Annotated in this window: 106 protein-coding genes, 1 tRNA gene and 2 pseudogenes (2 of these 109 cut by a window edge); 55 read left to right on the forward strand and 54 right to left on the reverse strand. The window is 65.1% G+C overall.

Features of this window, described 5'->3' with window-relative positions; genetic code table 11:
• Together GV035_RS13755 and GV035_RS13760 are read left to right on the forward strand one after the other, a co-directional pair.
• Positions 1-407: the final stretch of an ABC transporter permease gene (locus tag GV035_RS13755; protein WP_159835625.1), read on the forward strand. 1,345 nt of this gene lie to the left of the window's left edge; 407 of the gene's 1,752 nt are visible here — the last part of the coding sequence; the start codon falls outside the window, past its left edge; it ends in the stop codon at positions 405-407.
• Between the two features lie 12 nt (positions 408-419).
• A complete protein-coding gene (locus GV035_RS13760; RefSeq protein ID WP_236572599.1) occupies positions 420-1,808 on the forward strand; it encodes an ABC transporter ATP-binding protein in 1,389 nt (462 codons plus the stop codon).
• Between the two features lie 82 nt (positions 1,809-1,890).
• Here the strand turns inward: GV035_RS13760 and GV035_RS13765 are convergent, their stop codons facing one another.
• The 3 genes from GV035_RS13765 to GV035_RS13775 form a co-directional block, all read right to left on the reverse strand.
• Positions 1,891-2,415 (reverse strand): hypothetical protein, encoded by a 525-nt coding sequence (locus tag GV035_RS13765; protein WP_159835626.1) that lies wholly within the window; start codon positions 2,413-2,415, stop codon positions 1,891-1,893.
• A complete protein-coding gene (locus GV035_RS13770; RefSeq protein ID WP_159835627.1) occupies positions 2,412-2,966 on the reverse strand; it encodes a hypothetical protein in 555 nt (184 codons plus the stop codon). The genes GV035_RS13765 and GV035_RS13770 overlap by 4 nt, the downstream gene beginning before the upstream one ends.
• A 257-nt stretch (positions 2,967-3,223) precedes the next feature.
• Complete coding sequence (locus GV035_RS13775; protein ID WP_159835628.1) at positions 3,224-4,288, reverse strand: sigma-54 interaction domain-containing protein; 1,065 nt, start codon at positions 4,286-4,288, stop codon at positions 3,224-3,226.
• A gap of 575 nt (positions 4,289-4,863) precedes the next feature.
• On the opposite strand from GV035_RS13775, the gene GV035_RS13780 reads away from it, so the two are divergent.
• The 9 genes from GV035_RS13780 to GV035_RS13820 all read left to right on the forward strand — a co-directional run bounded on the left by GV035_RS13780 (position 4,864) and on the right by GV035_RS13820 (position 11,652).
• Positions 4,864-5,223, forward strand: coding sequence for a hypothetical protein (locus tag GV035_RS13780; protein ID WP_159835629.1), 360 nt, complete (start codon positions 4,864-4,866; stop codon positions 5,221-5,223).
• 67 nt (positions 5,224-5,290) lie between these two features.
• A complete protein-coding gene (locus GV035_RS13785) occupies positions 5,291-5,608 on the forward strand; it encodes a DUF883 family protein (RefSeq protein WP_159835630.1) in 318 nt (105 codons plus the stop codon).
• Positions 5,609-5,647: 39 nt separating this feature from the next.
• Complete coding sequence (locus tag GV035_RS13790) at positions 5,648-5,848, forward strand: hypothetical protein (RefSeq protein ID WP_159835631.1); 201 nt, start codon at positions 5,648-5,650, stop codon at positions 5,846-5,848.
• Positions 5,849-6,200: 352 nt separating this feature from the next.
• Positions 6,201-7,604, forward strand: a complete 1,404-nt coding sequence (locus GV035_RS13795; RefSeq protein WP_159835632.1) for a sigma-54-dependent transcriptional regulator — start codon at positions 6,201-6,203, stop codon at positions 7,602-7,604.
• A gap of 222 nt (positions 7,605-7,826) precedes the next feature.
• Positions 7,827-8,033, forward strand: a complete 207-nt coding sequence (locus GV035_RS13800) for a hypothetical protein (RefSeq protein WP_159835633.1) — start codon at positions 7,827-7,829, stop codon at positions 8,031-8,033.
• 219 nt (positions 8,034-8,252) lie between these two features.
• The gene (locus GV035_RS13805; RefSeq protein ID WP_159835634.1) at positions 8,253-8,489 is read left to right on the forward strand and encodes a hypothetical protein; all 237 of its coding nucleotides are present in this window, start codon (positions 8,253-8,255) and stop codon (positions 8,487-8,489) included.
• A 188-nt stretch (positions 8,490-8,677) separates the two neighbouring features.
• Positions 8,678-10,126, forward strand: coding sequence for an alpha,alpha-trehalose-phosphate synthase (UDP-forming) (otsA, locus tag GV035_RS13810; protein WP_159835635.1), 1,449 nt, complete (start codon positions 8,678-8,680; stop codon positions 10,124-10,126).
• Between the two features lie 118 nt (positions 10,127-10,244).
• On the forward strand, positions 10,245-10,607 hold the full coding sequence (locus GV035_RS13815) for a chemotaxis protein (protein WP_159835636.1): 363 nt from the start codon (positions 10,245-10,247) through the stop codon (positions 10,605-10,607).
• Between the two features lie 136 nt (positions 10,608-10,743).
• Positions 10,744-11,652, forward strand: a complete 909-nt coding sequence (locus GV035_RS13820) for a YihY/virulence factor BrkB family protein (protein WP_159835637.1) — start codon at positions 10,744-10,746, stop codon at positions 11,650-11,652.
• 363 nt (positions 11,653-12,015) lie between these two features.
• Here GV035_RS13820 and GV035_RS13825 read toward each other — a convergent pair whose 3' ends face one another.
• The gene (locus GV035_RS13825; RefSeq protein ID WP_159835638.1) at positions 12,016-13,503 is read right to left on the reverse strand and encodes an RNA polymerase factor sigma-54; all 1,488 of its coding nucleotides are present in this window, start codon (positions 13,501-13,503) and stop codon (positions 12,016-12,018) included.
• Between the two features lie 509 nt (positions 13,504-14,012).
• On the opposite strand from GV035_RS13825, the gene GV035_RS13830 reads away from it, so the two are divergent.
• Together GV035_RS13830 and GV035_RS13835 are read left to right on the forward strand one after the other, a co-directional pair.
• Positions 14,013-14,375, forward strand: coding sequence for a BON domain-containing protein (locus GV035_RS13830; RefSeq protein WP_159835639.1), 363 nt, complete (start codon positions 14,013-14,015; stop codon positions 14,373-14,375).
• 290 nt (positions 14,376-14,665) lie between these two features.
• Positions 14,666-14,896, forward strand: coding sequence for a hypothetical protein (locus GV035_RS13835; protein ID WP_159835640.1), 231 nt, complete (start codon positions 14,666-14,668; stop codon positions 14,894-14,896).
• A gap of 145 nt (positions 14,897-15,041) precedes the next feature.
• On the opposite strand, the gene GV035_RS13840 is transcribed toward GV035_RS13835, so the two are convergent.
• Entirely contained in the window at positions 15,042-15,494 is a 453-nt protein-coding gene (locus GV035_RS13840; protein ID WP_159835641.1) for a PA2169 family four-helix-bundle protein, read from the reverse strand.
• A 68-nt stretch (positions 15,495-15,562) separates the two neighbouring features.
• On the opposite strand from GV035_RS13840, the gene GV035_RS13845 reads away from it, so the two are divergent.
• Entirely contained in the window at positions 15,563-15,895 is a 333-nt protein-coding gene (locus GV035_RS13845) for a hypothetical protein (protein WP_159835642.1), read from the forward strand.
• An 88-nt stretch (positions 15,896-15,983) separates the two neighbouring features.
• Here the strand turns inward: GV035_RS13845 and GV035_RS13850 are convergent, their stop codons facing one another.
• The 8 genes from GV035_RS13850 to GV035_RS13885 form a co-directional block, all read right to left on the reverse strand.
• On the reverse strand, positions 15,984-16,559 hold the full coding sequence (locus GV035_RS13850) for a hypothetical protein (RefSeq protein ID WP_159835643.1): 576 nt from the start codon (positions 16,557-16,559) through the stop codon (positions 15,984-15,986).
• 76 nt (positions 16,560-16,635) lie between these two features.
• Positions 16,636-17,010, reverse strand: a complete 375-nt coding sequence (locus tag GV035_RS13855) for a DUF1488 domain-containing protein (protein ID WP_236572600.1) — start codon at positions 17,008-17,010, stop codon at positions 16,636-16,638.
• A complete protein-coding gene (locus tag GV035_RS13860; protein WP_159835644.1) occupies positions 17,007-17,576 on the reverse strand; it encodes a DUF4142 domain-containing protein in 570 nt (189 codons plus the stop codon). Before GV035_RS13860 ends, GV035_RS13855 begins: the two co-directional genes overlap by 4 nt.
• 36 nt (positions 17,577-17,612) lie before the next feature.
• Positions 17,613-18,164, reverse strand: coding sequence for a type 1 glutamine amidotransferase domain-containing protein (locus GV035_RS13865; RefSeq protein WP_159835645.1), 552 nt, complete (start codon positions 18,162-18,164; stop codon positions 17,613-17,615).
• A 569-nt stretch (positions 18,165-18,733) separates the two neighbouring features.
• Positions 18,734-18,928, reverse strand: coding sequence for a hypothetical protein (locus GV035_RS13870; protein WP_159835646.1), 195 nt, complete (start codon positions 18,926-18,928; stop codon positions 18,734-18,736).
• A complete protein-coding gene (locus GV035_RS13875) occupies positions 18,925-20,292 on the reverse strand; it encodes an MFS transporter (protein ID WP_159835647.1) in 1,368 nt (455 codons plus the stop codon). The genes GV035_RS13870 and GV035_RS13875 overlap by 4 nt, the downstream gene beginning before the upstream one ends.
• 111 nt (positions 20,293-20,403) lie before the next feature.
• Positions 20,404-20,907: a YbhB/YbcL family Raf kinase inhibitor-like protein gene (locus GV035_RS13880; RefSeq protein WP_159835648.1), complete on the reverse strand. Its 504-nt coding sequence runs from the start codon at positions 20,905-20,907 to the stop codon at positions 20,404-20,406.
• Positions 20,908-21,667: 760 nt separating this feature from the next.
• The gene (locus tag GV035_RS13885) at positions 21,668-22,066 is read right to left on the reverse strand and encodes a hypothetical protein (protein WP_236572601.1); all 399 of its coding nucleotides are present in this window, start codon (positions 22,064-22,066) and stop codon (positions 21,668-21,670) included.
• A 151-nt stretch (positions 22,067-22,217) separates the two neighbouring features.
• Between GV035_RS13885 and GV035_RS13890 the strand changes: the two genes are divergently transcribed.
• On the forward strand, positions 22,218-22,919 hold the full coding sequence (locus GV035_RS13890) for a TetR/AcrR family transcriptional regulator (RefSeq protein ID WP_159835649.1): 702 nt from the start codon (positions 22,218-22,220) through the stop codon (positions 22,917-22,919).
• Positions 22,920-22,969: 50 nt separating this feature from the next.
• Here the strand turns inward: GV035_RS13890 and GV035_RS13895 are convergent, their stop codons facing one another.
• A complete protein-coding gene (locus tag GV035_RS13895) occupies positions 22,970-23,833 on the reverse strand; it encodes a shikimate dehydrogenase (RefSeq protein ID WP_159835650.1) in 864 nt (287 codons plus the stop codon).
• A 291-nt stretch (positions 23,834-24,124) separates the two neighbouring features.
• On the opposite strand from GV035_RS13895, the gene GV035_RS13900 reads away from it, so the two are divergent.
• Entirely contained in the window at positions 24,125-26,017 is a 1,893-nt protein-coding gene (locus tag GV035_RS13900; RefSeq protein WP_159837896.1) for a bifunctional sugar phosphate isomerase/epimerase/4-hydroxyphenylpyruvate dioxygenase family protein, read from the forward strand.
• A gap of 87 nt (positions 26,018-26,104) precedes the next feature.
• Entirely contained in the window at positions 26,105-26,287 is a 183-nt protein-coding gene (locus GV035_RS13905) for a hypothetical protein (RefSeq protein ID WP_159835651.1), read from the forward strand.
• Positions 26,288-26,307: 20 nt separating this feature from the next.
• Here the strand turns inward: GV035_RS13905 and GV035_RS13910 are convergent, their stop codons facing one another.
• Entirely contained in the window at positions 26,308-26,613 is a 306-nt protein-coding gene (locus tag GV035_RS13910; RefSeq protein ID WP_236572602.1) for a hypothetical protein, read from the reverse strand.
• A gap of 216 nt (positions 26,614-26,829) precedes the next feature.
• On the opposite strand from GV035_RS13910, the gene GV035_RS13915 reads away from it, so the two are divergent.
• The 3 genes from GV035_RS13915 (at position 26,830) to GV035_RS13925 (ending at position 28,583) form a co-directional block, all read left to right on the forward strand.
• Positions 26,830-26,904, forward strand: a tRNA-Arg gene (locus GV035_RS13915).
• Between the two features lie 132 nt (positions 26,905-27,036).
• A complete protein-coding gene (locus GV035_RS13920; RefSeq protein WP_159837898.1) occupies positions 27,037-27,840 on the forward strand; it encodes a bestrophin-like domain in 804 nt (267 codons plus the stop codon).
• Positions 27,840-28,583 (forward strand): class I SAM-dependent methyltransferase, encoded by a 744-nt coding sequence (locus tag GV035_RS13925; protein WP_159835652.1) that lies wholly within the window; start codon positions 27,840-27,842, stop codon positions 28,581-28,583. Before GV035_RS13920 ends, GV035_RS13925 begins: the two co-directional genes overlap by 1 nt.
• A gap of 31 nt (positions 28,584-28,614) precedes the next feature.
• Here GV035_RS13925 and GV035_RS13930 read toward each other — a convergent pair whose 3' ends face one another.
• Positions 28,615-28,797 (reverse strand): rubredoxin, encoded by a 183-nt coding sequence (locus GV035_RS13930; protein ID WP_159835653.1) that lies wholly within the window; start codon positions 28,795-28,797, stop codon positions 28,615-28,617.
• A 192-nt stretch (positions 28,798-28,989) separates the two neighbouring features.
• On the opposite strand from GV035_RS13930, the gene GV035_RS13935 reads away from it, so the two are divergent.
• The 5 genes from GV035_RS13935 to GV035_RS13955 all read left to right on the forward strand — a co-directional run bounded on the left by GV035_RS13935 (position 28,990) and on the right by GV035_RS13955 (position 36,706).
• Positions 28,990-29,391 (forward strand): DUF4399 domain-containing protein, encoded by a 402-nt coding sequence (locus GV035_RS13935; RefSeq protein ID WP_159835654.1) that lies wholly within the window; start codon positions 28,990-28,992, stop codon positions 29,389-29,391.
• A 130-nt stretch (positions 29,392-29,521) separates the two neighbouring features.
• Positions 29,522-31,456 (forward strand): ATP-binding cassette domain-containing protein, encoded by a 1,935-nt coding sequence (locus tag GV035_RS13940; RefSeq protein WP_159835655.1) that lies wholly within the window; start codon positions 29,522-29,524, stop codon positions 31,454-31,456.
• A gap of 312 nt (positions 31,457-31,768) precedes the next feature.
• Positions 31,769-33,748, forward strand: coding sequence for a DNA topoisomerase IV subunit B (locus tag GV035_RS13945; protein WP_159837900.1), 1,980 nt, complete (start codon positions 31,769-31,771; stop codon positions 33,746-33,748).
• Positions 33,749-33,781: 33 nt separating this feature from the next.
• Positions 33,782-36,103 carry a DNA topoisomerase IV subunit A gene (gene parC / locus GV035_RS13950; protein ID WP_159835656.1) on the forward strand — a complete coding sequence of 774 codons (2,322 nt, stop codon included), beginning with the start codon at positions 33,782-33,784 and terminating at the stop codon, positions 36,101-36,103.
• A gap of 144 nt (positions 36,104-36,247) precedes the next feature.
• The gene (locus tag GV035_RS13955; RefSeq protein ID WP_159835657.1) at positions 36,248-36,706 is read left to right on the forward strand and encodes a CopD family protein; all 459 of its coding nucleotides are present in this window, start codon (positions 36,248-36,250) and stop codon (positions 36,704-36,706) included.
• Between the two features lie 38 nt (positions 36,707-36,744).
• On the opposite strand, the gene GV035_RS13960 is transcribed toward GV035_RS13955, so the two are convergent.
• The 6 genes and pseudogenes from GV035_RS13960 to GV035_RS13985 form a co-directional block, all read right to left on the reverse strand.
• Positions 36,745-39,174, reverse strand: coding sequence for a putative bifunctional diguanylate cyclase/phosphodiesterase (locus GV035_RS13960; protein ID WP_159837902.1), 2,430 nt, complete (start codon positions 39,172-39,174; stop codon positions 36,745-36,747).
• A gap of 334 nt (positions 39,175-39,508) precedes the next feature.
• A complete protein-coding gene (locus GV035_RS13965) occupies positions 39,509-40,399 on the reverse strand; it encodes a PhzF family phenazine biosynthesis protein (protein ID WP_159835658.1) in 891 nt (296 codons plus the stop codon).
• 79 nt (positions 40,400-40,478) lie between these two features.
• The gene (locus GV035_RS13970; protein WP_159835659.1) at positions 40,479-40,940 is read right to left on the reverse strand and encodes a RidA family protein; all 462 of its coding nucleotides are present in this window, start codon (positions 40,938-40,940) and stop codon (positions 40,479-40,481) included.
• A gap of 48 nt (positions 40,941-40,988) precedes the next feature.
• A complete protein-coding gene (locus GV035_RS13975) occupies positions 40,989-42,185 on the reverse strand; it encodes an aminotransferase-like domain-containing protein (RefSeq protein ID WP_159835660.1) in 1,197 nt (398 codons plus the stop codon).
• A gap of 85 nt (positions 42,186-42,270) precedes the next feature.
• Positions 42,271-43,224, reverse strand: coding sequence for a DMT family transporter (locus tag GV035_RS13980; protein ID WP_159835661.1), 954 nt, complete (start codon positions 43,222-43,224; stop codon positions 42,271-42,273).
• Between the two features lie 207 nt (positions 43,225-43,431).
• A pseudogene (locus tag GV035_RS13985) lies at positions 43,432-44,094 on the reverse strand (VOC family protein); the annotation flags it as partial.
• A gap of 173 nt (positions 44,095-44,267) precedes the next feature.
• Between GV035_RS13985 and GV035_RS13990 the strand changes: the two are divergent.
• Positions 44,268-45,716, forward strand: coding sequence for an aminotransferase-like domain-containing protein (locus tag GV035_RS13990; protein WP_159835663.1), 1,449 nt, complete (start codon positions 44,268-44,270; stop codon positions 45,714-45,716).
• Here the strand turns inward: GV035_RS13990 and GV035_RS13995 are convergent.
• Positions 45,713-46,270: a Rhs element Vgr protein gene (locus GV035_RS13995; protein ID WP_159835664.1), complete on the reverse strand. Its 558-nt coding sequence runs from the start codon at positions 46,268-46,270 to the stop codon at positions 45,713-45,715. The two genes, GV035_RS13990 and GV035_RS13995, sit on opposite strands and share 4 nt — an antisense overlap.
• A 176-nt stretch (positions 46,271-46,446) precedes the next feature.
• Between GV035_RS13995 and htpG the strand changes: the two genes are divergently transcribed.
• Positions 46,447-48,351 (forward strand): molecular chaperone HtpG, encoded by a 1,905-nt coding sequence (htpG, locus tag GV035_RS14000; RefSeq protein WP_159835665.1) that lies wholly within the window; start codon positions 46,447-46,449, stop codon positions 48,349-48,351.
• Positions 48,352-48,407: 56 nt separating this feature from the next.
• Here htpG and GV035_RS14005 read toward each other — a convergent pair whose 3' ends face one another.
• Positions 48,408-48,665 (reverse strand): hypothetical protein, encoded by a 258-nt coding sequence (locus GV035_RS14005; protein WP_159835666.1) that lies wholly within the window; start codon positions 48,663-48,665, stop codon positions 48,408-48,410.
• A 128-nt stretch (positions 48,666-48,793) separates the two neighbouring features.
• Between GV035_RS14005 and GV035_RS14010 the strand changes: the two genes are divergently transcribed.
• The 6 genes from GV035_RS14010 to GV035_RS14035 all read left to right on the forward strand — a co-directional run bounded on the left by GV035_RS14010 (position 48,794) and on the right by GV035_RS14035 (position 54,051).
• On the forward strand, positions 48,794-49,438 hold the full coding sequence (locus GV035_RS14010) for a chorismate--pyruvate lyase family protein (protein WP_159835667.1): 645 nt from the start codon (positions 48,794-48,796) through the stop codon (positions 49,436-49,438).
• Positions 49,435-49,917: a DNA-deoxyinosine glycosylase gene (locus GV035_RS14015; protein WP_159835668.1), complete on the forward strand. Its 483-nt coding sequence runs from the start codon at positions 49,435-49,437 to the stop codon at positions 49,915-49,917. Before GV035_RS14010 ends, GV035_RS14015 begins: the two co-directional genes overlap by 4 nt.
• On the forward strand, positions 49,914-50,798 hold the full coding sequence (locus tag GV035_RS14020; RefSeq protein WP_159835669.1) for a spermidine synthase: 885 nt from the start codon (positions 49,914-49,916) through the stop codon (positions 50,796-50,798). Before GV035_RS14015 ends, GV035_RS14020 begins: the two co-directional genes overlap by 4 nt.
• A 217-nt stretch (positions 50,799-51,015) precedes the next feature.
• A complete protein-coding gene (locus GV035_RS14025) occupies positions 51,016-51,270 on the forward strand; it encodes a DUF3311 domain-containing protein (RefSeq protein WP_159835670.1) in 255 nt (84 codons plus the stop codon).
• A complete protein-coding gene (gene mctP, locus GV035_RS14030) occupies positions 51,270-52,820 on the forward strand; it encodes a monocarboxylate uptake permease MctP (protein ID WP_159837904.1) in 1,551 nt (516 codons plus the stop codon). The genes GV035_RS14025 and mctP overlap by 1 nt, the downstream gene beginning before the upstream one ends.
• Before the next feature lie 139 nt (positions 52,821-52,959).
• Positions 52,960-54,051 (forward strand): FUSC family protein, encoded by a 1,092-nt coding sequence (locus GV035_RS14035; protein ID WP_159835671.1) that lies wholly within the window; start codon positions 52,960-52,962, stop codon positions 54,049-54,051.
• 12 nt (positions 54,052-54,063) lie between these two features.
• Here GV035_RS14035 and GV035_RS14040 read toward each other — a convergent pair whose 3' ends face one another.
• The 7 genes from GV035_RS14040 to GV035_RS14070 all read right to left on the reverse strand — a co-directional run bounded on the left by GV035_RS14040 (position 54,064) and on the right by GV035_RS14070 (position 60,107).
• Complete coding sequence (locus GV035_RS14040; RefSeq protein ID WP_159835672.1) at positions 54,064-54,525, reverse strand: VOC family protein; 462 nt, start codon at positions 54,523-54,525, stop codon at positions 54,064-54,066.
• Between the two features lie 178 nt (positions 54,526-54,703).
• Positions 54,704-55,657 carry a transaldolase gene (tal, locus tag GV035_RS14045; protein ID WP_159835673.1) on the reverse strand — a complete coding sequence of 318 codons (954 nt, stop codon included), beginning with the start codon at positions 55,655-55,657 and terminating at the stop codon, positions 54,704-54,706.
• 222 nt (positions 55,658-55,879) lie between these two features.
• Positions 55,880-56,125, reverse strand: a complete 246-nt coding sequence (locus GV035_RS14050) for an energy transducer TonB (RefSeq protein ID WP_159835674.1) — start codon at positions 56,123-56,125, stop codon at positions 55,880-55,882.
• Between the two features lie 86 nt (positions 56,126-56,211).
• Positions 56,212-57,411 carry a benzoate/H(+) symporter BenE family transporter gene (locus GV035_RS14055; protein ID WP_159835675.1) on the reverse strand — a complete coding sequence of 400 codons (1,200 nt, stop codon included), beginning with the start codon at positions 57,409-57,411 and terminating at the stop codon, positions 56,212-56,214.
• Positions 57,412-57,436: 25 nt separating this feature from the next.
• The gene (locus tag GV035_RS14060) at positions 57,437-58,612 is read right to left on the reverse strand and encodes a vWA domain-containing protein (protein ID WP_159835676.1); all 1,176 of its coding nucleotides are present in this window, start codon (positions 58,610-58,612) and stop codon (positions 57,437-57,439) included.
• A gap of 25 nt (positions 58,613-58,637) precedes the next feature.
• Entirely contained in the window at positions 58,638-59,228 is a 591-nt protein-coding gene (locus GV035_RS14065; RefSeq protein ID WP_159835677.1) for a GNAT family N-acetyltransferase, read from the reverse strand.
• Between the two features lie 36 nt (positions 59,229-59,264).
• Positions 59,265-60,107, reverse strand: a complete 843-nt coding sequence (locus tag GV035_RS14070; protein WP_159837906.1) for an AAA family ATPase — start codon at positions 60,105-60,107, stop codon at positions 59,265-59,267.
• Between the two features lie 481 nt (positions 60,108-60,588).
• On the opposite strand from GV035_RS14070, the gene GV035_RS14075 reads away from it, so the two are divergent.
• Positions 60,589-60,954, forward strand: coding sequence for a c-type cytochrome (locus tag GV035_RS14075; RefSeq protein WP_159835678.1), 366 nt, complete (start codon positions 60,589-60,591; stop codon positions 60,952-60,954).
• 146 nt (positions 60,955-61,100) lie between these two features.
• On the forward strand, positions 61,101-61,481 hold the full coding sequence (locus tag GV035_RS14080; RefSeq protein WP_159835679.1) for a c-type cytochrome: 381 nt from the start codon (positions 61,101-61,103) through the stop codon (positions 61,479-61,481).
• 86 nt (positions 61,482-61,567) lie between these two features.
• Here the strand turns inward: GV035_RS14080 and GV035_RS14085 are convergent, their stop codons facing one another.
• The 3 genes from GV035_RS14085 to rsxB form a co-directional block, all read right to left on the reverse strand.
• A complete protein-coding gene (locus GV035_RS14085; RefSeq protein WP_159835680.1) occupies positions 61,568-61,999 on the reverse strand; it encodes a DUF1841 family protein in 432 nt (143 codons plus the stop codon).
• A gap of 81 nt (positions 62,000-62,080) precedes the next feature.
• Positions 62,081-62,725: an endonuclease III gene (nth, locus tag GV035_RS14090; RefSeq protein WP_159835681.1), complete on the reverse strand. Its 645-nt coding sequence runs from the start codon at positions 62,723-62,725 to the stop codon at positions 62,081-62,083.
• Positions 62,722-63,567: an electron transport complex subunit RsxB gene (gene rsxB / locus GV035_RS14095; RefSeq protein WP_236572603.1), complete on the reverse strand. Its 846-nt coding sequence runs from the start codon at positions 63,565-63,567 to the stop codon at positions 62,722-62,724. The genes nth and rsxB overlap by 4 nt, the downstream gene beginning before the upstream one ends.
• Before the next feature lie 342 nt (positions 63,568-63,909).
• Here rsxB and GV035_RS14100 point away from each other — a divergent pair, with 342 nt between their 5' ends.
• Positions 63,910-64,542: a TetR/AcrR family transcriptional regulator gene (locus GV035_RS14100; protein ID WP_159835683.1), complete on the forward strand. Its 633-nt coding sequence runs from the start codon at positions 63,910-63,912 to the stop codon at positions 64,540-64,542.
• Between the two features lie 121 nt (positions 64,543-64,663).
• On the opposite strand, the gene GV035_RS14105 is transcribed toward GV035_RS14100, so the two are convergent.
• Together GV035_RS14105 and GV035_RS14110 are read right to left on the reverse strand one after the other, a co-directional pair.
• Positions 64,664-65,935, reverse strand: a complete 1,272-nt coding sequence (locus tag GV035_RS14105; protein WP_159835684.1) for a polyhydroxyalkanoate depolymerase — start codon at positions 65,933-65,935, stop codon at positions 64,664-64,666.
• Positions 65,936-66,290: 355 nt separating this feature from the next.
• On the reverse strand, positions 66,291-68,153 hold the full coding sequence (locus tag GV035_RS14110; protein WP_159835685.1) for a glycoside hydrolase family 15 protein: 1,863 nt from the start codon (positions 68,151-68,153) through the stop codon (positions 66,291-66,293).
• Positions 68,154-68,537: 384 nt separating this feature from the next.
• Here GV035_RS14110 and GV035_RS14115 point away from each other — a divergent pair, with 384 nt between their 5' ends.
• The gene (locus GV035_RS14115; RefSeq protein ID WP_159835686.1) at positions 68,538-68,786 is read left to right on the forward strand and encodes a hypothetical protein; all 249 of its coding nucleotides are present in this window, start codon (positions 68,538-68,540) and stop codon (positions 68,784-68,786) included.
• Positions 68,787-68,918: 132 nt separating this feature from the next.
• On the opposite strand, the gene GV035_RS14120 is transcribed toward GV035_RS14115, so the two are convergent.
• On the reverse strand, positions 68,919-69,071 hold the full coding sequence (locus GV035_RS14120; protein WP_159835687.1) for a DUF3096 domain-containing protein: 153 nt from the start codon (positions 69,069-69,071) through the stop codon (positions 68,919-68,921).
• 277 nt (positions 69,072-69,348) lie between these two features.
• Here GV035_RS14120 and GV035_RS14125 point away from each other — a divergent pair, with 277 nt between their 5' ends.
• The 3 genes from GV035_RS14125 to GV035_RS14135 all read left to right on the forward strand — a co-directional run bounded on the left by GV035_RS14125 (position 69,349) and on the right by GV035_RS14135 (position 72,432).
• The gene (locus tag GV035_RS14125; RefSeq protein WP_159837908.1) at positions 69,349-70,614 is read left to right on the forward strand and encodes a lactonase family protein; all 1,266 of its coding nucleotides are present in this window, start codon (positions 69,349-69,351) and stop codon (positions 70,612-70,614) included.
• A 95-nt stretch (positions 70,615-70,709) separates the two neighbouring features.
• The gene (locus GV035_RS14130; protein ID WP_159835688.1) at positions 70,710-71,276 is read left to right on the forward strand and encodes an antimicrobial peptide resistance and lipid A acylation PagP; all 567 of its coding nucleotides are present in this window, start codon (positions 70,710-70,712) and stop codon (positions 71,274-71,276) included.
• A gap of 136 nt (positions 71,277-71,412) precedes the next feature.
• Positions 71,413-72,432: a transporter gene (locus GV035_RS14135; protein WP_159837910.1), complete on the forward strand. Its 1,020-nt coding sequence runs from the start codon at positions 71,413-71,415 to the stop codon at positions 72,430-72,432.
• Positions 72,433-72,441: 9 nt separating this feature from the next.
• Here GV035_RS14135 and GV035_RS29475 read toward each other — a convergent pair whose 3' ends face one another.
• Together GV035_RS29475 and GV035_RS14145 are read right to left on the reverse strand one after the other, a co-directional pair.
• A complete protein-coding gene (locus GV035_RS29475) occupies positions 72,442-77,811 on the reverse strand; it encodes a DNA translocase FtsK (RefSeq protein ID WP_236572604.1) in 5,370 nt (1,789 codons plus the stop codon).
• A gap of 205 nt (positions 77,812-78,016) precedes the next feature.
• Positions 78,017-78,538: an META domain-containing protein gene (locus tag GV035_RS14145; RefSeq protein ID WP_236572734.1), complete on the reverse strand. Its 522-nt coding sequence runs from the start codon at positions 78,536-78,538 to the stop codon at positions 78,017-78,019.
• On the opposite strand from GV035_RS14145, the gene GV035_RS29480 reads away from it, so the two are divergent.
• The 5 genes from GV035_RS29480 (at position 78,459) to GV035_RS14160 (ending at position 82,685) form a co-directional block, all read left to right on the forward strand.
• Complete coding sequence (locus GV035_RS29480; protein WP_236572784.1) at positions 78,459-78,641, forward strand: hypothetical protein; 183 nt, start codon at positions 78,459-78,461, stop codon at positions 78,639-78,641. The genes GV035_RS14145 and GV035_RS29480 overlap by 80 nt on opposite strands.
• Before the next feature lie 215 nt (positions 78,642-78,856).
• Positions 78,857-80,104 (forward strand): formate-dependent phosphoribosylglycinamide formyltransferase, encoded by a 1,248-nt coding sequence (gene purT, locus GV035_RS14150; RefSeq protein WP_159835690.1) that lies wholly within the window; start codon positions 78,857-78,859, stop codon positions 80,102-80,104.
• Positions 80,105-80,153: 49 nt separating this feature from the next.
• Positions 80,154-80,324, forward strand: coding sequence for a DUF6726 family protein (locus GV035_RS29120; RefSeq protein WP_201303974.1), 171 nt, complete (start codon positions 80,154-80,156; stop codon positions 80,322-80,324).
• Between the two features lie 41 nt (positions 80,325-80,365).
• Positions 80,366-80,740, forward strand: a complete 375-nt coding sequence (locus GV035_RS14155; RefSeq protein ID WP_159835691.1) for an MliC family protein — start codon at positions 80,366-80,368, stop codon at positions 80,738-80,740.
• Positions 80,741-81,203: 463 nt separating this feature from the next.
• Positions 81,204-82,685, forward strand: coding sequence for a DEAD/DEAH box helicase (locus tag GV035_RS14160; RefSeq protein ID WP_159835692.1), 1,482 nt, complete (start codon positions 81,204-81,206; stop codon positions 82,683-82,685).
• A gap of 55 nt (positions 82,686-82,740) precedes the next feature.
• Here the strand turns inward: GV035_RS14160 and gluQRS are convergent, their stop codons facing one another.
• Both gluQRS and GV035_RS14170 read right to left on the reverse strand, forming a co-directional pair.
• Complete coding sequence (gene gluQRS, locus GV035_RS14165) at positions 82,741-83,613, reverse strand: tRNA glutamyl-Q(34) synthetase GluQRS (RefSeq protein WP_159835693.1); 873 nt, start codon at positions 83,611-83,613, stop codon at positions 82,741-82,743.
• A gap of 10 nt (positions 83,614-83,623) precedes the next feature.
• A complete protein-coding gene (locus GV035_RS14170) occupies positions 83,624-84,487 on the reverse strand; it encodes a sulfurtransferase (protein WP_159835694.1) in 864 nt (287 codons plus the stop codon).
• Positions 84,488-84,696: 209 nt separating this feature from the next.
• On the opposite strand from GV035_RS14170, the gene dnaE reads away from it, so the two are divergent.
• Both dnaE and GV035_RS14180 read left to right on the forward strand, forming a co-directional pair.
• Positions 84,697-88,227 carry a DNA polymerase III subunit alpha gene (gene dnaE / locus GV035_RS14175; protein ID WP_159837914.1) on the forward strand — a complete coding sequence of 1,177 codons (3,531 nt, stop codon included), beginning with the start codon at positions 84,697-84,699 and terminating at the stop codon, positions 88,225-88,227.
• Positions 88,227-89,303, forward strand: a complete 1,077-nt coding sequence (locus tag GV035_RS14180) for a glycosyltransferase family 4 protein (protein ID WP_159835695.1) — start codon at positions 88,227-88,229, stop codon at positions 89,301-89,303. Before dnaE ends, GV035_RS14180 begins: the two co-directional genes overlap by 1 nt.
• Here GV035_RS14180 and GV035_RS14185 read toward each other — a convergent pair.
• Complete coding sequence (locus tag GV035_RS14185) at positions 89,272-90,033, reverse strand: glycosyltransferase family 2 protein (RefSeq protein WP_159835696.1); 762 nt, start codon at positions 90,031-90,033, stop codon at positions 89,272-89,274. The two genes, GV035_RS14180 and GV035_RS14185, sit on opposite strands and share 32 nt — an antisense overlap.
• Before the next feature lie 381 nt (positions 90,034-90,414).
• Here GV035_RS14185 and GV035_RS14190 point away from each other — a divergent pair, with 381 nt between their 5' ends.
• The 4 genes from GV035_RS14190 (at position 90,415) to waaC (ending at position 95,865) form a co-directional block, all read left to right on the forward strand.
• A complete protein-coding gene (locus GV035_RS14190; protein WP_159835697.1) occupies positions 90,415-91,551 on the forward strand; it encodes a glycosyltransferase family 9 protein in 1,137 nt (378 codons plus the stop codon).
• Entirely contained in the window at positions 91,548-92,849 is a 1,302-nt protein-coding gene (locus GV035_RS14195; RefSeq protein ID WP_159835698.1) for an O-antigen ligase family protein, read from the forward strand. Before GV035_RS14190 ends, GV035_RS14195 begins: the two co-directional genes overlap by 4 nt.
• 165 nt (positions 92,850-93,014) lie before the next feature.
• Positions 93,015-94,739, forward strand: coding sequence for a lipid A export permease/ATP-binding protein MsbA (msbA, locus tag GV035_RS14200; protein WP_201304037.1), 1,725 nt, complete (start codon positions 93,015-93,017; stop codon positions 94,737-94,739).
• Between the two features lie 64 nt (positions 94,740-94,803).
• Positions 94,804-95,865, forward strand: a complete 1,062-nt coding sequence (waaC, locus tag GV035_RS14205) for a lipopolysaccharide heptosyltransferase I (RefSeq protein WP_159835700.1) — start codon at positions 94,804-94,806, stop codon at positions 95,863-95,865.
• On the opposite strand, the gene rng is transcribed toward waaC, so the two are convergent.
• The 9 genes from rng to upp form a co-directional block, all read right to left on the reverse strand.
• Entirely contained in the window at positions 95,792-97,261 is a 1,470-nt protein-coding gene (rng, locus tag GV035_RS14210) for a ribonuclease G (protein WP_159835701.1), read from the reverse strand. The genes waaC and rng overlap by 74 nt on opposite strands.
• 7 nt (positions 97,262-97,268) lie before the next feature.
• Positions 97,269-97,883, reverse strand: coding sequence for a Maf family protein (locus GV035_RS14215; RefSeq protein ID WP_159835702.1), 615 nt, complete (start codon positions 97,881-97,883; stop codon positions 97,269-97,271).
• A gap of 94 nt (positions 97,884-97,977) precedes the next feature.
• Entirely contained in the window at positions 97,978-98,448 is a 471-nt protein-coding gene (gene rlmH, locus GV035_RS14220) for a 23S rRNA (pseudouridine(1915)-N(3))-methyltransferase RlmH (protein WP_159835703.1), read from the reverse strand.
• Between the two features lie 14 nt (positions 98,449-98,462).
• Positions 98,463-98,918 (reverse strand): ribosome silencing factor, encoded by a 456-nt coding sequence (rsfS, locus tag GV035_RS14225; protein ID WP_159835704.1) that lies wholly within the window; start codon positions 98,916-98,918, stop codon positions 98,463-98,465.
• Positions 98,919-98,931: 13 nt separating this feature from the next.
• Entirely contained in the window at positions 98,932-99,630 is a 699-nt protein-coding gene (locus GV035_RS14230; RefSeq protein ID WP_159835705.1) for a nicotinate-nucleotide adenylyltransferase, read from the reverse strand.
• Positions 99,621-100,580 carry an oxygen-dependent coproporphyrinogen oxidase gene (hemF, locus tag GV035_RS14235; RefSeq protein ID WP_159835706.1) on the reverse strand — a complete coding sequence of 320 codons (960 nt, stop codon included), beginning with the start codon at positions 100,578-100,580 and terminating at the stop codon, positions 99,621-99,623. Before hemF ends, GV035_RS14230 begins: the two co-directional genes overlap by 10 nt.
• A 107-nt stretch (positions 100,581-100,687) precedes the next feature.
• Positions 100,688-101,977 (reverse strand): phosphoribosylamine--glycine ligase, encoded by a 1,290-nt coding sequence (gene purD, locus GV035_RS14240; RefSeq protein ID WP_159835707.1) that lies wholly within the window; start codon positions 101,975-101,977, stop codon positions 100,688-100,690.
• A 247-nt stretch (positions 101,978-102,224) separates the two neighbouring features.
• Positions 102,225-102,953, reverse strand: a complete 729-nt coding sequence (locus tag GV035_RS14245) for a YebC/PmpR family DNA-binding transcriptional regulator (RefSeq protein ID WP_159835708.1) — start codon at positions 102,951-102,953, stop codon at positions 102,225-102,227.
• A 289-nt stretch (positions 102,954-103,242) separates the two neighbouring features.
• A complete protein-coding gene (upp, locus tag GV035_RS14250) occupies positions 103,243-103,896 on the reverse strand; it encodes a uracil phosphoribosyltransferase (RefSeq protein ID WP_159835709.1) in 654 nt (217 codons plus the stop codon).
• Between the two features lie 288 nt (positions 103,897-104,184).
• Between upp and GV035_RS14255 the strand changes: the two genes are divergently transcribed.
• The 4 genes and pseudogenes from GV035_RS14255 to GV035_RS14270 all read left to right on the forward strand — a co-directional run bounded on the left by GV035_RS14255 (position 104,185) and on the right by GV035_RS14270 (position 107,088).
• On the forward strand, positions 104,185-104,964 hold the full coding sequence (locus tag GV035_RS14255) for an SDR family oxidoreductase (protein ID WP_159835710.1): 780 nt from the start codon (positions 104,185-104,187) through the stop codon (positions 104,962-104,964).
• 33 nt (positions 104,965-104,997) lie between these two features.
• The gene (locus tag GV035_RS14260) at positions 104,998-105,387 is read left to right on the forward strand and encodes a methylglyoxal synthase (RefSeq protein ID WP_159835711.1); all 390 of its coding nucleotides are present in this window, start codon (positions 104,998-105,000) and stop codon (positions 105,385-105,387) included.
• Positions 105,388-105,419: 32 nt separating this feature from the next.
• Complete coding sequence (locus tag GV035_RS14265; RefSeq protein WP_159835712.1) at positions 105,420-106,394, forward strand: quinone oxidoreductase family protein; 975 nt, start codon at positions 105,420-105,422, stop codon at positions 106,392-106,394.
• Between the two features lie 50 nt (positions 106,395-106,444).
• Positions 106,445-107,088 (forward strand): annotated as a pseudogene (locus GV035_RS14270) (winged helix-turn-helix domain-containing protein).
• A 6-nt stretch (positions 107,089-107,094) separates the two neighbouring features.
• On the opposite strand, the gene GV035_RS14275 reads toward GV035_RS14270, so the two are convergent.
• The 3 genes from GV035_RS14275 to GV035_RS14285 form a co-directional block, all read right to left on the reverse strand.
• Positions 107,095-107,754: an SDR family oxidoreductase gene (locus GV035_RS14275; RefSeq protein WP_159835713.1), complete on the reverse strand. Its 660-nt coding sequence runs from the start codon at positions 107,752-107,754 to the stop codon at positions 107,095-107,097.
• Positions 107,755-107,822: 68 nt separating this feature from the next.
• Entirely contained in the window at positions 107,823-111,158 is a 3,336-nt protein-coding gene (locus GV035_RS14280; RefSeq protein ID WP_159835714.1) for an efflux RND transporter permease subunit, read from the reverse strand.
• Between the two features lie 3 nt (positions 111,159-111,161).
• Positions 111,162-111,982 carry the 3' portion of an MdtB/MuxB family multidrug efflux RND transporter permease subunit gene (locus GV035_RS14285; RefSeq protein WP_159835715.1) on the reverse strand. Its footprint extends 2,305 nt past the window's final position, so the window shows 821 of its 3,126 coding nt (coding positions 2,306-3,126); its start codon lies beyond the right edge, outside the window; the stop codon is at positions 111,162-111,164.

Genomic DNA, 111,982 nt, shown 5'->3' on the forward strand with positions numbered 1-111,982 from the left:
CGCTCATCGTGCTCGGAACGCAGTGGTATATCCTGTTCAACGTGATCGCGGGCGCGTCGGCTTATCCGAACGATTACCGCGAGGCTGCGACGAACTTTCAGATCCGCGGCTGGCAGTGGTGGAAGAAGGTCATGCTGCCGGGCATTTTCCCGTACTACGTCACCGGCGCGATCACCGCTTCGGGCGGCGCGTGGAACGCGAGCATCGTCGCGGAGGCGGTGTCGTGGGGCAAAACCAGTGTCGTCGCTCACGGACTCGGCGCGTATATCGCGCAGAACACGGCGGACGGCGACTATCCGAAGATCATTCTCGGCATTGCCGTGATGTCGCTCTTCGTGACGCTGTTCAACCGCCTGTTGTGGCGCCCGCTATACGCCTACGCCGAAGCGCGGCTTCGACTGGATTGAGGACGAGTTCCGATGCAGAACCTTAAAAATACCCAGACGCCCGCCCAGCAGGCGGCGGTGCGTACGCCCGGCTCGCCCGCCGGCGCGCCGGCAGCGGCAGCGCAAAAGCCGCCGCGCCTCGGCGCGGAGATTCTGCGCGTGCAGAACGTGAGCCGCGGCTTCAACAAGACGCAGGGCGAACTGCTCGTGCTCGACGACGCGAATCTCTCGTTGCGCGAAGGCGAAATCGTCGGTCTTCTCGGGCGTTCGGGCTCGGGCAAATCGACGCTTCTGCGCATCATCGCCGGCTTGATCGAGCCGACCGACGGCGAAGTGACTTATCTGAACGAGCCGTTGCGCGGCCCGGCGAAGGGCGTCGCGATGGTGTTTCAGACCTTCGCGCTCTTTCCGTGGCTGACCGTGCTGCAAAACGTCGAAGCCGGACTCGAAGCGCAGGGCGTGGGTGCGCGCGAGCGCCGCGAGCGGGCGCTCGCGGCCATCGACCTGATCGGTCTCGACGGTTTTGAGAACGCCTATCCGCGCGAACTGTCGGGCGGCATGCGCCAGCGCGTGGGCTTTGCGCGGGCGCTCGTCGTCGATCCGACGCTGCTGCTGATGGACGAGCCGTTCTCCGCGCTCGACGTGCTGACCGCCGAAAACCTGCGCACCGATCTGCTCGATCTCTGGACGCAGGGGCGTCTGCCGATCAAGTCCGTGCTGATCGTGACGCACAACATCGAGGAAGCGGTGTTCATGTGCGACCGCATTCTCGTGCTGTCGTCGAATCCGGGCCGCGTGATGGCTGAGATCAAGGTGCCGTTCAAGCATCCGCGCAACCGGCTGGACCCGGCGTTCCGGCGGCTGGTGGACGACATCTACGCGAAGATGACCGCGCGTCAGCTCGACGACGCGAAGAAGAAGGGACTGGAACTCGGAAGCTGGCTGCCTTCCGTGTCGACGAACCTGATGGCCGGTCTCATCGAAACGCTCGCCGCCGAGCCGTACCACGGCCGCGCGGACATGCCGGAAATCGCGCGCACGCTGCATCTGGAAGTCGACGAACTCTTTCCGATCGCGGAAGTGCTGCAACATCTCGGCTTCGCGGATGTGCGCGAAGGCGACATCTACCTGACGCCGCAGGCCCGCGTCTTCGCGGAGTTCGGCACGCAGGAGCGCAAGATGATGTTCGCCGAGCACTTGCTGCGTCACGTGCCGCTCGCCGCGCGAATCAAGAAGGTGCTGAACGAGCGGCCGGGGCATCGCGCGCCGCGCGTGCGCTTCGAGCAGGAACTGGAAGACTTCCTCTCCGACAAGGCCGCGCAGGAGACGCTCGATGCGGTCATCGACTGGGGACGTTACGGCGAAATCTTCTCCTATAACGATCAGACGGAGATGCTGAGTCTGGAGGACGTCGAAGCCTGATTGCGCGGGCGCTCGCCCATACGAAAAGCGCGGTTTCCGAGGACGGAAACCGCGCTTTTTTGTTTTCGCCGGCGCTCGATGCTTACTGCAGATTGCCCCAACGCTCGACCGCAGGCTCCGCCGACGCCCACTTCCAGCCCTCGGTCTGCTTGCATGCGCTGGCCACGAACCAGTCGGCGTGCGCGTTGGCATCGTCGCCGTCCACGACGGAGAACGCAAACTCCTTGCAGCTTGCGAGCGCGTTGTCGAATTCGCGCAGCACGCGCACGTCGCCGTGGCCGTTTTCGATCGGCAGCGTGTGTTTGACCTTCCACGGGCGCGTTTCGCCGACCGCCGACATGCCCGCCGCCACCGCGATGGCGACTTGCTGGTCCGTGTGCAGCGACTTCGACACGCGCTTCACGGCTTCGTCGGTGGCGGCCTGCACCGCGATGCCGACGCCTAAGCCGATTGCCGGATTCGTCGTGACCGCGCCGGTCGCGATGCCTGCGGCTGCGCCCGTCGCCGCGCCGATGGACGCGCATCCGCTCATCGTCACACATGCGGCTGCGATAGCCGCCGCGAGACCGAAGCGAAGCGCGGGATGAACTGCGAGCCGCACCGTCATTGCAGCGAGCCCCAACGCGGCGTGGCGGGTTCGGCCGACGCCCACTTCCACTTGGCGCCGTCGCGGCAGACGGACGCGACGTAGAACGCGCTGTCGGCGGGGCGGTCCTTGGTGGCGTCGCGATCGACGGAGAACACGATCTCCTTGCAGTCGAGCGCGCCGCTGCTGATCGTGCGGCTGACGGTCACGCGGCCTTTTTCGTCTTCTTCGAGCGGGACCGAGTGCGTGACGACCCACGGAGCCACGGCGCCCACGGTGAGCGGGCCTGCCACGGCGGCAATCTTGTCCTGTGTATCCGTATGGACGATGCGCTGCGTGTACTGAACGCCCGCGCGCGCCGCCGCCACCGCGCCGAGGCCGATGCCGGTGGCCACTGCGGCGTTGCTTGTCACTTGCCCGGCAATCGCGGCGCCCGCGATACCCGCGCCCGCCGTGGCGCCTTCGCTATAAAGGGAGTTGCATCCGCTGAGAGTCAGACACGCAATGACGCCGCTCGTGATCGCGGCGAGCGCGGCGGCGCGTTTGCCGCGCCGGGGGACACAAATCTGCATGTTGCTTTTTCCTTCGTCTGCCGTTTTTTCTCGCTGCGATCTTCCGTGAGACCGCCGCCGACGTTCCTTCGAGCAGGCACCTGCATCCAGGTACTTGTCGCGGGCTTCGGGCATTTTGAAGCATGCTTCTAATTACCGCCTCGGGAAAATTGCAAGAAATTGCAAGCGGCGGGAACGCGTTGCGCAATTCGTAACGCGACCGCGCAAAGGTCGCCGCGAAAGGCTGCGAAAGCCTTTCGCGGCGGTGTTGCCGGGAATCAGCTTTCGCTGGTTGAAGGCGTGTCGCTCGCGTCGGTGTCTTCGTTCTCGTAGGCGCCCAGGCGGTTGTACAGCGTCTTCAGGCTGACGCCGAGCGCCTTCGCCGCGCGCCGCTTGTCGCCGCCGCAATGCTTGAGCGTGCCGAGAATGATCTGCTTCTGCGCGTCGGCGAGCGGCGTGCCGACCCAGACGTTCATCGCGTCGCCTTGCGTGACGGGCTTTTTCACCCGCGACGCGAGATGCGGATGCGCGATCTCGACCGTCTTCTCCGCGAGAATGAACGCGCGATACACCGTGTTTTTCAGCTCGCGCACGTTGCCGGGCCACGAGTAGGTGCGCAGCACGTCGAGCGCGCGCTTGCTGAACGCCTTGTTCGTGCCTTCCTGCGCGTTCATTTCAGCGAGGAAATGCTGCGCGAGCAGTTCGCGGTCGGCATCGCGCTCGCGCAGGGGCGGCGCGCGTAGCGGGAACACCGCGAGGCGATACATCAGGTCTTCGCGCAGCCCATTTTCCTTGACCGCGGCGACCGGGTCGCGGTTGGTCGCGGCGATCACGCGGACGTCCGAGCTGATCAGATCGTTGCCGCCCACGCGAAAGAACGTGCCGGTTTCGAGCGCGCGCAGCAGCTTCACTTGGCGAACGGGCGACATTTCCGTCACTTCGTCGAGAAAGAGCGTGCCGCCGTTCGCATGTTCGAAATAGCCGATGCGTCCCTGCACCGCGCCCGTGAAACTGCCTTTCTCGTGGCCGAAAAGCTCGGCTTCGATCAGGTTGTCCGGAATCGCGCCGCAGTTGACGGCGATGAACGGCGCGTCCTTGCGCGCGCTGTGATCGTGAATCGTCCGCGCGACGAGCTCCTTGCCGGTGCCCGACTCGCCGATGATGAGCGCGGTCGCGTCCGTGCCGGCGACGCGCTCGATCTGTGAGTACAGCTCCAGCATGACAGGCGACGAGCCGTACAGTAGTCCGTAAGACTTCAAACCCGGCACGTCCCCCGCAGTGCGCTTTTTCTGCGCCGGTGTTTCGCCTGCGACAAGCGGCGGGTCAAGATCGGTTGACGCCATAGGTGCTGATAGTTCCTGAGTTCTGCGAATATGATGGGCGGGCAGCGAGCGCCGCCGAACGCCGAACGCTTCGCGCCAGCGGGCACGTGCGGTCGCGGTCGGCGGCTGGGCGTCCGGCGCGGCCGGGCGGGCCCTCGGCCCTGCGGTCGCGCGGCACGGCGGCGTCCTGATGCTGACGCGCGGGCGCTGCTGTCGTGCGCTCGATGGCGGTGAGCCGGTTTTCCTCGAAAGCGTCAGTCCTGAGGTCGCGGCGCAATCGAATGATTCGCCGCCGTGACTCTATCTCATAAACGCTATTTAACCATTCGCGACGATCCTGCGGCAATGCGCGCCGTCAGTCGGATGGCATTTTGTCTGATTGCGATTTGCGCCGCGCGGATGATCCGGAAAGGTTCGCCGCGCGCGCCGCGAAATTACAAGTCGACGGCGTAAGACTTACCCGACGATTCGCTGCGCATTCGGCTTTTGCGCACGGGCGCCCGTATCGCGACGTTGGCATGAAAGCTGCTCGGACTGGTCATCCTTATTCGAATGCCCGCGATGGGAAGGCGAACAAACGGGCAACGGGAGAGGTCATGGACGACATTTTCGATTTCGATGTGCCAGCAGACGAGCGCCGGAATTCGGCGACGGTGCGGCCGGCTCGCGGCAGGGGTGCGCGGGCGTCGGACGATCGGCAGGAACTCGCGGCAGGCGAGCCGATCGACATCTATCACTGGGCGGCCGTCGCGCTCGTGACGGCGCTGATGTGCGCGGTGCTCGGCTATGCGGCCGGCACGCCCGCGCTCGCACGCGCCGCGAACGTGACGAGCCTCGTGTTCGGCGTGGCAGGCGGCGCGCTGACGGCAAGCGGCATCATCCGGCGGCTGCGCGCGCGACTCTCGACGGGCAGCGCACGTCGGCCGTTGAATGTGACGGTGCCGAAGACGCAATAGGCGGCAGGCGCACTAGCCGCAATGACCCGCGATTGTGCGGAAGACCCACTTGGCGAGGACTGATTTCATGAGTCATACGACTGTCCAGCTTGCGTTGGGCAAGCAGAAGATCATCGAAGACATCAAGGTGCTGCTCAACGACTCGGAAGAGTTGCTGCGGCTGTCGTCGGCGCTGCCGGGAGAGGGCGTCGAGGCGCTGCGTTCGCGTCTGCGCGATCACGCCGACACGGCCCGCGCCGCGCTGGAAGACGCGCAGGCCAGTGCGCAAAGCCGCTATCGGTCGGGCATTGACTGCACGGAGCGGTACGTGCGGGAGAATCCGTGGCAATCGCTCGGCATGGCGGCTGCGGCGGGGTTCCTGCTGGCAGCACTGATCTCGCGCTGAGCCGCGCGGTATCGCATTCAACGACAAGGGAGAAGAACAATGGCACGGTCATCGATTGGAGTTTTTGGCGCGCTGTTCGCAGTCGGCAGCGTGCTCGCCTGGAAATGGATGCAGTCGCAGGACGCGAACGGGCGGCGCATCGAGAACGGCGCGAACCGCTGGTCGGGCGGACGCTCGCGCAGGGGCGGAAAGTACGTCGTCGGCGGCACGCCGGACGCCTGGCATTTCCCGAAAAGCTGACCGCGCACTTCGCTCGATGCCGCGCAGCCGGGCGCATCGCCTGGCTCTGCCGACATTCGAGCGTTTCCAAGCGATAAGACGCACGCCCTATGGCGTGCGTTTTTATCTTGATAAGCCTTTATAATCATTGAACCTCAGCCATAAGTCGCCAACTGGAAAAACTTACGGCGGAGGCCCCAAGCGTGCGGAAATTTCGGAAATTATTTTATCTTTGCGTTCTGCGGTCAGGTTCAGGCCCACACGGCATCTGACGCAGTAATCGCACCGGCCCGGACGGCCACCGCCGCCCGGAGAAGACCACGCCGCCTCGCGGCGTGTGACCCTGAAACGCTTTGGAAGAATTCGAGACGCAATGCCACACGTATTGATTGTCGATGACGATCCCAGTACCCGCGAGGCGCTAGCCGCGATCATCGGCGAAGACGGACTGACAACGGCCACCGCCAGCGATCTGCGCGAAGCGCGCATCCAGCTCGTGCGGCAGACGCCGGACGTCGTTTTCACCGATCTGAAGCTGCCCGACGGAACGGGCGTCGACCTGTTCGAAGATCTCGATCCGCGCTCCGGCGTGGAATTCATCGTCATCACCGGGCATGCGACGGTGGAATCGGCCGTGAGCGCGCTCAAGATGGGCGCAGCCGATTACCTCGTCAAACCCATCAACATGCAGCGCGTGAAGGCGATTCTGTCGCGCCTGCCGCGCGCCGGCGACCTGAAGGCGGAAATCGGCACGCTGCGCGGCGAGTTGCGCCGCATGGGGCGCTTCGGGCTCATGCTCGGCAATTCGCCCGCCATGCAGACGGTGTACGACCAGGTCGGACGCGTCGCGCCGACGGCGGCGTCGGTGCTGCTGATCGGCGAATCGGGAACGGGCAAGGAAGTCGCCGCGCAGACGCTGCACGAGCTCAGCCTGCGCCGCAAGCATTCGTTCATCGCGGTGAACTGCGGGGCGATCTCGCCGAATCTGATCGAGTCCGAAATGTTCGGTCACGAACGCGGTTCGTTCACGGGCGCGGATCGTCAGCACAAGGGTTATTTCGAGCGCGCGAACGGCGGCACGCTGTTCCTCGATGAAATCACCGAAATGCCGATCGAGTTGCAGGTGAAGCTGCTTCGCGTGCTGGAAACCGGCATGTTCATGCGCGTCGGCACGACGAAGGAGATCGAGACGGACGTGCGCCTGATTGCCGCGACGAACCGCGATCCGGAGCAGGCCGTGCTCGAAGGCAAGCTGCGGCTCGACCTCTACCACCGGCTGAACGTGTTCCCGATCAACCTGCCGCCGCTGCGCGAGCGCGGCAAGGACGTGGAACTGCTCGGACAGGCGTTCCTCGACGAACTGAACGCGCGCTACAACACGAAGAAGGACTTCCCGCCCGCCGTGCGCGACATGTTGGCCTCGTACAACTGGCCGGGCAATGTGCGCGAACTGAAGAACTACGTGCAGCGCGCGTACATCATGTCGGGTGCTGATTCCGATAGCACGGCGACGGTCCCGCTGCAGATTTCGCTGTCGCGGCCTTCGTCGGGCACGGCGGTGACGATCCCGTTCGGCACGTCGCTCGCGCAGGCGGATCGCCAGCTGATTCTCGCGACGCTCGAACAATGCGGCGGCGTGAAGACGCGCGCGGCGGAAATCCTCGGCATCAGCCTGAAAACGCTCTATAACCGGCTCGTGGAGTACGGCGAAGACGCGAACAAGGCGGCTATCGGCGAAGGCGGCGACCTGAACGAGTCGGAAAGCGAAAATCGCTGAACGTCGGTTATCTTCACACGAAAACAACGCCCGCTGCTTGCAAAAAGCGCGGGCGTTTTGATTGGCAGGCGCGCTTTCAGCAACGATAATGAGATACATGGACGCGAGCCGACGTGAAAAGAGGGGCATAACCCTTGCTGCCGATCCATGCGACATCCGCATTCAGGCGCTCGGCGCTTCGAGCGGATGCAATCACGATCACAAGACCGCAAGGAGCCCGTTATGTCCGATTTCGCCTCCGACCGCGCGCCGATCAGTGCGCAGACTCCGCAGCCGCCCGATCCGCCTGTGACGCCGCCGGACCAGCCGCCGCCGACTCCGATTCCCCCCGACACGAACCCCGACCCGACGCGCGACCCGCCCGAGCCACCGACGCAGCCTATCGGCGATCCGCCGCCCGGGCCGAACGAGACGCCGCACGTCCGCTGACGGGTCGAGTAGCAGAAGCGGGCGCTTCATCGAACGCGTGCAAAGCTTGAACAATCTTCCATCCCGGGCGTAGGGATTACAACGAACGGAGTACGAATGACCGGCGACGCGCAGTATCGCCGGTCGTTTTTTCTGCAACGTGCTGCCCGAAGACGTGGCAGCGCATCGGTCCGACGCCGCCGAGGTCCATTCGCGACGGCCTTCTCTCTGGAGGCATCAATGAGGCATCCCGCACTCCGACGCTCCGCGCGTCATTCTTCCAAACGCGAAGCGCGCGCCGAAGCCGCCAAGAACGGCACCGCGCCCGTCTCGTCCGCGCCGCCCGAGCACCACGATCCGGCTGGCCAGAACCGCCCGGCGCCTGGCGTTCCGCCCGACGGCGAGCACAACCAGGGCGGCGTGCGCTCCGAAGGCATCGACTATCAGCGCGATCTCGGCTCCGAGCAGGATGCGTGAGGGCGTCTTTCACGGCGCATCGATCACGAGCAGAAAGTTCTACGCGGCGGCGCTCGCCGCGTGATTTCGTTCGCCCGTAACATCTCGATACGAATTTCCCACTCGATAACGGAGCAAAACGGCATAAGACTTGCATGTTTTCCGTCGCCAATTCGAGCAGCAACGACAACTGATGGAGTGACGCTGTAATGAGCAGATTGATCGTGGTATCGAATCGCGTCGCGCCGGTCCAGGAAGGCAAGCCCAGCGCGGGCGGGCTCGCGATCGGCGTGCTGGACGCGCTCAAGGAGACGGGCGGCGTGTGGTTCGGCTGGAGCGGCGAGATCGTCGGCGAGGCGGCGTCGCCCGTCGTCGAGAAAAACGGCAACGTGACCTATGCCACCGTCGGGCTCACGCGGCGCGACTACGACCAGTACTACCGCGGCTTTTCCAACGCGACTTTGTGGCCGACCTTCCACTATCGCAACGACCTCTCGCGCTTCGACCGCGAGGAGTACGCGGGCTATATGCGCGTCAACGCGACGCTGGCCGCGAAGCTCAAGACGCTGCTGCAGCCGGACGACATCATCTGGGTCCACGACTACCATCTGCTGCCGTTCGCGCAGGAGCTGCGCAAGATCGGCGTGACGAATCCCATCGGCTTCTTCCTGCACATTCCGTTTCCGGTGCCCGAAGTGATGCGCACGGTTCCGCCGCACGAGGAATTGATGGCGTCGCTGTGCCAGTACGACGTCGTCGGCTTTCAGACGGACAGCGACAAGCAGTCGTTCATCGACTATATCGAGCGCAGCGGCCGCGGCCACTTCAGCGACGACGGCATGTTGCAGGCGTTCGGCCGCATGCTGAAAGTGGGCGCGTATCCGATCGGCATCTATCCGGACGCTATCGCGAAAGCCGCCGAACAGTACTCGGGCCGCAAGCAGGTGAAGAGCCTGCGCGACTCCATGCGTGGCCGCAAGCTCATCATGAGCGTGGACCGGCTGGATTATTCGAAGGGTCTCGTCGAGCGTTTTCAGGCGTTCGAGCGGCTCCTGCTGAACGCGCCGGGCTGGCATGGCCGCGTGTCGCTCGTGCAGATCGCGCCGCCGACGCGCGCGGACGTGCAGACGTATCAGCGCATCCGCCAGAACCTGGAAGGCGAGGCGGGGCGCATCAACGGACGCTTCGCGCAGCTCGACTGGACGCCTATTCAGTACTTGAACCGCAAATACGAACGCAATCTGTTGATGGCGCTGTTCAGGCTGTCGCAAGTCGGCTATGTGACGCCGCTGCGCGACGGCATGAATCTGGTCGCGAAGGAGTACGTGGCATCGCAGGACCCGGAAGATCCGGGCGCGCTGGTGCTCTCGCAATTCGCGGGCGCGGCGGATCAGTTGCCGGGCGCGCTCGTCGTGAATCCGTTCGATCTCTCGCAGATGTCCGAGGCGCTGGAGCGCGCGTTGTCGATGCCGCTCGCCGAACGTCAGGCGCGCCATGCCGACATGATGGTGCCTTTGCGCAAGAACAATCTGTCCGTCTGGCGCGATTCGTTCCTCTCGGATTTGCGCAGCGTCGCCACCGCGACCTCCGTCACAGCGAAAACGGTCAAGACGGTGAAGCAGGGCGCGTCGGAAGCGAAGCGGCCGGCGCGGGCCTGATCCGCCGCTGTCGACTAATTAGCCCCGCGCTTCGCGAGAAGCGCGGGGCTTTTTTCTGCGCGACGCGAGCGCGGAACAGTCCTTGCGATCCCGTTCACGACACATTCGAAGGAGATCGATGATGACTGGAAGCACACTGAATCCGCCGGAAGAAGGCGGCGCGCAATGGGGCAAGGGGCACGGCACGGGCGCGCTCGGCCCGAGCGATTCGTCGGACTCCGGCTCTGACGTGCAGGGCGAGATGCGCCGTCCGGGCGATATCGAGGATGAACTCGACGCCCACGCGCTCGGCCTGTCTGATGCGCAACTGGACAGCGACACCGACCGCGCCGGCACGGGCGAGGACGCATCCGCCGACGGCGACAACAACCTCTTCGCGAACGCGGACATCCTGCCCGATGGCGTGGAGGACGAAACCGAAATCAGCGACATGGCCGACGACGAAGCCGTCGATCCCGACGCGGACGAAGACAGCGCCTGACCGTTCAAGCCGACCGGCCGCAGAAGAAAGGCGCGCGCGGATCACTCCGTGCGCGCCTTTTTTGCACGCGTATTGTCCGGCGAAGCTAACATCGGCGGTTGAGCCACGAAAGGCATGCCCGCGCCGCCACTTGCCGATGAATCGCGACGTTCCCGATCAGATGACACCGCTCGCCGAAGGCCGCACGACGCGCTTCGGCTGGCTCTCATGGGTCGCCGATCCCATCACGCAGTGGGTTCAGGATCACTGCCTGATGTTCTCGGCCGCCATCTCGTTCTTCGCCGCGTTCTCGCTCGCGCCGACGCTCGTCATCGTGATCGCGGTGGCGAGCATTTTCTTCGGCGCGGACGCCGTGCAGGGCCGTCTCTTCGCTGAGATCAGCGGCATCGTCGGCGCCGACGCAGCGCACACGCTCGAAGCAATCGTCGCGAACGCGTGGCACGCGGACATGGCGCGCAGCACCGCGGTGCTGTCCATCGCGGGCGTGCTGGTCGGCGCGTCCGCGACGTTTTCGTCGCTGCACAGTGCGCTGAACGTGATCTGGCCGACGCCCGTCGTGAGCACGCGCGAGAGCATTGTCGGGCTGTTGCGCGTGCGGCTGATGTCGTTCGCGCTCGTGGTCGGCGCGGGGCTGCTCGTCGTCGCGCTGCTGCTCCTGGATGCGCTCGTCGAAGTGCTCGGTCACTGGGCGCTCGGCGACGGCAATCCGTTCGTCGTGCTGTCCAGTCTCACGCGCCACGCCATTTCGATCGCGATGCTGATGCTCGCATTCTCCGTGCTGCTCAAGTTCTTGCCGACGACACGCATGCGCTGGCGCGACGCCGCCCTCGGCGCTGCCGCCGCCGCGCTTCTGTTCGAGGGCGGCAAGCGGCTTTTCGCGCTCTATCTTCAGCATGCGGGCACGGCCAATATGTTCGGCGCGGCGGGGTCGCTCGCGGTCATCCTGATGTGGCTCTACTACTCGGCGGCGGTCTTTCTGCTGGGCGCGGAGCTTTCCGCGACGGCGGCGCGAAAGCGCACGCACCGCGAGTCGGGGTGGCGGTGAGGAGAAGGGTCGCGCGGGTCACGCGGCTGTACTACTCGGCGGCGGTCTTTCTGCCGAACGCCGAGCTTTCCGCGATGGCGCGATGAAATCGCACGCACCGCGAGTCCGGCTGCGTTGACGAGAAGGGTCGCGCGGGTCGTGCGGCTCTATTACTCGGCGGCGGCCTTTCTGCCGCACGCGGTGCTTTCCGCGACGGCGCGACGAAAGCGCACGCATCGCGAGTCCTACTGGTGCTGACAAAAAAAGGCCGCCCGACTGGGGGCGGCCCGACAGTGGCGCTTCCTGCTGTACTGCTCTGCGATTCGCTTGACCGGGTCTTCGCTGAGTGCAGGGAGCGCGGAAACTGCTTGCGGCGTTCTGCCGTCAAGCCTGCCTGCGCAGTTCCGCAGGCGGCACCTTCATTAGATGCCGATACTTCGCGACCGTGCGGCGCGCGACGATCACGCCCTGATCGGCGAGCATCTTCGCAAGACTCACGTCCGAGAGCGGATCCCGCGAGTTTTCCTTCGCGATCATCTCCTTCAAGAGCGCGCGCACGGCGGCCGCCGAACACGTGCCGCCGCTTTCGGTGCTGAGTTCGCGCGGGAAGAAGTGCTTGAACTCGAAAATGCCGCGCGGCGTCGACATGTACTTGTTGCCCGTCGCACGCGAAATGGTCGACTCGTGAAGCCCGAGTTCATCGGCGACATCGCGCAGAACGAGCGGCTTCAGCGCAATCTCGCCGTAGTCGAAGAACGCCTTCTGATGCGAGACGATACATTCGGCCACGCGTTGGATCGTCGTGAAACGCTGCTGCGCGTTGCGGATCAGCCAGCGCGCTTCCTGCAACTGCTGGGCGAGCGGCGAACGGCTCGCGCCCGCCGATTGCGCGAACAGTTCCGCGTACATGCGGTGAATGCGCGCGCGCGGCAGCACCGCCGGATTGATGGTCACGACCCATTGCTTCTTGACCTGACGCACGATCACATCGGGCACCACGTAGTTGTCTTCGCTCTGGCCGTAGTTCTCGCCCGGCTTCGGATCGAGACGGCGCACGAGCGCGCACGCAATGCGCAGTTCATCGGCGCTGCAGCCGATCTTCTTCTGCAACTCGGCCTGCTCGCGGCGCGCAAGCCGCTCCAGATGATGCCCGACGATTTCGCGCGCGACATCGCGGCCCGGCGTGTCTTCGGGCATCGCGTCGAGTTGGAGGGTCAGGCATTCGGAGAGGTTGCGCGCACCTACGCCCGGTTTGTCGAGCGACTGCACGAGTTTCAGCGCGATGTTGAGTTCGTCTTCGTTGATGGCCGGCTCGATTTCGACCACATCGGCCAGTTCGCTCAGTTCCTGGCGCAGATAGCCGTCGTCGTCGAGCGCCTCGATGATGAGCTGCGCGACCGCGCGATCGCGTTCGTTGAGCTGATAGAGACGCAGCGCGTCGTGGAGCGTTTCGTGCAGCGACGGTTCGATGCGGACCCAGTCGGCGGGATCGGAGCCTTCGCCGTCGCCGTTGTTGCGCGACGCGGTGCGCCCGAACGGATCGGACGCGTATTCGCTGATGGAGTCGTCGCGCGAACCGCTGTCGGCGCCCGAATCGCTGTCCATGCTGGTTTCGGTGGCGAGCGGCGCCTCCGCGGGGCTGTCGGTGGCGGGCGAGAGCGCGGTGTCGCTCATCGAGTTGCCGTTGTCCGCGCCGAGCGCGTTGTCCTCGGTTTGCGACTCATCGTATTCGAGGAACGGGTTGGTATCGAGCGCGTTACGCAGCTCTTGCTGAAATTCGAGCGACGAAAGCTGCAGCAGGCGTACGGACTGCTGTAGACGCGGCGTGAGCGCCAGGCTTTGCTTGGTGCGGAGTTCGAGTGAAGGCGGCATTGCTTGCTAATCCTCGATGTTCTTGACGGGGTCGATGTGTGTGCCGACCACCTAAAGCAACAGCTATGCCATCGATTGCTAAAGCCATGCTGAGCTTGAGTTTTTTCTTTCGGCGAGCGCCGCATTGATGCGTGCGGAAGGCCGCTTTCACGCAGTTTTTACACGGGCTCAGACAAAAGCACCGCGCCGGGCGAGGCTTGGCGGACGGGCGTTTCGCCGCGCACGCCGGTCCGAAGCGCAGGGAGCCGAATTACCGTGCGCGCGCCGCCCGGCGCTGACTTCGAGCCGCGTGCGGCGCCGAACGTGGGTGCGCTTGTGCGCGGCCCGGCACGCAAGTTGCGGTGGCTGGGTTGCTTGATTGCGGTCGGCGCGGCGACGCGGGCCGCATGTCAGGCAACACGCGACAAGCAGCAGACCAGCAACATCAACGGGGCGCCTCATCCATGTCCTGCGGCACACGCGGGCAAGACGGAGGCGCAAGATCAGAACTGAAAACAAGGAGTATTGCCATGAAGACGACCCAATTCCTCAAAGCAGCCGGTGGTATCGCGTGCGTGATGTTCGCGCTCAACGCGGGCGCCCAAACCAACTCGACGTCGTCCTCCTCGGGCTCGGAATCGTCCGTTGGCCAGAAAATGGATCAGGTCGGCAAGAAGGTCGATGACAGCGCCGTGACGACCAAGGTCAAGGCCGAACTGCTCAGCGCGAAGAACGTGAAGTCCACGCATATCCACGTGAAGACGCGCGGCGGCGTTGTCTCGCTGACTGGCACGGTGCCGTCGGCGGAAGACAAGACCAATGCGGAACAGGTTGTCAAGGAAGTCTCCGGTGTTGCATCCGTGAAGAACCATCTCAAAATTGCTGCCGACTAACACGAAAGTGATGGCATAGTTCGTATGCCCGGCCTGCCTCGGCGGGTCAGGGCGCGAGCAACCGGACCCGCGCAGGAGTCCGATGCGTGGCCGAAAGAGGCCACAAATCGGGTTCCCGGCGCGGGTTCGTGCATCAGGCGGCCACGCCGCTCGCGACTCGAAGCAGAAGATGCATCACCTCGCAGCATCGTTGACACCCTAAAAACAGGACGGCCCGTTCAGGCGTCACTAGAGGCGGCCATGAAGCGTCGCATTGCGGCGCTCGAATGCCCCGGCAAAAGGAGCTCTTGATGAAGACGAAGAAGATGGCATTGATCGGCGCGCTGGCGCTCGCGTTCTCGACGACGGCGTTCGCGCAGGCATCGGACACCAGCGCGACGACGGACTCTGGCACGGCCACGCACGCGAAGAAGAAGGGCACCTATCTGCATCAGCAGAACAAGAGCCACAAGATGAAGGGCGCATCGGCGGCGGCGGCTGCTTCGTCGCTCGGCACGAACGACAAGGGCCAGCCGCAATAACACGCTGCGGTTCGCGCAAGATGAAACGGCCACGCGAGTGGCCGTTTTCTTTTCTACTGCCGCAATCGCCGCAATCGGCGCAACCACCCCAATCGCCGCAACCACCGGGCGAGCCCGGCAGTTGCGTGCGACAGCGTGCTATTGCTTAGGACTTCGCGGCTGCGTACTGATCGCGCAGGTCGCGGATGCGGTCGTGGTTCTCGACCACGCCCTGATACTGGCGTTCGACCACGGCGCGGATATCGGCCGGCAGGTCCTTGTCGAGCGCCTGGCGATAGTTCTTCTTCGCGGCGTCTTCACCGCGCTCGCATTCGGCCAGAATGGCGTGATCGCTCTGGCTCGTCACGGCCGACTTCACATCCACCCAGCCGCGATGCAGCGCGCCGGAGATCGAGCCGCCCGTTTCCGGCTTGCCGCCCAGACCCTGCACGAGATTCTGCAATTCGATGGCGCCTTGCGCGCAGGCTTCCGCGCGGTTCTGGAACAACAGCTTGAGGCTCGGGTCACGCGTGTCTTCGGCGGCCTTCAGAAAGCCCTTCTCTCCGTCCTTCGACGTTTCGACGAGATCATTCAGTACCGATACGACGTTCGTGCTCATGTATACCTCCTTGTAGTGACGAAGTTGCCAAAGCGCGGTCTCGAGCGTCGAGGAACGCGCTTGCCGGTTTGGTGTTGCATGCGGCGTGCCTGAGCGGGGGACGCATCGGCGTGGGCTTTGCCCCGCGCTGGCTCGCCACGAGCAAGGCAACAGGAGAAACAATAAAACCGTCCCCCGCGCTCGCGAATCGCGAGCTTTTCATATTCGTTGCAATCGTTGCGTCGGCAATCACGCTGCACGTTCGTGAGCACGGCATCGACCGCTCCGCGCGTGTGCGCGCGGCTTACACGCCGCTGTGCGAGCCGTCCGCGCATGGCGCGTCGAAAGCGCGGCTGCGTCCCGCCGATTGCAGCGTGAGCGCGAACGCGCCGGCGGTTCGCATCGCGGGGCGGTGGGTTTGAATCGCGCATTGCTCGGCAGAACGAAAAAGCGCCCGGCGGACCGGGCGCTTTCGCTTTCAAGTTGCTGCTCGCGGACTTAAAACGCTGTCTATGCCCGCGGCTGCGCGTACTGGTCGACCGGTTGCGGCGGCTTGAGCGGATCGAAGTCGCTCCAGCGGCCTTGCTTCCAGCGGCCCGATGCGCGTTCGATATCGAGACCGCCGGCTTCGCGCAGGATCGTCGCGGCGCGGTCGTACGTCTCGGGCGACACGTGCACGGCAACGAGCACGCCGGAGTGGCGCGTCGGCTCCTCGGCCTGCTCGGGCGTGCCGGGCTTCTTCTTCGTATGCGACATCGCGCCCGCGAGCGAGCCGATATACGCGCCGAGGCCCGCCGCGACGACCGAAACCAGCAGCGGCGCCTTGAAGACCGCGAAAATCGCCGCGCCGATGATCGCGCCGACGACCGCGCCAATCGTCACGCCCTTGCCGGCGCCTTTGGGCGCGGCGCTCGCGCCTTTATCGGTGCTGACGTCGCCGCCTATCGGAAAGCGCGCGTGCTGCCCGCTTGGCGTGACGAAGAAGAGCGTCACGTCCTCTTCCACGAAGCCGTTCTCGAAGAGCCGCTGGGCGGCCGTTTCGGCGGCTGGAAAAGTCTGGAACCGGCCCGCGATGATCAGGGACATGTTTCCTCCTTTTTAGTGTCGGTTGGTCGGTTGCGGCCCGCGCAGCGCGCAGCCTTTCGAAGAGACGCACGCGGGCTCATTCCGGCTCCATGCCCGCGACGCGAAAGAGCCCGCTGCGCAACACGACGGACTGGCCGCCGTTGTCGTCGAGCGCCTCCGCGCACACCGCGCGGATGCGCGCCGCGCCGCTTTCGAACGCGGGCAGCAGGTCTTCTTCGCGCGGCGACGGCGCGCCGAAATGGTCTTCCAGCGCCTCCGCGCTGATGGAGCAGACTACCGCTTCGCCGTCGACGAGCGCGGTGAAATGAATCGCGAGGTCGTCGCCGTTGAAGACGGGGGGATCGTCGGAAAACGTGATGTGCATGGTCGAGTCCTCATAAGCCGGACGAGGGCCGGCGCACGCGCGGACGGACAGGGCGTCCACGCGGTCGAGAAGGTGCCCGGCGCTCATGACGCCTTCGCCTTGGCTAGTTGCTGCGCCATCGCGTAGTGATGACGGAGAATCGGCAGTGCCTTCGCCGCCGCCGCCTTCAACGCGACATCGTTGCCTTTTTCACTCTCTTTCGCGAACAGTTCGACCGCCTTTTGATGCGCGGCCAGCGCGACTTTCTCAATATAGGCCTTGTCGAACTCGGCCCCTTTTAGATTTTGCAGACTGCCGGTGACGGACGAATCCGCGCTCGGCGGCGACGTGATGCCGTGGCGCTTTGCGATCACATCGAGATTGCGCGCGAGCTTCGCGTGATCCGCGATCATTCGCTGTGCGAAGTCCTTCACGTCTTTGTCGCCCGAGCGCGTGAGCGCGAGCTTGCTCGCGGCGATCTCGGTCGCGCCCGCCGTGCCGGCGTCCTGGATGAACTGCTGATCGGTCGCCGAGAGTTTCTGCGATTGCGCCGCGTTCTGCGTCGCCGTGATGCTTGCGGCGTTGGCGGCGCTCGCGGCGTCTTCGGTCTGGGCCTGCGCGAGCGTGGCGCAGGCTGCGAGCGAAAGAGCGATGAAGCGGCTGGCGAGTGACATCGGCGTGGCTCCGGTTCGTGGGTCGAGCCGGCGCATTCAGGCGGCGCGCGCCTTGCCGAGCGCCTCGATCAACGCCTGATTGAAGGCGGGCAGGTCGTCGGGCTTGCGGCTCGTGATGAGATTGCCGTCGATCTGCACTTCCTGATCGACCCACGTGCCGCCCGCGTTGCGCACGTCGTCCTGAAGGCTCGGCCAGCTCGTCATCGTGCGGCCCGCGACGATGCCAGCGGAGATCGGCAGCCAGCCGCCGTGGCAAATGACGGCGATCGGCTTCTTCCCCTGATTGGCTTCCTTGACGAACGCCTGCGCTTTCGCGTCGAGGCGGATGGCGTCGCCGTTCACGACGCCGCCCGGCAGCACGAGGCCGTCGTAGTCGGCGGCGGTCGCTTCGTCGAGCGTGCGATCGACTTTCACGGTGTCGCCCTTGTCGACGTGCTTGAAGCCCTGAATCGTGCCGGTTTTCTGCGAGATGACATCGACTTGCGCGCCGGCTTCCTTCAGCGCGCGCTGCGGTTCGACGAGTTCGGCCTGCTCGAAGCCGTCGACGGCGAGGATGGCGACCTTAAAGCCGTTGAGGGAAATTGCCATGAACACACTCCTTTAATGCTCGTTTTCGGGCGGTCGCGCGACAGGCTCACGCGCGGATTCACGTTCGAAATCGGAGCAAGGGATGTGCCTAGTTGGATTGGCTTATCGTCTGCGATGAAGGCGGAAAGGGGGAGATGGGCGAGAGATCGGCGGCGAGATGCGGGGGACATCGGCGGCGAGCTAGGCGGCGAGATGCGATGCTGCGACTGCCGGCCAGCCCACGCATGCTGAGGACAGCCGCCGCCGAGACGACCGCCGCGACGCTGAGCGCGATTAATGGCACGCGATTCGGCTTAAGTCCGAAGTTCAGTGCAATGAGCGCAGCGCGTGTCACGCCGTCTCGACGCTGCCATTCGCCCGCCAGCCGCAGCATGCTGACGACAGCCACCGCCGCCGAGAACACGGCCGCGACGCCGAGCGCGGCGAACGGCCCGCGATGAGGTTCGAGTCCGAAGATCAGCGCGCGTCAAGCCGTCGCGAAGCTCCCATTGCCGGCCAGCAGGAGCATGCTGACGATAGTCGCCGCCGAGAGCACCGCCGCCACGCCGAGCGCGATCAACGGCCCGCGATTAAGTCGGAGTTAGAAAATCAACGCATCGAGCACGCGGCGCGTCAAGCCGCCTCAAACTGCGCTCGCCGGCCAGCCGCACCATGCTGACGACAGCCGCCGCCGCCGAGAGCACCGCCGCCACGCCGAGCGCGATCAACGGCCCGCGATGCGGCTCGAGCCCGAAGATCAGCGCGACGAGCGCAGCGCCCGTCAAGCCGCCTCGACACTGCGCTTGCCGGCCAGCCGCAGCATGCTGACGACAGCCGCCGCCGCCGAGAACACCGCCGCCACGCCGAGCGCGATCAACGGCCCACGATGCGGCTCGAGACCGAAGATCAGCGCGACGAGCGCGGCGCCGAGCGTCTGCCCGGTCAAGCGCGCAGTGCCGAGCATGCCGCTCGCGCCGCCGCTGCGATGACGCGGCGCGGACGAGAGCATCTGGCGATTGTTCGGCGACTGAAAGAGGCCAAAGCCGAGCCCGCAGATGGCCATGCGCCACGCGATGTCGAACGCGCCCGGATGCGCGCCGACGGTTGCGAGCAGAACGAGCCCCACGGTCAGCACCGCCAGCCCGATGCCGCCGAGCAATCCGGCCGGATAGCGGTCCGAGAGGATGCCCGCGAGCGGCGCGACGAACACGATCACGAGCGGCCACGGCGTCATCAGAAAGCCGGTCTGGACCTGACTCATGCCGAAGCTGTCCTGCAGCAGAAACGGCAGCGAGACGAACGCCAGCATTTGCGCGCAGAACGAACAGACCGACGTGCCGATCGACAGCCCGAATACCGGAATGCGCAGCAGATCGACGGGCAAAAGCGGCGCGCTTTGCGTCAATTGCCGCCGCACGAAGAAGTAGCCGATCACGCCGGTCACGACGAACTCGCCGATCACGAACGGGCGATGCTCGCCGTGGCCGAGTCCATCGACCGCGATGATCGCGATGCCGAAAAACAGCGCGTTGAGCACCGCGCTCAGGTAATCGTACGGCTGCCGGTGCCCCGGCGTGCGCGGCAGCGCCTTCAGGCCGATGGCGCACGCAATGAGACCAATCGGCACGTTGATCGCGAAGAGCCACGGCCACGACGCCACCGACAGCACGCCCGAAGCGACGGTCGGACCGATCACCGACGAAATCGCGACCACGGTGGCGTTGATGCTCACGCCGCGCCCGAGCTGCTTGTGCGGATAGATGATGCGGACGATGGCCGTGTTCACGCTCATGATGCCCGCCGCGCCGAAGCCCTGCACGACGCGCGTGACCGTGAGCGCGACGAGCGATCCGGACAGCGCGCAGCCGAGCGACGAGATCGTGAACAGCGCGAGGCCGCCGAGATAGACGCGGCGGTAGCCGATCCGGTCGCCGAGCGAGGCGAGCGGCAGCAGCGAAATGGTGACGGCGAGCTGGTACGCGTTGACGACCCAGATGGACGAGGCGGGCGTCGCGGACAGATTGCGCGCGATGGTCGGCAGCGCGACGTTGGCGATGGCGCCGTCGAGCACGGCGAGCGTGATGCCGAGCGCGACGACGGCAATCGCCCAGTAGCGTTGCGGAAGCGGAAGACCTTGTTCGGAATCCATCGATGGGCTTTCAGTGGCCGGGCGGCGCATTGTATGACGCGCCGTTTTCATTTCGCTTGTGTCGATTGCGAAGCCGCGCGTGTCGCGCGGCCCCGCCTCGTCGCCCGCGCGTTACTTGAGTTCGTAGAGACCCGTGTACGTCGCCGAATCGACTTCGTTCAGGTGCGTCATGAAGCGCGCGACGGCGTTCGTCGCGTCCGGGTCGAGCGGCAGCTTTTCGGCCTGCAGCGCGTGAACGCGGAAGATATAGCGATGCGGCTTGTCACCGCGCGGCGGCGCGGCCCCGCCGAAACCGACCGTGCCGTAGTCGTTGCGAAGCTGCAATGCGCCCGCCGGCAGCAGACTGCCGTCCGCTTTGCCCGCGTTGCGCGGCAGCGAGCGGACATCGGCGGGAATGTTGACGACGACCCAATGCCAAAAGCCGCTGCCCGTGGGCGCGTCCGGGTCGTAGACGGTGAGCGCGAAGCTTTTAGTCTCGTCGGGCGGGTCTTCCCACTGGAGCGCGGGAGAAATGTTGTCGCCCGACGTGCCGAACGCCTGCATGTCGAGTTCCTGCGCGCGGGTCATGAAACCGTTCGCGGGAAATTCGTCGGACCAGATACGGAAATCAGCCATGAGAGTCTTGCCTCCTTGTAAGCGTTAGGAGCGTGCCCCGCATCGCGTGGCGCCCGTCCGATGCGCGAAGCCACGCAGCGAATGTGCCCGCGATGAAGCGCCAGGCGCCGCGGGGAGCCGGTCGAGTGTAGCATCCGCCCCTGAATGTTTTTCGTGGTGGTTTGCGCCGACGGACGTCGCTGTTATGCGCTTATCGGCAAGCACCGACCGCTTCTTATTTACCGATGCGATTGACCGGCTCCGAAGCGATGGGCCGCTCTCGGCCATGCCGCAGGCAGTGCGCTTTTGGGACGCCCGCGCCACGTGCGATCTCGGCAAGCCGTTTTGATCGCAGCGCGCCTAAGTCGAGGTTTTCGCGCAAGCACAACCGCTCCTTATTCGCCGACGCGGTCGACCGGCTCCGAAGCGATGGGCCGTTCCCGGCCATGCCGCCGGCGATGCGCTTTTACGACGCTTGTGCCACGTGCCACGCAAGCGATCTCAACAAGACGTTTCAATGACAGCGCGCCCCGGCGACGAAGACGCCCGGACGAAGTGCCACGGAAGGCGATCGGCAGCCTGTTTCGATTGCACCGCGCCGCTGCGAAGACGCGCGCGCAGAGGCGCGCGCGTCGGCAAACCGTCATGAGCGGCATCCGGCCAGTTGCCCGACGTGAACGATCGGCTGCGCTCGGGCATGACATTGAGCGTCGCGACGCGCCTCTCGAATCCATGCCGCAGCGCGCACTGCAGAAAGATCGCAGCCCTACGCGGACCCGCGCTACTGCGGCTGCGTCACTTCGTCGATACCGCGATCGAGCGCCGGACACGCCTCGCCGATTTCCTTCTTGTACTCGGCAGGATTGCTCGTCTTCAGTTCGTCGAAGCGGTCCACGGTGGCCTGCGCCTGCTGATAACCGAGCGTCCATTCGGCGTCGAAGTCGGGCGCGTCCGCGAAGTTTGCCCGCGCGGCGTCTTTGAATCGCGTGACTTTCGCGGCATCGATGTGACAGATATCGGCCGCGCCGCGTGCGATGTTCGCGCTCGTCATGACGCCTTCGGCGGCAAGCAGTTGCGGCCTCGAAGGATGACCGGGCGGAAGCTGCGTTTGCGCCGACGCGCCCACGCACGTGGCGCAAAATAACGCGAAGCATGCGGCGCGAACGGTCGGATGCGGCATGCGGAGTCGATGCAATCGGATGAGGGATTCGGGCATCGAAAAAGTATAGATGAAGCCCCCGGAAAGCAGGGCTTTCCTTGCAAACCCTTGGCAAAGAAGGCGCTGACCCCCATGCTAGAATCGTCTTTCAACGCCGTTCTCAGACGCAAAAATGAAAAAAGCAAGCAAGGCCGCCACCGAGGTGAGCAAGGCCGCCAGTGCTGCGTCCTCGCCGGCCGCGTCGGAAGGGCGGCGCAAGTACGATCCTGAGGAGACCAAGCGCAATATTCTCGACATCGCCACGCAGGAATTCTCGGCGATGGGTCTCACGGGCGCGCGCGTCGATGCCATCGCGGAGCGCACCAACACCACGAAGCGCATGCTGTACTACTACTTCGGCAGCAAGGAAGGGCTGTACGAGGCGGTGCTGGAACAGGTCTACGGCGACATCCGCACGCTGGAACAGGAACTCGAACTCGCGGAAATGGACCCGGAAGAGGCGCTGCGCGAGCTGGTCGGCTTCACGTTCGATTACCACGACAAACATCGCGATTTCGTGCGTCTCGTGACGATCGAGAACGTGCACGGCGCGAAGTACATCGAGCAGTCGAAGACGTTCAAGTCGCGCAATTCCACCGTCATCAAGACGATCGAGGATCTCATCGCGCGAGGCGTGGCGGCGGGGCGCTTTCGCGACGATGTCGAACCGCTCGACCTGCACCTGATGATTAGCGCGTTCTGCTTTCATCGCGTGGCGAATCGCCATACGTGGGGCGCGGCGTTCGGGCGCGATCCGTCCGGGCCGCGCTCGCGGGCGCGGCATCGCGACATGATCATCGAAGCGGTGCTGTGCTACATGCGGCGCGAACACTGAAAAACGGCGGCGCTCTTGCGAGGCCGCCGTTTCATCCTGAACAGCTGCATCTAAGCGTCAGCGTGCAGCAACGTCTGAAAGTGCGCGAACATGCGCTCGGCGTCAGGCTCCTGTCCCGTGAAGATGCGCAGCGCATCCACCGCCTGACAGACCGCCATGCCGCCGCCGCTCACCGTGCGGCAGCCGAGCGCCTTCGCCGTCTTCAGCAACTCGGTTTCGAGCGGAAAGTAGACGATTTCCGCGACCCACAAGTCCTTGTGCAGATATTCCGCCGGCAGCGGCATGCCGGGCAGCTTCGCCATGCCGGTCGGCGTCGCGTGAATCAGACCGTTGGCCGGGCGCAATGTCTCGCGCAGGTCGCCGCCGCTCGTCACTTCGCGGTCCGGGAAGCGCGCAGCCAGCTCCGCCGCGAGCGATGATGCGCGCGCCTCGTCCGAATCGAACAGCGTCAGCGCGTTCGCGCCCATGACGAGCGCCGCATGCGCCACCGCCGCGCCCGCGCCGCCCGCGCCCAGTTGCACGACGCGGCCGAGCGGCGCATCCGGCAAGCCGCGCTGGAACGCCCGCGCGAAGCCGGACCAGTCCGTGTTGTAGCCGATGCGCTTGCCATCCCGGAGCACGACCGTGTTCACCGCGCCGAGCGCGCGGGCGTCGGGGTCGAACTCGTCGAGCAATGGGATCACGCTTTGCTTGCACGGATACGTGATGTTGAGACCGTCGTAGCCCATGCGTTCGGCCGCGATCAACAAGTCGGGAAGCGCGGACGGGTCGAGCTTCAGCGCCTGCAGGTCGATGCGCCGATACACGTAGTTCAGGCCGAGCACGCGGCCTTCCTGCTCGTGCATGGCGGGCGTCAACGAGCCGGCGATGCCCGAGCCGATCAATCCAATGAGGTAAGACGTTTTGCTGGTCATGCGAGTGCTCCCGCGAAAGAGGCTAGACGCTCGCATCTAGCGTACAGCAGTAAAAGGGGGCGCGATGTTGCAGTGCGGCGATGTCAGGCGCAGTGTGACGGCACGCGCGCATCCTGTCCTTCGGTATTTTCACGTATTTTGTACCATCTAGTTAGTTTGTTATCCTCGCACACAATGACGTGGATTGCGTGCAGAGCGCCTACACTCTAACGATCCACCCCGCAACGAACGTACCGACATGCAGAGGAGGCAGCGATGCCGCGATCCACTCCGACATCCATCGCGACATCCATCGCGACATCCATCGCGACGGTTTCCATCAGCGGAACGCTCGTCGAAAAGCTGAAGGCGATTCGCGCGGCGGGCTTCGACGGCGTCGAGATCTTCGAGAACGATCTGCTCTATTTCGACGGCACGCCCGCCGACGTGCGCCGCCTGTGTGAAGACCTGGGCCTCGCCATCTATCTGTTTCAGCCGTTTCGCGATTTCGAAGGCGTGAGTCCCGAGCGGCTCGCGAAGAACGTCGAGCGCGCGAAGCGCAAGTTCGACTTGATGCACGAACTGGGCGCGGATCGCATGCTCGCGTGCAGCAACGTGTCGCCGGACACCGTCGCTAACGACGCGCTCATCGTCGATCAACTCGGCGTGCTTGCGCGCCTCGCCGAGGAAGCGGGCGTGATCGTCGGTTATGAGGCGCTCGCGTGGGGCCGCCACGTGAATTCCTACAAGCACGCGTGGCGTCTCGTCGATGCCGTCAATCATCCGAGTCTCGGCCTCGTGCTCGACAGCTTTCATACGTTGTCCATCGCCGATTCCGTCGACGAAATCGCCGCGATTCCGGGCGATCGCATCGCGTTCGTGCAAATCGCCGATGCGCCCGTGCTCTCGATGGACGTGCTCGAATGGAGCCGCCACTATCGCTGCTTTCCGGGGCAGGGCGCGTTCGATGTCGCGGGCTTCACGGCGCGCGTGCTGGAGGCAGGCTACACGGGGCCGCTTTCGCTCGAAATCTTCAACGACGGCTTTCGCGCCGCGCCGACCGCCATCACCGCGGCGGACGGGCATCGCTCGCTGCGCTTTCTCGAAGAGCAGACCCGCGCGATCATGGGCGAGCGCGCGCCCGCCGCACTGTTCGATCCGCCCGCGCCGCCCGAGCATATCGGCTTCCAGTTCCTCGAGTTCGCCGTGGACGACACGACGCGCGAGCACGTCGCGGGCTGGCTGCGCAAGCTCGGCTTTCGGCTTGCCGGCACGCATCGGTCGAAGGACGTGACGCTGTATCGGCACGGCGCGGGATCGATCGTGCTGAACGCCGAGGCCGACTCCTTCGCGAGCGCGTTTTTCCAGCAGCATGGCTTGTCGCTGTGCGCGTCGGCGTTTCATGTCGATGACGCCAAGTGCGCGTTCGAGCGCGCCGCCGCTTACGGGTCAAAGCCGTTTTCGGGTCGCGTGGGACCGAACGAGCGCGTGGTGCCGGGCGTGCAGTCGCCGGACGGCAGCCTCGACTATTTCGTCGATGAAGCGCCCGGCGCCCCGACGTTGTGGGAATCGGATTTCGTCCTGACCGACATCGACGGACCGTATGAAGTCGGACCGCTTGCGCGCATCGACCACGTGTGTCTTTCGCTGCCCGCCGAGGCGCTCGATACGTGGGTGCTGTTCTTCCGAAGCGCGTTCGGCTTCGAGACGGAAGCGAGCGTGCTCGTGCCCGATCCGTACGGCCTCGTGCGCAGCCGCGCGGTGCGAAGCCGCGATGGTTCGGTGCGGATCGCGCTCAACGCGTCGATGGATCGCTTCACGGCGGTGGCCGAATCGCTCTCGACGTATCGCGGCTCGGGGCTGAATCACGTCGCGTTCAGCACGCCCGATATTTTCGACGCCATTCCGCGTCTCACGGCGGACGGCGTCCAGTTCCTGCGCATTCCGCGCAATTACTACGACGACCTCGTGGCGCGCTACGGCCTGCCCGACGAGCAGATCGACGCGATGCGCGAGCACAACATCCTCTACGATCGTGACGAGCGCGGCGGCGAGTTCTTCCACGCGTACACGGAGCAGCTCGATCAACGTTTCTTTCTGGAAGTGATCGAGCGGCGCGGCGGCTACGACGGCTACGGCGCAGCCAACGCGGCGGTGCGGCTCGCCGCGCATGCGCAGCAGCAGCGCGCATGCGACCCTTCGTAGGGCCGTTACCGGTACAGATACCGACGGAAGGTTGCCGGACGCCGCCTATGATTGAAGCATGACGGCAGCGGCAAGAAGGAGGGCGCCATGCTCGACTATTCCGACATTCTCATCGGCGTGGCGGCACTCGCCGCGATCGGCCTCGTGCTGCTCGCGCATGACTGGCGCGAGGAGTATCGCGAGCGCCGGGCGCATCGGCCGAGCGGCGCGATGCGCGAAGTCATGCCGAGCCGTGCGCTACGCGATTGGTGGCTCAGGCACCGGCACTGAGCGGACAAAGCCGCGCGCCGCTAACCGCCTGCTGCGGCAAGCGGTCCGTCGGGCGCGGGGCGTTCGCCATCGCCCGTGGCCGACGCGGCTTCGAAAGCATCGATATACAGATACAGCCGGTGCACGGTCTGAATCTGCGTGGGGGAGAGATGGGCCTGGCGCGTGATGACTGCGAGCCGCCCGCGCCAGTACGAAGGCGGCAGCAACGGACCGCCGAGATCGCACGACAACGAACGACGCAGCACCTTTTGAAGGTGCGCCAGGTCCTGGTCTGCCAGCAACGCCGAAAACGCGCCCTGGAGCTTGAGATCGGAAATGGGGTCCATGTGTCCGATGGCGGCGCCGTCCGGTGGAACTTGATAGGGACAAACCCGCGATTTTTTCGCCAAACCTTTGCGCCGATGCTTTTTAGTTGCCCGTGCGCATGGCCGTCGATGCCGTTTGCTATACTCTGCGCTCCCGCCGGCCGGACGCCGCTTTTAGTGCGTTTCGTGCGTTTCGTGCGCTTCGTGCGCTTCGGCCCCGGCGGGACGTGCGGTCCGCTCCCCGTAGTTCAATGGATAGAACGAGTGCCTCCTAAGCGCTAGATGCAGGTTCGATTCCTGCCGGGGGGACCACGATAGCCTCCCCTCGCGCCGTCGCCTGCCGCCTGTACAGTGCCGCACGGCCGCCGCCTCCGCCCGCATTGGACCACCAGCCGTTTCCCCCGGATAATGCGAGCACTCATCCTGCTCACGGCCCATGCGCTCATGACGGAAATCGAATCCGCGGTGCTCGTGTTCCTTCTGCTGCTCGCCAGCACCGGCATCGGCGCGATCATTCGGCCGCTGTTGCCCGAGGAGCACAAGGCGCAGAAGACGGTGCAACTCGTGCAGCTCGTCGTCGGCATGCTGGTGACGTTCGCGGCGCTCGTGCTCGGGCTGCTGACGGCATCCGCGAAAACCGTGTTCGATACCACCGACAACGACGTGCGCGCCTACGCCGCCGCGATCATCGAACTCGACAACGCGATGCGCGATTACGGCGCCGACCTCGATCCGACGCGCTTGGTCTTGCGCAGCTACACGGCGGCGGCCATCGCGAGCACATGGCCGGCCGAACCGCATCCGCCGGGCGACTACTATCCGCGCGTGGAACCGTCGCCGCATGCGAGCGGCAAGCTCGCGAGCCGCGAGCTCGGCGAACTGCTGGATCGCGGGCAGCGTCAGGTGCGGCTCCTGAAGCCCGCCGATACCTATCACCGCAAACTCGCCGACGACACCGCCACGCGCTTCGACCAGCTCATCGCGCTGCGCTGGAAGCTGATCGAGGAAGCGCACGGCACCATTTCCTATCCGTTCGACCGCATTCTCGTCGGCTGGCTGCTCATCATCTTTTTGTGCTTCGGGCTGATCGCGCCGCGTAATGCGCTTTCTCTCGTGACGATCATGCTGGGCGCGCTTTCGATTGCATCCGCCGTGCTCGTCATTCTCGATCTCGATACGCCGTTCACCGGCTCGATCATGGTTCACAGCCAGCCGATGCGCGAGGCGCTCGCCTACCAGAGCCGCTGATGCCGCCGAATCTCTACGCCGACCCGCGCCTCGTCGCGCTCTACGACACCCTCAATCCCGCCGGTCCCGACACGGCGTTCTATGTCGCGCTGGCCGACTCGGAGGCGCACGTCATCGATCTCGGATGCGGCACCGGGCTGCTCGCGTGCGAGCTCGCGAAGGAGGGCTATCGCGTGACGGGCGTCGATCCGTCGCCGCAGATGCTGAAGATTGCGCGCGGGCGGCCGTTCGGCGATCGCGTGACGTGGATCGAAGGCGATTCGTCCGCGCTGCCGTTCGTCGGCGCGGCGGATCTGCTGTTGATGACCGGCCACGTCGCGCAGGTCTTTCTCGACGATGCATCGCTCCTCGCGACGCTCAGCGCCGCGCGGCGCGCGTTGCGTCCAGGCGGGCGCATCGCGTTCGAGAGCCGCAATCCGGCGGCGCGCGCGTGGGAGAACTGGACGCCCGAACGCTCGCGGCGACGCATCGAAAGCGCCGACGGACGCGCCGTCGAGGTCTGGCAGGAGCGGCACGCGAGGCCCGATCCGCTGACGACCGGCCGCGTCGCGTTCACGACTCACGCGCGTTTCGACGGCGAGACCGAAACACTGCATGCCAAAAGCGAACTGCGCTTTCGAAGCCGCGACGAACTCGCGCATCTGCTGACGCGCGCGGGCTTCGCGCAGACCGACTGGTATGGGGACTGGAACCGCGCGCCGGTGGACGAGACGAGCCGCGAGTTGATCGCGGTGGCGCGCTAAAGAGACGCCGCGAGCGCGGCGCCGTGTTGCATCAGAACTCGACGACGACGAAATCTTCCTTGCCGACGTCGCATTCCGGACAGCGCCAGCTCGCGGGAATATCGGCGAAACGGGTGCCCGGCGCGATGCCCTGACCCGGCAGGCCGTCCTGCTCGTTGTAGACCCAGCCGCAAATCAGACACACCCAGCTTTTGTATTCGATGACTTCGCTCACGACAGACTCTTGATTCAAATTGAAAAGGGCCGTGCAAGCCCGAGAGTAGGGCTCGGGAAACGGCGAGCCGGCATCTTACCCGAAGCGCCGTCGCAAAAAACCGTGTCCGATGCGATTAACCGTAAGGCAGGTGTATGCTGGGTCGCCGTTGCGGCCAGCCGCGACGCTCCCTCCCCCGACAAGGAGAACAACATGCTGAACAAGACCGTTTTAGCCGGCGCCATCGTCGTTGCGGCGGCCTTCGCGGGCGCCGCGCATGCGCAGTCGCGCGTGTACTTCGTCGAGCCGAAGGACGGCGCCACCGTCACGAGCCCTGTCCACGTGAAGTTCGGCGTCGAGGGCATGACGCTCGCGCCGGCCGGCACGATGACGGAAGGCACGGGCCATCACCATCTCCTGATCGACAGCGGCCCGCTGCCCAAGGGAACCGTGATTCCCGCGAACGAGACGTCGCTGCATTACGGCAAGGCGCAGACCGAAGCCGACGTGAAGCTGCCGCCCGGCGACCACACGCTGACGATGCAGCTCGGCGACGGCGCGCATCGCTCGTACGGGCCGGAGATGGCGCAGACGATCAAGGTCCACGTCAAGTAGGCGCAACGGCAGACGGGCGCGCCGTGGGCGTTGCGCGCCTCGTCCGTTCGGCCAACGCGGCGTTCGGCGCGGGGGAACATCGGTACAATGACCGCTTCCTCGGTATCGCCATTCGTTCGCATTCATCCCCATGTCGCTTTATTCCATCACGGACGCACAGCTTGCGTTCGGCCACGTCGCGTTGCTGGATCACGCCGACTTCTCGCTCGAAGCCGGCGAACGTGTCGGGTTGATCGGCCGCAACGGCGCGGGCAAGTCGTCGCTGCTCAAGATCGTCGCGGGACTCGCCGCGCCCGACGACGGCCTCGTCACGCGTCAGAGCGAACTCACGACGGTCTATGTGCCGCAGGAGCCCGAATTCGATCTGGACGCTTCCGTGTTCGATGTCGTCGCCTCCGGCCTCGTCGATGCGCGCACGCTGCTCGACGAATACGACAGCGTCGCGCACCGGCTCGCGGACACGCCCGAAGGCGCGGAGCACGACGCGTTGCTCGCGCGCATGAACACGCTGCAATCGGCGCTCGATACGCGCGATGCCTGGAACTGGCGCACGCGCGTCGCGACGACGCTCGCGCAGATCGGACTCGACGGCGATGCCCGCGCGGGTTCGCTCTCCGGCGGCATGAGAAAGCGCGTGGCGCTCGCGCGGGCGCTCGTCGTGCAGCCGGACGTGCTGCTGCTCGACGAGCCGACCAACCATCTGGACTTCGAAGGCATTCGCTGGCTCGAAGAACTGCTCGTCACGCTGCGCACCGGGCTCCTTTTCATCACGCACGACCGCGCGTTCCTGGATCGCGTGGCCACGCGCATCGTCGAACTGGATCGCGGGCGCTTGCTGTCGTATCCGGGCAACTTCAGCGCGTATCAGATTCGCAAGGCGCAGCAGCTCGAAGTCGAGCAAGTGGAACAGGCGAAGTTCGACAAGCTGCTCGCGCAGGAAGAAGTGTGGATTCGCAAAGGCGTGGAAGCGCGGCGCACGCGCAGCGTCGGGCGCATTGCGCGGCTCGTCGAAATGCGCAAGGAGCGCGCCGAACGCCGCAACGTGCAGGGCAATGTCAGACTCGATGTCGGACAGGGCGAGAAGTCCGGCAAGATCGTCGCGGAACTGACGGACGTGACCAAGCGTTACGGCGCGCGCACCATCGTCGACAGTTTCACGGCCACCGTCATGCGCGGCGACAAGATCGGTCTTGTCGGGCCGAACGGCGCGGGCAAGACCACGCTGCTCAAGCTGATCCTCGGCGAGTTGCAGCCCGACGAAGGGCGCGTGCGCATCGGCACCAACATTCAGACCGCGTATTTCGATCAGATGCGCGCGCAGCTCGACCTCGACAAATCGCTCGCGGATACCATCAGTCCCGGCAGCGAGTGGGTCGAGGTGAACGGCGTGAAAAAGCACGTCATGAGCTATCTGGGCGACTTCCTGTTCGCGCCCGAGCGCGCGCGCTCGCCCGTGCGCTCGCTGTCGGGCGGCGAGCGCAATCGCCTGCTGCTGGCGCGCCTCTTCGCGCGCCCGGCGAACGTGCTGGTCCTCGACGAGCCGACCAACGACCTCGACATTCCCACGCTCGAACTGCTCGAAGAACTGCTCGCCGATTACGACGGCACCGTGCTGCTCGTGAGCCACGACCGCGCGTTTCTCGACAACGTCGTGACGTCCGTCTTCGCGGCGGAAGGTGGCGGGAAGTGGCGCGAGTATGTCGGCGGCTTCTCGGACTGGCAGATTCAGCGCGAACGTTCGGACCGCATCGCCGAAGAAGCGGCGCGGCAAACCGCGAAAGAAGCGCCCAAGGAAGACGCGCCGAAGGAAAGCGCGGCGGGCCGCAACGCGCAGCGCACGGTCAAGCTCTCGTTCAAGGAGCAGCGCGAACTGGAGGCGCTGCCCGCGCGCATCGCGGAGCTGGAAGAGGAGCAGAAGCGCATCGGCGCGCAGCTCGAAGACGGCTCCATCTTCGCTACCGACGCGAAGGAAGGCGCGCGCCTGTCCGAGCGGCACGCGGCCATCGAAGACGAGTTGCTCGTCGCGCTGGAACGCTGGGAAGCGCTCGAAGCGAAGCGCGGATAGACGTTCTTCGCCGCGCGTTTCACGCTGTCTTTAGCGCGTCCGAGGTGGGCGCGGCGGGCGAAAACCGCTATTCTCCTAGCGCGGCCGGATCGGCTGGCGGGGCGAACGCCTCGCTCACGCGTGTCCGGTCAGGCAATCTTGAGCATTCGACAAGGCATTCGATAAAGCATTCGCCGGCATCGCGGCGTCGTGCGGTGACGATTCCCGTGCGTGGTCGCGAAGCCGGATCAACGTTCAACTATGTCCACGAAAAAATCCAGTGCGGCCGAAGCAGCCATCGAACAGCGCGCCGCGGGCGCCAGGCCGCGCGCCATGAGCGCGAAGGCGGCCGGTTACAGCGAAGCATCGATCAAGGTGCTGAAGGGGCTCGAGCCGGTCAAGCAGCGGCCCGGCATGTACACGCGCACCGAGAATCCGCTGCATATCGTTCAGGAAGTCATCGACAACGCGTCCGACGAAGCCCTCGGCGGATACGGCAAGCAGATCATCGTGACGGTCCATGCGGACAACTCGGTCTCGGTGGAAGACGACGGCCGCGGCATTCCGTTCGGCCTGCATCCCGAAGAAGGCGTGCCGGTCGTCGAGATCGTGTTCACGCGGCTGCATGCGGGCGGCAAGTTCGACAAGGCCGCGGGCGGCGCGTACACGTTCTCGGGCGGCCTGCACGGCGTCGGCGTGTCGGTGACGAACGCGCTCGCCACGCGCCTCGAAGTCACCGTCTGGCGCGACAACAAGGTCGCGCAGCTTGCCTTCGCCAATGGCGATGTCATCGAGCCGCTCACGACGCGATCGCCCGAACGCGGCGAGAAGAAGACGGGGACGCGCGTGCGCGCCTGGCCGAACGCGAAGTATTTCGATTCGCCTAATCTGCCGCTCGGCGAGTTGCAGCGCCTGTTGCGCTCGAAGGCCGTGCTGCTGCCGGGCGTCGAAGTGGTGCTCGTCATCGAAAAGACCGGCGAGCGTCAGACGTGGAAGTACGAAGACGGTCTGCGCGGCTACCTGCTCGAAGGCATGGGCGGCAGCGAACTGCTGATTCCGCTTTTCGAAGGCGAGCGTTACGCGGACAACGCGCGCACGACGGAGGAAACCTTCGCGGAAGGCGAGGGCGCGTCGTGGGTCGTCGCGTGGAGCGAGGAAGGGCCGCTTCTGCGCGAATCGTACGTGAACCTGATTCCGACGCCCGCGGGCGGCACGCACGAATCCGGCTTGCGCGACGGGCTCTTTCAGGCGGTCAAGAACTTCGTCGAGATTCACAATCTTCAGCCGAAGGGCGTGAAGCTTCTGGCCGAAGACGTGTTCGCGCGCGTGTCGTTCGTGCTGTCGGCGAAGGTGCTCGATCCGCAGTTCCAGGGGCAAATCAAGGAGCGTCTCAATAGCCGCGACGCCGTGAAGCTCGTGTCGTCGTTCTCGCGGCCGGCGCTGGAGCTGTGGCTCAATCAGCATGTCGAATACGGCAGGAAGCTCGCCGAACTCGTGATCCGCCAGGCGCAGGCGCGCACGCGCGCCGGGCAGAAGGTCGAGAAGCGCAAGAGCTCGGGCGTGGCCGTGCTGCCGGGCAAGCTCACGGACTGCGAATCGACCGACATCACGCGCAACGAACTCTTTCTGGTCGAGGGCGATTCGGCGGGCGGCTCCGCGAAAATGGGCCGCGACAAGGAATTCCAGGCCATTCTGCCGTTGCGCGGCAAGGTGCTGAACACGTGGGAAACCGAACGCGACCGGCTCTTCGCCAACAACGAGGTGCATGACATCGCGGTGGCGATCGGCGTCGATCCGCACGGTCCCGACGATCAGATCGACCTCTCGAATCTGCGCTACGGCAAGATCTGCATTCTGTCGGACGCGGACGTGGACGGCGCGCACATTCAGGTGCTGCTGCTCACGCTCTTCTTCAAACACTTTCCGCAACTGATCGAACGCGGTCACGTGTGCGTCGCGCGTCCGCCGCTCTTTCGCGTGGATGCCCCGGCGCGCGGCAAGAAGCCCGCGCAAAAGCTCTACGCGCTCGACGAAGGCGAACTCGAAGCGATTCTCGACAAGCTGCGCAAGGACGGCGTGCGCGAAACGCAATGGAGCATCAGCCGCTTCAAAGGGCTCGGCGAAATGAGCGCCGAGCAGCTCTGGGACACGACGATGAACCCCGACACGCGGCGCCTCTTGCCGGTCCGCCTGGGCGATCTCGGCTTCGATCTCACGGTATCGCGCATGACCATGCTGATGGGCAAGGGCGAAGCGGCGTCGCGCCGAAGCTGGCTCGAAGAGAAGGGCAACGAAGTGGAAGCGGACATCTGATGCCGGCTCCGGAAAACGCATAACGGATATTCGATGGGAATCACTGACGATCTTTTCGCCGAACAGCAAGCGGCGCCTGACGGAGAACACCTGACGCTCGGCGATTACGCCGAACGCGCGTATCTGGACTACGCGGTGAGCGTGGTCAAGGGCCGCGCGCTGCCCGACGTGTCGGATGGGCAGAAGCCCGTGCAGCGCCGCATTCTCTTCGCGATGAACGAGATGGGCCTCGCGAGCACCGCGAAGCCCGTGAAGTCGGCGCGCGTCGTGGGCGACGTGCTCGGCAAGTATCACCCGCACGGCGACCAGTCCGCGTACGACGCGCTCGTGCGTCTCGCGCAGGACTTTTCGATGCGCTATCCCCTCATCGACGGCCAGGGCAACTTCGGCTCGCGCGACGGCGACGGCGCGGCGGCCATGCGGTACACCGAAGCGCGTCTGACGCCGATCGCGCGCTTGCTGCTCGATGAAATCGATCAGGGCACGGTCGATTTCATGCCCAACTACGACGGCTCGTTCGAAGAGCCGAAGCTCCTGCCCGCGCGCCTGCCGTTTTTGCTGCTGAACGGCGCATCGGGCATCGCGGTCGGTCTCGCGACGGAAGTGCCGTCGCACAATCTGCGCGAAGTCGCGCAAGCCGCCGTCGCGATGATTCGCGATCCGAAGCTCGGTCACGCGGGCGTGATGGAAAAGCTCAACGGTCCGGACTTTCCCGGCGGCGGGCAGATCATCTCGTCGCAAGCCGAAATTTCGGCGGCGTACGAAACCGGGCGCGGCAGTCTCAAGGTGCGTGCGCGCTGGAAGATCGAAGACCTCGCGCGCGGCCAGTGGCAGCTCGTCATCACCGAACTGCCGCCGAGCACGTCGGGGCAGAAGGTGCTCGAAGAAATCGAGGAACTGACCAACCCGAAGATCAAGCTCGGCAAGAAGACGCTGACGCCGGATCAATTGCAGACCAAGCAGACGCTGCTGGCGCTGCTCGACACCGTGCGCGACGAGTCCGGCAAGGACGCGCCGGTGCGCCTCGTGTTCGAGCCGAAGTCGAGCCGCATCGACCAGACCGAGTTCGTCAACACGCTGCTCGCGCATACGAGTCTCGAATCGAACGCGGCCATCAACCTCGTGATGATCGGCGCGGACGGCCGTCCGAGGCAGAAGGGCATCGTCGAGATCCTGCACGAGTGGGTCGGCTTCCGGTTCGTCACCGTCACGCGCAGGACGCAGCATCGTCTCGGCAAGGTGAACGACCGCATCCATATTCTCGAAGGGCGGATGATCGTCTTCCTGAATATCGACGAAGTCATTCGCATCATCCGTGAGGCCGAGGAACCGAAGCAGGCGCTGATTGCGCGCTTCAATCTCTCCGACCGTCAGGCCGAGGACATTCTCGAAATCCGTCTCCGGCAACTCGCGCGGCTCGAAGCGATCAAGATCGAGCAGGAGCTGTCCGAATTGCGCGACGAGAAGAAAAAGCTCGAAGAACTGCTCAACAGCGACGCCGCGATGAAGCGCCTGCTCATCAAGGAAATCGAAGCGGACGCGAAGCAATATGGCGACGACCGCCGCACGCTGATTCAGCAAGAGAAGCGCGCGACGTTGGAAGTGCGCGTCGTCGACGAGCCGGTGACGGTCGTCGTGTCGCAGAAGGGCTGGGTGCGCGCGCTGAAGGGCCACGGGCTCGATCCGGCGGGCTTCACGTTCAAGGCGGGCGACTCGCTGTACGCGGTGTTTCAGGCGCGCACGCCGGACACGCTCATCGCGTGGGGCAGCAACGGCCGCGTGTACTCGGTGCCGGTGGCGGCGCTGCCGGGCGGGCGTGGAGACGGCGTGCCGGTCACGTCGCTGATCGAACTGGAATCCGGCACGCATCTGCTGCATTACTTCGCTGCGCCGGCGGAGCAGCCGTTGCTGCTCGCATCGAGCAATGGCTTCGGCTTCATCGCGAAGCTCGGCGACATGGTGAGCCGCAACAAGGCGGGCAAGTCGTTCATGACCATCGACGATGGCGCGGCGCCGCTCGCGCCGATGCCGGTGTTGCCGGGCGCGCTCTACGTCGCGTGTCTGTCGAATACGGGCCGCCTGCTCGTCTTCGGCATGGACGAGATGAAGACGCTCTCGGGCGGCGGACGCGGCGTCACGCTGATGACGCTCGAGCCGAAGGAAACGCTGCGTCAGGCGCTCGCCATCGACGCACGCGGCGTCGTGCTGACCGGCGCGGGGCGCGGCGGCAAGATCCGCGACGAAAAGCTCTGGGGCGCGCAACTGCAACAGCATCTCGGCAAGCGGGCGAGAAAGGGCCGTACGCCCGATACGTCGCTGAAGGTGAGCGAGATGCGGCCGGTGTTCGAAGGCTGAGCTTGCGCCAAAGCGTGAAAAGACACCTCGCTGCGACATCGTAGCGAGGTGTTTTCTTTTGGATCGAGGCGAGGCGCTCAGGAACTGACGCGCCGCGCTTCAGTCGAACGGCCAATCTTCACTGACCCTCTGCCCTCGACACCCATGACGAAAGCCATCGAAGCCGCGCTCTTTTTACACTTGCTCGGCGTGGCCGTGTGGATAGGCGGAATGGTCTTCGCGCATTTCTGCCTGCGCCCCGCGCTCGGCGACCTCGCGCCGCAACTGCGCCTGCCGCTCTGGGAAACCGTGTTCGCGCGCTTCTTCAACTGGGTCGCGGGTTCGGTGCTCGTCATTCTGCTGACCGGCGCCTTCCTGCTCGTCGAATACGGCGGCGCGCACGCCGCATGGCCGCTTCACGCGATGGCCGGCCTCGGCATCGTGATGATGCTGATCTTCGGGCATATCCGCTTCGCGGTATTTCCGCGCATCCGCCGCGCGGTGCAGGCGCAGAACTGGCCGGATGGCGCGCGGGCGGTCGGCACGGTCCGAAGGCTCGTCGTCGTCAATCTCGTGCTAGGTATCGTGACCATCGGAACCGCCGTGCTGTCGCGCGGCATCTAAAGCGCGCATCGACCGCGCATCGACCGCGCATCGACAGATCAACTGCCGCGCTCGTCGCTCAACGCGGTGCTCGACGGCTCCTGACCGAGTGTCCCGAGTCCGAGCGCGCCGCGCGCGATGGCCCAGCCGCATACGCCGAAGCGGTCGAGAAGCGCCTGCACGCCATCGGCGGGGACGGGCCGCGAGAACAGGAAGCCTTGCGCTTCCACCGGGCCGAGCGCCGCGAGCCAGGCAATCTGTTCCTCGCGCTCGGTGCCTTCCACGACGACCGTCAGCCCGAGCGAGCGCGCGAGGTTGATGATCGCGGACACCATCACGCATACGCTGCGGTCTTCGGGAATCGCCTGAATGAACGAGCGGTCCACCTTCAGGGTATCGACCGAGAAGCGGTTCAGATACGACAGCGACGAATAGCCGGTGCCGAAGTCGTCCAGCGCGATTCGCACGCCCAGGCGCTTGAGCGCGGCGATCTTTTCCTGCACCAGTTCCGGATACTCGACCATCACGGTCTCGGTGATTTCCAGTTCGAGCTTGCCCGCCGGAATGCCGGACGCTTCGATCGCGCGAGCGACGGTTTCCAGCAAGTCGCCGCGCCAGAACTGCACCGCCGAGATGTTGACGGCGAGCGACAGGCCCGTGTAGCCGTCGCGCTGCCACTGCGCAAGCTGCGCGCAGGCCGTGTGGATCACGAAATCGCCGACCGCGACGATCAGCCCCGTCGATTCCGCGACCGGAATGAACTCATTGGCGGGAATCAGCCCGTGCTGCGGATGGTTCCAGCGCACGAGCGCCTCGAATCCGGTGATGCAGCGGCGCGCAAGATCGATCTTCGGCTGATAGACGAGAAAGAGCTGGCGTTCGGTCAGCGCGACGCGTAGCTGCTGCTCCCACTTCATCAGATGGTCCGCGCGGTGCGACAACTGCGGCGAATAGAACTGATAGCAGTTCTTGCCCGCGTCCTTTGCGCTGTACATCGCGAGGTCGGCCTTTTTCAGCAGGTCGATCTCGCTTTCGTTCGACACCGAATACAGCGCGATGCCGATGCTCGCATGCAGCACGAACGCGCTGCCGCGCACGTCGAAGGGCGTCGCGAACATCGTCACGATGTCTTCGGCGAGGCCGACTGCGCGCTTCTCGACGTCGTCGCCCTTGACGATCACGACGAACTCGTCGCCGCCGATGCGCGCGAGCGTCCCGTGATGGCCGACCGTTTCCGCGAGCCGCGACGCCGTCATTTGCAGCACGATATCGCCCGCGTTGTGGCCGAGCGTGTCGTTCACCGTCTTGAAGTTGTCGAGGTCGATGAAGAGCAGCGCGAGCCGCCCGATGTTGTCCGTCTGCGCGACGTCCGCGCGCAACGCGCGCAACGTCGAATAACGATTGCGCAGGCCGGTGAGCAGGTCGTATTCGACGAGATGCGTCATCTCGCGCTCGCGGCCGAGCAGCTTGCCGATCAGCCCCGTCGCGACCACGAAGAAGCCGAGCATGGCGAATGAGATGAAGCTCGCCATCAGCAGATAGACGTTGCGCGTGTGGTTGTAGTCGGCGAATTCCTCGCGCTCCGACAGACCGACGAGCACGCCGAGCGGATAGCCGTCGATATGCCGGTACGAGACGATGCGCTTCACGCGGTCGATCGGATCGACATAGGTGCCCGACGCGTGGTCGGAAGTCGGGTAGACGCCGCTCGCGCTGAACGCCGCCCGCGCGGCCGAGGACGGACCGCGCGCGCCGCCTGCCGAAGCCGCGTGGCCGGCGGGGTTGTCCGCGAGCGCGACGCCGGTGCTGCGCGCGAGCACGGAGCCGTTGTCCGACACCACGGCGATCACGCCCTCGCGCCCGATGGACGCGACGTTATAGAAGTCGCTCGTGAAGTACGCCGGGTCTTCCGAGACGACGACCACGCCCGCGAACGAGCCGTCCGGATGGTTGAGCCGTCGCGTGATCTGCAGCGTCCACAGGTTCGAGACGCGACCGCGCACCGGGCGGCTGATATAGAGCAGATCGTCGTTGGAATGCAGGTGGACCTTGAAGTGCTCGCGGTCCGACAGGTCGATCGGCTTCGGACGCGGGTCCGACGTGTTCGCGATCAGAATGCCGTTTTCGTCGATCAGCGACACCTGCACGAGCGTGTCGCTCTGCACGACGCCTTTTTCGACCGTCGCGATCAGATTGAAGTGCTCGGGCGCTTTCTCGTACTCGTATTTGACGAAGCGCGTGATCTGATCGACCTGATGAATCGCCTTGATCGTGTGCTGTTCGAGCGCGGACGAGAGAATCGCGGCGGAGGCCGTCGATTCGTGCGTGGTCGCGTCGCGTTCCACGGAGAGCCGCGCGAAAATCACCGCCCACAGCAGCACGAGGAGAATGCTTCCGAGCACCGGAATCGCCAGCAACGCGCGACGCCGCCGTGCCGACGGGGCGTTGATGCGCGAATCGCTCGCCGCGTGGGAGCGCGCACGCATCATGGAGCGCCCAGGGCGGCCATGCCGCGTAGCGCGTGCCATGCGAAAAAGCGCGCGTGGTGGAGGTGGCGATGCATGTCTCGAGACGTTCGGCCAAAGCCGTTGACTATACCGCTGGAGGCGCTTCGGCCGCCGGAGGGCAACCGTTTGCGTGATGACGAAGCGGGCGCCGGTGCTTGCGATGCAACCGTCGCGCATGACGCCGCAGCGCGCGGGAACGGATGCCGCGCCTTCCGTCCCGTCCCCGAATGTTCAGATAGTACTGAAGCCGCCGCGATTAAGAAAGCGAAAGCACGGCGGCTCGGGGTTTACGGCTAGCGGCGCGCAGGTCATTGTTTCACAAGCGGATTGTGCCGTCGATGACTGTCACGGAGTCGCCACCGATCCACACTGGCGAGCCGTGCGCGCGGTCGTCGTAGGTGACGTGCACGCGCCCGTCGCGATCGAGCACGGTGCCTTGGCGCACCGTGTAGGCGTCGCCGGGGCGCTTGCCCTGGCGCGTCAGCAACGCGGCAAGCGCCGCATTCGCGCTGCCGGTCACGGGATCTTCCACGTTCTCCGCGCCGAGCAGGAGCGCGCGCAATTCGAAGGTCGCCGGCGCGGCGTTTTCGTGCGGGCCGTACACCACGAGTCCGTGCGTGCCGACTTCGGCGACCAGCGCGGTCAGCGCCTGCCGCGCCTCGCTGCCGAGCGACATCGCGAGGCATTGCGCCGCATCGCGCAGACGCACGATCAGCCACGGCGCGCCGTTGTCGACGGCGCAGGGCGGCGCGCTAAAGTCGATCTCGACGCACGCGAGCGCGGCGGCGAGACGTTCGCGCTGCGCGTCATCGAGCGGGACGATGCTCGCCGGCGGCGCGGCGAACGCCCAGCGTCCGTCATCGCGCTGCTGAAGCGTGACCAGGCCGACGCCGCATTCCTGCACGAGCGTCCCTAGTTCTTTCGACGCGTAGCCGCTCGCCCGCAGCGCGTGCGCGGTGCCGAGCGTCGGATGGCCGGCGAAGGGCAGCTCGGTCGCCGTCGTGAAGATGCGCACGCGATAGTCGGCGCGAGCATCGGTCGGCCGCAAGATGAACGCGGTCTCCGAGAGATTGGTCCAGCGCGCGATGGCCTGCATGCGCTCGGTGGAGAGATCGTCGGCGTCGAAGATCACGGCAAGCGGATTGCCTTTGAATGCGACGGGCGTGAAGACATCGACCTGACTGAAGCGCACGGTGCGGGCGGACATGGTTTGAAAGTCAAAGGGTGATAAAAAAACCCGACGCGTTCGCACGGCCGGGTTTGCAGTCGCTCGCGCTCGGTTGCGCTCAATCGACTTCGGCGATTAGTTCGATCTCGACGCACGCGCCAAGCGGAATCTGCGCGACGCCGAACGCCGAGCGCGCATGTTTGCCGGCATCGCCGAACACTTCCGCGATCAGTTCCGACGCGCCGTTGGTCACGACGTGCTGCTCGGTGAAATCGAACGTCGAGTTCACAAGGCTCATCACCTTGACGATGCGCTTCACGCGCGAAAGATCGCCCGTGTGCGCGTGCAGCGTCGCGATCAGGTCGATGGCGACATTGCGCGCGGCGGCCTTGCCTTCTTCCGTCGTGAGCGTGTCGCCGAGCTTGCCCGCGTACGGCTTGCCGTCCTTCTTCGCGATATGGCCCGACAGATACACCGTGTTGCCGCTTTGCGCGCTCATCACGTAAGCGGCGGCAGGCGCGCCCGCGCTCGGCAGCTCGATGCCCAGTTCCTTCAGCTTGTCATAAACGTTGGATGCCATCGTTGCTCCTGAGAAAGAGTGGAGGGCGCGACGCGCCCGTGAATGCCGTCAGATGCTCGCGCGAATCAGCGCGCCTAGCTTCGCGACGCCTTCGTCGATCGTCGCAGGCGGGACCGTGACGAACGAGAGGCGCATCGTATTGTGCTCGGCCTGGTTCGCGAAGAACGGACCGCCCGGCACGAAGGCCACGTTCTGCGCGATCGACTGTTCCAGCAGCTTCATCGTGTCGATGTGCTTCGGCAGTTTCACCCACACGAACATGCCGCCTTCGGGCCGGTTCCATTCGACGCCCGCGGGCATGTGACGTTCCAGCGCGGCGAGCATGGCGGCGCACTGATCGCGATACAGCGCGCGGATGGTCGGCACGTGCGTATCGAGAAAGCCGTTTTTCACGACTTCATACACGATGCGCTGCGTGAGGCTCGGCGTGTGCAGATCGGTGGCCTGCTTCGACTGCACGAGCTTGAAGTGCAACTCCTCGGGCGCGATGATGTAGCCCACGCGCAAGCCCGGCGCCAGCACCTTCGAGAACGAGCCGAGATGCACGATGTGATCGGGCGCCATCGACAGCAGCGTCGGCAGCGGCGCGCCGGCGTAGTCGAGCGCGCCGTACGGATCGTCTTCGATCACGGGGAACGCGGCTTTCTGCGCGAACGCCGCGAGCGCCCGGCGGCGTGCCAGCGGCAGGCGTCGGCCGGTCGGATTCTGGAAGTTGGGTTGCGCGTACAGAAGGCGCGCGTTCGCGACGAGCGCAGCGTCAAGGCCCTCCGGAATCAGGCCGGACTCGTCGGTCGGCACCTGCACGTAGTTCGGCTCGAACAGCGAGAACGATTGCAGCGCGCCCAGATACGTCGGCGTTTCGACGAGCACGCGGCTGCCCGGATCGATCAGCACCTTGCCGAGCAGATCGAGCGCCTGTTGCGAGCCGGTCGTGATGAGCACCTGCGTCGGGCGGATGGTCACGCCGTTCACCGAATAGCGCGCGGCCACCCATTCGCGCAGCGGCATGAAGCCTTCGGTCGCGCTGTACTGCAACGCCGCCGAGGGCTGATCGCGCAGAATGCGCTCCGACGCTTCGCGCATCTGCTCGACCGGAAACGTGGCCGGCGAGGGCAGGCCGCCCGCGAAGGAAATCACTTCGGGCCGCTCCGTCACCTTCAGGATTTCGCGAATCGCCGAACTGGTGAGCTTGCGGGCGCGTTCGGAGAGTTGCCACGGCGTGGCACGGAGATCGGCTTGATTCATGAAATGCCTCGGTTGTCTCGGGGTTTGATTGTTGCGTTCGCGTGGGTAAGGGAGACGCGCAGACTGCGATTATCGCCCGCGTGCGTCATTTTGCGTGGCCGGGATGCGCGGCGACGGGCGCGGCCGCCGTTGCCGCGCTCTTGCCCGCGAGCGGCGCGGCGCGCACGGCGGTCTTGCGGCCGATCACGACGGTGACGATCACCGCAGCCGCGTAGAGCCACGTCGATGCGCTCACGTGCTCGCCGAAAAAGAGCGCGGAAAGCGCCATCGTGAAGAAAATCTGCAGCAGTTGCACCTGTCCGACGCGAGCGATGCCGCCCATCGCGAGTCCGGCGTACCACGCGAAGAAGCCAATGAACTGCGAGAAGAGCGTCACGTAGCCGAACGCGAGCCACGTGCGCAGCGCGAGCGGTTCGGGGTGCGCGGCGTGATGCGCCCAAGCGAGCCAGCCGACCGGCAGCAGCAAAAACGGCGCGGAGAGCACGAGCGCCCAGCAGATGACCTGCCAGCCGCCCATTTGACGCGCGAGCCGCGCGCCTTCCGCGTAGCCGAGCGCGCCGATGCCGACCGCCACGAGCATCAGCAGATCGCCCGCCTGCAAGCCGCCGCCGCCCGCCTGCAACGCGAACGCGACGACGATCGCGCTGCCCGCGACCGCGCTCGCCCAGAACGCCTTCGACGGCCGTTCGTGCGAGAGCCACGCCGCGTAGATCGCGACGCACAGCGGCTGCAAGCCGTTGACCACCGCGCCGTGCGACGCGGGCACGGTTCTCATCGCCCAGGCGGAAAACACCGGAAACGCGATGATCACGCCCAGCGAGACGACCGCGAGGCTCTTGACCTGCGGCCACGTCGGGCGCTTCTCGCGCCGCCACGCGAGCAGGAGCGCCGCCGGGAGCGCCGCGACGAGGGCGCGCCCGAGGCCGTTCAGGAGCGGATGCACTTCCTGAACGACGATACGCGTCATCGGCAGCGTCAGGCTGAAGATGACGACGCCGATCAGGCCGAGCAGCATGCCTTCGGTTTCGCGGGTTTTCATCGTGGGGCGTCTCCTTCGTTATCCGTCAGACGGTGTGTCGGGTGTATCGCGTGTTTCGCGGGAAAGCGGGAGTTCGGGCTGCGGCGCGTCTTCGTCCGTTTTGCGAGTCTTCGCGCGACGGCGCTTGTTCGACGCCTGCTGCGCTTCTTCCTGCGCGCGCCCCGCGGCATCCGACGATTCGGCGGTTTCGCCGAGCGTGACGACCGAGCCGTCCGGCAACTCGAATTCGGCGACGAGCACGGGCGCGCCGGCCGTTGCTTCGACGTGCATCAGATGCGCTGCGCCGAGCCATGCGAGCTGCTCCGCGACCGCTTCCGCGTTCGGGTGATAACCCGTCAGCGAGCGCAGCAGGATGCCGGTTTCCGGCAGCGCGCCGCTCGGATGGCGCGGCGTGTCCCACTGAATCAGCGAAGGCAGCACGCCGTCTCCGGCGGCTTGCCACGCGGGGAATGCGCCGTCGTCGGGAACGGTGAGGCCCCACGTATTGCCGCCGCGCGACATTGCGACGACAGGCGCGATGCGCTCTGGATACTGCTCGCGCCAGCGCCCGAGCGACTTCGGCCGCTCGACGCGCGCGACCCAGTGCACGAACTGCGGACCGCCCGCTATGCGCGCCTGCATGGCCGGATCGTCGAGCGCGAAGAGGCGTGCGCGCGGCGCTTCGCGCGGCGGCGCGGCCGGATCGATGGCGATGACTTCAAGATACGCGCCGCCCCATAAATTAAGAAGCCGGTTGTGCGTGCCCATCAGCGCGTGCGCGCCGCCGGGCGCCGTCTCGACGCCGAACTTCGCGGCGACGAACTGCGCGCCTTCTTCGAGCGTGCGCGCGGCGATCACGAGATGGTCGAGTTTCAGCGGATGAGCGGTCATGGCTTGCGTGAGGCGGTAATCGGGGGCCGATAGCATAACCGCTGATACTGGCCTGTCGGGCCTCCGTACCGGTCGCCGGAAAGGAAAATGTAGCGGTAATCACCAGAACAGTAACGGTACAATCGGCCTGATCCCATTCGGTACAGTTTCGCCGATTTGTCCGCGAGGTCCGCATGTCCGTTCCGCTCGACCAGATTCCCGCCCCGCACGACGCGCAGCAACTGACGCTCGTCGACCAGCTCGTGCAGTGGGGCCGACGCCGCATCGACGAGCGCGTGTTCCGGCCCGGCATGCGCATGCCGTCGATCCGCAAGCTCGCGATCGACAAGGGCGTGTCGCGCTTCACGGTGGTCGAAGCGTACGAGCGGCTCGTCGCGCACGGCTATCTGGATTCGCGGCGCGGCTCGGGCTTCTACGTGCGCGATCGCATCACGCCGTCGTCGCCGGGCGCGCTCGCCGCGTCGCAGCGCGAGCCGGTGCAGAGCACGATCGACGTCGTCTGGCTCTTGCGCAACATGCTGCACACTGCGAGCCCCGAGAAAGGGCCGGGCCTCGGCTATCTGCCCTCGCGCTGGCTCGACGGCGAACTGATTACCAACGCGCTGCGCTCCATGAGCCGTCTTGCCGGCGCGCAAATGCTCGGCCTCGGCACGCCGCAGGGTTTTCTGCCGCTGCGCCAGCAATTGCAGACGCGGCTCGCGGAACTGGAGATCGGCGCGTCCGAACAGCAGATCGTGCTGACATCGGGCATCACGCAGGCCATCGACCTGATCGCGCGAATCTATGTGAAGCCGGGCGATGCGGTGATCGTCGGCGATCCCGCGTGGTTCCAGATGTTCGGCCGCTTCGCGTCGCAGGGCGCGCGGCTCGTCGGCATGCCGTACACGCCCGACGGTCCCGATCTCGACGCGCTTGAAACGCTCGTCGCGACGTGGCGGCCGAAGATGCTCATCGTCAATTCGGTGCTGCACAATCCGACCGGCACGTCGCTCACGGCGGCGCAGGCGTTTCGCATTCTTCAGCTGGCGCAAGAGTACGACTTCATCGTCGTCGAGGACGACGTGTACGGCGATCTCTGCCCGACGGGATTCGCCGCCACGCGCCTCGCATCGCTCGATCAACTGAAGCGCGTGATCTTTCTCGGCAGCTTCTCGAAGACGCTCGCCGCGAATCTGCGCGTGGGTTACGTGGCGGCGTCGGTCGACGTGGCCAAGGCGCTCGCCGACCAGAAGATGCTCGTCGGCATGACGAGTCCGGAACTGAACGAGCGCGTCGTCTACAAGGTGCTGACCGAAGGTCATTACCGGCGGCACGTCGAGCGGCTGCGCGCGCGGCTGGATGCCGTGCGCGACAAGACCGCGCGCATGCTGCAAAGCACCGGCCTTCGCCTCTTCACGACGCCCGACGCGGGCATGTTCCTGTGGGCGGACGCGGGCGTCGATTCGGACGGCCTCGCGGCGGCGGGTCACGAAGCCGGATTTCTGCTGACGCCCGGCAGCCTCTTTTCTCCGCAGCAGTCGCCGACGACCTGGATGCGCTTCAACGTCGCCAATTGCGGCGATCCGGCGCTGCCCGCGCTCATCGCGGGGCATCTGGAGAAGGTCGCGCGGCGCGGCATCTAGCGGGCGCGGCCGCCGGGCAAATGGCGGCGCGCGGCGGGCGCCTCGATGAAATCCGCGAGCACGGCTTCGTAGCGCGCGAGAGCATCGGGCGCGTGGCGGTAGCGGTGTTCGTAGAGCGCGCCGGGGGCGTCGCAGAACTTGAGCGCGAAGTAGTCCGCGAGCAGATTGCCTTGCGCTTCCATGTTGTAGCCGGACAGGCGCTTCCCGGCGCCGAGCGTGTAGCCATAGCCGAGCCCGATGCGAATGGCGCCGCGCACGCGCACCCAATAGCCGAGCTGAAATTGCCAGACGTGCGTCATCTCGTGGATGAACCACATGCGATCGCCGATGCCGCCGGCCGAGAAGTCGTCGCGATGGCAGGCGCGCGGAAAATAGAGGCTGCCGTTCGGCGCCATCGCGGTATGCGGCGGCTGCAAACCGAAGGGCAAGTACGCTCGCGCGTGGACGCGGACCGTCGAATAGTCGATGGCATCGCGGAAAACGAGGCGCGCCATCGCGATTTCGCCGGGCGTGAGCGGGCGGGAGCGGCGATGAAGCGTGTACGGCGAGCGCATGTCGTGCGGCGATTGTGGAAAGGGCGGACGCGCATCTTAGCGAAAGCCACGCTCGCGCTCTTGAAATCGCGCGGGCTGGCCTCATATCGGACGAATTCGCCGGGCGGAGCGTGAAAAGCGTCCGCATCGCCCGGCGGCCCGACAGCACCTGACGACATCAACCAGAGGACCCGACCATGGCGCAAGAAACCATGAGCTTTCAGGCGGAAGTGAAGCAGCTTCTGCACCTGATGATCCATTCCCTGTACAGCAACAAGGAAATCTTCCTGCGCGAGCTGATCTCGAACGCATCGGACGCCGCGGACAAGCTGCGCTTCGAAGGCATCGAAAACAGCGCGCTGTACGAGAACGATCCCGATCTGCGCATCCGCATTTCGTTCGATAAGGCCGCCCGCACCGTCACCATCGACGACAACGGCATCGGCATGAGCCGCGACGAAGCCATTTCGCATCTCGGCACCATCGCGCGGTCCGGCACGAAGGAGTTCTTCTCCAAGCTCTCCGGCGACCAGCAGAAGGACGCCGCGCTCATCGGCCAGTTCGGCGTGGGCTTCTATTCGGGCTTCATCGTCGCGGACAAGATCACGGTCGAAACGCGCCGCGCCGGTCTGCCGGCGAGCCAGGGCGTGCGCTGGACGAGCGCGGGCGAGGGCGATTTCGAAGTCGAGGACATCGAGCGCGCGCAACGCGGCACCACCATCACGCTGCATCTGCGCCCGGACGAGGACGATCTGCTGTCGTCGCATCGCCTGAAGTCGATCATCCAGAAATACTCGGATCACGTCGCGCTGCCCATCCTGATGAAGAAGGAAGAGTGGGACGCCGAGAAGAGCGAGATGGTGCTGAAGGACGAGGACGAGACCGTCAATCAGGCGAGCGCGCTTTGGACGCGTCCGAAGAGCGAGATCACCGACGAGCAGTACAAGCAGTTCTACCAGCACATTTCGCACGATCACGACGAACCGCTCGCGTGGACGCACAACCGCGTCGAAGGCCGCAGCGAATACACGCAACTGCTGTATGTGCCGAAGCACGCGCCGTTCGATCTGTGGAACCGCGAGCATCGCGGCGGGCTCAAGCTCTACGTGAAGCGCGTGTTCATCATGGACGACGCCGAGCAGCTGCTGCCCGCGTATCTGCGCTTCGTGAAGGGCGTGGTCGATTCGGCGGACCTGCCGCTCAACGTCTCGCGCGAAATCCTGCAGGAAAGCCGCGACGTGAAGGCGATCCGCGAAGGCGTGACCAAGCGCGTGCTCTCGGTGCTCGAAGAACTGGCGACGTCCTCGGCCGAAGCGACCGAAGACGCCGGAAAGGAGAAGTACGCGACCTTCTGGCGCGAATTCGGTCAGGTCCTGAAGGAAGGCATCGGCGAGGATTTCGGCAACCGCGAGCGCATCGCGAAGCTCGTGCGCTTTGCATCGACGCATAACGACAGCGACGAGCAGAACGTCTCGCTCGCCGATTACGTCGCGCGCATGAAGCCCGAGCAGACGAAGATCTACTACGTGACCGCGGACAACTGGCAGGCCGCGAAGAACAGCCCGCATCTCGAAGTCTTCCGCAAGAAGGGCGTCGAAGTGCTGCTGCTGACGGATCGCGTCGACGAGTGGATGCTGTCGTTCCTGAACGAATTCGACGGCAAGCCGCTTGCGAGCGTGGCGCGCGGCGACCTCGATCTCGGCGCGCTCAACGACGAGGAAAAGCAGCAGCAGGAGAAAGTCGGCGAGGAAATGAAGCCGCTCGTCGAGAAGATGAAGGAGGCGCTCGAAGGCAAGGCGAAGGACGTGCGTCTCACGTTCCGCCTGACCGATTCGCCGAGCTGCCTCGTCGCGGACGAAGGCGACATGAGCGGCTATTTGCAGCGCATGCTGAAGGCGGCCGGGCAAAAGGCGCCGCAAGCGGAGCCGATTCTCGAAGTGAACCCGGAGCATCCGCTCGTGAAGGCGCTCAATGCCGATAACGCGAATTTCACGGACTGGTGCCATCTGCTGTTCGATCAGGCGCTGCTGGCCGAAGGCGGCATGCTGGAAGATCCGGCGAGCTTCGTGAAGCGGACGAATGCGCTGTTGCTGGCGCATTAAGCCGCGCTGAAACACGCAAGAAAAACGTGCTGCCGGGCGAACCGGCAGCACGTTTTTTATTTGGGCTTGCGATCCTTGGTCGACTGCGCGAGCACGGAAGCGGCAAGCGTTTTCGTCTCGCGCGAATACTTCGGGCTGTGCAGCACTTCGCTCGCTTTGTGCTCCATCCGGGCGCCGGTCTGCTTCGGAGAGTGCGATTGCGCGAGCGCGGACCCGGCCAGTTCCTTCGCGATGGCCGAAGCCTTCGGATCGTGCAGTTTCACGGCGGCGAGATGCGCGACTTTCGGCGACGTTTGCTTCGTGTTGTTCGTCATTATGATGTCCTCAATGTTTGCCCGGATGCCGGCGCTCGACGGCGCGCCGGTGGCATAGTCTTGCGCGCCCGCGCCGCGCGCACCATACGATTCATCCTAACCATGAGGCCGGTTTTATAATGGCCGCCATGCCGATTCCGAACGATCCCGTCGATGCCCAGTGGCGCATCGCGCCGCATCCCGTTTGCAGTGACGATCAGAAAGACTGGCTCGCGCGCGGCGGCTCGTTGACGGCTCACCTGCGCACGCTCGGCGCCGTGACGGTGCAAGTCACGCGCGAAGCCGTCGATATGCCGTGGCGCGACGAATGGCGCGCGCTCGGCGTGACGCCGCGCACGCCCGTCTGGACGCGCGAAGTCGCGCTGAAGGTGGACGGCGTGCCGTTCGTCGCCGCGCATAGCATCGTCGCGCTGTCGCACAGCACAGGCGTGTGGCAGTCGATGCGGCGTTTGCGCACGCGACCGCTCGCGGAGCTTCTGTACAGCGACAGCAGCGTGTCGCGTTCGATGCTCGCGAGCCGCGTGCTGACGGCGCGGCATCCGTTGTATCGGCTGGCGGCGAAGCAGGCGGACGCGAGTCACGCGCTCGTCGCGAGGCGGTCCGTGTTCCTGCGCCACGGCGCACCGCTGATGGTCACCGAATGTCTGCTCGATGCGCTATGGCGCACGCTCGCATCGCGCCACGCGCCGCATGCGGTGCATCGTGACCATGCGCGGGCTTACGCGCATCTGAGTTCGCATGCGAAGCGCGTCGTGCAAGGCGAAGCGCGATGAAGCTCGCGGGCTTTGCCCCGGTCGGCGACGAGCATACGCACACGCTCATTCTCGGCAGCTTTCCCGGCGTCGCGTCGCTCGCGGCGACGCAGTACTACGCGCATCCGCGTAATCAGTTCTGGCGGCTCGTCGGCGCGGTCATCGACGAACCGTTGCACGCGCTCGCCTATGAAGCGCGACTCGTGCGGTTAATGGAACACGGCATCGGCTTGTGGGACGTGCTCGCCGCCTGCGAGCGCGAAGGCAGCCTCGACAGCGCGATCCGCCACGCATCCCCGAACGACTTCGCCGCGTTTCACGCGCGCTTTCCGAAGCTGCGCAAGGTGTGCTTCAACGGCAAGACATCGGGCAAATTCGCGCCCGTGATCGCCGCCGCCGGCTACGCGACGCTCGTGCTGCCGTCGTCCAGTCCGGCCAATGCTATCCTCTCGTTCGATCAAAAATTGCGCATCTGGCGCGACATTCTCAGCACACAATGACGACTCTCATCAAGCGCGCATCGGCCGAAGCGCGCGCGTTCAGCCGCAAGAAAGGCAGCAAGCATCGACACGACGAGGACGACCTCGCCAACGCGCCGCGCATCGACGCGCCGCGCAAGCCGCGTTTCGCGCCCGTGACGTTCTCCGAAGAAGGCGGCCTGCGCTATCTGCATTTCGGCACCGAATGGGTGCAAGGCGCGATGCGCCTCAGAAAGCCCGATCACATCGAACTGGAATACGCGCAGCAGATGATGGCGTGGCTGCTCTTCATCGAGACGCCCGAGCGCATCGTGCAACTGGGACTCGGCGCGGCGGCGCTCACGAAGTTCTGTCATCGGTATCTCGAGCGCGCGAAGGTCGAAGCGGTCGAACTGAATCCGGCGGTCGTGATCGCCGCCCGCGCGATGTTCGAACTGCCCTACGACGACGCGCGCCTCACCGTGACCGAAGGCGACGCGTGGGAGTTCGTCAACGATCGCGCGAACCACGGCACGATCGGCGCATTGCAGATCGACATTTACGATGCCACCGCGCGCGGTCCCGTGCTCGACAGCGTGTCGTTCTATCGGGCGTGCCGCGCGTGTCTCACGCCGCAAGCGGGCGTCGTGACGATCAATCTCTTCGGCGATCACCCGAGCTTCGTGCGCAACATGCGCCATCTCAACGAAGCATTCGGTCATCGCGTGATCGCGCTGCCCGAAGTCCACGACGGCAATCGCGTGGCGATTGCGTTCGCCGGTCCCGCGCTCGACGTGCCGTTCGCCGCGCTCGGCGAGCGCGCGAAGGTAATCGAAGCCCAGCTCGGCTTGCCCGCGCGCAAGTGGGTCAAGGGTCTCGCCGAAAGCGCGAACCTGCCGTTGAGCGGCTCGTTCGCCATCTGAGCGAAGCGAATCGGGCAGGGCGCTGACGTCGGTCAGCGCCTTTCACATCTGGGGAATGCTCGGGATTCTCCCTGCTTGACCGTGTTTTGGCGGTCCCTATACTCCTCCTGTTATTTCGGGGCGCTATCTGCGGCGTGTCGTCTGCGCGAGAGCCGCTTCGAACGGCTCCGCGGGCCACGGCTCGAAGCGAATGCTCAAAAACAAACTGGAGACCATCATGGCTCAAGATCCGGGCCGCACTGGACAACCTCGCAACAAGCATTGGCTGTGGCTTCTGATCCTCCCGTGGATCGGCGTGGTGTGGGTGCCGTTTTACAACAAGATCGAGCCCGTGCTGTGGGGCTTTCCGTTCTTCTATTGGTATCAGCTTCTCTGGGTGCTGATCAGCGCGGTCATCACGGCCCTCGTCTACAAGAAAACCAAGGCGCTGTCGTCCGGCCGCGCGGGGCAGGGCCAAGGAGGCGCGCGATGATGAACGCAACGGCAACTTTCGTATTCGTTCTGTTTTTCGTCGGGGTGACGATTCTCGGCTTTATCGCGGCGCACTGGCGCAAGGCCGATCTGGGCCAGCTCGACGAGTGGGGTCTCGGCGGCCGGCGCTTCGGCACCATCGTGACATGGTTCCTGCTCGGCGGCGATCTCTACACTGCGTACACCTTCGTCGCGGTGCCGGCGCTCGTGTTCGGCGCGGGCGCGACGGGCTTCTTCGCGCTGCCGTACACCATCCTGATCTATCCGTTCGCGTTCGTCGTGTTTCCGAAGCTGTGGAGCATCGCGAAGCGTCACGGCTATGTCACCGCCGCCGACTTCGTGCACGCGCGCTACAACAGCCGCATGCTCGCGCTCGCAGTCGCGGTGACGGGCATCGTCGCGACCATGCCGTATATCGCGCTTCAACTCGTCGGCATCGAAGTGGTGATCGGCGCGCTCGGCTTCAGCACGCAGGGCTTCGTGGGCGATCTGCCGCTCATCATCGCGTTCGCGATCCTTGCGGCCTACACGTACACGTCCGGCCTGCGGGCGCCCGCGATGATCGCTGTCGTCAAGGACGTGCTGATCTACATCACCATCATCGCCGCGATGATCGTGATTCCGGCGCAACTCGGCGGCTTCGGGCATATCTTCGGCACGGTGCCGCCCGCGAAGCTGCTGCTGAAGGCGCCGGACACCGCGAGTCTGAACGGCTACAGCGCCTACGCGACGCTCGCGGTCGGCTCGGCGCTCGCGCTCTTCCTGTATCCGCACTCGGTGACGGCGATTCTCTCGTCCAATTCGGGCAACACCATTCGCCGCAACATGGCGCTCTTGCCGGCGTATTCGCTGGTGCTCGGGCTGCTCGCGTTGCTCGGCTACATGGCGCTCGCCTCGGGCGTGAAGGACATGCCGGAATACGCGTCGTACTTCAAGGCGTATGGCGCGAACTTCGCGGTTCCGGCGCTGTTCCTGCACTACTTCCCGTCGTGGTTCGTCGGCGTGGCGTTCGCGGCCATCGGCATCGGCGCGCTGGTTCCGGCGGCGATCATGTCGATCGCAGCGGCCAATCTGTACACGCGCAACGTGCATCGCGAGTTCCTCAACCGCTCGATGACGCCGGAGCAGGAAACGAACGTTGCCAAGCTCGTCTCGCTGATCGTGAAGGTCGGTGCGGTCGTGTTCATTCTGGCGCTGCCGCTCACCTACGCGATCCAGCTGCAACTGCTCGGCGGCATCTGGATCATTCAGACGCTGCCCGCGCTCGTGCTCGGCCTCTATACGCGCGTGCTGGATCATCGCGGCCTGCTGATCGGCTGGGCCGTCGGGATTGCATCAGGCACGTGGATGGCCGTCTCGCTTCAGTTGAAGGGCTCGATCTTCACGGTGCACATGTTCGGCTACGCGGTGCCGGGCTATGCGGCGGTGTGGGCGCTGATCCTCAACCTGATCGTGTCGGTGGGCGTGAGCGTGCTGGTGCGCGCCATCGGCCTCAAGCGGTCCGATGACCGCACGCGGCCGGAAGATTATCTGGACGTCGTCGAAAGTTGACGAAATGCTGAGACCCCGCGCCGCGTCTGATGACGCGGCAGCCGTCTGATACGCTAACGCCCGTAATGGCCTTCGGCCGTTGCGGGCGTTTTCCTTGACGCCCGCTGATCGACAAACCGCCTACCGACGCGAGCGACTCATGTTTTCATCGACATCGGCGTCAGCGCACAAAAGCCGCGCGATGCGGCTGTTGCACGGCCTGGCGTCACCGTTCTTCCGCTATCGCCATGCGAAGACGATTCACGCCGTGCGCGTCGCGCTCGGCATGGCGGCGTCGTTTCTCGTCACGACGGGCATCAACGTGCCCCACGGCAGTTGGGCGTCGGTGTCGCTGCTGGTGGTGGTCGGCGGCTTGCAGCACTACGGCAATATCCGCAAGAAGGCGGCGGAGCGCGCGCTCGGCACGGCGCTCGGTGCGGCCATCGGACTCGTGCTGATTCTCGTCCAGACGATATTCGGCTCGCTCACGCTGTTCTTCGTTTTGATGTCCGCCATCGCCGGGGCGTGCGCGTATTACGCGATCGGCAAGGCAGGCTACGTCGCGCTGCTCACGGCCATCACGATGGTCATCGTCGCGGGCCACGGCGATTCGCCGTTCGATGTCGGCTTGTGGCGCACCGCGAACGTGCTGATCGGCATTGCCATCGCGCTGGCGTTCTCGTTCGTGCTGCCGCAGTACGCGACGTATTCGTGGCGCTATCGGCTCGCCGACAATCTGCGCGAATGCGCGCGTCTCTACGGCGCATTGCTCGACGGCACGCCCTTGATGGCCGAAGAAACCGCGCGCCGCTTCTTCGTGATGAGTCAGCGCCTCGTGCAGTCGCGCTCGCTGATGGAGTCAGTCGCCAAGGAAACGCATGTGCCGGTTGCGCGGCTCGAGGAGATCCAGCGGCTGCATCGCTCGATTCTCGCCGCGCTGGAAATGCTCATCACGTCGATGCCCGATACGCCGCACGGTTTCGCGCTCGCTTGCACGACGCAAGAGCAAGAGGCCCGGCAGAAGCTGCTGAAGATGGCGCGCGCACTGCGCTTCGGGCGCGTCGGCTTGCTCTACGTGCGTGCCGACGCGAATGCGGGCACGAGCGCGCCAGCGGAAAGAGGCGATGATTCGACGCAGGGCATGCACTGGCTCGCGATGCGTTTCGCGGAGCAGGTGGATCGCTTGCGGCTGCGTCTGAGCGAAATCGAGCGTCAGTGGAATATAGAAGGCGCGCGGCCGCTCGGCGGCTGACGCGCCGTGCGCTTAAGCCTGGGCCGCCGCGTCCTGCGGCGGTTGAGGCGCTTCGGCCGATTCCATCGCGTTGACGACGTTGATCAGCCAAGGCACGCCGAAGCGGTCTTTCAGCATGCCGAAGCCGGCGGTGAAGAACGTGGACTGCCACGGCGTGAGGACGGTGCCGCCTTCGCTCAGCGCATTGAACGTGTGCTCGCCCGATTCGGCGTCTTCTGCGCCGATCGACAGCGTGAAACCGTGGTAATCGCGCGGCGGCTGGCCGAACTGGCCGTCCGATACCATGATCGCCGTGCCGCCGACGCTAAAGAGCGCGTGCATGACCTTGTCATGCCACTCGGCCGGCACGTTCGCCGCGTCGGGTGTGTCGCGGAAGCGAATCAGCGTCTGAATCTGCGCGCCAAACGCGGCTTGATACAGCGCGAGTGCGTCCGCGCAATCTCCATTGAAGAAAAGATACGTGTCCAGTTGCATTGAATGCTTCTCCGAGCCCAGGCGGCGCTCCCGCCAAAGCACGAAGTCTATTTCAACCGGATACGGCGCCGACCCCGAGAATGTCAATTTACGTCAAACAACGCCCGAAGCCGTACTTGTCCGAAGGTCGTCGCCGCTGAAGAAGCCGGAGGCGCGCGGAACGCGTCTCCGGTGTCGCTTACTGCAACGCCGTGATCAGCTTTTCAAGCTTGATTGCATCGGCGGCGAACGCGCGGATGCCTTCCGCGAGCTTTTCCGTCGCCATGGCGTCTTCGTTGACAGCGAAGCGGAACGTCGGCTCGTCGACGCTGATCTTCTCGATGTTCTCGTTGTCCGCTGCCTCGGGCGACAGTTTGCGCTCGACCTTCTCGTCGCTATCGGCCAGTTTCTTGAGCAGGTCCGGGCTGATCGTCAGCAGGTCGCAGCCGGCCAGTTCGGTGATCTGGCTCACGGTGCGGAAGCTCGCGCCCATTACCTCTGTCTTGTAGCCGAACTTCTTGTAGTACGAGTAGATGCGGCGCACCGAGTGCACGCCCGGATCGTTCGCGCCGCCGTTCTTCACTTCGTCCCATTCGGCGCCGGCCGACTTCTTGTACCAGTCGTAGATGCGGCCGACGAACGGCGAAATAAGTTGCGCGCCTGCTTCGGCGCACGCTGCGGCCTGCGCGAGCGAGAAAAGCAGCGTCATGTTGCAGCGGATGCCTTCCTTCTGCAGCACTTCGGCCGCGCGGATGCCTTCCCACGTCGACGCGAGCTTGATGAGCACGCGCTCACGGTTGATGCCCGCGCCTTCGTACAGCTTGATGATTTCGCGGCCCTTGTCGATGGACGCCTTGGTGTCGAACGACAGCCGCGCGTCCACTTCGGTCGAGACGCGGCCCGGGACGATCTTCAGAATTTCGGTGCCGAAGGCGATCAGCAGATGATCGATGATCTGGCCCATCGGCTTGCCGGCGTGCTCCTTGACGGTCTTCTCGAGCAGCGGCTTGTAGTCGTCCTTCTGGACGGCCTTCAGGATCAGCGACGGGTTGGTCGTCGCGTCCTGCGGCTTGAACTGAACGAATTGCTGGAAGTCGCCCGTATCGGCGACGACGGTGGTGTATTGCTTGAGCTGGTCGAGAGCGGATGTCATGTCGAGTCGTCGGCGCACTGCGCCTTGTCAAATTGCGGTAACCCGCGGGATGTCCATGATCGCGATGCCGGAAAGCGCCTTGACGGCGCGAGGCTCGCCCCTATTGCCAATATCTCATTCTAGTCCCGCGCGGGCGGTTCGCGCTTGAGCGTGCGCGGCGGTGGTTCGACCGAAAGCGCACCGGGGCGTTCCGTCGCCGAGGGGAGAAGGGCGATTCGTTCGTCAGTCGACGGCGTAGGCGAGTTCGTGCCAGCGCCGCACGGTGCCGGAGCCGAGCTGTCCGCGCGCGAAGCGCATGTTGCGCACTTCTTCCAGCGCGCGGGCGTCCTTTTCGGAATCGCCGCAGCTCATTTTCAGGACGACGTCCTGAACGTGGCCGGCGTCGTCGAGCAGCACGCGAACGATCGTCTTGCGCTTCTGGGCGCCGGGCGGCGCGGTGCGCGCCAGCAGTTTGTCGAGTAAAGCCATCTTCGGAGTGTCGGACAGGCGGAAAATGCAGTTGCGATGCACCGGCCGGAAACCGCGTCCGGCCGATTCCTGCATTGTAGGCCGCGTCAGGCGCGCCGGCCGTTGAGGATCACGTGCGTCACCACGCCCGCGATCAAGCCCCAGAACGCCGGTCCGATGGAGAGCAGCGTGAGGCCGGAGGCCGTCACCATGAACGTGACGAGCGCGGGTTCGCGCTGGCGGGCTTCGTGCATCGCGTTGGCGAGGCCGCTCATGATCGAGCCGAAGAGCGCCAGCGCCGCGACCGACACGACGAGCGCCGTCGGAAACGCCGCGAACAGCGCCGCGATGGTCGCGCCGAACACGCCCGCGATCAGATAGAAGATGCCGCACCAGACCGCCGCCGTATAGCGCCGGTCGTGGCGCTCGTGCGCTTCGGGGCCGGTGCAGATGGCGGCCGTGATCGCCGCGAGATTCACGCCGTGCGAGCCGAACGGCGCGAGCACGAGCGAGGCGATGCCCGTCGTCGCGATGAGTGGCGCGGACGGCGTCGTGTAGCGGTCCGCGCGCAGCACGGCGATGCCCGGCACGTTCTGCGAGGCCATCGCGACGACGAAAAGCGGCATGCCGATGCTGACGATGGCGGACAGCGAGAACGCGGGCATCGTGAAGACGGGATGCGCGAGCGCCACGTGAAAGCGCGAAAAGTCCAGCAGGCCGAGCGCGCCCGCGACGGCCACGCCTGCCGCGAGCGTCGCCGGAATGGCATAGCGCGGCGTCGCGCGCTTGACGATCAGGTACGTGAAGAACATCGCGAGCACGAGCGCCGTCTGATGCTCGGCGGCGCGGAAGATCTCGATGCCAATTTCGAACAGGATGCCCGCGAGCAGCGCCGCCGCGATGCCCGACGGAATGCGCTTCATCAGCGCGTCGAACCAGCCGGTGACGCCCACCGCCGTCAGCAACAGCGCGCAGACGACGAACGCGCCGATTGCTTCGGCGTAAGGCACGTTCGGCAGCGACGTGACGAGCAGCGCCGCGCCGGGCGTCGACCACGCGACGACGATCGGCGCGCGAAAGCGCAGCGAGAGCCCGATCGTGCAGAGCGCCATGCCGATGGAAAGCGCCCAGATCCACGATGAAATCTGCGCATCCGACAGATGCGCGGCCTGTCCCGCCTGGAACATCAGCACGAGCGAACTCGTGTAGCCGGTCATCATCGCGACGAATCCGGCGACGACCGCGGACACCGATGTATCGGAGAAAGGGCGCAGCGGGGCGTGCGCGACAGACGGCGTGGCTTTCATGCAGGGTCTGCTTCTATGGAGCGTGTTATTTGGACAGCGCGCGCATGGCGCTTTCGAGGCCGGACATCGTCAGCGCATACATGCGGTTGCCGAGCACATGGCGGATCGCGGTAATGGACTGGCGGTATTCCCATAGCCGCTCGGGCTCGGGATTGAGCCACGCGTGATGCGGGAATTGATCCGCGAGCCGCCGCAGCCACAGGGCGCCGGCTTCCGCGTTGTTGTATTCGACGGAGCCGCCCGGCTGAAGCACTTCGTAGGGACTCATTGTCGCGTCGCCGACGAAGATCAGCTTGTAGTCGGGCGTGAACTTGTGCAGCACGTCGAAGGTCGGCGTGCGCTCCGTGTGGCGGCGGCGATTGTTCTTCCACAAATAGTCGTAGACGCAGTTGTGGAAGTAGTAGAACTCCAGATGCTTGAACTCGGCCTTCGCGGCGGAGAACAGTTCTTCCACGCGCTTGATGTGATCGTCCATGGAGCCGCCGACATCCAGCAGCATCAGCACTTTCACGTTGTTGTGACGCTCGGGCACCATCTTGATGTCGAGCCAGCCGGCGTTCGCGGCGGTGCTGCGGATGGTTTCGGGCAGATCCAGTTCTTCGGCCGCGCCTTCGCGCGCGAAACGCCGCAAGCGCCGCAGCGCGACCTTGATGTTGCGCGTGCCGATTTCCACCTGATCGTCGTAATCGCGAAACGCGCGCTCGTCCCAGACCTTCACCGCCGTGCGATTGCCCGCCGATTCCCCGCCGATGCGGATGCCTTCCGGGTTGTAGCCGCCATGCCCGAACGGCGACGTGCCGCCGGTGCCGATCCACTTGTTGCCACCTTCGTGGCGCGCCTTCTGCTCGTCCATCAACTCTTTGAGGCGCTCCATGAGCTTGTCGAGACCGCCGAGCGCCTCGATGCGCTTTTTCTCTTCCGCCGTGAATTCGCGGTCGAGCCGCTTCTTGAGCCAGTCGAGCGGAATCTCGAACGCTTCGTCCGGAAGCTGCGTGACGCCGTGGAAGTACGCGCCGAACGCCCGGTCGAACTTGTCGAAGTACTTCTCGTCCTTCACGAGCGTCATGCGCGCGAGGAAATAGAACTCGTCGAGCGACGGCGAGATGACCTGCGCCTTCAACGCTTCGAGCAGCGTCAGGTATTCCTTCACCGACACGGGCAGCTTCGCGTCGCGCAGCGAGTAGAAGAAGTCGATCAGCATGGCGCGCTTTCCTTCGTGACGTGAATCAGCGGTCGAGACGGTGCTTCAGATGCGCGCGCACCGCCGGCCATTCCGATTCGATGATCGAGAACACGACGGTATCGCGATACGCGCCGTCCCGGCCGATCTGGTGATTGCGCAGAATGCCGTCCTGCTTGGCGCCGAGCCGCGCGATGGCGGCGCGCGACTGATGGTTCATGAAATGGGTGCGGAACTCCACGGCGATCGCCTTCAGTTGCCCGAACGCGTGGCCGAGCAGCAGGAGCTTCGCTTCGGTGTTGAGCGCGGTGCGCTGCACGCGCTTCGCGTACCACGTATGGCCGATTTCCAGCCGCCTGTGCGCCGCTTCGACGTTGAAATAGCGCGTGGAGCCGACGACATCGCCCGTCTTCGGATCGATGACCGCGAACGGATGCGCGCCGAGCCGCTCGCGCATGTCGATGGCCGCGTCGATATAGGCGCGCGCCGTGCCGGGCGAAGGCACGCTCGTGTACCAGAGCTTCCAGAGCTCGCCATCGGCGGCGGCGGACGCGAGCGCGTGTTCGTGCTCGACAGTGAGCGGCACCAGCCTGACGTGCTCGCCTTCGAGCGTGACGGGTTCGATCCAGCGGCTCATGCGTGCGTTTCCTCATGCGTGGTTGTCGACGGCCGCTTAGCGGTTGTGGCGGTTCATGTACAAGAGCCGCTCGAAGAGGGCGACGTCCTGTTCGTTCTTGAGCAGCGCGCCATGCAGCGGCGGCACGATCTGCTTCTGATCCGACGACTGGAGCGCCTCGGGCGGAATGTCTTCGGCGAGCAGCAGCTTGAGCCAGTCGAGCAGTTCGGACGTCGAAGGCTTCTTCTTGAGCCCCGACACGTTGCGCAGCTCGAAAAAACTCTGCATGGCGGCAGCGAGCAGATCCTGTTTGATGCCGGGAAAGTGGACTTCGACGATTTCCTTCATCGTCGATGCATCCGGGAACCGGATGTAGTGGAAGAAGCAGCGGCGCAGGAACGCGTCCGGCAACTCCTTCTCGTTATTCGACGTGATGATGACGAGCGGCCGATGCTTCGCCTTCACGAGTTCGCGCGTCTCGTAGACGTAGAACTCCATGCGGTCGAGTTCGCGCAGCAGATCGTTCGGAAACTCGATGTCGGCCTTGTCGATTTCATCGATCAGCAACACCGATTGCCGGTCAGACTCGAACGCCTGCCACAGCACGCCCTTCACGATGTAATTGCGGATGTCCTTCACGCGCTCGTCGCCGAGCTGCGAATCGCGCAGGCGCGAGACGGCGTCGTATTCGTAGAGGCCCTGCTGCGCTTTCGTCGTGGACTTGATATGCCACTGCAAGAGCGGCATGCCGAGCGCGCCGGCCACTTCCTCGGCGAGCATGGTCTTCCCGGTGCCGGGCTCGCCCTTGATGAGCAAGGGCCGCTCTAGGGTCATCGCGGCGTTCACCGCGAGCTTGAGGTCGTCCGTTGCAACGTATTGCGATGAGCCTTCGAAGCGCATGACGAGGATTCCGGTGAGGAAAAAAATCCCAGTATAAGTCAGAAGCCCTGTTGCCATGGACCGCCCGCCGGTATCGTTGCAGCCGCCTGCGACCGCGCCTTTGACGCCTGAGGAACGCGCGCCGGAAGCGATGCATGCGGCTTGCTGAAAGCACGCCGGAGCGCGCGACGTAAAGCACGACATAAAGCGCGACGCGGCGTGTGTACAGAGGCGAATTGTCGCGGGCAGGCGATGCGTCTTTCAGCCGGTTCCCATTGCCAGAAGCGGCTTCGCGCTATCTCGGAGAATGGACGGTAGGGTGGTCGCGCGGTACAATGAGCCCGATTTTTTTGGCCTGCGCGGCCAGGCGGCCGCATTCCGTGTGCATGCGCCGCCTGCGAAGCAGTGGAAGGCAGCAAACAGTCCCGAGAAGGTTGTGATGCGCTCGGCGCGGGCCGCGGCTTTCGAGCGCCGGATTTTCCCTCATGCTAGGTTACAAGCTATGAACTATTTCGTCGGCAAACTTGCCGTGATTGCAGTGCTGTCCGGTCTTGCCGGCTTCGCGACCCAGGCGTCGGCCGACGTCGTGGGCAATGCAAAGGCCGCAGAGGGCAAGGTCGCGATGTGCATCGGCTGCCACGGCATTCCCGGCTATCGCACGGCTTACCCCGAGGTCTACGAGGTGCCGATGCTGGGCGGTCAGAACGCGCAGTACATCGCCAACGCGCTGCACGCGTACAAGAAGGGCGACCGTCACTTCGACACCATGCGCGCCATCGCCGTCACGCTCTCGGATCAGGACATCGCGGATATCGCCGCGTACTACGCCGCCCAGACGCCGCAGTCGAAGAACAATCCCGACAAGTAACCCACGTTGCCGCGGCTTGACCGGCCAGAACGCCGGCCAGGCGCCGGGCGCCGTCGACACGGCAATCCGGCAACGCAGACAGCCATCATCTTGCATGGGACCGAATTTAGGCGCCGCAGCCTGAATGCCGGTCGACAGGAGAATTCATGAAGCCCTCTCAGGCACTTCAATTCAGCTTCAAGGCAGCATGCGCCGCCGCGGCGCTCATCGGCTCGGCGGCGTTCAGCACGGCGCACGCAGCGGATGCGGGCAACGGCAAGGTGCTTTCGGAAAGCCACAACTGCGCGGCCTGCCACGGCCCCGGTCTCAACAAGCCGGTGAGCGGCGAATATCCGAAGCTGGCCGGTCAGCACGCCACCTACATCTACTGGGCGCTGCGCCAATATCAGATCGGCAACGGCAATCCGAACTTCGGGCGCAACAACGCGATCATGGCTGCGCAGGTGCAGAGCCTGTCGCAGAGCGACCTGAAGGACATCGCTGCGTACATCGAATCGCTCGATGGCAGTCTCGTGCTGAAGAAGTAAGCGCGCTGCCGCACGCCGTATCGTCCGCAACGAAAACACCCCGCTTCGCGCGGGGTGTTTTCGTTTCTGCGTGCGTCTTTCGAACTTCAGTCGCGCGATGCGCGGCGCTCGATGAGCGCAAGATACGCGTCCGTGTCCGGCGGCGTGTTGCTGCGCTGCGCTTCCCAGATCACCTGGCCGAGGCATTCCATGATCGCGTGCTGCGCGTCGTGCGGCGAGCCGAGCCGCGCGACAAGACGGTCGTGCGCGCGGCGGATGCCCGGCGGCTGATCGATCGACAATTGCTCGCTGATGGCGAGGTGCATCGACAGGTGCAGAAACGGGTTGGTGCGGCCCGCGTCGGGCGAATAGTCCGCCTGCCGCGCGTCGGGGTCCGCGAGTTCGGCCTGATACTCGGGATGCTCGCCGATCCAGTCGGCGGCCATGCTTTCGAGCGGCGTCAGGATTTCGCCGGCGCGCTCCTTGCGCCACGTCTCGGTGAAGAACTGACGGACTTCGTCGCGGCTAGGGTTAAACATAAGAGGTTGATTCGGCTCGGGGATTCAGACCAGTATTGTAGATCGCGGCGGCTTTTTGCTGCTCGGACCGCAGGCGGACCGTCACTCGACTGGCGCTGGCGTTTTCGGCCGATACTCGCAAAGCGGCTCGATGGCGCAATGCCAGCATTCCGGCACGCGCGCCTTGCAGACGTATCGGCCATGCAGAATGAGCCAGTGATGCGCGTCCTGAATGAACTCCTTCGGCACGTTCTTTTCGAGCGCCGCTTCCACCGCGCGCACGTCCTTGCCCGGCGCGATGCCCGTGCGATTCGCCAGGCGAAAAATATGCGTGTCGACGGCAATCGTCGGCTGCCCGAACGCAATATTCAGCACGACGTTCGCTGTCTTGCGTCCGACGCCCGGCAGCCCTTCGAGCGCCTCGCGATGGTCAGGCACTTCGCCGCCGTATTGCTCGACGAGCATGCGGCACGTCGCGATCACGTTCTTCGCTTTTGTTCGATAAAGCCCGATCGTACGGATATAGTCCGTGACGCCTTCTTCGCCCAGCGCGAGCACTTGCTCTGGCGTATTGGCGACGGGAAACATCCTGCGCATGGCCTTGTTGACCGATACATCGGTCGCCTGCGCCGATAGCATCACGGCAATCAGCAGTTCGAACGGTGTCGTGTATTCGAGCTCCGTCTTCGGATGCGGATCTATGCTTTGCAGCGTCTCGAAGATGGCGCGGCGCTTCCTGGCGTTCATCGTGGCGTGTGTGAATCGCTATCGTTTGGATCGCCGCTCTCGTCGCTTTTATCTTGCACGAGACCGAGGCGCTTGCGGCGCGCTTCGGCGGCATCGATCTGCGCCTGCACGGCGGCGCTGACATGCTCGGTATTCTTCGGACCTGCGCCGAGCTTCGCCATGTCTTCTTTCTTCTTGCGCGCCCGTTCGAGCGCGGCTTGGATGATGGCGCGTTTTTTCGCTTCCGCGTCGTCGATGGAGGCGGCCGGTGCGGCGGGCGCCGCTGCGACACTTGCCTGCGCCGTCCGCGATGCCTGCCGGGCGGACGCCTTCGCTTCGGCTTCGCGCCGCTCCCGCGCCACGCGCGCGACGCGCTGGTCGTGCCGTGTGCGCGCGGCGTCCGCTTGCTCCTGGCTCCACGCGTCCCAGCCGGTGGCGTCGCCCGTGACGGGGATCATCGCGATGCAATCGACGGGGCAGGGCGGCACGCACAGATCGCAGCCCGTGCACAGCGCGTCGATGACCGTATGCATCTGCTTGGCCGCGCCGGCAATCGCATCGACCGGACATGCCTGCATGCACAGCGTGCAGCCGATGCACACGTTCTCGTCGATAACCGCGAGCGGCCGCGCACGCTCGACGCCATGCGTGACGTCGAGCGCGATCTCCGGCTGGCCGAGCAGCGCCGCGAGCCGCGCGACGCCTTCCTGGCCGCCAGGCGGGCACTGGTTATAGCGGGCCTCGCCGGCGGCGATGGCGTCGGCGTAAGGGCGGCAGGCCGGATAGCCGCATTTGGTGCATTGCGTCTGCGGCAGCAGGTCTTCGATGCGCTCGGCGAGCGTCTTTGAAACGGTTGCGGTCACGTGAGGTTGCGCGGTGGCAAATAAGGCGGGCAAAAAGACGGGCAAACAGCAGCAGAAACGGCGCATGGCGCGGCGTGCAAAGCGCCATGACGCTGAACGCGGCGGCAACGGCACGATCAATTGCGGCAGACGTGATTATCGCCGATGTGCGCGACGCCCGCCGCAGGTGATCCTTATCCCAATTGCCAATGCCGCGGTGATGTGCGCATAATCAAACCGCTTTATCGTTTGACCGCAGGACGGTGTTTCCCCATAACCATGGGCAGCGCCCGTTCACGTCATGTACCCAATGCGGGCCGCGTGACGCATATCCGGACAACGCGGCTCCCGACTCATGCCACCATGAATCAGCCGAAAATCAAAAGAGATCCTGAAGGAACACGCCGCCGTATTCTGCTTGCCGCCGCGGAAGAGTTCGCAGCCGGCGGCCTGTTTGGCGCACGTGTGGATCAAATCGCCCGGCGGGCAGAGACCAATGAGCGCATGCTGTACTACTACTTCGGTAGCAAGGAACAGCTGTTCACGGCAGTGCTCGAACATGCGCTGTCCGCTCTCGTCGAGGCCGAGAGTACGCTCGATCTCGAAGGGCTGGCCCCCATCGAAGCCATGACGCGCCTCGCGCATTTCGTTTGGGATTACTACCGTGACCATCCCGAATTGTTGCGCTTGATCAATAACGAAAATCTGCACGAGGCGAGATATATCAAAGGATCGAATCGAATGCGCGAGGTGATTTCGCCGGTGGTTGCAACGCTGGCGAGCATCCTCGAACGCGGACAGAAGGCCGGACTGTTTCGCAACGACGTCGATCCGCTCAAGTTCTATATCACGCTCTCGGGCCTGGGCTATTACATCGTATCGAATCGTTTCACGCTTCAGGTGAGCTTCGGACTCGACTTCAGCGAACCCGGAGAGCGCGAACAAATGGTGAAGATGAATACGGAATTGCTGCTTGCGTATTTGACACGCCGCTAAAAAGCAGCGTCGTCTGAAGAGAAAAAAACGTCGCGCCTTGCAGAGGGCGCGACGTTTTTCTTTTGCGAATGGAATCGGTACCGAAGCGCATATTGAACCCGTGCGCCTCGATAATCGACACTTACGCGGGAACGGCTTCCGTCTTCGGCGACTTGTCGTGTTCGAGGATGAACTCGCGCAGTTGCGGATACACCATCGTGCGCCAGCGGCGGCCTGAGAAGATGCCGTAGTGGCCGGCCTTCTCTGCGGTGAAATGGCGCTTGTGTTTCTGCGCAATGCCGGTGCAGAGATCATGCGCGGCGCGCGTCTGGCCGTCGCCGGAAATATCGTCGAGCTCGCCTTCGATGGTGAAGAGCGCCGTGCGCGTGATGTCCTGCGGGCGCACGCGCTCGCCGTTCACGTCCCACGTGCCTTCGGCGAGACGAAACTCCTGGAACACGATGCGAATCGTTTCGAGGTAATACTCGGCGGCCATGTCGAGCACCGCGTTGTACTCGTCGTAGAAACGGCGATGCTGTTCGGCGTCGTCATCGTCGCCGCGCAGCAGGTTTTGATAGAAGTCCCAATGGGCTGTGAGATGCCGCTCGGGATTCATCGCCACGAAGCCCGCATGTTGCAGGAAGCCCGGATACACCTTGCGGCCCACGCCCGGATAGTTCGCCGGCACCGTGTAGATGACGTTGTTTTCGAACCATTCGTACGAGTGCTCGTTCGCGAGCGAGTTGACCGATGTCGGGCTGCGGCGCGCGTCGATCGGGCCGCCCATCATGGTCATCGTGCGGGGCGTGTCTTCGCCGCGGCTCGCCATTAGCGAAATGGCGGCGAGCACTGGCACCGTCGGCTGACACACCGAGATCACGTGCAGATCCTTCGCGCCGATATGGCGGATGAACTCCTGAATGTAGTCGATGTAATCGTCGAGATGGAATGCGCCGTTTTCCACCGGCACCATGCGCGCGTCGAGCCAGTCGGTGATGTAGACCTTGTGGTCCTGCAACAGCGTGTGGACGGTATCGCGCAGGAGCGTCGAATGATGCCCCGACAGCGGCGCGCACACGAGCACGATCGGCTCGTCCTTCAGATTCGTGACAGTGGCGCTGTCATCGGCGAAGCGTTTGAAGCGCAGCAGGCGGCAAAACGGCTTTTCGATCACCGTTTGCTCGACGATCGGAATGTTGTGGCCGTCCTTGACGATCTGATGGATGTTGAACTCGGGCTTCTCGTAGTCTTTCCCGAGCCGGTAGAGCAGTTCGTACCCGGCGGCGAGGCGCGTGGAGCCGGGAACATAGGCGAGCGGGCTGGCCGGATTCACGAACGATTTCGAGGCGGCCTGGGCCCACGCCGTGAGAGGAGACAACATGGCCCGCTGAAATTCGTGGATTTGGTAGAGCATGGTGGCCCCAATGGACTCGGTACGAACCGGTAATGCCCGTTGGTCGCGGCCAGGATTCGGCGATGCGACGCAACGGCAATCGAAAATCCTCGCTAGGCGGCTGAACCGCGCCGCGAGGCTGCTATTTCTTGCGTGAAGCGCGTTTTGCGCCTCGAGGCCCGCTACATGCGATTACGACCGGCCATGTAAAAAACTGATACAGCGCGCAACATTTTCCGCTTGACGCGTGCTTAACACAATCGACCGGTCAAAACTGCTTGCTTCCACACAACACTCTGAATTGTGCATTGCACCATTCTATCGTCCGTCGGCGCACGTGCCAAACAAAAACCGCCTTATCCTCCGTTCGCTGCCGTTATTCGCTGATCCCGACCGCAGGCTCCGCGCCGGCCGGCTCGCTGTCCGCGCGAGACGGTTGGCCTGTCGCCTTCGCCATCGCCTGCTCATGGCGCATCAGGTTCATCCCCGTATGCACCAGCGCGACATGCGTGAAAGCCTGCGGAAAGTTGCCGACCATGCGCTTCGCGACCGTGTCGTACTCCTCGGCGAGCAGCCCGACATCGTTGGCGAGACCCACCAGGCGCTCGAACATCGCGTGCGCTTCGTCGATCCGGCCCTGCAATGCCAGGTTGTCCACCAGCCAGAAGCTACAAGCCAGAAACGTGCCTTCCCCGGGCGGCAGCCCGTCCGCCGTTTCGGTCGTGTGATACCGCTTGACGAATCCATCGTGCGTCAGATTGGTCTCGATCGCATGTACGGTGGCGGTCACACGCGGATCGCTGGGCGGCAGAAAGCCGAGCAGCGGAATCAGAAGCAGGCTCGCATCGAGCGCGTCGCCGCGATAGACCTGCGTGAACGCGTTCAGCGTCGGATTCCAGCCTTTCTCGCAGACATCCGCGTGAATGCGTGCGCGCATGTCGCGCCAATGGTCGATGGGGCCCGGCAACGTGAACTGTTCCGCCGAACGGATGGCCCTGTCATACGCGACCCACGCCATGACCTTCGAGAAGGTGAAATGCTGACGGCCGCCGCGGACTTCCCAGATGCCTTCGTCGGGCTGATCCCAGATCGTTTCGAGGTGCTGGAGCATCGTGCACTGGATGGACCATGCGGTTTCATCGCTTTGCAAACCGCCGACGCGGGCGAGATGCAGTGCGTTCATGACTTCGCCGTACACGTCCAGTTGCAACTGGTCGACCGCGCCGTTGCCCACGCGCACCGGCTGCGAGCCTTCGTAGCCCGGCAGCCAGGGGATTTCGCATTCCGCGAGCCGCCGCTCGCCCGCAATGCCGTACATGATCTGCACCTGCGACGGCGCGCCGGCCATCGCGCGGCCAAGCCACGCGCGCCAGGCGCGGGCTTCGTCGTAGTAGCCGCCGCGCATCAGCGCGAGCAGCGTGATGGTGGCGTCGCGCAGCCAGCAGTATCGATAGTCCCAGTTGCGCGCGCCGCCAAGCTGCTCGGGCAGCGACGTGGTCGGCGCGGCGACGATGCCGCCGGTCGGCTCGTAAGCGAGCGCCTTCAGCGTGATGAGCGAGCGGCGAATCGCGCTCGCCCAGCGGCCCGCAAGCTGGCTCTTGCCGGACCAGTCGCGCCAATGGTTCTCCGTTCGCGCGAGTTGCGTGTGCGGGTCGTGCGCGGGTGGCAACCGCAGATGCGACTGCGAGTAGCAAAGCGAGAAGGGCACGCGCTCGCCTTCGCTCACATCGAAAGACGCGGTCGTGCGCATGTTCTCGCCGACGAGTTGCACCGGCGTGCGCAGCACCGCCAGATCGGGGCCGGCGATCGCGCGGATGCCGCTGTCGTTCGGCAGGCGGCTGACCCACGGCACGACCGATCCATAGTCGAAGCGCAGCACGAGCTCCATCTTCATCCGCACGACGCCGCGCCGGCCGATGACGATGCGCACCAGTTCCGAGTGACCATTGCGCGACGGCATGAAATCGACGACGGTCACGGCGCCCTGCGGCGTTTCGAAATCCGTTTCGAGAATCAGCGTGTCGTCGCGATAGCGCCGGCGTACGACCGGCCCTTCGCCGTCCGCCGTCGAAGGCGCGAGCAGCCATCGACCGTGCTCGGGCGTGCCGAGCAGAGCGGCGAAGCACGCGCCCGAATCGAAGCGCGGCCAGCAAAGCCAGTCGACGGAGCCGTTGCGGGAAACGAGGGCAGCGGTGTGGCCATCGCCGATCATGGCGTAGTCTTCAATGAGGGCGGGCATAGATAAGCGTGGTTGTGCTGGCGGCGGACGCGCCGCGGTCGACATGGCGATGCTCTCCCGGCGAAGCCGAGCAATCGGGCCATTCCTTGTGGTCGCATTCTGCCAAATTCGTTCGCCGCGAGCAGAAAAGCGGGCGCATGCGCGGCGCGCGGCGAGTCCCGCGCAATGGAAAACGAACGGCTGCGACAGCACGCCGCGTCCCTTGGCGGAAAAGCACTACCCAAGCGCCGATGAAACCGTTGTAATGAATTTTGGCTGATGTTTAGAATGGAAGCTAAACGGAGTCGGCCGCACGCTGCTGCGCATTCTGCTCCGTTTCCCTATGTCGGCATCGCGGGGCGGCCGGCACCGTTCGTTGCTTTGCGTTTCGAGGAACCCATAACCATGCTCAATCCGTCGAAAGCAGACTGCATCGCCATTCTTTCCGCTGCGAGCCGCGTGCGCGACAGCGACAGCTTGCTTCCTCTCGATCACAAGGGCCTCGGCCTGTCGCGCAACGCCATGGACACGGCGGCGGCTTTTCTCACCGAACGCGGCTGTTTCAGCCGCTTCAGCTTCGATATGAGCGGTTTGTCGGTCGGCGCGCTGTCGCTTCAAGGGCGCCTGCGTCTCGATCAGCTTGCAAACGGCTGAACCCTGACGCTCGTCCGCGCGGTAACAGAGCGCGGTTTTTCACATGCGAACTCACGATGCGCACGTTAGCGGCTACGGCCGCGCGTGCGCTTTTCGCGTTTGGCAAAAGGAACCGGGGACGCGCATCCGACGTCACAGGTGTGCCGTGCCCATGCCGAACAGCCCGATCAGCCCGATGACGATCAGGTAGATCGCGACGATGAAGTTCAGGAGGCGCGGCATGATGAGAATGAGGATGCCGGCGATCAACGAGACGAGCGGCCCGAGGCTTACGTGGATGTTCATCGCATCAGTTCCTTTTGTTGGTTAGAGTTCTGTGGCTGGACGGTCCCGCGCCGGGTGGGTGCCAGGTGTGGCCGGAGCGGTCGTGCGAGCGGTCCGCAACTTGCTGCCGCACCACGCCGTGCACCACATCCGTCGCGCGCGGCGCCGTCGCGCGTCGCATTCAGAACACGAAAAAGTCGCAACCAGTCGATGAGGAGGTCTCATGCAACCGAGCCGTTCCCGCGCCGCGATGCGTGCGCCGTTGCAAGCGCCGCGCCCGCTCCTTCGCGCGTGGCCCATGCGCTTCATCGAGCCGGCGCGCGCCAGGCCCGCGCGCTGGGCCAAACGTGTCGCGCTGATGCTCTCGCTTGCCGCCGCGCAGTCTTTCGCGCAGACACCCGGCAACGCCACGCCCTCGGCGAGTGCCGCCAGCAGTACCAGCGCAACGAGCGCGAGCGCGGGCGAAGTCTTCGACTTGCTCATCGGCACCTACACGGGCAGCGGTAAAAGCGAAGGCATCTACGTGTATCGCTTCGATGCCGGCAACGGCGAACTCACGCGCATTGCGTCGGCGCAGACGGTGAATCCGTCGTATCTCGTCGTCAGTCGCGATCGCAACTACGTCTACGCGGTGAACGAACTGCCCGGCGACAACGGCCCGGCGTCGCAGCGCGGCGGTGTGAGCGCGTTCCGCTTCGATCGCGCGAGCGGACAGCTGAGCTTTCTGAACCGCGTGTCCGCCGACGGCAACGATCCCTGCTACCTCGCGATCTCGCCCGACGGGAAGTATCTGCTCACCGCCAACTATTCGGTCGCGGCCAATCCGGGCGGCAGCTTCGCGGTGTTTCCGCTTTCGGCGGATGGACACGTCGGCACGTCGGTGCTGACCGTGCATCACGAAGGCAGCGGTCCGGTGAAAGGGCGGCAGGACAACTCGCACGTGCATTCGACGGTCTTCTCGCCGGACGGCCGGTATCTCTTCGCGCAGGATCTGGGCGTCGACAAGGTGTTCGGCTATCGCTACACGCCGGACGGCAGCCGCGGCCTCTTCGGTCCAACCGAGGCGCGCTACACGCCGATCAAGCCCGGCTCCGGCCCGCGCCACCTGATCTTCGACGCAAGCGGCAAGCACGCCTATCTGACGACCGAACTGAACGCTTCCGTGCTCGTCTTTAACTACGCCGACGGCAAGCTCACCGAAACACAGTCCGTGCCGATGACCGCGCCCGGCTTCAAGGGCAAGATCGGCGGCGGCGCGCTGCATCTGTCGCCGGACGGCCGCTTTCTCTACGCGACGAATCGCGGCGATGTGAACCAGCTCGTCGCGTTCGCCGTCGATCCGGCCAACGGCCATCTGAAGCTGCTCAAACGCTATTCGACGCTCGGCAAGACGCCACGCGAATTCGCGATCGACCCGACCGGGCGCTGGCTCGTCGTGGGCAATCAGGACAGCGACAGCGCCTACTTCTTCCGCCGCGATCCCGCGACAGGCGAACTCGCCTCCGACCCGAAACAGTTGTCGATCGGCTCGCCGGTCGATTTCAAGTTCGTCTCGCCTTCGTGACGTCGTGACGGAGCGCGCCGCGCGGTCCGGGCCGCGCGGCGCCCCGGCGTCGTACCTTCGCAGCGATACACAGTCCATCGACAATGACAAAAAAAATGGCGGCCAGGGCGGTCGTGGTTCCGCTGCTGAGCCTGTGCTTCACCGCTCCGTTCGCGGCGCAGGCCGACGAGGGGCAATGTGATTTCAAGCGGGACTGGATGTCGTCGGCGTGCGAGCGCGTGATGCGCGTCGCGCACGACGGCACCTGGGACATGTACGTCACGGGCTATGGCTGGCACATCGACGGTTATCAAAATCGCAGCGAGCTGAATCCGTGGTCCTGGGGCGGCGGCGCGGGCAAGCACTGGACCGACGCGGACGGCAACGAGGACGTGCTGTTCGCGTTCGCCTTCTCGGACTCGCATCACAATTTCGAGCCGATTGGCGGCTATGCGCGGCAGTGGTTCACGAAGCCGGTGCTGGGCGGCTTGCAGGCCGGCGGCGGCTTCTTCGCGGGCTTTACCGCGCGCAGCGACGTGGCGCACTATCTGCCGCTGCCGCTCGCGCTGCCGATCGGGTCCATCCGCTACAAGCGCGCTTCGCTCATGGGGACATTCATCCCGCGCCTGCCCGGTTTGAACGACGGCGACGTCGCCTTCTTCTGGGGACGCTACGAGTTCTAGTACGATTGACGGGCGGCTCGCTTCGCGGGCCGCGTCGTTCATCCGATCGAGAATCGAAAGGTGTCCGATCAATTTGTAAGGCAACAGCAGGGAAGCAATTTTGGATACCACCCGCACCGAGGAACCGGCCGAGCACATGAACGCCGGTCACGATCAACCGCCGCCGCCGGGGTTTATCAGCGCGTTCGACTTCGCGGGCGGCGACGCGCTCCGGCTTTCGTGGGACGAGGCGCGCCGGGCCGTGGCGAACGACGGTTTCACCTGGCTGCATCTTTCGGCCAACGACGACACGGTCGAAAGCTGGCTCGAAGGCGTCACGTCGATGCCCGATGTCGCGCGCGAATTTCTGAACGGCGAGGACAAGCGGCCGCGCGTGCACATGGGGACGAACTTCGTGTACGGCGTGGTGGCGGACCTCGAACTGGTCGCGGCCGCGCCCGATGCCGCCTTGCCCGGCGTGCGCGAGGCCAATCGCGCCACGAGCGCGCTGCGCTTCTATGTGGACCGGCACCGTATGATCACCGTGCGGGCGCGGCCGCTGCAATCGACCGACCGTCTGCGCCACGCCGTGCTCGAAGGCGCGACGTTCCGCGATACCGTCGATCTCTTCGCGGGCCTCATTCGCGCGCTCAACGAGACGTTCGTCGATCGCATCGACGACATCGGCGACCGCCTCGACGACGTGGAAGAGGGCGTGCTCGAAAACGGCCAGGCGAACTGGCGCGCACATCTGGGCGACGTGCGGCGCAGGCTGGTGGAGGTGAAGCGTTTTATCGACCCGGAGCGCAACGCGCTGACGCAGCTCGTCACGCGCCGTCTGGAATGGGCCGAGCCGCGTTCCATGGAGGCGCTCGTGCAGGCCATTCAGGTGCTCAATGGCCTGGGCGGCGGGCTGGAAGGGCTCTACGAACGCGCGAAACTTTTGCAAGACGAAATCGCGGCGCTGCTGTCCGAGGACATCAACCGCAAGCTGCTGTGGCTCGCGATCATGTCGGCGCTGCTGATGCCCGCGACGCTCCTGACCGGCATCTTCGGCATGAACGTGGCGGGCTTGCCGGGCACGCACAGTCCGGCGTCGTTCTGGATCGTCATTGGCGTGATGGCGGGGTGCGCCGCCATCACGATCTTCCTGCTGCGCAAGCTGCGCGTCTGGTGAGCTGAACGCTCAGTCCGCCGGGCCGGGCGGCGCGAGCACCTCGCGGTTGCCGTTGCTGCCCATCGGCGAGACGAGCCCGGCGGCTTCCATCTGCTCGACGAGACGCGCGGCGCGGTTATAGCCGATGCGCAACTGCCGTTGCACCGACGAAATCGACGCGCGCCGCGTGCGCACGACGAACGCGACGGCTTCGTCGTAGAGCGGATCGGCTTCCGCGTCGGGCGCTTCGCCGAACAGATCCTGCGATCCGCCTTCGGGCGTCGGCCCCGACAGAATGCCTTCTTCGTACTCCGGCTCGCCGAACTGCTTCAGATACTCGACCACGCGATGCACTTCGTCGTCCGCGACGAAGGCGCCGTGCACGCGCTGCGGATACCCGGTGCCGGGCGGTAGGAACAGCATGTCGCCCGCGCCGAGCAGCGATTCCGCGCCCATCTGGTCGAGAATCGTGCGCGAATCGATCTTGGACGACACCTGAAACGCCACGCGCGTCGGAATGTTCGCCTTGATGAGGCCGGTGATGACATCCACGGACGGCCGCTGCGTGGCGAGAATCAGGTGAATGCCGGCGGCGCGCGCCTTTTGCGCGAGCCGCGCGATCAACTGCTCGATCTGCTTGCCGGCCACCATCATCAAATCCGCGAGTTCGTCGATGACGACGACGATCAGCGGCAGCGTCGAAAGCGGCTCCGGCGCGTCCGGCGTCAGCGAGAACGGGTTCGTCAGCTTCTTGCCCGCGGCTTCCGTGTTGCGCACCTTTTGATTGAAGCCTTGCAGATTGCGCACGCCCACCGCCGACATCAGGCGATAACGCTTCTCCATTTCGCCGACGCACCAGTTGAGCGCGTTCGACGCCAGCTTCATGTCGGTCACGACAGGCGCGAGCAGATGCGGAATGCCCTCGTAGACGGAGAGTTCCAGCATCTTCGGGTCAATCATGATGAGGCGCACGTCCTCGGGCTTCGCTTTGTACAGCAGCGAGAGAATCATCGCGTTAATGGCGACGGACTTGCCCGAGCCGGTCGTACCCGCGACGAGCATGTGCGGCGCTTTCGCGAGGTCGGTCACGACCGGATTGCCGACGATGTCCTTGCCCATCGCGATGGTCAGGTTGGATTTCGACGCGCGGTACACGTCGTCTTCGAGAATCTCGGACAGGCGGATCATCTGCCGCCGGGCGTTCGGCAGTTCCAGACCCATGCAGGTCTTGCCGGGAATGGTCTCGACCACGCGTATCGACGTGAGGCCGAGCCCGCGCGACAGGTCTTTCATCAGCCCGACGATCTGGCTGCCGCGCACGCCGAGCGCCGGTTCCACTTCGAAGCGCGTGATGACCGGACCCGCCGACGCGCCGACCACCGTGACCGGCACCTTGAACTCCTGCAGGCGCTGCTCGATCAGCTGGCCCGTGTCCGCGAGGCGCTCCTCGGAAACCGGCTCCACTTCGTCGGACGCGGGTTCGAGCAAATCGAGCGTCGGCAACTCCACCGCCGATGCCTGCGGCGCGTGGAACTCGAACTCGGTCGGCGTGAAGCCGCGTACCGGCTGACGCGGCTCGGGCGCGGCGGCGGGGCGGGGCGCGTCGATGGATGCGTGCGTGGTCTCGTTGCCGAGCGCGGGCGGCGCTTCCGTCAGGGGCAAGGTCCGCGGCTCGTGGTCGAGCCAGGGCGGTGTTTCGTCGAAGGACGGCGCGTGCCCGGCTGGCTCCGACAGCGCGCGGGGCAGCGGCGGCGGCAGAATCGGAGCGGCGTCGAACGGATAGTCCGGTCGGTCAAGTGCGATGTCAGCGGTAGGGGGCGATGGCTGCGCGCTGGCAGTCGTTGGCGCATCGAGCCGCCAGTCGTCTCGCGACGTCTTAAGATGGGACGCGGCTGCCGGTGAGGCGATGGCTTTCATGCCGGGAAGCGCAGGCTCGGTCGCCGGCGCTTCGTTCATCAACGACGGCGGGGCGTGCGGCTCGCGTTCGACAGTTGCGCGTGCGTCTGCGGTGACGTTGGTCGAGAACGCTGCCGGCGATTGCACAATTCCCGCGCCGGTTGAAGCCGGAGCTTCGGCCACTGTTTGCGCAGCGGGCACTACCGCGATCGCCGCGAACGTGGTTGATGCTGGCGTTGCAAACATCGGCGGTTGCGATGGCAGCGCAGGCGAAGGCTCGATCGATGCGCGGTGCGCGCCACGCGTTGGCGCGGCTGGGACGGCGGCGTTCGCGTTGACGACTTCGTGCGATGCGGTTGCCGGTGCAAATGACGAAGCGACGATGCCTCGGCTCTGTCCTTCGATGCGGGCCTCGTTAGCAAGCGATGCGTCCGCTTCGGTGACGGTCGGAGCTACGGCTGAAGTTTCGCGCGTGCTCGTTGGCTTCGTTTGCGGCTCGAGGGCAGACGTTGCGGAGGTGGCCTCGATGTATGGCTGTGCAGCCGTTTCCGCGCGTACTTCGCGTCCAATGTCTGCGCTCGAACTTGAAGTCACCGGCGCTTCATGCGTCAACGTCCCGGTCTGCGGCGTTTTGAGACTCGTCGCGGGCATCGCGCCTGCCGTCCTTGCTTCGCGTTGAATGCCTGCTTCCGAAGCTATATGCGTACCTCGCGAATCTGCTTGCGGCATTTCCGGAGCGGGTGCCGCGGTCGCGTGGGCGGCGGGGACTGCGGGCACGACCGCGCTCTCTTCGCGTTGAATGCTTGCTTCCGAAGCTACGTGCGTGCCTCGTACATCTGCTTGCGGTCTTTCCAGAGCGGTTGCTGCGGTCGCGTCGGCGGCGGTCACTGCCGGCGCACCCGTGCTCTCTTCGCGTTGATTGCCTGCTTCCGAAGCTACATGCGTGCCTTGCGAATCTGCTTGCGGCATTTCCGGAGCGGTTGCTGCGGTCGCGTTCGCGGCGGCGACTGCGGTCACACCCGTGCTCTCTTCGCGTTGAATACTTGCTTCCGAAGCTACGTGCGTGCCTCGTAAATCTGCTTGCGGCATTTCCGAAGCGGTTGCCGCCATCGCGTTCGCGGCGGCGACTGCGGTCACACCCGTGCTCTCTTCGCGTTGAATACTTGCTTCCGAAGCTACGTGCGTGCCTCGTAAATCTGCTTGCCGCATTTCCGAAGCGGTTGCCGCCATCGCGTCGGCGGTGGCGACTGCGGGCACACCCGTGCGCTCTTCACGCTGAATGCCTGCTGCCAAAGCTACTTGCGTGCTTCGCGAGTCGGCTTGCGGCATGTTCGGAGCCGTCGCCGCGATGACGCCAGCGGGCGGCACTGCGCGCATTACCGTGCTTGCTGGCATTCCAACTTCTGCAGCTGCTCCCGAATCGACGCGCAACGCTTCGCGCCCCGTCAGCCGTTGCGTTTGCTGCGCACGCAGCGTTGTCACGGACATTGCATCCGAGTGGGCCCCTTCGGCCGCTGCCGTGCTCGCTTCTCGTTCAAACGCGGCGACAGAAGCAGCCGACGACGCCTCGTGCGTGCTGACAGATGCAGCTTGCGACATACGCGGACTCGCTGCTGACACCCCGTCGGCAGGCGATGCTGCCGACATTTTCCTGCTTACATCGCGCTGGCAGTCTCCGCCAGCTTGCGAGGCTTCGCCCGGGTGTAGTCCTTTGGCTCGCGACGTGGCCGGCATTGAATCGGTGTGTCCGTCCGGGGCGGTTTCGTTGCTCGCGCGGCGTTGAGCGTCCGCAGTGCCTGCGTCCGGGGCCATCAGCCGCGCTTCTTGCATGCTCACCGAGCCGGCTCGCGGCGCCGCTAAGACCGTTGCCGCGATTGCTGCCGTTCCGCGTCCAACGCCAGTACCCGAAGCGACCGGCGATGCTTCGACAGGTACGCTCGACCGCTGGCCCTGTTCCACGCCCGCAGTCGTGTTCTGCGAAGCGTCGTTGAAGCGCGCGGCGGCGGACTCGGCGCGCGGCCGAAGCGAAGCGGGCATGGGCGCCCGATCGCCCGAGGCGCTGGCCTCCCAAGCTCTCGCGGGCGAAGACGCGGGCTCCGTCGTCGCGCGGTTCGAAGTCAACGACGCCGCGTCATTCACTGGCGCAGCCTGCGCCTCGTGATGGCGCGCGAGACTCGCCCCGGCAAGCGACGTCCACAGCGCCGCTTTTTCCTCGATGGAACGCAGCGTCGCCTGAATCGCGTCGGCCGCAGGCGGCGGCGCGGGCGGCGAAGGCGGACGGGAAAACACCGGCGGCGCGAAGGCTGACGAGCGCCCGTCGCCTGTCGCATCCGTCGGCAGCGGGCGCCTTGACACAGGGCGCGATGTCTGAAGCGAGGTCGAGACGGACGACGAAAGCGGTCTGCGCGTCGGGATGCCGCTCTGCGGCGCGGGCGCCGAACCACTCGCGGCCACAGCGGCGCGTGCGGGCATGGCAGGCGATCGCTGGCCCGCGCCAATCGGAGCAGGCGAAGAGGAGACCGTAGAAGGCGCAACCGCAGACGGCGACCGCGCGACAGACCGCATCGACGTTGCCGTGGCGGCTTCGCCGCGCGCAGCAGAGCCGGAAGCCGACTTAGTGCTTGAAGCCGATTTGACAGGCGAGTTCGTCGACCCGAGGGCCGCCGCTGCCGTCGATAGCGAATTCAGCCATCCGTCCGGCGCGACCGGCTCGACGAACGCCGAAACCGGCGTGCCGGCGCGCTCGAACGCGGGACGCCGTGAATACGCTTCCGCCGTCGCCGCGATGCTCGCCGCCGATGCTTCCGCGCCCTTGGGGACGCGCGCGGTCGTGGCAGGCGGACGCCACGGCGTCGGCCGCTGATAGCGTCCACTGCGCTGGCCGGTAGGCATGCCGAGCGTCGGCTCGTCGGACGACGTGCGCGAGCCCATCGCATCGAATCGTTCGCCGATGCCTCGTAGCGGCATGTCCGCTGCCGGCGCTTCCCGCGTGCGGCGCTCGCGCCAGCGCATGCCGGTCGACTTTTCGCCCGACTTTGCACTCCGCTTCGCGCTCGACTTTGCCCGCGCAGGCTCTCGCTGGCGCGACTCGCGTTCCGATTCCTCGCGCGGCGTGAGCCAGCTTTGCGGCAGGCCGAAGCCGAACGCTTCGTCGGCCCAGGCGAGCACTGAACGCCAGCTGAATTCGACGAGCCACGGCAGACTGATTGCCAACGCCAGGCCCGCGATCGCAATAGCGCCCGGGGCATGAGCGAGAGCGGCGAGCGCCCCCGCGAGCGCGCGGCCGCAGCGATTCACGTTCTCCTGCGCTTCTAGCGCGCCGGCAAGCGCGCCTTCGAGCGTCGCGCTCGACAGCAGCACGCAGAAGAAGCCGAGCCACAGTCGAATCGTGCCCGGACCACGCAGCCCCGCGCCGCCCGGCAACACCGATTTGACGACGCGCCAGACGAGAGCGAGAAACCAGACGACTGATGCACCGAACCAGCCGAGAACTACCGTGTGCATGCTAAGGATTGAACCAAGGTTGGATGAGACGGATGAGATGGCCGCCCGGCGACGCGCGGCGCTCGAAGAGCGTGTGAGTTGCGCGCAGGCCGGGCATATCGACTGAGCAGTGTACCGGCTGTCGGCTGAACGCGACGGGCATGGCGCAAGCGCGCAACACTCTACTTGCGATGCGCCACGCTCAGGCAGAAGCGGCCGCGACAGGTCATGGCGCGCGCTCGGCGAAGGTAAGCACGGCGCCGTTGTCGAGCGTCAACTGAAGCGACTGCGGCGGATTCATCTGCACGCCGCTCTTTGCCACGTGAGCGAGCGCGTCCAGATAAGGCTGCTCCACGGCGCCGCCCACGCTCGACGCGCAGGCCATGCGGGTGCCGGCGAGCGGGCCGAAACTCAGCTTGCCGTCCTTGAGGTCATACGCGCCGGTGTACCGGTTGCAGCCAGAAAAGCCGCTCGCGCGCCGACGGCCACTCTCAGTCGAGAAGTCGAGCGTGATCGGCTGACTGCCCACGGCGCGGCCGGGTAAAGCGCGCGGCTGGCCGTTCGCCTCGGTCCAGTTCGTCAGTTCCCAGTGCGTGTCGTCGAGCAACTGCGTCGCGGCGGGATTGTAAGGATCCGTGGGCGGCGCGCTTGCGTCGGAATGCTTCGGCATGGCGCATCCGCTCCCGAGACTCGCCATCAAGAGTGCGACGCCGGCGCTGAGCGCAAAGGATGCCCGCGAGCGCGGCATCGAGCGGGAAGAAGCGCGACGAAAATGCGAAGACATCGATGATCCCAAAGCTGGCGAAAGCCGTAAGCGTACCGCACGCGTCGTACAGTTTGTCCAGCTTTGAGATGCAACAAATCATTCGTCGCGGTGTGCGCGGGCAACGCGTGAGGGAATTCGTCGCGCGGGCACGAGTCCATACCTCTTGTCAATATGCCAAACGGCTGAGCGTTCGCTTACGGCGATGCGTGTTAACATCGCCGCCAATCATTGAAGCTAGTCGGTTTCCAGCTCGTGAAGGGCTCGCGGCCGACGCACAATCGAATCGATTCTGGAGCACGCATGCAGACCGACCCGCCCGGCAAGAACGCAGCGCATGACATCGCCTTGCGCATCGGCACGCCGCTTTCTTCCAGCGCCACGCGCGTCATGCTGCTCGGAGCGGGCGAACTCGGCAAGGAAGTGATCATTGCGCTGCAACGTCTGGGCGTCGAAGTGATCGCGGTCGATCGATACGCCAACGCGCCGGGGCATCAGGTCGCTCACCGGGCGCACGTCATCGACATGACGGACGCCGCCGCGTTGCGCGCGCTCGTCGAAAGCGAGAAGCCGCATTTGATCGTGCCGGAAATCGAGGCCATCGCGACCGACGCGCTCGCCGAAATCGAGGCGTCGGACTTGGCCACGGTCATTCCGACAGCGCGGGCCACGCAACTCACGATGAATCGCGAAGGCATTCGCCGGCTGGCCGCCGAAACGCTCGGCTTGCCGACATCGCCTTATGCGTTCGCGCAATCACTCGACGAGATGAAAGCCGCGATCGCGAAGATCGGCTTTCCGTGCGTCGTGAAACCTGTGATGTCGTCGTCGGGCAAGGGGCAGTCCGTGCTGCGCAGCGACGCCGACGTGGAGCCGGCGTGGGATTACGCGATGGCGGGCGGGCGCGTCAATCACGGTCGCGTGATCGTGGAAGGCTTCATCGACTTCGAGTACGAAATCACGCAACTCACCGTGCGCGCGGCCGATCCCGCGAGCGGCGAAACGCAGACGTATTTCTGCGAGCCGATCGGGCATCTTCAGGTGGCGGGCGATTACGTCGAATCGTGGCAGCCGCAAGCCATGAACGCGGGCGCGCTGCAAAAAGCACGCGATGTCGCCGCGAAGGTGACGACGGCGCTCGGCGGACGCGGCCTGTTCGGCGTGGAACTCTTCGTGCGTGGCGACGACGTGTGGTTCTCCGAAGTCAGCCCGCGTCCGCACGATACCGGCCTCGTCACGCTCGCGACGCAGCGTTTCTCCGAATTCGAGCTTCATGCACGCGCGATTCTCGGGCTGCCCGTGGACACGTCGCTGAGCACGCCGGGCGCGTCGGCAGTCATTTACGGCGGTCTCGACGAAGCAGGCATCGCGTTCGAAGGCGTTCGCGACGCGCTCGCCGTGCCGGGCGCGGACCTGCGGCTTTTCGGCAAGCCCGAGAGCTTCGCCAAGCGGCGGATGGGTGTCGCGGTGGCAACGGGTGTCGATACGGACGAGGCGCGCGAGCGCGCGAAGCTCGCGGCATCGAAGGTACGGCCGGTTTCGACGAAGTGAGGGCGCGTCAGCGAGGGCTGACGGCTCTGGAAGGGACGGGAGCAAGACAGTGAAACGCTTATTTTTCGCCGCGCTCATCGCGGCATGCGTGGGGCTTTCGGGCTGCGGCCTCGCGGCCGCGCCGTGCCGGATTGCATCGGCGGGCCTGAAGATCGTGCCAGTCGTCGGTCACGTCGCCGCCGCGCCGACCGATGCGTGCGCCGACGTCATCGATCCTTGACCGGCACGCGCGGCCGTCATCGCAGAATGAAGAACCGAACGATGAACAAGCTCATCACTTACCTGATCGCCGCGCTGGTTGCGCTCGCGTCGTTGACTACGCAAACCGCGCGGGCAATGCCGCTGACGGTTCAGCAAATCCAGACGGCATCGACGCACACCACGCATTACGACTGCCGGGACGGCAAAACCGTCACCGTGCAATACACGAACGCGCGCAATCGCCAGAGCTTCGCGGCGCTGACCGTCGACGGGCGCAAGCTCCTGTTCGTCAACGTGATCGCGGGATCGGGCGCTAGATACGCCGCCGATCAATACGTCTGGTGGACCAAGGGCCCGCAGGCCAACCTGTACGATGAGATGGCCGCTAAAGATTCCCCGCCGCTGCTCGCGGACTGTCAGGCGCGAGAAAAGTAGGCCGGAAGCGCCTGCGCAGCGTGTGGCGGCGGCCGTCCGGCCCTTTGACAGGCGGTGCTACAATGTGCGGCTTTCCCGCAGTGAAAGGGCGGCAGTCGCGAGCGGGCCTTGCCCGCGCCGGAGCAACCGCATTCTGCTGCCGACGCGCACGCCGCACGGCGCCCGATGTCGTCAAAGCGTCACGGAAGCCGTGTTCCATCCAGGTGTGGGCCAAGCTGGGTTCGAAGGCGGCGGGAAGCAAGCCCCGGCGCCCGCCCGCCGAAGCCGGACGCCCGGCGCCCGGCCGAGTGTTCCGACGCGCCAAGGCACGCATCATGCGCAAGAGAAGCGCGCAACTTCTAGCAAATTGCGTCGCGGGTCATTCCGCGCCACCAAAACACACGCGTGATCGCCGGATCCGTTTCAACCATCGTTCACGCGCGCCGCACCGAGCGGCCTTTTAGCGAAAGCCAAGATAGTCACCATGTCTGATTCCGTCGCACCGAACACGTCCACCGAAGAAGCCGCGGCCGCACCGACGTTCGACCAGTTCGGCTTGTCTCCCGAGATCTTGAAGGCGGTGCGCGAGTCGGGCTATACGACGCCCACGCCCATTCAGGCGCAAGCCATTCCGGTCGTGCTGTCGGGCCGCGACGTGATGGGCGCGGCTCAGACCGGCACGGGCAAGACGGCGAGCTTCTCGCTGCCGATCATCCAGCGTCTGCTGCCGAACGCCAACACCAGCGCATCGCCCGCGCGCCATCCCGTGCGCGCGCTCATGCTCACGCCGACGCGCGAGCTGGCCGATCAGGTCGCCGCCAACGTCCAGACCTATTCGAAGCACACGCCGCTGCGCAGCACGGTCGTATTCGGCGGCGTGGACATGAATCCGCAGTCCGAGGCACTGCGCCGCGGCGTCGAGATTCTGATTGCCACGCCGGGCCGTCTGCTGGATCACGTGCAACAGAAGACGCTCAATCTCGGCCAGGTGCAGATGCTCGTGCTCGATGAAGCCGACCGCATGCTGGACATGGGCTTCCTGCCCGACCTGCAACGCATCCTGAACTTGCTGCCGAAGGAACGTCAGACGCTGCTTTTCTCGGCTACCTTCTCGCCGGAAATCAAGAAACTGGCGGCGACGTATCTGCGCAATCCGCAAACCATCGAAGTCGCGCGCAGCAACTCGACCGCGACCAACGTGCGCCAGATCGTCTACGAAGTCCACGAGAGCGACAAGTCGGGCGCGGTCGCGCAGATCATCCGCGAGCGCGGGCTCAAGCAGGTGATCGTGTTCTGCAACAGCAAGATCGGCGCGAGCCGGCTCGCGCGCGTGCTGGAGCGCGACGGCATCGTGGCGACCGCGATTCACGGCGACCGTTCGCAAAGCGAGCGCATGCAGGCGCTCGACGCGTTCAAGCGCGGCGAAATCGAGGCGCTCGTGGCGACCGATGTCGCGGCGCGCGGTCTCGACATCGCCGAACTGCCGGCGGTCATCAACTTCGATCTGCCGTTCAACGCGGAAGATTACGTGCACCGCATCGGCCGGACGGGTCGCGCGGGCGCCTCCGGGGACGCGCTTTCGCTGTGCAGCCCGAACGAGCGCAAGCAGCTGGCGGACATCGAGAAACTCATCAAGCGTCCGCTCGAAGTCGAGACGCTGCAAGTCGCCTCGCCCGTGCGGCGCGACGCATCGCGCCGCGACGAGCGGCCCGCGCGCGGCGAGCGTTCGGAGCATCGGCACGGCGCGCGGGAGGAGTCGGGCTCGCGGCGCCGCACGTCCAGTTCGTATGACCGCCCGCGCGGGCGTCAGCAGCCGGTGGACGAGTTCTTCTTGAAGCCCTACGAACCGTCGCCCGCGGCGATGAAGCGTCAGGAGGAAACGGTCGAGCCTGAGCGCAAGACTGCGCCGAAGCAGCCGCTTGCGGCGCTCCTCGGCGGATTGGGCATGCCGCGCAAGACGTCGTGAGCGCCTGAATCGCGTCAATGGAAACGGCAGCCTGCAACGGCTGCCGTTTTTCATCTCAGGGCACGAATCGCTTCGCCCAGCCGGCGATCGCGCTCGCATAGAACGCATCGAGCGAGCGCGCCGCCGAGGCATCGATGCCCAGATGCCGCGCCGCCTGCACGAGTGCATCGAGCGGAGCGTTTCGATCGAGCGGCGTTGCGCCGGTCTGCTTGCTGAGCTTTTCGCCGGCTTCGTTCGTGACGACCGGCACGTGCAGGTAAGAGGGCGTCGGCGCGCGGAGGCACTGCTGAAGGTAGATTTGCCGAGCGGTCGAATCCAGCAGGTCCGCGCCGCGCACGATGTGCGTGATGCCGGCGTCGGCGTCATCGACGACGACCGCCAGTTGATACGCCCACAAGCCGTCCGCGCGCTTGAGCGCGAAGTCGCCGACTTCGGTGGCGAGATCTTGCGACTGCGGCCCTTGCCAGCGGTCAACAAACGTCACGCGCGCGGCATCGCCATCCGGCACCCGAAGCCGCCACGCGCGCGCCGGGCGGCCGTTCAGCCCGTTGCGGCAGGTTCCGGGATATGCGAGCGTCGCGTGACGCGCGTGCGCATGCACGAGGGAATCGGCGATCTCGCGCCGCGTGCAGCCGCATGGATAAACGAGGCCGCCGGCTTGCAACCGCTCGAAGGCGCGCGCGTACGCGTCGTCGCGCCGGCTCTGCCAGACCGGCGGCTCGTCCGACTCCATGCCGAAGCGGGCGAGCGTCGCGAGAATGTCGTCGGCGGCGCCTGGCACCGTGCGCGGCGAATCGACATCCTCGATCCGCACGATCCACGTTCCGCCGTGCGCGCGGGCATCGAGAAAACTCGCCAGCGCGCTGACGAGCGATCCCGCATGCAGCGGACCCGTCGGCGAAGGCGCGAAGCGGCCGCGATAGCTCATCTAACGGTGCTTAGGCCGCCTGGCCGACTTTCGCGTCCGGATGACACGCGGGACACGTTTCGCCCGCCTTGTAATACGGCGATTGCTGGTCCTCGACGCTCACGACCGCCCGGCAGCCGAAGCACTGCGCGGTGGCCGTCGGCTGAAGAGTCGGATCGAGCGCGGTGCGGTGATCGAACACGAAGCAGTCGCCCGTGTAATGCGCGCCGCCCACTTGCTCGAAGTACTTCAGAATGCCGCCTTCGAGCTGATAAACGTGATCGATGCCGACTTCCTTCATGTGGATGGCGGCTTTTTCGCAGCGGATTCCGCCCGTGCAAAACGACACCACCGTCTTGCCTTCCAGGTCCGCGCGGTTCTGCTCGATCACCTCGGGAAACTCGCTGAACTTCGTGATGCGATAGTCGAGCGCGTTCTCGAACGTGCCGACATCCACTTCGAACGCATTGCGCGTGTCGAGCATCACGACGGGGCGGCCGGCGTCGTCGTGACCGCGGTCGAGCCAGGCTTTCAGCGTGGGCGCATCCACCGACGGCGCGCGGCCGAGTTCCGGCTTGATGGCGGGCTTTTTCATCGTGATGATTTCGCGCTTGAGCCTCACGAGCATGCGGCGAAACGGCTGCTCGTCGGAGAAGCTCTCTTTGAATTGCAGATCGGCGAAACGGCCGCCGAAAAGCGCATCGGTACGCAAATAGTCGATGAATCCGCGCACTTGCGGAACCGGCCCCGCGATGAACAGATTGATGCCCTCCGGCGCCAGCAGGATCGTGCCCTTGAGTCCGAGCGCATGGCAGCGTTCGGTGACGAGCGGCCGCCACGTGGGGCCGTCCTCGATGGTGACGAATTTGTAGGCGGAAAGGTTCAGTATGCTCATGATCGAATACGGGTGAAACGCGTGAAAACGGGACCGACGCGGCACGATTGCGCCGCGCAAACCGCTATTATCCCGCAAACGGCGGTCGCGTCCGGCGCGGCGCGCGGCGTCGTTTTGGCGATCCCTTGCGCGTGCTCAATTTCGAGAGCGGCGAGCGCCTTATCCGTTCGGCCAACGCGGCGCTCGCGGGCAATTTCGCGACGGCCCGCATGTACAATATCGGCATGTCAGATCCCCGCTTCGTTCATCTCCGCGTCCACTCCGAATTCTCGATTGCCGACGGCATCGTGCGGCTGGACGACGTCGTCAAATCAGCCGCCGAAGACGGTCAGGGCGCGCTCGCGTTGACCGATCTCGCCAATGCGTTCGGCCTCGTGCGCTTCTACAAGGAAGCGCGTGGCAAGGGCGTGAAACCGATCGCCGGGTGCGATGTCTGGATCACGAATCCCGCCGACCGCGACAAGCCTTCGCGCCTGTTGCTGCTCGTGCGCGACAAGACCGGCTACCTGAATCTGTGCGAACTGCTGAGCCGGGCGTGGCTCACGAACCAGTATCGCGGCCGCGCGGAAGTGATGGTCGAGTGGCTGGAAGAAGGGCTCGCGCAAGGGCTGCTCGCGCTGTCGGGCGCGCAGACCGGCGACATCGGCATGGCGTTCGCGGCGGGCAATACCGCGAGCGCGGAGCGTCACGCCGAACGTTGGGCGAAGCTTTTTCCGAACGCGTTCTACATCGAGTTGCAGCGCGCCGGTCAGCCTGGCGAGCAGGCGTACATTCTGGAGGCCGTTGCGCTCGCCGCAAAGCTGCGTCTGCCGGTGGTCGCCACGCACCCGCTGCAGTTCATGACCCCGGACGACTACACCGCCCACGAAGCGCGCGTGTGTATTTCCGAGGGCGACATTCTCGCCAATCCGCGCCGCCAGAAGCGGTTCACGACCGAGCAGTATTTCCGCACGCAGGACGAGATGTGCGCGCTCTTCGCGGACATTCCGTCGGCGCTCGCGAATACGGTCGAAATCGCCAAACGCTGCAACCTCACGCTCGAACTCGGTAAGCCGAAGCTGCCGCTTTTCCCGACGCCCGATGGCATGTCGCTCGACGACTACCTCGTGCAGTTGTCGAAAGAAGGTCTCGAAGTGCGGCTCGCGCAGCTCTACCCGGACGAGGCCGAGCGCGCGGCGCAGCGCGAGACGTATTACAAGCGGCTCGATTTCGAGTGCGGCACCATCATCAAGATGGGCTTCCCGGGCTACTTCCTGATCGTCGCCGACTTCATCATGTGGGCGAAGAACAACGGCGTGCCGGTCGGCCCGGGCCGCGGGTCGGGCGCGGGTTCGCTCGTCGCCTACGCGCTCGGCATCACGGATCTCGACCCGCTGCGCTACAACCTGCTTTTCGAACGCTTCCTGAATCCGGAACGCGTGTCGATGCCCGACTTCGACATCGACTTCTGTCAGGAAGGGCGCGATCGCGTCATCCAGTACGTGAAGGGCAAGTACGGCGCGGACGCCGTCTCGCAGATCGCGACCTTCGGCACGATGGCGGCGAAGGCGGCGGTGCGCGACATCGGCCGCGTGCTCGACCTCGGCTACATGTTCACGGACGGCATCGCGAAGCTGATTCCGTTCAAGCCGGGCAAGCACGTGACCATCGCGGACGCGATGAAGGAAGAGCCGGCGCTCCAGGAGCGTTTCGACTCCGAAGACGAAGTGCACCAGTTGCTGGAACTCGCGCAGCGTGTCGAGGGCCTGACGCGCAACGTCGGCATGCACGCGGGCGGCGTGCTGATCGCGCCCGGCAAGCTCACGGATTTCTGCCCGCTCTACACGCAGGGCGAGGACGGCGGCGTCGTCAGCCAGTACGACAAGGACGACGTGGAAGCTGTCGGCCTCGTCAAGTTCGACTTTTTGGGCCTGACCACGCTCACCATTCTGGATTGGGCGGAGCGATACATCCGCCGCCTCGATCCCGGCAAGCGCGACTGGAGCCTCGCGCAGGTGCCGCTGGACGATCCCGCTTCGTTCACCATTCTCAAGAAGGCGAACACCGTCGCCGTGTTCCAGCTGGAAAGCCGCGGCATGCAGGGCATGCTGAAGGACGCGCAGCCGGACCGCTTCGAGGACATCATCGCGCTGGTGGCGCTGTATCGTCCGGGCCCGATGGACCTGATTCCGAGCTTCTGCGCGCGCAAGCACGGGCGCGAGATCGTCGAGTACCCGGACCCGCGCGTCGAGCCTGTCCTGAAAGAGACCTACGGGATCATGGTCTATCAGGAGCAGGTGATGCAGATGGCGCAGATCATCGGCGGATACTCGCTCGGCGGCGCGGACTTGCTGCGTCGCGCGATGGGCAAGAAGAAGCCCGAGGAGATGGCCCAGCACCGCGAGCTTTTCGCGGAAGGCGCGGCGAAAAACGGTCTCACGCGCGAGAAGTCCGACGAAATCTTCGACTTGATGGAGAAGTTCGCGGGCTACGGCTTCAACAAGTCGCACGCGGCGGCGTATGCGCTGCTCGCGTATTACACGGCGTGGCTCAAGGCGCATCATCCGGCGGAATTCATGGCGGCCAACATGTCGCTCGCCATGGACGACACCGACAAGGTGAAGATCCTCTTCGAGGATTGCGCCACGAACGGCATGACGGTGCTGCCGCCCGACATCAATCAGTCGGCGTATCGTTTCGAGCCGGTGGTGGAGCCTGACGGCAAGCGTTCGAAGACGATCCGCTACGGTCTCGGCGCGGTGAAGGGCAGCGGGCAGAACGCGATCGAGGAAATCCTGCGAGCGCGCGCGGACGGCGCATTCACGGATCTTTTCGATTTCTGCGAGCGCATCGACCGGCGCATCGTGAACCGGCGCACCGTGGAAGCCCTGATCCGCGCGGGCGCGTTCGACGCGCTGCACGTCAATCGCGCGCAATTGCTGGCTTCGGTGCCGCTCGCGATGGAAGCCGCCGAGCAGGCCGCCGCCAACGCCATGCAGGCCGGCCTCTTCGACATGGGCGACGCGCCGCTGCAGAAGCACGAACTCGTCGACGAGCCGGCGTGGTCGGACAAGAAGCGTCTTCAGGAAGAGAAGACGGCGCTCGGCTTCTATTTGTCGGGGCATCTTTTCGACGCCTACAAGGGCGAAGTGCGCCGCTTCGTGCGCCAGAAAATCGGCGAGCTGAAGGAAGGGCGCGAGAAGCTCGTCGCGGGCGTGATTTCGTCGATGCGCACGCAGATGACGCAGCGCGGCAAGATGCTGATCGTGAATCTCGACGACGGCACGGGTCAGTGCGAAGTGACCGTCTTCAACGAGCAGTTCGAAGCGAACAAGGCGCTTTTCAAGGAAGACGAACTCTTGGTCGTGCAGGGCCAGGCGCGCAACGACGCGTTCACGGGCGGCATCCGCTTTACCGTCGATACCGCGATGGACCTCGAACGCGCACGCAGCCGCTACGCGCAGTCGGTGAAGGTGGAGATGAACGGTAACGCCGACGCATTGCGGCTGCGCCGCGTGCTCGAAGCGCATGCGGCAGGCGAGCAGGCCGCGCCGCCGCCGATGCCTGTCAGGGACAACGGCCGTCAACGTCAAAGCGCCGCGCCCATCCCGAACGGGCTGAACGTGAGCATCGTCTATCGCAGCGAGCACGCGGAAGGCGAAGTGCGTCTGGGCGACGCGTGGCGTGTGAAGCCTACCGATGATCTCATCAGCGCGCTGCGCGGGGAGTTCGCGGGGAGTGCGATTGAGATTGTTTATTGATGCGCATCGGAATATCGGCCAATGCCCTGAAGCATTCCGGCGGCCTTGAACGATACGCGATGGATCTGGTGCGCGGCTTCGCGCAAGCCGGTTTCGTCGCGCCGAACAAACCGGCGTTTTTTGCGCGCAAGATCGATTCTTCGCTGCCGGAATATGAACTGGTGCAGGCGCATCGCATCAACGTGTCGTTCCTGCCGGGGAAGTGGCGCGATGCCTTTTTCTCGTGGGCGTTGCAGCGCGAACGCAGGCGCGCGAACGTCGACGTGCTGTTCGGTTGCAATCGCGTGAAGGGTTCGGAGATCGCGGTCTGCGGCGGCACGCATATCGGCTTTCTGCGCGCGACCGGGCGGCGCGAGAAGCGTTCGGACACGCGGCAGATTGCGCTCGAACGGAGTCAATACGCGCAGGCGTCGGTCATCGTCGCGCATTCGGACATGATGTGCGAGGAGCTTCGCACGCTCTATGGCATTGCTGACGACAAGATCCGCGTGCTGTATCCACCCGTCGATGGCGCGCGTTTCTCGCCCGTCGATGCGACGGAACGCGAACGTCTGCGCGAGCAGTTCGGCTTTGCGCCTGACGAAACCGTGCTGCTGTTTCCATCGAGCAGTCACGAGCGCAAAGGTCTGCCGCTCATCGAGAACGCGCTCGCTGGAATGAAGGTGACGGTCGCGGTGGCGGGGCGCGCGCCGGAAAGGGCGGCGTCGAACGTGCGCTATCTCGGTTACGTGAAGAGCATCGAAGAAGCGTATCGCGCCGCGGATTTCACGATTCTCGCGTCGAGCTACGAACCGTTCGGCCTCGTCGGCATCGAATCGGTGATGTGCGGCACGCCGGTGATTTTTCCGGCGAGCGTCGGTTGCGCCGATGCCATCGCGGACGGCGCGAAACATATCTTCAAGCCCGGCGATGTGAACGATCTGCGTCGCGTGGCGAGCGCGGCCATCACATCGCCACGCGTTCGTGTGTCCGGCGCGTCGGTGCGCTACGACGCGAGCGTCGCGGCGCACGTCGATGCGCTGCTCGCGCTGGCGCGGGACGTGGCTAGCCAATCCGGTTCAGATGAGCGAGTTTGAGGAAGCGGTAATAAACGGTCTGCGCGTTGAATAGCGCGATCATGAAGCCGGTTTTCCCGTCGAGAAATCCCCGCCTCAGGATATAGGTGCGAACGAAGGCCCACGCGCCGCGCGACACCGCCACACCGAAACTGCCGCGCTTGCCTGCCGCATGGCGCTGCCGCGCGCCGGCGGTCGAATAGGCGTCGAGCTTGCGCAACACCGCCTCGAAGTCCTCGTAGGAATAATGCATGAGCTTGCCACTCAGGCGCGCAACCGGTTTGTCCGTCGACAGCACGAGGCGCTCGTGTACCAGATCCGCCGAAAACCGCGCCGTGCCGCGCCTGAACAGACGTGGAATCCAGTCCGGGTACCAGCCGCTGTGATGCACCCACACGCCGCAAAAGCTCGATAGCCGGTCAATGGCGTACACATCGGCGCGCGGATCGCGCATCGCCGACTGGATCGATGTCGCGAGTTCCGGCGAGACGACTTCATCCGCGTCGATCGACATGATCCAGTCCGTGGTCAGCGCATCGACCGCGCGGTTCTTCTGCGGACCGAAGCCGGGCCACTCGCGCGCTTCGATCACCAGCGCGCCGTTCGTCCGCGCGATGTCCGCGGTCGCGTCCGTGCTGCCGCCATCGACGACGACGATACGATCCGCGAACGAGACCGCTTGCAGGCACTGCGCGAGCCGCGCGGCGGCGTTGTACGTGATGATGGCGATGCCGAGGGTAGGGCGTGACATGAGGCTTCGTAGGCGTACGAGTTGGTATAATTATTGAATGGATGCACCGCTTTGCGGCGTTCTGCGTCACGATCCACGGTTCAGGCCAACGATCGGCGCGCCTTGGCTTTGGTGTGGACTCGAAGGGGCCGCGCGCTTTCTGTCGTAGCGGCGCTAGAGGTTTTTCGGCATGGCCCGTAGTGTGCCTGATGGCTAACCGAAGCAGAAGGTCAAAGGGGTGTTGGCAGCTTGGTCGCAACGGGGTTTCGTTTCTTGTCTTTCGAACCGCATCGCCTTTTCGTGAACGTTCGCGGCGCGGCAGCATCCGATTAGCCGGCCCATCGGTCATCGCGCGGCGCGTTGTCGGGCGGCGCGCGCATCCGCCAGTCTTTATTCGAATTTATGAGCCGACTCTCCGGGCGCATTCGCGTGATTGCCCGATCGATACCCAGGCTGGCGCTAAAAGCGTTCCGCCGGCCGCCGACCGAAGTGTCGAGTATTCTGATCGCGCACCACTTGTTGCTCGGCGATACGCTGCTGCTCACCCCGCTCATCGCTAAACTGCGCGAACGCTATCCCGATGCACGCATCGCGCTGACTTGCCCGAAAGCCATCGTGCCGCTGTTCGCGGGTCACCCGTTCGGCGCCCACGCGCTGCCATTCGATCCGCGCGATGTCAAAAGCGTGCTGTCTGTCGTGAATTCGGGCCCCTACGACCTCGGCATCGTCGCGGGCGAGAACCGGTTTGCGTGGCTCGCCCTGGCTGCGGGTTGCCGGTGGATCGTCGGACATGGCGGCGATACGCCCGCCTGGAAAAACTGGCCGCTCGACGAACCGCATCCCTATCCTTCGAAGCCCGCAGCGTGGGCGGATATTGCGGCGATGCTGATTGACGGCCCCGCGCCGCATCGCGCGCGCCCCGGCGACTGGCCGGAACCTGCGGCTGCAGCCTTTTCACCGGCGGATGCGCAGGCGCTCGCGCGGCCTTACGTCGTGCTGCATCCGGGCGCGAGCACGACGGTCAAACGTTGGCCGCAGGCGCGCTGGCGGGCGCTGGCCGAACGCGTCGAGGCGCTCGGTTACGCGCCGGTCTGGAGCGGCGGCCCCGGCGAAGTCGAACTCATCCGTGCGATTGACCCGCAAGGGCGTCATGCCAGCTTCGCGGGCCGCGTCGGGCTGGGCGAGTTGTGGCATCTCTTCAAGGGCGCGCGGGCGCTCGTCTGTCCAGATACCGGCGTGGCGCACCTTGGCCGCATGGTTGGCGTGCCGACGGTCACGCTCTTCGGTCCGGGCAACGCATTCATTCACGGTGCGGGAGATTTCTGGTCCGACGCGCGCTTTCAGCCCGTCACCATCGCGGGCATGCCGTGCCGCGACCAGCCGATCATATTCCGTCGTCATGTCTCGTGGGTGCAGCGGTGCGACCGCAACGAGCATACTTGTGTCGCGTGGCGGGGAGATCACGCGGAATGTATGGGCCTCGTCTCGCTCGATGCAGTGAGTCAGGCGCTAGAGGACATGCTGACGGAAGCTTCATGACCAAAACAATATCTCCGCAGCCTGATTGGTTACTGTGGATCGGCGCGCCGGTCATCCTGTTCGTCGTCACGTTCGCGCACATGACGGCACTCGAATATATTGCGCTGGGGTTCGTCGGCGTGGGCACGATCGCGGTCGGATTCACGCGCGGCGCGCCTTCGCCGCTGCGCTGGCCGTTGATGATGCCCATCGCGCTATGGGCCGCGTGGACGCTCCTGTCCGTATCGTGGTCGCCATTGCCCGCGGTCAGCATGCACGCGTGGCTCGACGAGGTGTGTTACCCGCTACTTGGGTTTTTCGGCTTCTGGCTGATCGGCGCGCGCGTCGCGCGTGCCGAACGCTTCGTGCTTGCCCATTGGGCGGCGTGCGTGCTGGTGGCCTTGATCAGCGCGGTCTACTGGGGGCAGCTGCAACCGCCGACCGCCGACACCTTCATGCTGCACTACTACAACCGTGTCGGCCATACGAGCACGGTCGCGTTGTTCGGCATTGCGCTGTTCGTCGGCACGATGCTAGAAGGCAAGTGGCGCCTGATCGGCGTGTCGGGGATCTTGCTCACTATCTTTATCGGTATCGCGACGCTGAACCGGTTTTTCGGGATCGGGGCCTTCATCACGCTGGTGCTCGCGCTCAGTCCGCTGTACCGCAAGCACATGACCGTCGCGCTGATCGCGCTTGCGATTATCGGCGTGTCGGCGGTCGCGGTATTGGAAGTCAGCGCCCGGATGCGGTTCGAGAGGATTCCGCCGCAATTGCCTGCTCATGGCGTGACGATCGAAGGCGACCGCATCCCCGTGCCGTCCTTTTTGCCGGGCATCGCCGATACGCTCGCCGCCGACACGCGCCCGCGCCTCTGGGCGTTCTACGGGCGCGCGGGCGAGGCGCACAAGTGGACGGGCATCGGCTTCGGCAAGCCGCTGCCGGGCCAGGTCTATGGCCGCGAGATTCCACCGCGTCTGCTCGCTGCGGAGTCGCAGGCGCTCACGCACGCACATAATCTGTTTCTGAACACCTGGCTCGAAACCGGCCTGATTGGTGTATTGCTGCAAGTTCTGTTGCTGGCGGCGCTGGTGCGGCGCTTCCTGCGCGTGCGACGCGAGTTGCCCTGGCTGGCTGCGGGCGGCATCGCGCTCGTCGGCGCGATGATCGCCAAGAATTTCACCGACGACTTCATGTGGCAAACCACCGCGCTCGCGTTCTGGTGTTTCGCGGGCCTCATGCTCGGACGCGCCGAGCGTTTGACGAAGCGTCTGCCGCCCGCGCGCGGCGCGACAGCCGACGCGCCGCGCGCCGACTGAGCGGCCTGCGGCCCCGATCTTCGCGCCGGATTAGAATAGCCGGATTTTGTGCTTGTCCGCCCGACGCGGTTAAGCAGGCGTATCACGCACCGCATACCGAGGAACGACTTGAGCAAGAACCCATCACTTCGCAAGCCCATCGGCGGCACGGAAGCTTCGTCGCCCATGGCCGTCATGAAGCGGCTCTGGCCGTACATTCGCCCGTTGATGGGCATGGTCATTCTCGGGATCTCGACGATGGGCATCGTCGCCGCGACCGAGGCCGGCATTCCGATGCTGCTCAAGCCGCTGCTCGATCACGGCTTCGGCACGAAGGGCAGCGATCATGCGAAGTGGCTCGTGCCTGCCGCCGTCATCGGTTTGGCGCTCGTGCGCGGTGCGGCGCAGTACGCGTCGGGCTATTTCCTGTCGTACGTGTCGAACAAAATCTTGCTGCAACTGCGGCTCGAAATGTTCCAGCGGATGATTCACACCAGCGCCGGTTTCTTCCAGCGTGAGACGGCGAGCACGGTCATCAACGCGATCGTCTTCGAGGTCAATCAGATTCTCTCGGTGCTGTCGAGCGTGGTCGTCACGCTCGTGCGCGATTCGCTCACGGTCGTCTTCCTGCTCGGCTACCTGTTCATTCTCAACTGGCGGCTCACGTTGATCGTCGCGGTCATCCTGCCGCTGATCGGCTGGCTCGTGAGCAAGATCAATCGCCGCCTGCGGCGGCTGAACCGCGAGCATCAGGCGCTCACGAACGAACTGTCGTATGTCGTCGAGGAAACCGTGGGCGGCTACAAGGTCGTCAAGGTGCACAACGGCGAGCGTTACGAGATTGACCGCTTCACGGATATGAGCCACCGCCTGCGCGGTTATTCCATGCGCATGCAGGTGTCGGGCGGCCTCGCGCAGCCCCTCACGCAGTTCCTGGCGTCGATCGCGCTGGCGGTCGTGCTGACCATCGCGGTGGTGCAGTCCGCCAACGATCAGACCACGGTCGGCGGTTTCGTGGCGTTCGTCACGTCGATGCTGCTGGTCATTTCGCCGCTGAAGCATTTGATCGACATCAATCAGCCGATGCAGCGCGGCATGACCGCCGCCGAACTGATCTTCGGGCTGATCGACGAACCCTCGGAGCCGGCCGGCGGCGGGCGTCACCTGGAACGCGCGCGCGGTGAAGTCGAATTCCGCGACGTCTCGTTCGCCTATTCCGCCGACCGGTCGACGCTCGATCACGTGTCCTTCAAGATCGCGCCGGGCGAGATGATCGCGCTGGCGGGGCCGTCCGGCAGCGGCAAGACGACGCTCGTGAATCTGTTGCCACGGTTCTTCGATCCTGCGAGCGGCGACGTGCTGGTGGACGGCGTTCCACTGCGCGACTATGCGCTTTCCGACCTGCGCGCGCAGATGGCGATGGTGAGTCAGGATGTCGTGCTTTTCAACGACAGTATCGCGGCTAACGTCGCCTATGGCACGACGCCCGACCGCGAGCGCGTGCTTCGCGCACTCGCTGCGGCAAACCTTGCGGACATGGTGGCGTCGATGCCTGATGGCATCGATACGCTCGTCGGTGGCAACGGGATGCGTCTGTCAGGTGGCCAGCGGCAACGGCTCGCCATCGCGCGCGCGCTCTATAAAGACGCGCCGATCCTGATTCTCGACGAAGCGACGTCCGCGCTCGATTCCGAGTCTGAGCGGCATGTGCAGTCCGCGCTGGAGACGCTCATGAAGGGCCGGACGACGCTCGTGATTGCGCACCGGCTCTCCACGATCGAGCGCGCGGACCGCATTCTGGTCATGGACGCCGGGCGCATCGCGGAGCAGGGCAGTCACGCCGAATTGCTGCGGCAGAACGGGCTTTACGCACGTCTGCATCGCATGCAGTATCAGCAGGAAGCGGCCTAGCTCCCATGTCCAACAGATATTTCCTCATAATCCCGACGCTGGCCGTCGGAAAGATGCCTGGGCGATGAAGCGAATCCTGGTCGTGAAAGTCACGTCGTTGGGCGATGTGATTCAGGCTCAGACAGTGGTGGGCGATCTGCATCGGGCGTTTCCCGGCGTCATCATCGACTGGGCGGTCGACGAGGCGTTCGCCGACATTCCCCGCTGGAATCCGGGAGTCGAGCGTGTGCTGTGCGCGCCGCTTCGTCGCTTCAAGAAGATGCGAAGCCTTCGCGATCTGTCGGCCATCTGGTCTTCGGTATCCGACCTTCGACGCGAGAAATACGATCTGGTGCTGGATCTGCATGGCGTCTACAAGAGCGCGATCATTTCTTTTCTGACGCGCTCGAAGCGCCGCTTCGGATATTCACGTGTAAATCTCGGCGAGTCCGGGGCAGCCTTCGCTTACACCCACCGCTTCGCGCCGCGCAATGACGCCAACGCATGGGAAGGCATGCGTCGTACGCTGTCCGAAACGTTCGGATATTCGATCGACCCGTTCCCGCCCACTGCCTTCGCCATTCCGAAGCCGAAGGCGCCGCCGCAGGCTGTGTCCGACATGCCTTTCGCGTTGCTCTTTCACGCGACATCGAAAGCGGAAAAGAAGTGGCCCACTACGCACTGGGTCGCTATTGCAAAGGCCCTTGTCGAGCGTGGCCTGACTCCGCTGTTACCGTGGGGAACGGACGGAGAGCGGACCGAGGGTGAGGCGATCGCCCGTGAGGTGCCGAATGCACGTGTCCTGCCAAGGCTCACGATCGAGGAAATCGCCCAGCACGTAGACCTCGCAGCACTCGTGGTCGGGACCGATACCGGCCTTGTGCACCTCGCGTCCGCGTTGCGCAAGCCTACCGTCATGATTTTCACCGCGACGTCACGGCCGCATTTCGGCGTGAACATTCCGGGCGCGTGCTTGTCGGTGGGGGATGAAGGCAGGCCGCCTTCGGTCGAGGATGTGCTGGCGGCCATTCGAGCGGTCGAGCCTGCGAAGCGGGAGGCGGGGAGGCAGGCGACTACATCAACACAATGTCATACTGCTCTTGACTCAAATTCGACTCCACCTGCAACGAGACCGGTTTCCCGATGAAGTCCATCAGCATCGCCAGATGCTGTGACTCTTCCTCCAGAAACAGATCGATGACCTGCTGCGAGGCCACCACGCGGAACTCGCGCGGGTTGAACTGCCGCGATTCGCGCATGATCTCCCGCAGCACGTCGTAGCAGACGGTCCGCGGCGTCTTCACCTGTCCCTTGCCCTGACACGTCGGGCATGGCTCGCACAGCACATGCGCGAGCGACTCCCGCGTGCGCTTGCGCGTCATCTCGACGAGCCCCAGCTGCGAGAACCCGTTCACGGTCACGCGCGTGCGATCGCGCGACAGCGCCTTCTTCAGCTCGCCCAGCACCTGATCGCGATGCTCGACATTCTCCATGTCGATGAAATCGATGATGATGATCCCGCCCAGGTTCCTCAAACGCAATTGCCGCGCGATGGTGTGCGCCGCTTCGAGATTGGTCTTGAAGATGGTGTCGTCGAAATTGCGCGCGCCGACATACCCGCCCGTGTTCACGTCGATGGTCGTCATCGCCTCGGTCTGGTCGATCATCAGATAGCCACCCGACTTGAGATCGACGCGCCGCGACAGCGCCCGCTGAATCTCCGCTTCGATGTTGTACAGGTCGAAGAGCGGCCGCTCACCGGTGTAGTGATGCACACGCGACGCAACCGCGGGCGTGAATTCCGCCGCGAAGTCCGCGAGCATCTGATAGGTCTCACGCGAATCGACCTGAATGCGCGTGGTCTCGTCGTTCACGAAGTCGCGCAACACGCGCTGCGCGAGGTTCAGGTCCTGATAGAGCAGCGTCGTCGGCGGCACGCGCTGCGCCTGCGTCACGATGGTCGCCCATGTCTTGCGAAGATAGGCGACATCGGCGCCGAGTTCTTCGCTCGACGAATCTTCCGCGATGGTCCGCACGATATAGCCGCCTTTCTCGTCGGCCGGCAAAACGGCGGTGAGACGTGCGCGAACGGCCTCGCGTTCCGCCTCGCTCTCGATCTTCTGCGAGATGCCGATATGCGGCTCCTGCGGCAGATACACGAGCGTGCGTCCCGCGATGCTCACCTGCGTCGACAGGCGCGCGCCCTTCGTGCCGATGGGGTCCTTCACGACCTGCACCATCAGCGCCTGACCTTCGAACACGATCTTCTCGATCGGCACATGCGCGGCCGATCCATGCGCCTCGCCCGCGATGCGCGGATGCCAGATATCGGCCACATGAAGGAATGCGGCGCGCTCCAGACCGATGTCGATGAACGCCGACTGCATGCCCGGCAACACGCGCACGACCTTGCCGAGATAGACGTTGCCCACGCGCCCGCGCGAAAGCGTGCGCTCGACGTGAAGCTCCTGAACGGCGCCTTGCTGAACCAGTGCGACGCGGGTTTCTTGCGGTGTGACGTTGATCAGGATTTCTTCGTTCATGGCCTGTTTAGAATTCGACGCGCGCCACGCGCAAGAGTGCTGCGGTTTCGAAAAGGGGCAGACCCATGATACCCGAATAGGACCCCTCGATTCGCTCGATGAACGCCGCCGCGCGGCCTTGAATACCGTACGCGCCCGCCTTGCCGAGCGGCTCGCCGGTCGCGGCATAGCGTTGCAGCGCAGCACGCCCGACAGCGGCGAAGCGCACCGTTGAGCGCGACAGCGCGACTTCGAGCAGCGTGCCTTCGGCATCCACGACGGCAAGCGCGGTCAGCACTTCATGCTCGCGGCCAGCGAGGCGTTCGAGCATCGCGACGGCATCGGCTTCATGCAAAGGCTTGCCGAGAATCAGGCCGTCGATGGTGACCGTTGTATCGGCGACGAGAATCGGCGCAGGTGAATGTCCGCCGGCAATGAGCCGCGCGCGGGCCGCGTGCGCCTTCAGTGCGCAGACGCGCACGACATACGCGTCGGCGGCTTCACCGGGAAGCTCGGCTTCGAGGGCTTCGGCGTCTTCATCGGGGCGGGGCAGCAGCAGTTCGTATTGCACGCCCAGTTGCCGCAGCAACTCCTGGCGGCGCGGGCTTTGCGAAGCGAGATACACGAAGGGATGAGCGGGCATCGGCGAAAAGGTTCTCGAAGACGTGTGCGCGCGGTCGGACGGCACAAAACGTCGACACGACAGGAAGCCTGACGAAGACCTCAGCGGCCCGAACTCACGCGCGATGGTAGGGATGATTCTGCGTGATGCTCCACGCGCGGTAAAGCTGTTCGGCAAGCAGCACGCGAACCATGCCGTGAGGCAGCGTGAGGCTGGAGATGCGCAGCATCAGTTCGGCGCGCGCCTTCACTTCGGGCGCGAGGCCGTCCGCGCCGCCGATCACGAATGCGACGTCGCGCCCGTCCTGTTGCCAGCCGGGCAGGGCGTTCGCGAGTTGCATGGTGGTCCAGTCGCGGCCGCGTTCATCGAGTGCGACGACGCGGGCGTTCTTCGGCAACGCGGCTTCAATTCGCTGCCGCTCGGCAGTCATCACGCTCTCGGCGTTGCGTCCGGACGAGCGTTGCTCGGGCTTGATTTCCTTGAGCTCGATACGCAGCTCAGGCGGCATGCGCTTCGCGTACTCGTCGAAGCCGTTTCCGATCCAGTCGGGCATCTTGTGTCCGACGGCCAGGATATAGAGCTTCATGAAGGCGCGAGCCCTCAGGCCTGCTTGCGCGCGGTCTTGCGCGCCGGGCGTTTCGCGGCCGGCGTGTCTGCTTCGTCGTCCTCGTCTTCGTCGTCGGTGACGCTCGCGCCGCCGAACATGTTCGGCTTTTGCAGCTTCACGCGCACGGGCTTGTCGCCCCAGACTTCCTCGAGGTTGTAGTACTGGCGCAGCGCCGGTTGCAGGATATGAACGACCGCGTCGCCGCAGTCGACCAGCACCCATTCGCCGATCTCTTCGCCTTCCGTGCTGATGATGTCGCCACCCGCTTCCTTGACCTTTTCGCGCACGCTGTTGGCGAGCGCCTTGGTCTGCCGGTTCGACGTCCCGCTCGCCACGACCACGCGGTCGAACAGCGACGTCAGGTGGCTCGTGTTGAACACCTTGATGTCTTGCGCCTTGACGTCTTCCAGACCGTCGATGATCGCGCGTTGCAGCTTTTGAAGTTCCATGGTTGCTGTGTCTTTACCGTGTCCGGTACAGGTGATGTTGAACAATATAGTCCCATACGGCGGATGGAACCTGAGCGCGCGGATCGCGCGTGCCGTCCTGCGCGCGAGCGTGCTCGCGGATCGCCGTGGCGGAGACGTCGATAAGAAGCGACTCGTCGATCAGCACGTGCCCGCACGGGCTTGCGCACAGCACGTCCGCCGACGCGCTGCGCGCGGCCACTTCCTGCGCGACTGCATCGGGCAGCGCGCGCAGATCGAAACCCGGCCGCGTCTCGACGCAGATGTGCGCGTAGTCGAAGAGCCGCTTCCAGTCGTGCCAGGAGTCGAGCTTCACGAGCTGGTCAGCGCCGATCAAAAGCGCGAGCGACGCGTTCGCGCCTTCGCGCTCGCGCCAGTGAGCCAGCGTATCGACGGTATAGGTGGGGCCGTCGCGCTCGATTTCATCGGTTGCGACGGTGATCTTCGCGCCGCCGAGATCGAGCGATTGCGCCGCCGCGCGTGTCATCGCGAGCCGGTGATGCGGCGCCGATACGCCCGCCTTCTGCCACGGCTGGCCCGCGGGCAGCAGCACGAGTTCGGTCAGGTGCAGGAGGGCGGCGAAGCGCCGGGCGAGCGCGAGATGGCCGTCGTGGATCGGATCGAACGTGCCGCCGAGCAGGCCGACGCGCTTCTCGCACGGCGCGCTCGGAGCGGCGGCGCGGTTCAAAGCCATTCCCGGCGCACCAGAAAGTCCCGGTAAAGCCGCGCTTCCGGCGTGCCGGGCTCCGGTTGCCAGTCGTAGCGCCAGTTCGCGACGGGCGGCATCGACATGAGAATGGACTCCGTGCGGCCACCGCTTTGCAGACCGAAGTGCGTGCCGCGATCGAACACGAGGTTGAACTCGACGTAGCGCCCGCGCCGGTACGCCTGAAATTCGCGCTCGCGTTCGGTGTACGGCGTGTCGCGCCGGCGCTCGATGATCGGCAGGTATGCATCCAGGAACGCATCGCCGACGCTTCTCATCATCGCGAATGAACGCTCGGAGCCGGGTTCTGCGAAGTCATCGAAAAAGATTCCGCCGATGCCGCGCTGCTCGTTTCGATGCTTGAGATAGAAGTACTCGTCGCACCACGTTTTGAAACGCGGGTACAGGTCCGCGCCGAACGGTTGCAGTGCTTCCCGGCAAACGCGATGAAAATGCACCGCGTCTTCTTCATAGCCGTAGATGGGCGTGAGGTCCATGCCGCCGCCGAACCAGAAGATCGGCGCTTCGCCGGGCGCAACGGCCGTCAGCATGCGGACGTTCATGTGCACGGTCGGGCAGTGCGGATTGCGCGGATGCATGACGAGCGAGACGCCGAGCGCTTCGAAGCCGCGCCCCGCGAGTTGCGGACGCGCCGCACTCGCCGATGGCGGCAGGGCGTCGCCCGCCACGTCCGAGAAACCGATGCCGGCGCGCTCGAAAAATCCGCCGCCTTCGAGAATGCGCGTCACGCCGCCGCCGCGCAGATGCGCGCCCGGCTCGCGAGTCCAGGCGTCGGTGGCGAAACGGGTGCCGTCGAACGCGCCGAGCGTATCGGCGATGCGCGTTTGCAGGCCCGTCAGATAGTCGCGCACCGCCGCGATATCGTGCGATGCGTCTGGTTGTGCCTCGCGGTCCGCGCTGCGTGTCGGTTCACTCATCGATGGATGCATTGCGCCAGTCGGCTGGCGCGTAAGTCGTGGTTCTTCAAAACGCGCTGCCGGACACGAGGTCCGGCAGCGCGGGTTCCGCGAAGCGAAGTTCCGCGTCAGCCGTGGCGGTCGCCCTGCTTGCGGTTCAGCGCGCGGTAGCCGATGTCCCGGCGATACTGCATGCCGTCGAACGAGATCTGATTGACTGTATCGTAGACCACGGATTGCGCGCCGCGCACGGAATCCGCCAGCCCGACCACGCACAGCACGCGTCCACCCGAGGTTGTCAGCTTGCCGTCAGCCAGCGTCGTGCCCGCGTGGAACGTCACGGCGTTCTCCGTTTCGGCCGGAATGCCGTTGATGCGGTCGCCCTTGCGCGGCGCGTCCGGGTAGTTATGCGCGGCCAGCACGACGCCGAGCGCCGTGCGCCGATCCCACTCCAGTTCCGCGCCGTCGAGCTTGCCGTCGATGGCCATTTCCACGACCTTCGAGAAATCGCCTTTGAGACGCGCCATGATCGGCTGCGTTTCCGGGTCGCCCATTCGGCAGTTGAATTCGAGCGTTTTCGGATTGCCGTTCGCGTCGATCATCAGGCCCGCGTAGAGAAAGCCGGTATAGCGGATGCCTTCGTTCTCCATGCCGCGCACCGTCGGCAGGATGATTTCGCGCATCACGCGGGCGTGCAGTTGCGGCGTGACGATCGGCGCGGGCGAATACGCGCCCATGCCGCCCGTGTTCGGGCCCTTGTCGCCGTCGAGCAGGCGTTTGTGGTCCTGGCTCGAAGCCAGCGCGAGCACGTGCTTGCCGTCCACCATCACGATGAAGCTCGCTTCCTCGCCGCTCAGGAATTCTTCGATGACCACGCGCGCGCCCGCATCGCCGAACTGGTTGTCGGCGAGCATGGAATCGACGGCGGCGTGCGCGTCTTGCGCGTTCATCGCGACGACCACGCCCTTGCCGGCAGCGAGTCCGTCCGCTTTCACGACGATCGGCGCGCCTTTCGCGTCGATGTACGCGTGCGCGGCCGCGGCGTCCGTGAAGGTTTCGTACTCGGCGGTCGGGATGTTGTGGCGCTTCATGAACGCCTTCGCGAAGTCCTTCGAGCTTTCGAGCTGCGCAGCTTCCCGGGTCGGCCCGAAGATTTTCAGCCCGCGCGAGCGGAACAGATTCACGATGCCCGCTGCGAGCGGCGTTTCCGGACCGACGACGGTCAGCGAGACGTGCTCTTTCTCGACGAAATCGGCGAGCGCCGCCGGGTCCGTGATATCGACGTTGCGCAGGCGCTCGTCCTGCGCGGTGCCGCCGTTGCCGGGCGCCACATAGACGATCTGCACGCGCGGCGACTGCGCGAGCTTCCATGCCAGCGCATGCTCCCGACCGCCCGAACCGACGACGAGTAACTTCATTTGAATCCCCGAAAAGCTTGAATGGAAACAGTGGCCCCGCACGCGCCGTCACCGCTGGCCGGCGCTCGCGCTCCGTTGCGGCACGGTCTAAAACGGTCTAAAACGGTCGAAAGCGGTCGAAACCGTGGAAAGGCGGCTCGCGCGGACAACGGCTGCGTCACGCGCCTTCCAAACGTCGAAGCAAAGCGAAAGCCGTTCCAGTCGCGGCGCGGCGAACGCGTCAAGCGCGGCGGGGCGCGACGGCCGACTACTCGTCGTTGATTGCGGCGTTTGTATAGACTTCCTGCACGTCGTCGAGATTTTCGAGCGCGTCGAGCAGCTTTTGCATTTTCACGGCGTCCTCGCCGCTGAACTCGACTTCCGTCTGCGGCTTCATGGTCACTTCGGCGAGTTCGGCCTTGAAGCCCGCGGCTTCCAGCGCGTCCTTCACCTTCTGGAAGTCGTTCGGCGGGCACAGCACTTCGATACTGCCGTCTTCGTTCGTGACCACGTCGTCGGCGCCCGCTTCGAGCGCCGCGTCCATCAGCTTGTCTTCGGGCGTGCCCGGCGCGAACAGGAACTGGCCGATGTGATCGAACATGAACGACACCGAGCCGTCCGTGCCCATGTTGCCGCCGAACTTCGAGAATGCGTGGCGCACTTCCGCGACCGTGCGCGTGCGGTTGTCCGTCATGGTGTCGACGATGATCGCCGCGCCGCCGATGCCATAGCCTTCGTAGCGGATTTCTTCGTAGTTCGCGCCATCCACGCCGCCGACGCCGCGCTGGATCGCGCGGTTGACGTTGTCCTTCGGCATGTTCGCGTCGTAGGCCTTGTCGACGGCGAGCCGCAGGCGCGGGTTCGAGTCGATGTCGCCGCCGCCCATGCGGGCCGCGACCTGGATTTCCTTGATGAGGCGCGTCCAGATCTTGCCTTTCTTCGCGTCGGCCGCTGCTTTCTTATGCTTGATGTTGGCCCATTTCGAATGACCCGCCATTACCTTTCTCCGTCGCGCGGCGCGTGAATTCGTGCGCCAAGTGTGCTGTGATGCGTGATTGCCTGCTGTCCGACCTGCGCTGCCGATTCGCTTGATGCTTTTAAGCGGCTGCCGGGTCGGCGCCGGGTGGGCGCGGCGCCATGCTGGAACGCGCGCCGAAACCCGATCAGAAACAGACCAAAATTTTAGCATGGCGCAACGCCCGGACAGCGGCGGCTCGCGCGCCTTCCGCCAAAACGAAACCGCCGCGCAGGCGCGCGGCGGTCACACGGCACAACACACCGAACGATCAGTTCTTCGTGCCGAAGAGCCGGTCGCCGGCATCGCCCAGACCGGGGACGATATACGCATGCTCGTTCAAATGCGAATCCAGCGACGCGACGTAGAGCTTCACATTCGGATGCGCGTCCTGGAACACCTTCACGCCCTCGGGCGCGGCCACCAGCGCCACGAAAATGATGTTCTCGTCCAGCACGTTGCGCCGCTTCATTACGTCGACGGCGTGAACGGCCGAATAGCCGGTCGCGACCATCGGATCGCACAGGATGAAGACACGCTCTTCCAGATCGGGCGGCAGGCGCACGAGATATTCCACCGGCCGATGGTCGTCCGCGCGATACACGCCGATATGCCCGACGCGCGCCGACGGCACCAGGTCGAGCAGGCCGTCCGACATGCCGATGCCCGCGCGCAGCACCGGGACAATCGCGAGCTTCTTGCCCGCGATCACCGGCGCGTCAATTTCGACGAGCGGCGTTTCCACGCGCTTGGTCGTCAATTGCAGGTTGCGCGTGATTTCATAGCCCATCAGCAGCGTGATTTCCCGCAGCAACTCGCGGAACGTGCGCGTCGACGTGTCCTTGTCCCGCATGTGGGTGAGCTTGTGCTGGATCAGCGGGTGGTTGAGGATGAAGAGATTGGGAAAGCGGCTGTCTTGTTTCATGGGTCTCGCGCAGTGCGCGTCCTGCTCGGGTGATGGTCCTGCCGTGGGCGGCCGCGCGGGGTGCGCCTTCTGATGCGCCGGGCCGACAGTGGCGACAGTTTACCGAAAAGGCCGCCATTGCCTAAGAATAATCGCCCGCGCTGCGGCCATGCAGGCCGCCGACGTTGCCGCCCCCGACGTTGCCGCCCTGATTCTTCTAGAATGCGCGAGAGGGTTGCGACGCGTGCAACGATGCCGCGCTTCGACCCGCCGATACGAACACTAGACGACGATCATGGAGGACGGACGATGGATATGGGAATCGCGGGGCGCACCGCGCTCGTGTGCGCGGCGAGCAAGGGTCTCGGGCGCGGCTGTGCGGAGGCGCTCGCCGCCGAGGGCGTGAATCTCGTCATCACGGCGCGCACGGCCGAGACGCTCGAAGCGACGGCGGCCACCATTCGCGCGCAGTACGGCGTGACCGTGCAGGCCGTCGCGTGCGATATCACGACGCCCGAAGGCCACGCGGCCGCGCTCGCCGCCTGCCCGCAGCCGGACATTCTGGTGAACAACGCGGGCGGGCCGCCGCCGGGCGACTTCCGCAACTTCACGCATGACATGTGGATCAAGGCGCTCGAAGCGAACATGCTGACGCCGATCGAACTCATCAAGCGGACCATCGACGGCATGATCGATCGCGGCTTCGGGCGCATCGTGAATATCACGAGTTCGTCGGTGAAGGCGCCTATCGACGTGCTCGGCCTGTCGAACGGCGCGCGCTCGGGCTTGACGGGCTTCGTCGCGGGCGTGGCGCGCAAGGTGGCTGCCACCGGCGTCACGATCAACAACCTGCTGCCCGGCACGTTCGACACCGACCGCGTGGCCGTCACGTTCGAGGCGCAGGCGAAGGCGCAGAACATTTCGATCGACGAGGCGCGCGCGCGCCGGGCGCAGAGTCTGCCCGCCGGGCGCTTCGGCAATCCGGACGAATTCGGCAGGACGTGCGCGTTCCTGTGCAGCGTGCATGCCGGCTATATCATCGGGCAGAACATTCTGATCGATGGCGGCGCTTATCCTGGCACCTACTGACCGGCGGCATTGAAAGAGGAGCGAAAGCAGCCCATGAGCACACGCGTCGCGCTAATTGCGCACGATATGAAAAAGGACGACATCGTCGCACTCACGGGCGAGTATGTCGAAACACTGGCGCAATGCCTGCTCGTCGCGACCGGCACCACGGGCGCGCGCATCGCCGCGGCGCATGGGCTCGATGTCGAGCGCAAGCTGTCCGGCCCGCATGGCGGCGACTTGCAGATCGGCGGGGAGCTCGCGGAAGGGCGCGTCGACGTCGTGATCTTTCTGCGCGACCCGATGACGCCGCAGCCGCACGAGCCCGACATCAACGCGCTGGTGCGCGCCTGCGACGTGCACAACGTGCCGTGCGCGACCAATGTGTCGACCGCGCGCATGATTCTCGACGAATTGCGCGCCCGGCTCGTGCGGGCGCGCTGAAGCATCCACGAAACGAAGGAGGCGTTCGACCGATGACCAAGGCAATCCGATTCGACAAGCCAGGCGGCCCGGAGGTGATGAAATGGGTCGATGTGAACGTGGGCGAGCCGGGCAAGGGCGAAATTCGCGTGAAACATCATGCGGTGGGGCTCAACTTCATCGACGTGTATTTCCGCACCGGCCTCTATCCGATGCCGCTGCCCGGCGGTCTCGGCATGGAAGGCGCGGGCGAGGTGACGGCGGTGGGCGAGGGCGTCACGCAATTCAAGCCGGGTGATCGCGTGGCGTATGCGTCGCGTCCGCCGGGCGCGTATGCGGAAGAACGCGTGATGGCGGCGGATTACGTCGTCAAGCTGCCCGATGCGATCGGCTTCGAGGATGCCGCGTCGATCATGCTGCAAGGGCTGACGGCGCAATACCTGCTGCGCCGCACGTACCGCGTGAAGGCCGGCGACACCGTGCTGATCCACGCGGCGGCGGGCGGCGTCGGCATGCTCGCGTGCCAGTGGGCGAAGGCGCTCGGCGCGAGGGTCATCGGCACGGTCGGGTCCGACGAGAAGGCGGCGCTCGCGAAAGAACACGGCTGCGACTACCCGATCGTCTACACGCGCGAGAACTTCACGCAGCGCGTGCGCGAGATCACGAACGGCGCGGGCGTGCCCGTCGTCTACGATTCCATCGGCAAGGACACGTACGTGGCGTCGCTCGATTGTCTCGCGCCGCTCGGTCTCTTCGTGAGCTTCGGCAATTCGTCGGGGCCGCTGCCGCCCATCGATTCTTCCGAGCTGGCCGGACGCGGCTCGTTGTTCTTCACGCGTCCGACGCTTTTCAGCTATATCGCCAGGCGCAGCGATCTCAATACGATGGCCGCCGAGTTGTTCGACGTCGTGTCGTCGGGCAAGGTCAAGACCAACGTGCGGCAGCGGTATTCGCTCGCGGACGCGGCGCGCGCGCACGAAGACCTCGAAGCGCGCAAGACGACCGGCTCGACCATTTTTCTGCCCTGAACGCGGGTACGTTGGGCGGCGGGCTCGTATCCAAAATCGCATAACATGCGATGCGCGAGCCGTCCTTCACCGTCGCCCTGGTAGAAGACGAAAAGCAGATGCTGCGCTTCGTGTGCGTGTGGCTCGAAGCGCAGGACATGACCGTGCACAAAACCGGGACCGGCCAGCAAGGGCTGATCTCGGCTTGCCGGACACGCACGGCATCGACGTGATCCGCGAGTTGCGAAGCTGGACCGAAGTGCCGGTCATCGTGTTGTCGGCGCGCACGCACTAAGAAGCGAAAGTCGCCGCGCTCGACTATCTGACGAAGCACTTCGGCGTGTCCGAACTGACGGCGCTTATCCGCGCGCATGTGCGGCGGCGCAACCGAACGGCGGCGAGCAAAACGCCCGTGGTCAGCGTCGGCGACGTCGCGGTCCATCTCGCGCTACGGCGCGTGACCAGAACGGCGAGAGCGCGCATCCGACGCCCATCGAATACCGCCTCCTCGCGACGCTCGTGCGCGATGCGGGGCGCATGCTGACGCATCGGCATTTGCTGCGCGAAGTTTGCGGGCCGTCGCATGTCGAGAGTCCGCGTCACCTGCGCATCTACACGGCGCATTTGCGGAAGAAGCATCGAACGCGATGCCGCCCAGCCCGAGCACATCGTCACCGAAACGGGCGTCGGCTATCGGCTGGTCGGCGCGAACTGAATGCGTTCAGGCCGTGGCGGCCGCGAGCGCATCCAGCGCATCGTCGATGGCTTCTTCCCCGCCGACAAAGCCGATCGTGCGGTTCATCACGCCGAGCATCAGGCATCGCACGGCCACTTCGGCCACGTCTTCACGCGAGACCGCCGGCATCTGCTCGATGCGTTCGTCGGCAAGCGCAATGCTGCCGCGCCCCGGCGCATCGGAAAGCGGGCCGGGCCGAAGAATCGCGTACGGCACGCCGCGACGCGCCACGTAGTCGTCGGCTTCGCGCTTCATGCGTGAGTAGTGGCGCAGCGCCAGCGGACTGCGCTGCGGCTGATACGCGGACAACGCGCTCACCACGACCAGTTGCCGCACGCGGCGGCGCTTCGCATAATCGGCGGTCCGCATGACGGCGTCGCGGTCGATGTCGCGCTCCTCGCTCACGCCTTCCGATTCCGCGGAGCCCGCCGCGTAGACGACATGCGTGATGTCGTCGAAGGCGTGCGAAAAGTCGTGCGTGAGGTCGCCGAGCACGATTTCCGCGCCGAGCGCCGCGAACTCGCTCTTGTGCGCGGACTTGCGCAACAGCGCGCGAAAGGGGATGCCTTCTTCATGCAAGCGCCGCGCGACATGACGGCCCGTGCGGCCGTGCGCGCCGATCAGCAGGACTTTCATCGCCTTCATTCGAGACGCTCCTTGCGTGGACGGTCAGAACACCGTAGGCGATTTTCGCGGCGCATGCCAGCGGAAGTTCATTCCACCGCGCTCGCCGGTCTCGCGCCGCCCTTACGACGCGCCCGCCGCGCTTCCGAGCGCACGCGGATGCGGTCCATGTACAGATAGACGACAGGCGTGGTGTAAAGCGTCAGCATCTGGCTGACGATCAGCCCGCCGACGATCGCGATGCCGAGCGGCGCGCGCATCTCCGAGCCTTCGCCGGTGCCGAACGCGAGCGGCAGCGCGCCGAGCAAGGCGGCGGCGGTCGTCATCATGATCGGGCGAAAGCGCAGCAGGCACGCTTCCTCGATCGCATCGCGCGAGGTTTTTGCGCCGTGGCGCGTGGCTTCGATCGCGAAGTCCACCATCATGATCGCGTTCTTCTTCACGATGCCGATCAGCAAGATGACCGCGATCAGCGCGATGATGCTGAACTCGGTATGAAAGAGCAGCAGCGCGAGCAGCGCGCCGATGCCCGCCGACGGCAGCGTCGACAGAATCGTGATCGGGTGAATGTAACTCTCGTACAGGATGCCAAGCACGATGTACACCGCCGCGAGCGCCGCGAGAATGAGAAGCGGCTGGTCGTTGAGCGATTGCTGGAACGCCTGCGCCGTGCCCTGGAAGCTGCCGTGAATGGTCGGCGGCACGCCCAGTTCGGCCATGGTTTCGTAGATCGCGGCGGTCGCGGCTGACAGCGATTTGCCCGGCGGCAAGTTGAACGAAATGGTCGAGGCGACGAACTGGCTCTGGTGGTTCACGGAGAGCGGCGTGTTGCCCGGCCCGAACTTCGCGATGGACGAGAGCGGCACCATCGTTTCCTTCGACGTGGACACCGCCGCGCCCGACGACGATCCCGACTTGCCGCTCGCCGCAATCGCGTTGGTCGCGGAATTGCGCACGGATTCGAGCGCGAGCGCGGCGGTGGTGTCGGCCGTGCTGGTCGACGAGCCGCCCGCGCCGGTCGAACCGGTCGCGGAAGTGGATGCCGTGCTGGTCGCGCTGGAGGTCGTCGTGGAATTGGTCGAGGCCGCGCCGCTCGCCGTGCCGCCCGACGTGCTGACGTAGATCTGCTTGAGCATTTCCGGGTCTTGCCAGTACTTCGGCGCGACTTCCATCACCACGTGATATTGGGACAGCGCGTTATAGATGGTCGAGACCTGCCGCTGGCCGAAGGCGTCGTAGAGCGTGTTGTCGATCTGCGCGGGCTTGATGTTCAGGCGCGCGGCGGTCGCGCGGTCGAACGTGACCATGGCTTCGAGGCCGCCTTGCTGCTGGTCCGAGTTCACGTCGGTCAGCTCGGGCCGGTGTTGCAGCGCCTCGGTGATCTTCGGCGCCCAGGTGTACAGATCGGAAGTCGTGTCCGAGAGCAGCGTGAACTGATACTGCGCGTTCGACTGCCGCCCGCCCACGCGAATGTCCTGCACCGCCTGAAGAAACGTGCGCGCGCCGGCGACGTCGGCGAGCGGGCGGCGCAAGCGGTTGATGACCTGATCCGCCGAAATCTTGCGTTCGCTCTTCGGCTTGAGCGAGATGAACATGAAGCCCGAATTGGTCGAACGGCCGCCCGTGAAACCCGCGACGCTGTCGACGGCAGGATCCGCCTCCACGATACGCATCATTTCCGAGAACTTCACCTTCATCGCCTGAAACGACGTGCTCTGGTCCGCCTGAATGCCGCCGATGATGCGTCCCGTGTCCTGCTGCGGGAAAAAGCCCTTCGGCACGATCACGTATAGATAGAAGTTGAGGCCGATGGTCGCGAGCAGAATCAGCAGGATGGTGCGCGGATGCCCGAGCGCCCAGCCGAGCGTGCGCGCGTAGCCGCGCTGCATGCGCTCGAATTGCCGTTCGAGCCACCGCGCGACGCGGCCTTCTTCGCGCTTCTCGTGCGCCTCTTCGAGCAGGCGCGAGCACATCATGGGCGTGACGGTGAGCGACACGACGAGCGACACGGCGATGGCAAGCGAGAGCGTCAGCGCGAATTCGCGGAACAGCCGCCCGACGATGCCGCCCATGAGCAGGATCGGCAGGAACACCGCCACGAGCGACACGCTGATGGACAGCACCGTGAAGCCGACTTCGCGCGCGCCGATGATCGCCGCCTGCATGCGCGGCACGCCTTTCTCGACATGCCGCGAGATGTTTTCCAGCACGACGATCGCGTCGTCGACCACGAAGCCGGTCGCGATGGTCAGCGCCATGAGCGAGAGGTTGTCGAGCGAGAAGCCGAGCAGGTACATCGCGGCGAACGTGCCGATGATGGAGATCGGGACGGCGACGCTCGGAATGAGCGTCGCGCGCCAGTTGCGCAGGAACAGGAACACGACCATCACGACAAGCGCCACCGCGACCACGAGCGTGAGTTCGGTGTCGTGCAGCGACGAGCGGATGGTGGTCGAGCGGTCGGCAGTCGGCGTAATCTGCACGTCGGCGGGCAGCGCGGCCTGCAACTGCGGCACCATCGCCTTCACGCGGTCGATCGTCTCGATGATGTTCGCGCCCGGCTGCCGGTACAGAATGACGAGCACCGCGTGCTTGTTGTTGATAAGGCCGAGATTGCGCAGGTCTTCGACCGAATCGACCACTTCGCCGACGTCCGAGAGCTTCACCGCCGATCCGTTGCGGTACGCGACCACGAGGTCCTTGTACTGCGCGGCCTTGCTCGCCTGATCGTTGGTGTAGAGCTGGACGTGCGTGCCCTGGAACTCGATCGAACCTTTGGGACTGTTCGCATTGGCCGATGCGAGCGCGGCCCGCACGTCCTCCAGCCCGATGCCGTAGTGGAAAAGCGCGCCCGGCTCCAGTTCCACGCGCACAGCCGGATTCGCCGAGCCGCTCACGTCGACTTCGCCGACGCCCGGCACCGTCGAAAGCGTCTGCTGCAAGACGGTCGCGGCGGAATCGTAGAGCGCGCCCGCCGTGCGCGTCGGCGAAGAGAGCGCGAGCACGAGAATCGGCGCGTCGGCCGGATTGACCTTGTGGTAGGTCGGATTGCTGCGCAGGGAGGTCGGCAAATCGGCGCGGGCGGCGTTGATCGCGGCTTGCACGTCGCGCGCGGCACCGTCGATGTCGCGGTTCAGACCGAATTGCAGCGTGATGCGCGTGGTGCCGACGGAGCTCATCGACGTCATTTCGCTCACGTCCGCGATGCTGCCGAGATGGCGTTCGAGCGGACTCGCGACACTCGTCGCCACCGTTTCCGGGCTCGCGCCCGGCAGCGACGCCTGCACGGAGATGGTCGGGAAATCGACCTGCGGCAGCGGCGCGACGGGCAGTTTGACGAACGCGAACATGCCCGCGAGCGCGATGCCGACGGCGAGCAGCGTCGTCGCGACGGGCCGGCCGATGAAAAGACGCGACAGGTTCATGCCTTACTCCACGTCGCCCGCCGGACGCGGCGCGCTCATGCCGTCGCCGCCGAAGCGCGAGCGCAGCTTGCGCCCGAGCGAATCGAAGCCGAGGTAAATCACCGGCGTCGTAAAGAGCGTGAGCAACTGCGACACAATCAGCCCGCCCACGATCGCAATGCCGAGCGGATGGCGCAGCTCCGAACCCGCGCCCCAGCCGAGCATCAGCGGCAACGCGCCGAGGAGCGCCGCCATGGTCGTCATGAGAATCGGGCGAAAGCGCAGCAGACACGCCTGGAAAATGGCCTCGCGCGGCGGCTTGCCTTGTTCGCGTTCGGCTTCGAGCGCGAAGTCGATCATCATGATCGCGTTCTTCTTCACGATGCCGATCAAAAGCACGATGCCGATGATCCCGATGATATCGAGGTCGTGCCCGGTGATCATCAGCGAGAGCAGTGCGCCGACGCCCGCCGAGGGCAGCGTCGAGAGAATGGTGATCGGATGGATGAAGCTCTCGTACAGCACGCCGAGCACGATATACATCGTGATGATCGCCGCGAGAATCAGGAACAGTTCGTTCGAGAGCGATGCCTGAAACGCGAGCGCCGCGCCCTGGTAGCGAATCTGGAACGAGGCGGGCAAGCCGATCTCGTTCTTCGCTTCTTCGATCGCCTTTACAGCCGCGCCGAGCGACGCGCCCTTCGCCAGATTGAACGAAACGGTGGTCGCGGGAAACTGCCCGAGGTGCGTGACGAGCAAGGGCGCGGCGCGCTCATGGAACTTGGCGATGGCCGAGAGCGGCACTTGCCCGTTCGTCGCGGTGGACGAGGGCAGATAAATGCCGT

Source organism: Burkholderia sp. 8Y, assembly GCF_902506145.1.
Classification (GTDB): Bacteria; Pseudomonadota; Gammaproteobacteria; order Burkholderiales; family Burkholderiaceae; genus Caballeronia.

What these genes read in the sequence shown, in the direction of transcription:
- GV035_RS13760 (WP_236572599.1), top strand. Translation starts at nt 420, where the DNA reads ATGCAGAACCTTAAAAATACCCAGACGCCCGCCCAGCAGGCGGCGGTG.
- GV035_RS13765 (WP_159835626.1), bottom strand. Translation starts at nt 2,415, where the DNA reads ATGACGGTGCGGCTCGCAGTTCATCCCGCGCTTCGCTTCGGTCTCGCG.
- GV035_RS13770 (WP_159835627.1), bottom strand. Translation starts at nt 2,966, where the DNA reads ATGCAGATTTGTGTCCCCCGGCGCGGCAAACGCGCCGCCGCGCTCGCC.
- GV035_RS13775 (WP_159835628.1), bottom strand. Translation starts at nt 4,288, where the DNA reads ATGGCGTCAACCGATCTTGACCCGCCGCTTGTCGCAGGCGAAACACCG.
- GV035_RS13780 (WP_159835629.1), top strand. Translation starts at nt 4,864, where the DNA reads ATGGACGACATTTTCGATTTCGATGTGCCAGCAGACGAGCGCCGGAAT.
- GV035_RS13785 (WP_159835630.1), top strand. Translation starts at nt 5,291, where the DNA reads ATGAGTCATACGACTGTCCAGCTTGCGTTGGGCAAGCAGAAGATCATC.
- GV035_RS13790 (WP_159835631.1), top strand. Translation starts at nt 5,648, where the DNA reads ATGGCACGGTCATCGATTGGAGTTTTTGGCGCGCTGTTCGCAGTCGGC.
- GV035_RS13795 (WP_159835632.1), top strand. Translation starts at nt 6,201, where the DNA reads ATGCCACACGTATTGATTGTCGATGACGATCCCAGTACCCGCGAGGCG.
- GV035_RS13800 (WP_159835633.1), top strand. Translation starts at nt 7,827, where the DNA reads ATGTCCGATTTCGCCTCCGACCGCGCGCCGATCAGTGCGCAGACTCCG.
- GV035_RS13805 (WP_159835634.1), top strand. Translation starts at nt 8,253, where the DNA reads ATGAGGCATCCCGCACTCCGACGCTCCGCGCGTCATTCTTCCAAACGC.
- otsA (WP_159835635.1), top strand. Translation starts at nt 8,678, where the DNA reads ATGAGCAGATTGATCGTGGTATCGAATCGCGTCGCGCCGGTCCAGGAA.
- GV035_RS13815 (WP_159835636.1), top strand. Translation starts at nt 10,245, where the DNA reads ATGATGACTGGAAGCACACTGAATCCGCCGGAAGAAGGCGGCGCGCAA.
- GV035_RS13820 (WP_159835637.1), top strand. Translation starts at nt 10,744, where the DNA reads ATGAATCGCGACGTTCCCGATCAGATGACACCGCTCGCCGAAGGCCGC.
- GV035_RS13825 (WP_159835638.1), bottom strand. Translation starts at nt 13,503, where the DNA reads ATGCCGCCTTCACTCGAACTCCGCACCAAGCAAAGCCTGGCGCTCACG.
- GV035_RS13830 (WP_159835639.1), top strand. Translation starts at nt 14,013, where the DNA reads ATGAAGACGACCCAATTCCTCAAAGCAGCCGGTGGTATCGCGTGCGTG.
- GV035_RS13835 (WP_159835640.1), top strand. Translation starts at nt 14,666, where the DNA reads ATGAAGACGAAGAAGATGGCATTGATCGGCGCGCTGGCGCTCGCGTTC.
- GV035_RS13840 (WP_159835641.1), bottom strand. Translation starts at nt 15,494, where the DNA reads ATGAGCACGAACGTCGTATCGGTACTGAATGATCTCGTCGAAACGTCG.
- GV035_RS13850 (WP_159835643.1), bottom strand. Translation starts at nt 16,559, where the DNA reads ATGTCCCTGATCATCGCGGGCCGGTTCCAGACTTTTCCAGCCGCCGAA.
- GV035_RS13855 (WP_236572600.1), bottom strand. Translation starts at nt 17,010, where the DNA reads ATGAGCGCCGGGCACCTTCTCGACCGCGTGGACGCCCTGTCCGTCCGC.
- GV035_RS13860 (WP_159835644.1), bottom strand. Translation starts at nt 17,576, where the DNA reads ATGTCACTCGCCAGCCGCTTCATCGCTCTTTCGCTCGCAGCCTGCGCC.
- GV035_RS13865 (WP_159835645.1), bottom strand. Translation starts at nt 18,164, where the DNA reads ATGGCAATTTCCCTCAACGGCTTTAAGGTCGCCATCCTCGCCGTCGAC.
- GV035_RS13875 (WP_159835647.1), bottom strand. Translation starts at nt 20,292, where the DNA reads ATGGATTCCGAACAAGGTCTTCCGCTTCCGCAACGCTACTGGGCGATT.
- GV035_RS13880 (WP_159835648.1), bottom strand. Translation starts at nt 20,907, where the DNA reads ATGGCTGATTTCCGTATCTGGTCCGACGAATTTCCCGCGAACGGTTTC.
- GV035_RS13885 (WP_236572601.1), bottom strand. Translation starts at nt 22,066, where the DNA reads ATGCCGCATCCGACCGTTCGCGCCGCATGCTTCGCGTTATTTTGCGCC.
- GV035_RS13890 (WP_159835649.1), top strand. Translation starts at nt 22,218, where the DNA reads ATGAAAAAAGCAAGCAAGGCCGCCACCGAGGTGAGCAAGGCCGCCAGT.
- GV035_RS13895 (WP_159835650.1), bottom strand. Translation starts at nt 23,833, where the DNA reads ATGACCAGCAAAACGTCTTACCTCATTGGATTGATCGGCTCGGGCATC.
- GV035_RS13905 (WP_159835651.1), top strand. Translation starts at nt 26,105, where the DNA reads ATGCTCGACTATTCCGACATTCTCATCGGCGTGGCGGCACTCGCCGCG.
- GV035_RS13910 (WP_236572602.1), bottom strand. Translation starts at nt 26,613, where the DNA reads ATGGACCCCATTTCCGATCTCAAGCTCCAGGGCGCGTTTTCGGCGTTG.
- GV035_RS13920 (WP_159837898.1), top strand. Translation starts at nt 27,037, where the DNA reads ATGACGGAAATCGAATCCGCGGTGCTCGTGTTCCTTCTGCTGCTCGCC.
- GV035_RS13925 (WP_159835652.1), top strand. Translation starts at nt 27,840, where the DNA reads ATGCCGCCGAATCTCTACGCCGACCCGCGCCTCGTCGCGCTCTACGAC.
- GV035_RS13935 (WP_159835654.1), top strand. Translation starts at nt 28,990, where the DNA reads ATGCTGAACAAGACCGTTTTAGCCGGCGCCATCGTCGTTGCGGCGGCC.
- GV035_RS13940 (WP_159835655.1), top strand. Translation starts at nt 29,522, where the DNA reads ATGTCGCTTTATTCCATCACGGACGCACAGCTTGCGTTCGGCCACGTC.
- GV035_RS13945 (WP_159837900.1), top strand. Translation starts at nt 31,769, where the DNA reads ATGAGCGCGAAGGCGGCCGGTTACAGCGAAGCATCGATCAAGGTGCTG.
- parC (WP_159835656.1), top strand. Translation starts at nt 33,782, where the DNA reads ATGGGAATCACTGACGATCTTTTCGCCGAACAGCAAGCGGCGCCTGAC.
- GV035_RS13955 (WP_159835657.1), top strand. Translation starts at nt 36,248, where the DNA reads ATGACGAAAGCCATCGAAGCCGCGCTCTTTTTACACTTGCTCGGCGTG.
- GV035_RS13960 (WP_159837902.1), bottom strand. Translation starts at nt 39,174, where the DNA reads ATGATGCGTGCGCGCTCCCACGCGGCGAGCGATTCGCGCATCAACGCC.
- GV035_RS13965 (WP_159835658.1), bottom strand. Translation starts at nt 40,399, where the DNA reads ATGTCCGCCCGCACCGTGCGCTTCAGTCAGGTCGATGTCTTCACGCCC.
- GV035_RS13970 (WP_159835659.1), bottom strand. Translation starts at nt 40,940, where the DNA reads ATGGCATCCAACGTTTATGACAAGCTGAAGGAACTGGGCATCGAGCTG.
- GV035_RS13975 (WP_159835660.1), bottom strand. Translation starts at nt 42,185, where the DNA reads ATGAATCAAGCCGATCTCCGTGCCACGCCGTGGCAACTCTCCGAACGC.
- GV035_RS13980 (WP_159835661.1), bottom strand. Translation starts at nt 43,224, where the DNA reads ATGAAAACCCGCGAAACCGAAGGCATGCTGCTCGGCCTGATCGGCGTC.
- GV035_RS13990 (WP_159835663.1), top strand. Translation starts at nt 44,268, where the DNA reads ATGTCCGTTCCGCTCGACCAGATTCCCGCCCCGCACGACGCGCAGCAA.
- GV035_RS13995 (WP_159835664.1), bottom strand. Translation starts at nt 46,270, where the DNA reads ATGCGCTCGCCGTACACGCTTCATCGCCGCTCCCGCCCGCTCACGCCC.
- htpG (WP_159835665.1), top strand. Translation starts at nt 46,447, where the DNA reads ATGGCGCAAGAAACCATGAGCTTTCAGGCGGAAGTGAAGCAGCTTCTG.
- GV035_RS14005 (WP_159835666.1), bottom strand. Translation starts at nt 48,665, where the DNA reads ATGACGAACAACACGAAGCAAACGTCGCCGAAAGTCGCGCATCTCGCC.
- GV035_RS14010 (WP_159835667.1), top strand. Translation starts at nt 48,794, where the DNA reads ATGCCGATTCCGAACGATCCCGTCGATGCCCAGTGGCGCATCGCGCCG.
- GV035_RS14015 (WP_159835668.1), top strand. Translation starts at nt 49,435, where the DNA reads ATGAAGCTCGCGGGCTTTGCCCCGGTCGGCGACGAGCATACGCACACG.
- GV035_RS14020 (WP_159835669.1), top strand. Translation starts at nt 49,914, where the DNA reads ATGACGACTCTCATCAAGCGCGCATCGGCCGAAGCGCGCGCGTTCAGC.
- GV035_RS14025 (WP_159835670.1), top strand. Translation starts at nt 51,016, where the DNA reads ATGGCTCAAGATCCGGGCCGCACTGGACAACCTCGCAACAAGCATTGG.
- mctP (WP_159837904.1), top strand. Translation starts at nt 51,270, where the DNA reads ATGAACGCAACGGCAACTTTCGTATTCGTTCTGTTTTTCGTCGGGGTG.
- GV035_RS14035 (WP_159835671.1), top strand. Translation starts at nt 52,960, where the DNA reads ATGTTTTCATCGACATCGGCGTCAGCGCACAAAAGCCGCGCGATGCGG.
- GV035_RS14040 (WP_159835672.1), bottom strand. Translation starts at nt 54,525, where the DNA reads ATGCAACTGGACACGTATCTTTTCTTCAATGGAGATTGCGCGGACGCA.
- tal (WP_159835673.1), bottom strand. Translation starts at nt 55,657, where the DNA reads ATGACATCCGCTCTCGACCAGCTCAAGCAATACACCACCGTCGTCGCC.
- GV035_RS14050 (WP_159835674.1), bottom strand. Translation starts at nt 56,125, where the DNA reads ATGGCTTTACTCGACAAACTGCTGGCGCGCACCGCGCCGCCCGGCGCC.
- GV035_RS14055 (WP_159835675.1), bottom strand. Translation starts at nt 57,411, where the DNA reads ATGAAAGCCACGCCGTCTGTCGCGCACGCCCCGCTGCGCCCTTTCTCC.
- GV035_RS14060 (WP_159835676.1), bottom strand. Translation starts at nt 58,612, where the DNA reads ATGCTGATCGACTTCTTCTACTCGCTGCGCGACGCGAAGCTGCCCGTG.
- GV035_RS14065 (WP_159835677.1), bottom strand. Translation starts at nt 59,228, where the DNA reads ATGAGCCGCTGGATCGAACCCGTCACGCTCGAAGGCGAGCACGTCAGG.
- GV035_RS14070 (WP_159837906.1), bottom strand. Translation starts at nt 60,107, where the DNA reads ATGCGCTTCGAAGGCTCATCGCAATACGTTGCAACGGACGACCTCAAG.
- GV035_RS14075 (WP_159835678.1), top strand. Translation starts at nt 60,589, where the DNA reads ATGAACTATTTCGTCGGCAAACTTGCCGTGATTGCAGTGCTGTCCGGT.
- GV035_RS14080 (WP_159835679.1), top strand. Translation starts at nt 61,101, where the DNA reads ATGAAGCCCTCTCAGGCACTTCAATTCAGCTTCAAGGCAGCATGCGCC.
- GV035_RS14085 (WP_159835680.1), bottom strand. Translation starts at nt 61,999, where the DNA reads ATGTTTAACCCTAGCCGCGACGAAGTCCGTCAGTTCTTCACCGAGACG.
- nth (WP_159835681.1), bottom strand. Translation starts at nt 62,725, where the DNA reads ATGAACGCCAGGAAGCGCCGCGCCATCTTCGAGACGCTGCAAAGCATA.
- GV035_RS14100 (WP_159835683.1), top strand. Translation starts at nt 63,910, where the DNA reads ATGAATCAGCCGAAAATCAAAAGAGATCCTGAAGGAACACGCCGCCGT.
- GV035_RS14105 (WP_159835684.1), bottom strand. Translation starts at nt 65,935, where the DNA reads ATGCTCTACCAAATCCACGAATTTCAGCGGGCCATGTTGTCTCCTCTC.
- GV035_RS14110 (WP_159835685.1), bottom strand. Translation starts at nt 68,153, where the DNA reads ATGCCCGCCCTCATTGAAGACTACGCCATGATCGGCGATGGCCACACC.
- GV035_RS14115 (WP_159835686.1), top strand. Translation starts at nt 68,538, where the DNA reads ATGCTCAATCCGTCGAAAGCAGACTGCATCGCCATTCTTTCCGCTGCG.
- GV035_RS14120 (WP_159835687.1), bottom strand. Translation starts at nt 69,071, where the DNA reads ATGAACATCCACGTAAGCCTCGGGCCGCTCGTCTCGTTGATCGCCGGC.
- GV035_RS14125 (WP_159837908.1), top strand. Translation starts at nt 69,349, where the DNA reads ATGCGCTTCATCGAGCCGGCGCGCGCCAGGCCCGCGCGCTGGGCCAAA.
- GV035_RS14130 (WP_159835688.1), top strand. Translation starts at nt 70,710, where the DNA reads ATGGCGGCCAGGGCGGTCGTGGTTCCGCTGCTGAGCCTGTGCTTCACC.
- GV035_RS14135 (WP_159837910.1), top strand. Translation starts at nt 71,413, where the DNA reads ATGAACGCCGGTCACGATCAACCGCCGCCGCCGGGGTTTATCAGCGCG.
- GV035_RS29475 (WP_236572604.1), bottom strand. Translation starts at nt 77,811, where the DNA reads ATGCACACGGTAGTTCTCGGCTGGTTCGGTGCATCAGTCGTCTGGTTT.
- GV035_RS29480 (WP_236572784.1), top strand. Translation starts at nt 78,459, where the DNA reads ATGGCGCATCCGCTCCCGAGACTCGCCATCAAGAGTGCGACGCCGGCG.
- GV035_RS14145 (WP_236572734.1), bottom strand. Translation starts at nt 78,538, where the DNA reads ATGCCGCGCTCGCGGGCATCCTTTGCGCTCAGCGCCGGCGTCGCACTC.
- purT (WP_159835690.1), top strand. Translation starts at nt 78,857, where the DNA reads ATGCAGACCGACCCGCCCGGCAAGAACGCAGCGCATGACATCGCCTTG.
- GV035_RS14155 (WP_159835691.1), top strand. Translation starts at nt 80,366, where the DNA reads ATGAACAAGCTCATCACTTACCTGATCGCCGCGCTGGTTGCGCTCGCG.
- GV035_RS14160 (WP_159835692.1), top strand. Translation starts at nt 81,204, where the DNA reads ATGTCTGATTCCGTCGCACCGAACACGTCCACCGAAGAAGCCGCGGCC.
- gluQRS (WP_159835693.1), bottom strand. Translation starts at nt 83,613, where the DNA reads ATGAGCTATCGCGGCCGCTTCGCGCCTTCGCCGACGGGTCCGCTGCAT.
- GV035_RS14170 (WP_159835694.1), bottom strand. Translation starts at nt 84,487, where the DNA reads ATGAGCATACTGAACCTTTCCGCCTACAAATTCGTCACCATCGAGGAC.
- dnaE (WP_159837914.1), top strand. Translation starts at nt 84,697, where the DNA reads ATGTACAATATCGGCATGTCAGATCCCCGCTTCGTTCATCTCCGCGTC.
- GV035_RS14180 (WP_159835695.1), top strand. Translation starts at nt 88,227, where the DNA reads ATGCGCATCGGAATATCGGCCAATGCCCTGAAGCATTCCGGCGGCCTT.
- GV035_RS14185 (WP_159835696.1), bottom strand. Translation starts at nt 90,033, where the DNA reads ATGTCACGCCCTACCCTCGGCATCGCCATCATCACGTACAACGCCGCC.
- GV035_RS14190 (WP_159835697.1), top strand. Translation starts at nt 90,415, where the DNA reads ATGAGCCGACTCTCCGGGCGCATTCGCGTGATTGCCCGATCGATACCC.
- GV035_RS14195 (WP_159835698.1), top strand. Translation starts at nt 91,548, where the DNA reads ATGACCAAAACAATATCTCCGCAGCCTGATTGGTTACTGTGGATCGGC.
- msbA (WP_201304037.1), top strand. Translation starts at nt 93,015, where the DNA reads ATGGCCGTCATGAAGCGGCTCTGGCCGTACATTCGCCCGTTGATGGGC.
- waaC (WP_159835700.1), top strand. Translation starts at nt 94,804, where the DNA reads ATGAAGCGAATCCTGGTCGTGAAAGTCACGTCGTTGGGCGATGTGATT.
- rng (WP_159835701.1), bottom strand. Translation starts at nt 97,261, where the DNA reads ATGAACGAAGAAATCCTGATCAACGTCACACCGCAAGAAACCCGCGTC.
- GV035_RS14215 (WP_159835702.1), bottom strand. Translation starts at nt 97,883, where the DNA reads ATGCCCGCTCATCCCTTCGTGTATCTCGCTTCGCAAAGCCCGCGCCGC.
- rlmH (WP_159835703.1), bottom strand. Translation starts at nt 98,448, where the DNA reads ATGAAGCTCTATATCCTGGCCGTCGGACACAAGATGCCCGACTGGATC.
- rsfS (WP_159835704.1), bottom strand. Translation starts at nt 98,918, where the DNA reads ATGGAACTTCAAAAGCTGCAACGCGCGATCATCGACGGTCTGGAAGAC.
- GV035_RS14230 (WP_159835705.1), bottom strand. Translation starts at nt 99,630, where the DNA reads ATGGCTTTGAACCGCGCCGCCGCTCCGAGCGCGCCGTGCGAGAAGCGC.
- hemF (WP_159835706.1), bottom strand. Translation starts at nt 100,580, where the DNA reads ATGAGTGAACCGACACGCAGCGCGGACCGCGAGGCACAACCAGACGCA.
- purD (WP_159835707.1), bottom strand. Translation starts at nt 101,977, where the DNA reads ATGAAGTTACTCGTCGTCGGTTCGGGCGGTCGGGAGCATGCGCTGGCA.
- GV035_RS14245 (WP_159835708.1), bottom strand. Translation starts at nt 102,953, where the DNA reads ATGGCGGGTCATTCGAAATGGGCCAACATCAAGCATAAGAAAGCAGCG.
- upp (WP_159835709.1), bottom strand. Translation starts at nt 103,896, where the DNA reads ATGAAACAAGACAGCCGCTTTCCCAATCTCTTCATCCTCAACCACCCG.
- GV035_RS14255 (WP_159835710.1), top strand. Translation starts at nt 104,185, where the DNA reads ATGGATATGGGAATCGCGGGGCGCACCGCGCTCGTGTGCGCGGCGAGC.
- GV035_RS14260 (WP_159835711.1), top strand. Translation starts at nt 104,998, where the DNA reads ATGAGCACACGCGTCGCGCTAATTGCGCACGATATGAAAAAGGACGAC.
- GV035_RS14265 (WP_159835712.1), top strand. Translation starts at nt 105,420, where the DNA reads ATGACCAAGGCAATCCGATTCGACAAGCCAGGCGGCCCGGAGGTGATG.
- GV035_RS14275 (WP_159835713.1), bottom strand. Translation starts at nt 107,754, where the DNA reads ATGAAGGCGATGAAAGTCCTGCTGATCGGCGCGCACGGCCGCACGGGC.
- GV035_RS14280 (WP_159835714.1), bottom strand. Translation starts at nt 111,158, where the DNA reads ATGAACCTGTCGCGTCTTTTCATCGGCCGGCCCGTCGCGACGACGCTG.